General features: G+C 65.9%; 105 protein-coding genes, 2 tRNA genes and 1 other RNA gene (1 of these 108 only partly in view). 53 read left to right on the top strand and 55 right to left on the bottom strand.

Annotated features, from left to right (window positions below):
• Positions 1–1,501: the 3' portion of a TonB-dependent receptor gene (locus HWN72_RS11395; protein ID WP_211150327.1), read on the top strand. The gene continues 1,067 nt to the left of window position 1, outside the view; only the last 1,501 of its 2,568 coding nucleotides appear in the window; its start codon lies off the left edge, out of view; it ends in the stop codon at positions 1,499–1,501.
• 452 nt (positions 1,502–1,953) lie between these two features.
• Here the strand turns inward: HWN72_RS11395 and mtgA are convergent, their stop codons facing one another.
• Positions 1,954–2,619, bottom strand: coding sequence for a monofunctional biosynthetic peptidoglycan transglycosylase (mtgA, locus tag HWN72_RS11390; protein WP_069708096.1), 666 nt, complete (start codon positions 2,617–2,619; stop codon positions 1,954–1,956).
• 183 nt (positions 2,620–2,802) lie between these two features.
• On the opposite strand from mtgA, the gene HWN72_RS11385 reads away from it, so the two are divergent.
• Entirely contained in the window at positions 2,803–4,035 is a 1,233-nt protein-coding gene (locus HWN72_RS11385) for an MFS transporter (protein WP_211150326.1), read from the top strand.
• A gap of 67 nt (positions 4,036–4,102) precedes the next feature.
• Here the strand turns inward: HWN72_RS11385 and rpoH are convergent, their stop codons facing one another.
• Together rpoH and HWN72_RS11375 are read right to left on the bottom strand one after the other, a co-directional pair.
• Positions 4,103–5,008, bottom strand: a complete 906-nt coding sequence (rpoH, locus tag HWN72_RS11380) for an RNA polymerase sigma factor RpoH (RefSeq protein WP_036523631.1) — start codon at positions 5,006–5,008, stop codon at positions 4,103–4,105.
• Positions 5,009–5,098: 90 nt separating this feature from the next.
• Positions 5,099–6,040 carry an RluA family pseudouridine synthase gene (locus HWN72_RS11375; RefSeq protein WP_036523633.1) on the bottom strand — a complete coding sequence of 314 codons (942 nt, stop codon included), beginning with the start codon at positions 6,038–6,040 and terminating at the stop codon, positions 5,099–5,101.
• Positions 6,041–6,058: 18 nt separating this feature from the next.
• Here HWN72_RS11375 and HWN72_RS11370 point away from each other — a divergent pair, with 18 nt between their 5' ends.
• The 4 genes from HWN72_RS11370 (at position 6,059) to rnpB (ending at position 8,327) form a co-directional block, all read left to right on the top strand.
• On the top strand, positions 6,059–6,451 hold the full coding sequence (locus HWN72_RS11370) for a Mov34/MPN/PAD-1 family protein (RefSeq protein WP_036523635.1): 393 nt from the start codon (positions 6,059–6,061) through the stop codon (positions 6,449–6,451).
• A gap of 38 nt (positions 6,452–6,489) precedes the next feature.
• Positions 6,490–7,131 carry a histidine phosphotransferase family protein gene (locus HWN72_RS11365; RefSeq protein ID WP_211150325.1) on the top strand — a complete coding sequence of 214 codons (642 nt, stop codon included), beginning with the start codon at positions 6,490–6,492 and terminating at the stop codon, positions 7,129–7,131.
• Between the two features lie 21 nt (positions 7,132–7,152).
• Complete coding sequence (locus tag HWN72_RS11360) at positions 7,153–7,857, top strand: N-acetylmuramoyl-L-alanine amidase (RefSeq protein ID WP_008828331.1); 705 nt, start codon at positions 7,153–7,155, stop codon at positions 7,855–7,857.
• Between the two features lie 9 nt (positions 7,858–7,866).
• Positions 7,867–8,327, top strand: an RNA gene (rnpB, locus tag HWN72_RS11355) — RNase P RNA component class A.
• A 25-nt stretch (positions 8,328–8,352) separates the two neighbouring features.
• Here the strand turns inward: rnpB and HWN72_RS11350 are convergent.
• Positions 8,353–9,141, bottom strand: coding sequence for a metallophosphoesterase (locus tag HWN72_RS11350; RefSeq protein WP_211150324.1), 789 nt, complete (start codon positions 9,139–9,141; stop codon positions 8,353–8,355).
• Between the two features lie 245 nt (positions 9,142–9,386).
• Between HWN72_RS11350 and HWN72_RS11345 the strand changes: the two genes are divergently transcribed.
• Entirely contained in the window at positions 9,387–10,151 is a 765-nt protein-coding gene (locus tag HWN72_RS11345; protein ID WP_008828329.1) for a TorF family putative porin, read from the top strand.
• A gap of 53 nt (positions 10,152–10,204) precedes the next feature.
• Here HWN72_RS11345 and HWN72_RS11340 read toward each other — a convergent pair whose 3' ends face one another.
• Positions 10,205–10,960: an SIMPL domain-containing protein gene (locus HWN72_RS11340; protein WP_008828328.1), complete on the bottom strand. Its 756-nt coding sequence runs from the start codon at positions 10,958–10,960 to the stop codon at positions 10,205–10,207.
• 95 nt (positions 10,961–11,055) lie between these two features.
• On the opposite strand from HWN72_RS11340, the gene HWN72_RS11335 reads away from it, so the two are divergent.
• The 6 genes from HWN72_RS11335 to HWN72_RS11310 all read left to right on the top strand — a co-directional run bounded on the left by HWN72_RS11335 (position 11,056) and on the right by HWN72_RS11310 (position 17,591).
• On the top strand, positions 11,056–11,487 hold the full coding sequence (locus HWN72_RS11335; protein ID WP_008828327.1) for a VOC family protein: 432 nt from the start codon (positions 11,056–11,058) through the stop codon (positions 11,485–11,487).
• A gap of 101 nt (positions 11,488–11,588) precedes the next feature.
• Positions 11,589–13,046: a glycosyl transferase family protein gene (locus HWN72_RS11330; RefSeq protein WP_008828326.1), complete on the top strand. Its 1,458-nt coding sequence runs from the start codon at positions 11,589–11,591 to the stop codon at positions 13,044–13,046.
• A gap of 227 nt (positions 13,047–13,273) precedes the next feature.
• Positions 13,274–14,128 carry a hypothetical protein gene (locus tag HWN72_RS11325; RefSeq protein ID WP_248005942.1) on the top strand — a complete coding sequence of 285 codons (855 nt, stop codon included), beginning with the start codon at positions 13,274–13,276 and terminating at the stop codon, positions 14,126–14,128.
• 46 nt (positions 14,129–14,174) lie between these two features.
• Positions 14,175–15,089, top strand: coding sequence for a sulfite exporter TauE/SafE family protein (locus HWN72_RS11320; RefSeq protein WP_211150323.1), 915 nt, complete (start codon positions 14,175–14,177; stop codon positions 15,087–15,089).
• The gene (locus HWN72_RS11315; RefSeq protein ID WP_008828323.1) at positions 15,086–15,838 is read left to right on the top strand and encodes a TIGR02186 family protein; all 753 of its coding nucleotides are present in this window, start codon (positions 15,086–15,088) and stop codon (positions 15,836–15,838) included. The genes HWN72_RS11320 and HWN72_RS11315 overlap by 4 nt, the downstream gene beginning before the upstream one ends.
• A 91-nt stretch (positions 15,839–15,929) precedes the next feature.
• On the top strand, positions 15,930–17,591 hold the full coding sequence (locus tag HWN72_RS11310; RefSeq protein ID WP_211150322.1) for an ATP-binding protein: 1,662 nt from the start codon (positions 15,930–15,932) through the stop codon (positions 17,589–17,591).
• A 101-nt stretch (positions 17,592–17,692) separates the two neighbouring features.
• On the opposite strand, the gene HWN72_RS11305 is transcribed toward HWN72_RS11310, so the two are convergent.
• From HWN72_RS11305 to HWN72_RS11295, 3 genes are all read right to left on the bottom strand, one after another.
• The gene (locus tag HWN72_RS11305) at positions 17,693–19,132 is read right to left on the bottom strand and encodes an MATE family efflux transporter (protein WP_211150321.1); all 1,440 of its coding nucleotides are present in this window, start codon (positions 19,130–19,132) and stop codon (positions 17,693–17,695) included.
• A complete protein-coding gene (locus tag HWN72_RS11300; RefSeq protein WP_069708089.1) occupies positions 19,129–19,875 on the bottom strand; it encodes a 7-carboxy-7-deazaguanine synthase QueE in 747 nt (248 codons plus the stop codon). The genes HWN72_RS11305 and HWN72_RS11300 overlap by 4 nt, the downstream gene beginning before the upstream one ends.
• Before the next feature lie 387 nt (positions 19,876–20,262).
• The gene (locus tag HWN72_RS11295; protein WP_211150320.1) at positions 20,263–22,953 is read right to left on the bottom strand and encodes a valine--tRNA ligase; all 2,691 of its coding nucleotides are present in this window, start codon (positions 22,951–22,953) and stop codon (positions 20,263–20,265) included.
• A 161-nt stretch (positions 22,954–23,114) separates the two neighbouring features.
• Between HWN72_RS11295 and HWN72_RS11290 the strand changes: the two genes are divergently transcribed.
• The 5 genes from HWN72_RS11290 (at position 23,115) to HWN72_RS11270 (ending at position 27,613) form a co-directional block, all read left to right on the top strand.
• Positions 23,115–24,230, top strand: a complete 1,116-nt coding sequence (locus HWN72_RS11290; RefSeq protein ID WP_211150319.1) for an MlaE family lipid ABC transporter permease subunit — start codon at positions 23,115–23,117, stop codon at positions 24,228–24,230.
• Complete coding sequence (locus HWN72_RS11285) at positions 24,227–25,159, top strand: ABC transporter ATP-binding protein (RefSeq protein ID WP_211150318.1); 933 nt, start codon at positions 24,227–24,229, stop codon at positions 25,157–25,159. The genes HWN72_RS11290 and HWN72_RS11285 overlap by 4 nt, the downstream gene beginning before the upstream one ends.
• An 11-nt stretch (positions 25,160–25,170) precedes the next feature.
• Complete coding sequence (locus tag HWN72_RS11280; RefSeq protein ID WP_008832575.1) at positions 25,171–26,109, top strand: MlaD family protein; 939 nt, start codon at positions 25,171–25,173, stop codon at positions 26,107–26,109.
• 11 nt (positions 26,110–26,120) lie between these two features.
• Positions 26,121–26,729, top strand: a complete 609-nt coding sequence (locus HWN72_RS11275; RefSeq protein WP_211150317.1) for an ABC-type transport auxiliary lipoprotein family protein — start codon at positions 26,121–26,123, stop codon at positions 26,727–26,729.
• Positions 26,730–27,064: 335 nt separating this feature from the next.
• Positions 27,065–27,613 (top strand): outer membrane protein, encoded by a 549-nt coding sequence (locus HWN72_RS11270; protein WP_036523667.1) that lies wholly within the window; start codon positions 27,065–27,067, stop codon positions 27,611–27,613.
• Between the two features lie 84 nt (positions 27,614–27,697).
• Here HWN72_RS11270 and HWN72_RS11265 read toward each other — a convergent pair whose 3' ends face one another.
• From HWN72_RS11265 to HWN72_RS11235, 7 genes are read right to left on the bottom strand one after another with little or no spacing between them, the layout of a single operon-like run.
• On the bottom strand, positions 27,698–28,405 hold the full coding sequence (locus tag HWN72_RS11265; protein WP_211150316.1) for an ATP12 family chaperone protein: 708 nt from the start codon (positions 28,403–28,405) through the stop codon (positions 27,698–27,700).
• A complete protein-coding gene (locus HWN72_RS11260; protein ID WP_211150315.1) occupies positions 28,402–28,629 on the bottom strand; it encodes a hypothetical protein in 228 nt (75 codons plus the stop codon). The genes HWN72_RS11265 and HWN72_RS11260 overlap by 4 nt, the downstream gene beginning before the upstream one ends.
• Entirely contained in the window at positions 28,626–29,276 is a 651-nt protein-coding gene (locus HWN72_RS11255; protein ID WP_211150314.1) for an HAD-IA family hydrolase, read from the bottom strand. The genes HWN72_RS11260 and HWN72_RS11255 overlap by 4 nt, the downstream gene beginning before the upstream one ends.
• Positions 29,273–30,565 carry an RluA family pseudouridine synthase gene (locus HWN72_RS11250; RefSeq protein WP_211150313.1) on the bottom strand — a complete coding sequence of 431 codons (1,293 nt, stop codon included), beginning with the start codon at positions 30,563–30,565 and terminating at the stop codon, positions 29,273–29,275. The genes HWN72_RS11255 and HWN72_RS11250 overlap by 4 nt, the downstream gene beginning before the upstream one ends.
• A complete protein-coding gene (crcB, locus tag HWN72_RS11245; protein ID WP_008832568.1) occupies positions 30,562–30,969 on the bottom strand; it encodes a fluoride efflux transporter CrcB in 408 nt (135 codons plus the stop codon). The genes HWN72_RS11250 and crcB overlap by 4 nt, the downstream gene beginning before the upstream one ends.
• A 41-nt stretch (positions 30,970–31,010) precedes the next feature.
• A complete protein-coding gene (locus HWN72_RS11240) occupies positions 31,011–31,397 on the bottom strand; it encodes a type II toxin-antitoxin system VapC family toxin (protein WP_211150312.1) in 387 nt (128 codons plus the stop codon).
• Complete coding sequence (locus HWN72_RS11235) at positions 31,394–31,627, bottom strand: type II toxin-antitoxin system Phd/YefM family antitoxin (RefSeq protein WP_211150311.1); 234 nt, start codon at positions 31,625–31,627, stop codon at positions 31,394–31,396. Before HWN72_RS11235 ends, HWN72_RS11240 begins: the two co-directional genes overlap by 4 nt.
• Positions 31,628–31,850: 223 nt before the next feature.
• Here HWN72_RS11235 and rpsU point away from each other — a divergent pair, with 223 nt between their 5' ends.
• The 8 genes from rpsU (at position 31,851) to gatB (ending at position 37,819) form a co-directional block, all read left to right on the top strand.
• On the top strand, positions 31,851–32,057 hold the full coding sequence (gene rpsU / locus HWN72_RS11230) for a 30S ribosomal protein S21 (protein WP_008832565.1): 207 nt from the start codon (positions 31,851–31,853) through the stop codon (positions 32,055–32,057).
• A 165-nt stretch (positions 32,058–32,222) separates the two neighbouring features.
• A complete protein-coding gene (locus tag HWN72_RS11225; RefSeq protein ID WP_008832564.1) occupies positions 32,223–32,789 on the top strand; it encodes an FKBP-type peptidyl-prolyl cis-trans isomerase in 567 nt (188 codons plus the stop codon).
• Positions 32,786–33,262: an FKBP-type peptidyl-prolyl cis-trans isomerase gene (locus HWN72_RS11220; RefSeq protein WP_211150310.1), complete on the top strand. Its 477-nt coding sequence runs from the start codon at positions 32,786–32,788 to the stop codon at positions 33,260–33,262. The genes HWN72_RS11225 and HWN72_RS11220 overlap by 4 nt, the downstream gene beginning before the upstream one ends.
• A gap of 229 nt (positions 33,263–33,491) precedes the next feature.
• Positions 33,492–33,794 carry an Asp-tRNA(Asn)/Glu-tRNA(Gln) amidotransferase subunit GatC gene (gatC, locus tag HWN72_RS11215; protein WP_008832562.1) on the top strand — a complete coding sequence of 101 codons (303 nt, stop codon included), beginning with the start codon at positions 33,492–33,494 and terminating at the stop codon, positions 33,792–33,794.
• A 134-nt stretch (positions 33,795–33,928) separates the two neighbouring features.
• Positions 33,929–35,413, top strand: coding sequence for an Asp-tRNA(Asn)/Glu-tRNA(Gln) amidotransferase subunit GatA (gene gatA / locus HWN72_RS11210; RefSeq protein ID WP_211150309.1), 1,485 nt, complete (start codon positions 33,929–33,931; stop codon positions 35,411–35,413).
• Positions 35,414–35,620: 207 nt separating this feature from the next.
• A complete protein-coding gene (locus HWN72_RS11205; RefSeq protein ID WP_036523681.1) occupies positions 35,621–35,908 on the top strand; it encodes an AbrB/MazE/SpoVT family DNA-binding domain-containing protein in 288 nt (95 codons plus the stop codon).
• A gap of 26 nt (positions 35,909–35,934) precedes the next feature.
• Positions 35,935–36,315, top strand: coding sequence for a type II toxin-antitoxin system VapC family toxin (locus tag HWN72_RS11200; protein ID WP_211150308.1), 381 nt, complete (start codon positions 35,935–35,937; stop codon positions 36,313–36,315).
• 1 nt (position 36,316) lies between these two features.
• On the top strand, positions 36,317–37,819 hold the full coding sequence (gatB, locus tag HWN72_RS11195; RefSeq protein ID WP_069708076.1) for an Asp-tRNA(Asn)/Glu-tRNA(Gln) amidotransferase subunit GatB: 1,503 nt from the start codon (positions 36,317–36,319) through the stop codon (positions 37,817–37,819).
• Positions 37,820–38,246: 427 nt separating this feature from the next.
• Here the strand turns inward: gatB and HWN72_RS11190 are convergent, their stop codons facing one another.
• From HWN72_RS11190 to HWN72_RS11180, 3 genes are all read right to left on the bottom strand, one after another.
• Positions 38,247–38,552: a hypothetical protein gene (locus tag HWN72_RS11190; protein ID WP_211150307.1), complete on the bottom strand. Its 306-nt coding sequence runs from the start codon at positions 38,550–38,552 to the stop codon at positions 38,247–38,249.
• Positions 38,549–41,470: a pitrilysin family protein gene (locus HWN72_RS11185; RefSeq protein ID WP_211150306.1), complete on the bottom strand. Its 2,922-nt coding sequence runs from the start codon at positions 41,468–41,470 to the stop codon at positions 38,549–38,551. The genes HWN72_RS11190 and HWN72_RS11185 overlap by 4 nt, the downstream gene beginning before the upstream one ends.
• A gap of 267 nt (positions 41,471–41,737) precedes the next feature.
• On the bottom strand, positions 41,738–42,193 hold the full coding sequence (locus HWN72_RS11180) for a nuclear transport factor 2 family protein (protein WP_069708073.1): 456 nt from the start codon (positions 42,191–42,193) through the stop codon (positions 41,738–41,740).
• A gap of 272 nt (positions 42,194–42,465) precedes the next feature.
• Here HWN72_RS11180 and clpB point away from each other — a divergent pair, with 272 nt between their 5' ends.
• Positions 42,466–45,045, top strand: a complete 2,580-nt coding sequence (gene clpB, locus HWN72_RS11175) for an ATP-dependent chaperone ClpB (RefSeq protein WP_211150305.1) — start codon at positions 42,466–42,468, stop codon at positions 45,043–45,045.
• Positions 45,046–45,108: 63 nt separating this feature from the next.
• On the opposite strand, the gene HWN72_RS11170 is transcribed toward clpB, so the two are convergent.
• Complete coding sequence (locus tag HWN72_RS11170; protein WP_008830334.1) at positions 45,109–48,111, bottom strand: TonB-dependent receptor domain-containing protein; 3,003 nt, start codon at positions 48,109–48,111, stop codon at positions 45,109–45,111.
• Between the two features lie 265 nt (positions 48,112–48,376).
• Positions 48,377–51,385: a TonB-dependent siderophore receptor gene (locus HWN72_RS11165; RefSeq protein WP_008830335.1), complete on the bottom strand. Its 3,009-nt coding sequence runs from the start codon at positions 51,383–51,385 to the stop codon at positions 48,377–48,379.
• Between the two features lie 468 nt (positions 51,386–51,853).
• Between HWN72_RS11165 and HWN72_RS11160 the strand changes: the two genes are divergently transcribed.
• From HWN72_RS11160 to HWN72_RS11150, 3 genes are read left to right on the top strand one after another with little or no spacing between them, the layout of a single operon-like run.
• Positions 51,854–52,639, top strand: a complete 786-nt coding sequence (locus HWN72_RS11160) for an SDR family oxidoreductase (protein ID WP_036523705.1) — start codon at positions 51,854–51,856, stop codon at positions 52,637–52,639.
• Between the two features lie 6 nt (positions 52,640–52,645).
• Complete coding sequence (locus HWN72_RS11155; RefSeq protein WP_008830337.1) at positions 52,646–53,296, top strand: TetR family transcriptional regulator; 651 nt, start codon at positions 52,646–52,648, stop codon at positions 53,294–53,296.
• Positions 53,296–53,559, top strand: coding sequence for a hypothetical protein (locus HWN72_RS11150; RefSeq protein WP_211150304.1), 264 nt, complete (start codon positions 53,296–53,298; stop codon positions 53,557–53,559). The genes HWN72_RS11155 and HWN72_RS11150 overlap by 1 nt, the downstream gene beginning before the upstream one ends.
• Positions 53,560–53,569: 10 nt before the next feature.
• Here the strand turns inward: HWN72_RS11150 and HWN72_RS11145 are convergent, their stop codons facing one another.
• From HWN72_RS11145 to HWN72_RS11110, 8 genes are all read right to left on the bottom strand, one after another.
• Positions 53,570–54,256: a pentapeptide repeat-containing protein gene (locus HWN72_RS11145; RefSeq protein ID WP_211150303.1), complete on the bottom strand. Its 687-nt coding sequence runs from the start codon at positions 54,254–54,256 to the stop codon at positions 53,570–53,572.
• Between the two features lie 124 nt (positions 54,257–54,380).
• On the bottom strand, positions 54,381–55,394 hold the full coding sequence (locus tag HWN72_RS11140) for a type II secretion system F family protein (protein ID WP_008830340.1): 1,014 nt from the start codon (positions 55,392–55,394) through the stop codon (positions 54,381–54,383).
• 10 nt (positions 55,395–55,404) lie between these two features.
• On the bottom strand, positions 55,405–56,376 hold the full coding sequence (locus tag HWN72_RS11135) for a type II secretion system F family protein (RefSeq protein WP_008830341.1): 972 nt from the start codon (positions 56,374–56,376) through the stop codon (positions 55,405–55,407).
• 28 nt (positions 56,377–56,404) lie between these two features.
• The gene (locus tag HWN72_RS11130; protein ID WP_036523709.1) at positions 56,405–57,673 is read right to left on the bottom strand and encodes a pilus assembly protein CpaE; all 1,269 of its coding nucleotides are present in this window, start codon (positions 57,671–57,673) and stop codon (positions 56,405–56,407) included.
• Positions 57,674–57,678: 5 nt separating this feature from the next.
• Positions 57,679–58,317 (bottom strand): CpaD family pilus assembly protein, encoded by a 639-nt coding sequence (locus HWN72_RS11125; protein WP_211150302.1) that lies wholly within the window; start codon positions 58,315–58,317, stop codon positions 57,679–57,681.
• Between the two features lie 18 nt (positions 58,318–58,335).
• The gene (locus HWN72_RS11120; protein ID WP_211150301.1) at positions 58,336–59,856 is read right to left on the bottom strand and encodes a type II and III secretion system protein family protein; all 1,521 of its coding nucleotides are present in this window, start codon (positions 59,854–59,856) and stop codon (positions 58,336–58,338) included.
• A 47-nt stretch (positions 59,857–59,903) separates the two neighbouring features.
• Positions 59,904–60,911, bottom strand: a complete 1,008-nt coding sequence (cpaB, locus tag HWN72_RS11115; protein ID WP_211150300.1) for a Flp pilus assembly protein CpaB — start codon at positions 60,909–60,911, stop codon at positions 59,904–59,906.
• A gap of 102 nt (positions 60,912–61,013) precedes the next feature.
• A complete protein-coding gene (locus HWN72_RS11110; RefSeq protein WP_211150299.1) occupies positions 61,014–61,724 on the bottom strand; it encodes a prepilin peptidase in 711 nt (236 codons plus the stop codon).
• A gap of 97 nt (positions 61,725–61,821) precedes the next feature.
• On the opposite strand from HWN72_RS11110, the gene HWN72_RS11105 reads away from it, so the two are divergent.
• From HWN72_RS11105 to HWN72_RS11095, 3 genes are all read left to right on the top strand, one after another.
• Entirely contained in the window at positions 61,822–62,787 is a 966-nt protein-coding gene (locus tag HWN72_RS11105; protein ID WP_008830347.1) for an alpha/beta fold hydrolase, read from the top strand.
• Between the two features lie 5 nt (positions 62,788–62,792).
• Entirely contained in the window at positions 62,793–63,878 is a 1,086-nt protein-coding gene (locus HWN72_RS11100; RefSeq protein ID WP_008830348.1) for an FAD-binding oxidoreductase, read from the top strand.
• A gap of 83 nt (positions 63,879–63,961) precedes the next feature.
• On the top strand, positions 63,962–64,144 hold the full coding sequence (locus HWN72_RS11095) for a DUF1508 domain-containing protein (protein WP_008830349.1): 183 nt from the start codon (positions 63,962–63,964) through the stop codon (positions 64,142–64,144).
• 3 nt (positions 64,145–64,147) lie between these two features.
• On the opposite strand, the gene HWN72_RS11090 is transcribed toward HWN72_RS11095, so the two are convergent.
• From HWN72_RS11090 to ispH, 4 genes are all read right to left on the bottom strand, one after another.
• Positions 64,148–65,251, bottom strand: coding sequence for an FUSC family protein (locus HWN72_RS11090; protein WP_008830350.1), 1,104 nt, complete (start codon positions 65,249–65,251; stop codon positions 64,148–64,150).
• A gap of 140 nt (positions 65,252–65,391) precedes the next feature.
• Positions 65,392–65,826, bottom strand: coding sequence for a ribonuclease HI (gene rnhA / locus HWN72_RS11085; protein WP_008830351.1), 435 nt, complete (start codon positions 65,824–65,826; stop codon positions 65,392–65,394).
• A complete protein-coding gene (gene thrB, locus HWN72_RS11080) occupies positions 65,823–66,809 on the bottom strand; it encodes a homoserine kinase (protein ID WP_037519456.1) in 987 nt (328 codons plus the stop codon). Before thrB ends, rnhA begins: the two co-directional genes overlap by 4 nt.
• A gap of 3 nt (positions 66,810–66,812) precedes the next feature.
• A complete protein-coding gene (gene ispH / locus HWN72_RS11075) occupies positions 66,813–67,787 on the bottom strand; it encodes a 4-hydroxy-3-methylbut-2-enyl diphosphate reductase (RefSeq protein WP_008830353.1) in 975 nt (324 codons plus the stop codon).
• A gap of 68 nt (positions 67,788–67,855) precedes the next feature.
• On the opposite strand from ispH, the gene HWN72_RS11070 reads away from it, so the two are divergent.
• On the top strand, positions 67,856–68,515 hold the full coding sequence (locus HWN72_RS11070; protein WP_008830354.1) for a hypothetical protein: 660 nt from the start codon (positions 67,856–67,858) through the stop codon (positions 68,513–68,515).
• 171 nt (positions 68,516–68,686) lie between these two features.
• Here the strand turns inward: HWN72_RS11070 and HWN72_RS11065 are convergent, their stop codons facing one another.
• The 6 genes from HWN72_RS11065 to HWN72_RS11040 form a co-directional block, all read right to left on the bottom strand.
• Positions 68,687–69,451 carry a 1-acyl-sn-glycerol-3-phosphate acyltransferase gene (locus tag HWN72_RS11065; RefSeq protein WP_211150298.1) on the bottom strand — a complete coding sequence of 255 codons (765 nt, stop codon included), beginning with the start codon at positions 69,449–69,451 and terminating at the stop codon, positions 68,687–68,689.
• A gap of 8 nt (positions 69,452–69,459) precedes the next feature.
• Positions 69,460–69,903, bottom strand: a complete 444-nt coding sequence (locus tag HWN72_RS11060; RefSeq protein WP_008830356.1) for a Fur family transcriptional regulator — start codon at positions 69,901–69,903, stop codon at positions 69,460–69,462.
• Between the two features lie 191 nt (positions 69,904–70,094).
• Positions 70,095–70,541, bottom strand: a complete 447-nt coding sequence (locus tag HWN72_RS11055) for a MucR family transcriptional regulator (RefSeq protein WP_008830357.1) — start codon at positions 70,539–70,541, stop codon at positions 70,095–70,097.
• 167 nt (positions 70,542–70,708) lie between these two features.
• On the bottom strand, positions 70,709–71,167 hold the full coding sequence (locus HWN72_RS11050) for a GNAT family N-acetyltransferase (protein WP_036523731.1): 459 nt from the start codon (positions 71,165–71,167) through the stop codon (positions 70,709–70,711).
• Positions 71,164–71,793 carry a tRNA (adenosine(37)-N6)-threonylcarbamoyltransferase complex dimerization subunit type 1 TsaB gene (tsaB, locus tag HWN72_RS11045; protein WP_211150297.1) on the bottom strand — a complete coding sequence of 210 codons (630 nt, stop codon included), beginning with the start codon at positions 71,791–71,793 and terminating at the stop codon, positions 71,164–71,166. The genes HWN72_RS11050 and tsaB overlap by 4 nt, the downstream gene beginning before the upstream one ends.
• 34 nt (positions 71,794–71,827) lie before the next feature.
• Positions 71,828–72,403, bottom strand: coding sequence for a NifU family protein (locus HWN72_RS11040; RefSeq protein WP_036523735.1), 576 nt, complete (start codon positions 72,401–72,403; stop codon positions 71,828–71,830).
• 129 nt (positions 72,404–72,532) lie between these two features.
• On the opposite strand from HWN72_RS11040, the gene HWN72_RS11035 reads away from it, so the two are divergent.
• From HWN72_RS11035 to HWN72_RS11025, 3 genes are all read left to right on the top strand, one after another.
• A complete protein-coding gene (locus HWN72_RS11035) occupies positions 72,533–75,484 on the top strand; it encodes a pitrilysin family protein (protein ID WP_211150296.1) in 2,952 nt (983 codons plus the stop codon).
• A gap of 295 nt (positions 75,485–75,779) precedes the next feature.
• Positions 75,780–77,153: a class II 3-deoxy-7-phosphoheptulonate synthase gene (locus HWN72_RS11030; RefSeq protein WP_036523741.1), complete on the top strand. Its 1,374-nt coding sequence runs from the start codon at positions 75,780–75,782 to the stop codon at positions 77,151–77,153.
• 235 nt (positions 77,154–77,388) lie between these two features.
• A complete protein-coding gene (locus HWN72_RS11025) occupies positions 77,389–79,281 on the top strand; it encodes a CocE/NonD family hydrolase (protein ID WP_008831167.1) in 1,893 nt (630 codons plus the stop codon).
• A 183-nt stretch (positions 79,282–79,464) separates the two neighbouring features.
• Here HWN72_RS11025 and HWN72_RS11020 read toward each other — a convergent pair whose 3' ends face one another.
• The 9 genes from HWN72_RS11020 to HWN72_RS10980 form a co-directional block, all read right to left on the bottom strand.
• Complete coding sequence (locus HWN72_RS11020; protein WP_375154521.1) at positions 79,465–81,216, bottom strand: chloride channel protein; 1,752 nt, start codon at positions 81,214–81,216, stop codon at positions 79,465–79,467.
• Positions 81,217–81,392: 176 nt separating this feature from the next.
• The gene (locus HWN72_RS11015; RefSeq protein ID WP_008831169.1) at positions 81,393–82,187 is read right to left on the bottom strand and encodes an SDR family oxidoreductase; all 795 of its coding nucleotides are present in this window, start codon (positions 82,185–82,187) and stop codon (positions 81,393–81,395) included.
• Between the two features lie 136 nt (positions 82,188–82,323).
• Entirely contained in the window at positions 82,324–82,767 is a 444-nt protein-coding gene (locus HWN72_RS11010; protein WP_069708056.1) for an Rrf2 family transcriptional regulator, read from the bottom strand.
• Positions 82,768–82,902: 135 nt separating this feature from the next.
• A complete protein-coding gene (locus HWN72_RS11005; protein WP_008831171.1) occupies positions 82,903–83,556 on the bottom strand; it encodes a YjbE family putative metal transport protein in 654 nt (217 codons plus the stop codon).
• Positions 83,553–84,623, bottom strand: coding sequence for a hypothetical protein (locus tag HWN72_RS11000; RefSeq protein WP_008831172.1), 1,071 nt, complete (start codon positions 84,621–84,623; stop codon positions 83,553–83,555). Before HWN72_RS11000 ends, HWN72_RS11005 begins: the two co-directional genes overlap by 4 nt.
• Complete coding sequence (locus HWN72_RS10995; RefSeq protein WP_211150294.1) at positions 84,616–85,689, bottom strand: AbrB family transcriptional regulator; 1,074 nt, start codon at positions 85,687–85,689, stop codon at positions 84,616–84,618. The genes HWN72_RS11000 and HWN72_RS10995 overlap by 8 nt, the downstream gene beginning before the upstream one ends.
• A gap of 102 nt (positions 85,690–85,791) precedes the next feature.
• Complete coding sequence (locus HWN72_RS10990; RefSeq protein WP_008831174.1) at positions 85,792–87,093, bottom strand: CitMHS family transporter; 1,302 nt, start codon at positions 87,091–87,093, stop codon at positions 85,792–85,794.
• A 41-nt stretch (positions 87,094–87,134) separates the two neighbouring features.
• Positions 87,135–88,619 carry an OprO/OprP family phosphate-selective porin gene (locus HWN72_RS10985; protein WP_008831175.1) on the bottom strand — a complete coding sequence of 495 codons (1,485 nt, stop codon included), beginning with the start codon at positions 88,617–88,619 and terminating at the stop codon, positions 87,135–87,137.
• On the bottom strand, positions 88,616–89,713 hold the full coding sequence (locus tag HWN72_RS10980; protein WP_008831176.1) for an ABC transporter substrate-binding protein: 1,098 nt from the start codon (positions 89,711–89,713) through the stop codon (positions 88,616–88,618). The genes HWN72_RS10985 and HWN72_RS10980 overlap by 4 nt, the downstream gene beginning before the upstream one ends.
• Positions 89,714–89,809: 96 nt before the next feature.
• On the opposite strand from HWN72_RS10980, the gene HWN72_RS10975 reads away from it, so the two are divergent.
• The 4 genes from HWN72_RS10975 (at position 89,810) to HWN72_RS10960 (ending at position 93,988) form a co-directional block, all read left to right on the top strand.
• Positions 89,810–90,475 carry a response regulator gene (locus tag HWN72_RS10975; RefSeq protein ID WP_008831177.1) on the top strand — a complete coding sequence of 222 codons (666 nt, stop codon included), beginning with the start codon at positions 89,810–89,812 and terminating at the stop codon, positions 90,473–90,475.
• Positions 90,472–91,845, top strand: coding sequence for a sensor histidine kinase (locus HWN72_RS10970; protein WP_211150293.1), 1,374 nt, complete (start codon positions 90,472–90,474; stop codon positions 91,843–91,845). The genes HWN72_RS10975 and HWN72_RS10970 overlap by 4 nt, the downstream gene beginning before the upstream one ends.
• A 104-nt stretch (positions 91,846–91,949) precedes the next feature.
• A complete protein-coding gene (locus HWN72_RS10965) occupies positions 91,950–92,627 on the top strand; it encodes a response regulator transcription factor (protein WP_211150292.1) in 678 nt (225 codons plus the stop codon).
• Positions 92,624–93,988 carry a HAMP domain-containing sensor histidine kinase gene (locus HWN72_RS10960; protein ID WP_211150291.1) on the top strand — a complete coding sequence of 455 codons (1,365 nt, stop codon included), beginning with the start codon at positions 92,624–92,626 and terminating at the stop codon, positions 93,986–93,988. Before HWN72_RS10965 ends, HWN72_RS10960 begins: the two co-directional genes overlap by 4 nt.
• Before the next feature lie 305 nt (positions 93,989–94,293).
• Here HWN72_RS10960 and HWN72_RS10955 read toward each other — a convergent pair whose 3' ends face one another.
• The 6 genes from HWN72_RS10955 to HWN72_RS10930 all read right to left on the bottom strand — a co-directional run bounded on the left by HWN72_RS10955 (position 94,294) and on the right by HWN72_RS10930 (position 101,915).
• Positions 94,294–96,789, bottom strand: coding sequence for a TonB-dependent receptor (locus HWN72_RS10955; RefSeq protein WP_211150290.1), 2,496 nt, complete (start codon positions 96,787–96,789; stop codon positions 94,294–94,296).
• Positions 96,790–96,987: 198 nt separating this feature from the next.
• Positions 96,988–98,010: a CorA family divalent cation transporter gene (locus tag HWN72_RS10950; RefSeq protein WP_211150289.1), complete on the bottom strand. Its 1,023-nt coding sequence runs from the start codon at positions 98,008–98,010 to the stop codon at positions 96,988–96,990.
• Between the two features lie 75 nt (positions 98,011–98,085).
• Positions 98,086–98,160: transfer RNA gene (locus HWN72_RS10945), tRNA-Gln, on the bottom strand.
• Between the two features lie 101 nt (positions 98,161–98,261).
• Positions 98,262–99,107: a glutathione-dependent disulfide-bond oxidoreductase gene (gene yghU, locus HWN72_RS10940; RefSeq protein ID WP_069708049.1), complete on the bottom strand. Its 846-nt coding sequence runs from the start codon at positions 99,105–99,107 to the stop codon at positions 98,262–98,264.
• Positions 99,108–99,458: 351 nt separating this feature from the next.
• A complete protein-coding gene (locus HWN72_RS10935; RefSeq protein WP_008832845.1) occupies positions 99,459–100,571 on the bottom strand; it encodes a branched-chain amino acid aminotransferase in 1,113 nt (370 codons plus the stop codon).
• A 783-nt stretch (positions 100,572–101,354) separates the two neighbouring features.
• Positions 101,355–101,915, bottom strand: coding sequence for a hypothetical protein (locus tag HWN72_RS10930; protein ID WP_069709193.1), 561 nt, complete (start codon positions 101,913–101,915; stop codon positions 101,355–101,357).
• Between the two features lie 49 nt (positions 101,916–101,964).
• Between HWN72_RS10930 and HWN72_RS10925 the strand changes: the two genes are divergently transcribed.
• The 8 genes from HWN72_RS10925 to HWN72_RS10890 all read left to right on the top strand — a co-directional run bounded on the left by HWN72_RS10925 (position 101,965) and on the right by HWN72_RS10890 (position 107,584).
• Positions 101,965–102,741, top strand: a complete 777-nt coding sequence (locus tag HWN72_RS10925; RefSeq protein ID WP_037521303.1) for a TlyA family RNA methyltransferase — start codon at positions 101,965–101,967, stop codon at positions 102,739–102,741.
• Between the two features lie 90 nt (positions 102,742–102,831).
• Positions 102,832–103,386: a TspO/MBR family protein gene (locus tag HWN72_RS10920; protein ID WP_008832514.1), complete on the top strand. Its 555-nt coding sequence runs from the start codon at positions 102,832–102,834 to the stop codon at positions 103,384–103,386.
• A gap of 41 nt (positions 103,387–103,427) precedes the next feature.
• On the top strand, positions 103,428–103,679 hold the full coding sequence (locus HWN72_RS10915; RefSeq protein WP_008832515.1) for an accessory factor UbiK family protein: 252 nt from the start codon (positions 103,428–103,430) through the stop codon (positions 103,677–103,679).
• A 79-nt stretch (positions 103,680–103,758) separates the two neighbouring features.
• Positions 103,759–104,022: a hypothetical protein gene (locus HWN72_RS10910; RefSeq protein WP_008832516.1), complete on the top strand. Its 264-nt coding sequence runs from the start codon at positions 103,759–103,761 to the stop codon at positions 104,020–104,022.
• Positions 104,023–104,049: 27 nt separating this feature from the next.
• Positions 104,050–104,655: a DNA repair protein RecO gene (locus tag HWN72_RS10905; RefSeq protein ID WP_008832517.1), complete on the top strand. Its 606-nt coding sequence runs from the start codon at positions 104,050–104,052 to the stop codon at positions 104,653–104,655.
• A gap of 10 nt (positions 104,656–104,665) precedes the next feature.
• Positions 104,666–105,709: a 3-isopropylmalate dehydrogenase gene (leuB, locus tag HWN72_RS10900; protein ID WP_211150288.1), complete on the top strand. Its 1,044-nt coding sequence runs from the start codon at positions 104,666–104,668 to the stop codon at positions 105,707–105,709.
• A gap of 58 nt (positions 105,710–105,767) precedes the next feature.
• Positions 105,768–106,964 (top strand): glycosyltransferase family 2 protein, encoded by a 1,197-nt coding sequence (locus HWN72_RS10895; protein WP_008832550.1) that lies wholly within the window; start codon positions 105,768–105,770, stop codon positions 106,962–106,964.
• A 113-nt stretch (positions 106,965–107,077) separates the two neighbouring features.
• Entirely contained in the window at positions 107,078–107,584 is a 507-nt protein-coding gene (locus HWN72_RS10890) for a DUF2238 domain-containing protein (protein WP_231958203.1), read from the top strand.
• Here the strand turns inward: HWN72_RS10890 and HWN72_RS10885 are convergent.
• Positions 107,571–108,851 (bottom strand): phospholipid carrier-dependent glycosyltransferase, encoded by a 1,281-nt coding sequence (locus HWN72_RS10885; protein ID WP_008832553.1) that lies wholly within the window; start codon positions 108,849–108,851, stop codon positions 107,571–107,573. The two genes, HWN72_RS10890 and HWN72_RS10885, sit on opposite strands and share 14 nt — an antisense overlap.
• Positions 108,852–109,059: 208 nt before the next feature.
• On the opposite strand from HWN72_RS10885, the gene HWN72_RS10880 reads away from it, so the two are divergent.
• From HWN72_RS10880 to HWN72_RS10865, 4 genes are all read left to right on the top strand, one after another.
• A complete protein-coding gene (locus HWN72_RS10880; RefSeq protein WP_211150287.1) occupies positions 109,060–110,268 on the top strand; it encodes a PLP-dependent aspartate aminotransferase family protein in 1,209 nt (402 codons plus the stop codon).
• A gap of 74 nt (positions 110,269–110,342) precedes the next feature.
• A tRNA-Asn gene (locus tag HWN72_RS10875) sits at positions 110,343–110,417 on the top strand.
• Positions 110,418–110,503: 86 nt separating this feature from the next.
• Positions 110,504–110,902: a Co2+/Mg2+ efflux protein ApaG gene (apaG, locus tag HWN72_RS10870; RefSeq protein ID WP_008831267.1), complete on the top strand. Its 399-nt coding sequence runs from the start codon at positions 110,504–110,506 to the stop codon at positions 110,900–110,902.
• Positions 110,903–110,939: 37 nt separating this feature from the next.
• Positions 110,940–111,722: a LysR family transcriptional regulator gene (locus HWN72_RS10865; RefSeq protein WP_008831268.1), complete on the top strand. Its 783-nt coding sequence runs from the start codon at positions 110,940–110,942 to the stop codon at positions 111,720–111,722.
• A gap of 148 nt (positions 111,723–111,870) precedes the next feature.
• Here HWN72_RS10865 and rlmN read toward each other — a convergent pair whose 3' ends face one another.
• Positions 111,871–113,199 (bottom strand): 23S rRNA (adenine(2503)-C(2))-methyltransferase RlmN, encoded by a 1,329-nt coding sequence (gene rlmN, locus HWN72_RS10860; protein WP_008831269.1) that lies wholly within the window; start codon positions 113,197–113,199, stop codon positions 111,871–111,873.
• Positions 113,200–113,369: the final 170 nt, after the last annotated feature.

Genomic DNA, 113,369 nt, shown 5'->3' with positions numbered 1-113,369 from the left:
GAACGCCTTCGAGGGCTTCTTCACCTCGGGCGGTAAGCAGTTCACCGGCAACTACGGTGGCCAGTTCTACTTCGGTCGCGATCTTAACGGAGACGGTGTGCTCGGTCGCGTGACCGTGCTCCAGCCGAGCCAAACCAAGACCAACCGCTATGTCGCGATCGCCAACCTCGGTTACGAAATCAACGACACCAATCGCATTCGCCTGTCTTACTCATTCGACCGTGCGCACCACCGCCAGACCGGTGCTGCCGGGCTGTTGAAGGCGAATGGCGAGCCTTACGATGTGTTTGCCGTCAACGATCCGCTGACGGACGTTTATGGCAACGTTCTGCAGAAGCGTGACCGCGACTCCTATGCCACGCTGCACCAGATCGCCGGCGAATATCGTGGTGACTTCTTCGAGGACAAGCTCTCGATCCTGCTGGGTGTTCGCGCGCCCTTCTTCACCCGCGACCTCACGCAGAACTGCTTCACCACCAGCACCGGCGGCACCTCCGGCGCTTTCGTGAACTGCGTACCGGCCGATCAGGCTGCTGCTTATGCCGCTGCCAACCCGTACGTGTACAACACGGTTACGGGTATCCCGAGCGGCGCGGCAGGCCCGCAGTCGCGCAAGCTCAAGTACGACAAGATCCTCCCGAACGTCGGTGCGACCTTCAAGATCACGCCGGAAGTCAGCCTCGCGGCCAGCTATGCGAAGAACCTCTCGGTTCCGAGCACCGACACGTTGTACAATTCCTTCTTCTTCCCGGCGGACAACGCTTCGTCGTATCGCAGTCCGGAAACCTCGGACAGCTTCGACCTGAGCCTGCGCTACTCGACCCCCATGGTTCAGGCATCGATCACCGGCTGGTATTCGATGTACAACAACCGTCTCGTTACCGCGTATGACATCGACGGCAACGCGACGGACACCAACCTCGGCAAGGTCAAGAAGTATGGCGTCGATGCCAGCGTCTCGGTCCGTCCGGTCCAGCCGCTGTCGCTCTATGTCTTCGGTTCGTACATCAACTCGGAAATCCAGGACGACGTTGCGACCACTGCAGGCGTGTGTAGCACTGCCAAGCAGACCGCAGGCGTGTGCTATGCCGTAGGCACCGGCTCGTCGGCGGCTTACTACTTCAATACCAAGGGTAACCGCGAACGCGGCGCCGCGAAGTGGCTGGTCGGCGGTCGTGCGCAGATCGAGGCGGGTGATTTCATCCTCGGCGCGCAGGCCAAGTACACCGGTTCGCGTTACCTGAACGACCTGAACTTCTCCGATCTGGTATATGGCGCCAAGTTCAAGAGCTACACGATCGTCGATCTCGACGTCCGTTATTCGCTCGCGGGCCTGGGGCTCGACAAGACCCAGATCCAGTTCAACGTGACGAACCTGTTCGACAAGTTCTACGTCGGCTCGTTCCCGGGCGGTTTCGATCTCTCGCCTAGCTCGACCAGTTCGTTCGTGAACTTCGGTTCGCCGCGTGCGGTTAGCGCCACACTGATCATGGGCTTCTGATCAAGCCTGCTCCGACGACGGAAACAGGAGAGGGGAGGAACCGTCAGGTTCCTCCCCTTTTTCTTTGCCCGTCGTGGATTGGAGGGTTGTCCTGTAATGGTGCGCTGCCTCGCCCCGAGCGACGATGCAGGCGCAATCCGTTTTCCTACATCGGACAGCGGGCCTAGCATGGGCCCATGAAAACTCGCCTGTCGCCTTGCCGGATACACGCCACGGAACGCGATTGCCACGCGTTCGGGTTTCGCGCCGGCGGAGTGGTAGGGCGTGCGCAAGGTGACACTTCGCGCGCGCAAGGTGACGCTTCACCCTTGCAAGGTGACACCTTTCCGGCACGAAGTGACACTTTCCGGGGTAAGGTGACGCCTTTCCCCCCTGGACAGTGTAAACCGTGTAAACCTGTCACCCTGCAGGGAACCGCCCGGCAGGTGAGCGTCGATGCGGTAGGGATGGCCCTATTCGTAGACGCAGGCGTCGTAGCCGCCGCGCTTCACGGTGCCGATGCGCGCGGCGATCGTATTGCCGTAGCGCCGCGTGAAACCGGCGGGGCTCTTGACCGAGCGGGTCTTGGGGCTGGGCAGGGCAGCGGCCATGCGCCCTGCCTCGGCGGGAGAGAGACTGGCGGCAGACTTGCCGAAGTAGCGCTGCGCCCCGGCCTCGACGCCGTAGGTGCCGATGCCGGTCTCGGCGACGTTGAGGTAAACCTCCATGATCCGGCGCTTGTCCCACAGGTTCTCGATCAGGAAGGTGAACCAGACCTCGAAGCCCTTGCGCAAGTAGCGGGTCCAGCCTTCGCCCTGCCACAGGAACACGTTCTTCGCGGTCTGCTGGCTGATCGTCGAGCCGCCCCGGATACGACCTCCCCGAGCATTGCGCTCCATGGCCTTTTCGATGGCCTGCGTGTCGAAGCCGTTATGCGTGCAGAACTTACCATCCTCGGCGGCGACCACAGCGGCGACCATGTTGCGGTCGATCCGGCTGAGCGGCACCCAGTCCTTGGTGATGCCGTTGCCGTCTACCAGCATCGTCACCGTCACCGGCGGCGGCACAAAGCGGTAGAGCACCGTCAGGCCCACGCTGATCGCAATGAACCACACGATGATCTTGGCAAGGAGACGCATGGACGCAGGAAGCCTCTGAAACGGTCGGGAAGCTTCTCTCTAGTCGAAATGCCCGGCATTGCGCCAGCACCGGCGCGCGCTACGCCCGGCCGATACATGTATTCGTAATGTCGACGTTTCATTTGCAGTATGGACAATACTCCCAGATACATCCTCGCATAAGAGGAACGGGAGAACAGACGCATGGCGGCATCCTTCGGCGTGGGGTGGAGGCAGGTCGCGGTCGGCTTCATGCTGTTGGCGGCGACGGGCATGGTAGCCGCGACGTACTCGATCGTCGCGGTGCCGCTGGCGCGCGAGTTCCGGCCGAGTCGCACTGTGCTAATGCTGGCGATGACGGTGATGTCGGGCACCAGCGCGGTACTGGCGCCGCTGCTGGGGACGCTGATGGACCGCTTTCCGTTGCGCCGCCTGATGGTGACGGGCGGGCTGTGCCTGGGGGCGGGCTACATGGCGATTTCCCTCGCGACCTCCTTCACGCAAGTACTGATGATCTTCGCCGTGCTGATCGCGCCCGCCAACGTACTCATGGGGCCGGTGGCGATCACCGTGCTGCTCTCGCGCTGGTTCGCGCAGAAACGGGGGAGGGCGGTCGGTATCGCCATTGCCGGGATTTCGGCAGGCGGCTTCGTGTTTCCGCTCATCATCTCCGGTCTGATGGCGGCGTTCGAGTGGCGACTTGCCTTGCGGGCCTTGGCCGTCGTGCTGCTGCTCTGGACGATCCCGATGGCAATGCTGGTGGTGGACCGGCCATCCGACAAGCGCCTCAATCCCGACGGCGCGGACGAACCGCCGCTGCAGGCGCGGGAAGAACTGGCGAGGAACCCGATCTCCGCGCGGGAAATCCTGACCGACCCGGCTTTCTGGATGATCGCCCTGACCGTCTCGATCGTGACAGCGGGCCTGAAAGGCATGATCACGAACTTGGCGCCGCTCGCCATCGATACCGGGGCGACGGCGGCGCAAGCGGCACCGCTGATCTCGATATATTCCGCGTGCGGGTTCATCGCGAAGCTGAACTTCGCGGCGCTTTCCGACAAGGTCGGGCCGAAAGTGCTGATGTTCTGCGGCCTTGGCGGATTCGCGGCAGGGATGGTCTGCCTGACGCAGGCGGAAGCGGGCTATGGCGTGATCGCGCTGGGGGTGGCGATTACGGGGCTGTTCGGCGGACTGATGGTTCCGGCCGAAAGCTACCTCGCCCCGCGCATCTTCGGTCAGCGCGGCGTCGGGCGAGCGATGGGGATGCTTTCCGGTGCGATCCTGCTGGCGATGCTGGCGACGCCGCCGCTCTACGGACTGATGTACGACGTGACGGGAAGCTACACCGGCATGTTCTGGATATTCGCAGCTGCTGCAGTGGCGGCGCTGTTCTGGGTTCCGATGCTGCGGCTGCATCCGCGCGAGCAGGCGGCGTGAGGGCAAAGAAAAACCGGGCCATCCTTCGCGGACGGCCCGGCCTCTCGTTATACTTGGTGGCTCTGGATCAGGCCGGGAGCAGGCGCTTTTCGCCGGCGATGCGGTTCATCGCCTTCTGCAGCTTCTCGAACGCGCGCACCTCGATCTGGCGCACGCGCTCGCGGCTGACCGAGTAGACCTGGCTCAGTTCCTCCAGAGTCTTGGGATCGTCGGTCAGGCGGCGCTCCGTCAGGATGTCGCGCTCGCGCTCGTTGAGCGAACCCATGGCCTCGATAAGCATGTCGTGGCGCACCGAGGCTTCCTCGGCATCCGCGACGGTTTCGTCCTGCAGCGGGCGGTCATCCTGCAGGATGTCCATCCACTGGCCTTCGCCTTCCTCACGCAGCGAGACGTTGAGCGAGGCATCGCCGCCCATCATCATGCGGCGGTTCATGTTGACCACCTCGGTCTGCGAGACGCCCAGCGTCGTCGCGATCTTGGCGACGTCGTCGGGGTGCAGGTCGGTGTCCTCGTAGGCGTCGAGGTTCTTCTTCATGCGGCGCAGGTTGAAGAACAGCTTCTTCTGCGCGGCGGTGGTGCCCATCTTCACGAGGCTCCACGAACGCAGGATGTATTCCTGGATCGAGGCCTTGATCCACCACATCGCATAAGTCGCGAGGCGGAAGCCGCGCTCGGGCTCGAACTTCTTGACGCCCTGCATCAGGCCGATGTTCCCTTCGGAAATCAGCTCGGACACGGGGAGGCCGTAGCCGCGATAGCCCATGGCGATCTTGGAAACGAGTCGCAGGTGGCTGGTGACGAGCTGCGCTGCAGCTTCCGGATCCTGATGTTCCGAATAGCGCTTCGCCAGCATGTATTCCTGCTCAGGAGCCAGGATCGGGAACTTGCGGATCTCCGACAGGTAGCGGTTGAGGCTTTGCTCACCGCCCAAAGCCGGGACACTCGGCAGGTTTCGATTATTGCTCACGATCATCCGTCCTTTCTAGGTCGGTACACGGTCTAGGACCCTTTATAGGCGTCTTAGCTTGTGACCACCTCTATACGTTAGCATGGATTTGCGATTTCAGTGTCGCAGTTCGTCGATCAGTGTCCGCATATCGTCGGGCAAAGGACTGGCGAAATGGACCCTTTCTTGTAAAACGGGGTGAACGAACCCGAGTTCCGCAGCGTGGAGCGCCTGGCGGGAAAAACCGAGTCGGGAGAGAATCGGTCGAAGCGGAGAAGGAGTTCGCCCATAAACAGGGTCTCCCAATAGCGCATGACCGATTGACGCCATGTGAACACGGACCTGATGGGTTCGTCCCGTCTCCAGCCTGCATTCGACAAGAGTGGCGCCGCGCAGCGCTTCCAGGGTGCGGAAATGGGTGACCGCGTGCTTGCCGCGCCCGTCCTCCACCAGCGCCATCTTCTTGCGATCATGCGACGATCGGGCGATCGCGCCGCGCACGGTTCCGGCTACCGGCACCGGCCTGCCGCCGACGACGGCGTGATAGGCGCGTTCGATCGAGTGATCGGCGAACTGGACGGCCAGCCCTTCGTGCGCCTTGTCGGTCTTGGCGACGACGAGCAGCCCTGAAGTGTCCTTGTCGATGCGGTGGACGATACCGGGGCGCGCCACGCCGCCGATGCCGGACAACTGGCCCCGGCAGTGGTGGAGCAGGGCGTTCACCAGCGTTCCGTCGAGATTGCCCGCGGCCGGGTGGACGACGAGTCCGGCGGGCTTGTCCACGATGATCAGGTGCTCGTCCTCGTAGACGACGGCGAGGGGGATGTCCTGCGCCACCGCTTCGGCGGGCGCGGCCTCGGGCACGTCGATGGCAAACGGTGTTCCGGCATCCACTTTCAGAGATGCCTGCGCTACGGGCTTTCCGGCGAGCGAGACGCGGCCTTCACCCATCAGCGCCTTGATGCGTTCGCGCGACAGGCCGCTGACTTCGGCCAGGGCCTTGTCGATCCGGCCGCCACTGGCGACTTCGCCTTCGATGATGTTTGTAAGCGCCCCCATTGCGCGTAGGATTTGGGGATGATCGTCGAACTGACAAGTGGTGTTCTTGCAACATTGCATGAAGATGCGCGCAGGGCTGCTCCCGAAGAATGCTGCGGACTGTTGCTTGGGCGCGGTCAACGGATAGACGAAGCGCGGGCTGCGGCGAATCTGGCGGAAAACCGCCATGTTCACTTCGAGATCGACCCCGTTGTGTTGCTGGCGGCGCACAAGGAGGTGCGGGCGGGTGGGCCGGAAGTGATCGGCTACTATCACTCTCATCCTACGGGGATTTGCGTGCCTTCGGCGACCGATCGGCAACATTCCACCGGGGATTCGCGCATCTGGGCGATCATCGCGGAGAGCGAGGTTGCTTTCTGGCGCGATAACGCCAATGGATTCGAGGCCCTGCCGTTCCGCATCGTCGAATAGGGGGCCGCGTCAGAAGTACGAAAGAGCAGTCCAAGCCCATGACCACGAGTTCGATCGAACTTGCCAGCCTCCTGTGTTCGCGCCTTTGCCATGATATGCTCAGCCCGGTCGGTGCGCTGACCAATGGCCTTGAACTGCTGGCGGACGAGAAAGACCCGGAGATGCGCCAGCGCTGCTTCGAACTTCTCGACCAGAGCGCGAGGATTTCCACCGACAAACTCAAGTTCTTCCGCCTGGCCTTCGGTGCGGCGGGCGGCTTCGGTGAGATGGTGGCGGTGAGCGAGGCCAAGGTCCTCGTCGATGCGCTCGTGGCAAACAATCCGCGTGTCACGCTGGCCTGGGCGCTGCCGAGCGATTCGCTGCCAAAGGCGGCGATCAAGACGCTGCTCAACTTCGCGCTGATCGGCCTTGAAGCGCTGCCGCGCGGCGGCACGCTGGAGATCGCGGCGGAATATCGCGACAATCACAGCGAACTGGTCGTGCGCGCGGCCGGTCCGCGCATCGCTTTCGACCGTTCGGTCGGCGCAGCGCTCGAAGGCGCTTTGCCAGAGGGCGAACTGTCGAGTCGCACCGCGCCTGCCGCGATGCTGCGCCAGTTGGCGGTGGAGCTGAAGGGCCAGCTTCAGTTTGCGCTGGCGGATGATGCGCTGGTGCTTGGCGCGATGCTCCCAAGGGCCTGACGGGAAGGAGGCGCGACGAAGATGAACCGTTGGCTCGTCAATCGCACCGTCGCCTCCCCCAACTGGAACGAGCGCAAGCTGCCGATCACTATGGTCGTGCTGCACTATACCGGTATGAAGTCGGCCGAGGAGGCGCTGGAGCGGATGTGCGATCCGGCCGCCGAAGTCTCTGCCCACTATATGATCGACGAGGAGGGGATGATCACCTCACTCGTTCCTGAGGACAAGCGGGCCTGGCACGCGGGCCGTTCCTACTGGCGCGGTGAGACGGACGTGAATTCGGCCAGTATCGGCATCGAACTGGTCAATCCCGGACATGAATGGGGCTATCGTCCGTTTCCCGAACCGCAGATGGACGCGTTGCTGCCGCTGCTGGCGGATATCATGGACCGGCACGACATTCCCCGGGCCAACGTGGTCGCGCACTCCGATATCGCGCCTGCCCGCAAGCAGGACCCGGGCGAATACTTCGACTGGAACCGCCTTGGCGAACTCGGCCTTGCGCTGGAGATTCCCCAGGCGAAGATGAACCTTTTCTACGACAACCCCGGCGCCTTTTATCTGGCGCTGGAGCGGTTCGGCTACGACATCACCGACGGGCGCGCCGCCGTCACCGCGTTTCAGCGCCGCTGGCGGCCGATCTTCATGGATGGCGAGATCGATGGAGAAATCGGCGGCATCCTGTTCGAACTGCTGTTGGAACGCGATACCGGCCGTGCTAGGTGACCGCCCGCGCCGGGGAGCCGGGCAGCCGCGGGGTCGCCAAGGAAACTTGGATGACCGCGAGGAAAGTCCGGGCTCCACGAAACAAGGGTGGCAGGTAACGCCTGCCGGGCGAGGGCGGTTTTCAGACCGTCCGAAGCCTAGGGAAAGTGCCACAGAGAGCAAACCGCCGATGTTTTCCTCGGAAAGCAGGTAAGGGTGAAAGGGTGCGGTAAGAGCGCACCGCGCTGCCGGTAACGGTAAGCGGCTTGGTAAACCCCACCCGGAGCAAGACCGAATAGGGGCTGCGCGCCGGCGTCTCGTGAAAGCGGGGGAGATCGGCGGGTTCGTTTCGAACCCAGGCAGCCCGGGTTGGTCGCTTGAGCGAGGCAGCGATGTCTCGCCTAGAGGAATGGTTGCCGCCGCGGCGTAAGGTCCCTCTCTTTGGGAGACCACGCCAGGAACAGAACCCGGCTTACAGGCTCCCCGGCGCATTCAGGGCCTTGAAATTCCGGCTATTCAGGCAGCTTCGCTGCAGCCGGCGGCATTGTCGCTCGCGGTCAGGAACCAGCGGTCGGTTCCTTGCAGGCCGAGGGCAGTCAGCGTGCCGTGAAGGAATGCGCCGGTGTCGATGCCGATGCGATTGCCGCGCTCGTCCGGTTCCGGCGTGATCGTATGCCCATGCACCACGAAGCCCCCGAAATCGCCGCGATGGCTCAGGAAAGGCTCGCGAATCCAGCGGCAGTCGCGGCCGAGCTGATGTTCGAGCGGTGTATCGGGGCGGACACCCGCATGGACGAACACGTAGTCGCCTACGCGGTGCATCTTCTTGAAGCTGTCGAGGAAGTCGAAGTCGTCCTGCGGAATCGCCTCGTTCATCAGGCGCTGCATCTCTTCGGCATCGGCTGCGAGCAGTGTGTCCTTGTCGATACCGTAGGACAGGATCGTCTCCAGCCCGCCGAACTTGAGGAAACCGCGCATGGCCTCGGCATCCTTGCTGGCAACCAGCAGCATTTCCTCGTGATTGCCCTGGATGAACTCCACCTCACGCTCACGGCCCCACTGGCGCGCGCGGGCGACGACCCCGGCACTGTCGTCGCCCCGATCAATTAGGTCACCCAGGAGAACGACGGTCGTATGCGCACGTCCGCGCGCCGCATCATCCTGCTCGATCGTGTGGATGAGATGCTCGAAAAGATCGGCACGGCCATGGATATCGCCCACGGCGTAAACCCGTTCACCGGAAGGGATCGAAGGGGCTCGCCGTTGGTCGGCCCGGCCCATGAGCTTTCGTATCGTGTTCAGCATTTATTGCGCTGCAGTATAAACTGCCCCGCTCCCCCGCACAACCCGTAGGAACCACCAGAGGGTGTAGTGGCAAAAAATCCACACATCGTTTCTTGAATGTTGCTGTATTGAAATTTTTCTTGTGCGTCTTCTAGGTGCAGTGCAGCAATATTGTGCCGTCGCAAGGGAGATCCGGAACGAGACTTCATGCAGCGGACGCAGGTGGGACGAGGCATCAAAGACAATAAATTTGTGAGGGAAACACCATGCTCTTGTCCGTCCGCGGCGTTGTCGCCGCCTCTCTCCTTGCGGGCACTGCGCTTTCCGCAACTCCGGCATTTGCGCAGGACGCCGAGGCGCCCAAGGAAATCACCATCACCGGCAGCGCGGCCCTGACCAGCGACTACCGCTTCCGCGGCGTCTCGCAGTCGGCCGGCGACATTGCGATCCAGGGCGGCATCACCGTTTCGCACGCCAGCGGCTTCTACATCGCAACCTGGGGTTCTTCGATCGACCTGGGCTCCACTTACGGCAGCACTGAACTCGACATCTTCGGCGGCTGGACCGGCGAAGTGACGCCCGGCCTGACGCTCGATGCGGGTCTGCTCTACTACGCCTATCCGAACGGCCACGTCGGCACCGCGGAGTTCTTCGAGCCCTATGCCTCGGTCTCCGGTCAGGTCGGCCCGGCCAAGGTGAAGGTCGGCGCCAACTACGCCTGGAAGCAGACGGCACTGCCGAACTTCGCGGGCACGGCCAAGCATGACAATCTCTACGTCTACTCCAACGTCGATATCGGTATTCCGAACACGCCGCTGACGGTCTCGGGTCACCTCGGCTACACCGACGGCGCGCTGGCTCCGTGCTACTACTGCAACGCCGACAAGACCGGAATCGACTGGTCGATCGGCGCTTCGGCCACAGTCTACGGTCCTCTCTCGGTGAGCCTGTCCTATGTCGGCGTCAGCGGGCCGAGCATCGACAGCTACACTGACGACACCGTCGTCGCGACGCTGACCGCAGCGTTCTGATCGTCAACGCATAGCAGGAGGAAGCCCGTCCGGAACGATCCGGACGGGCTTCCTCATTTCAGGTAGAAGTCGATCGTCGTGACGACGCGCACCTTCTTGTAAGGCGTGTCGGACTGTCCCCAGCTACCGCCCGAATCGCCGTCCCGCGCCTCGATCGAAAAGTAGCCTTGAGCGGCATTCTTGATCGCGCCGACTTCGGCACCGCTGTCCTTGGCGAACTGTTCGGCGGCCGAGCGCGCATCCCGGGTCGCGGCGGCGACCATCTCCGGCTTGATGCCGTTGAGCCGGGTGAAGGTATACGCCATGCCCGAACCTTCCTCGAGCATCACGCCGCGCCGCACGAGGTCGAACTGGCGGCGCACGGCATTCTGCGCGCGCTTTATGTCAGTGGTGCGCAGGCTCACCCGCTGGCGCACGGTGAAACTGACGACGCCATTGTCCTTGGTCTGGTTGACGTTGACGCCGGTTGGCTGGAGCGCCTCGGCCGGGAATCCGAGTTCGCGGAAGAATGCGCGGATCTGGACGGTGTCGCGGTCCACGCTCGCTTGTGCGGTGGCAAGATCGGGTGCGGTCGCGGAATAGCTGATGGTCCAGGTGGCGAGATCGGCGGTGACGTCACGTTCGGCGAGGCCCTTGACGGTGACCGCACGGTCCGCGCGCTGCGCCCGCTTGATGCCGTCACCCAATGCGAAGCCGCCGATGACGATGCCCACCGCCAGGATCGTCGCGCTCGCCAGCCACCGGCCGGTTGTGCCTCCCAGGCGGGCAATGCCCTTGTGCTGACTTTCGGCGGAACTATCTTCGCTCATCGCTCTCTCCCTGATCGTCGCCGCGTCATGCAGGCTGGCGGCTGTATGTGCGATGAATTGTTCCACAGTGTCGATGAAATGAAGAAAGCTATCCCATGACCCGCTACCTTCACACCATGATCCGCGTGACCGATCCGGACGAGACGATCCGCTTCTTCGAACTCGTCGGGCTCAAGGAAACGCGCCGGTTCTCCAGCGAACAAGGCCGTTTCACGCTGATCTATCTTGCCGCGCCGGGGCAGGAAGAGGCAGAGGTCGAACTGACCTACAACTGGCCTGCAGAGGATGGATCGGCTGAGGCTTACCCCGGCGGTCGCAATTTCGGTCACCTCGCGTTTCAGGTGTCCGATATCTACGAGACCTGCCAGCGGTTGCAGGACGGCGGCGTGACCATCAACCGCCCGCCGCGCGATGGCCATATGGCCTTCGTGCGCACGCCGGACGGCATTTCCATCGAACTGCTGCAGGATGGTCATCTCGAACCTGCCGAGCCGTGGGCGAGCATGCCGAACGTCGGATCCTGGTGAGTATCGTCAAGCCGCCGTTAACTTTCTGAAACGGCGCACCTTCGCGTTTGCGAAGAGAGCGTCCCTGCCGATAATCTGCGCCCAGTGGTCGATCGTAGGGGATGATCGACCACTGGCCGTGGCCGGGGGACGAAGTGCGGGGATCGCAGGCGCTCATTGATATCGTCGCCCATGTGCAGGCGTTCGAGCAGGAATTGCTGCTGTTCGTGGCATTCTGGCTTGTCCTTGGCGCCTTGGACGAATTCATGATCGACGCGTTGTGGATCGGACTTCGGTTGACGGGACGCTCGCCGGATTCGCGCATCACGCAGGCAGAAGCCAACGCACCGCTCTCCGGACGCGCCGCCGTGTTGATCGCTGCCTGGCAGGAGGCAGAAGTAATTGGGCACACGGTTCGCCATGCGCTGGCCAATTGGCGGCAGGACGAGTTCACACTGTACCTCGGCTGCTATTGCAACGATCCGGATACGATCGCGGCGGTCGCCGCTGCGGCAGGCGGTGACCTGCGGGTTCGTATGGTGATAGGCGACTGCCCAGGGCCGACTACCAAGGCGGATTGCCTCAATCGAATTTACGCCGCGCTCTGCGCTGACGAGCTTCGCTATGGCTGGCGCTATCGATCCGTCGTGCTCCACGACGCGGAGGACATGGTGCATCCGGCGGAACTCGCCGTGATCGACCGGGCGCTGCGCCGGGCAGACTTCGCGCAGCTTCCCGTGCGCCCCGAACTGCAGCCAGCCTCGCCATGGATCGCGGCGCACTATGCCGATGAGTTCGCCGAGTCGCACGGCAAGGCCATGGTCGTTCGCGATGCGCTGGGAGCAGCGATGCCGGCGGCAGGCGTAGCGTGTGGCTTTTCGCGCGATATGATCGCGCGCATTGCGCTTCGTCGCGGTCGCGACGGCGGCCCGTTCGCGGCCGAGTGCCTTACCGAAGACTATGAACTCGGGCTGCTGGTGCAGCGGGAAGGCGGAACTTCGCGCTTCTTGAGGGTTCGTGACGAGACTGGCGGATTGGTCGCGACGCGGGCCTACTTCCCGTCAAAGCTCGCCGACGCTGTGCGTCAGAAATCGCGGTGGATTCACGGGATTTCGTTCCAGGGGTGGGACCGGCTTGGTTGGGGCAGCGGAGTTATCGACCAGTGGATGGCACTTAGGGACCGGCGTGGCCCGCTCACGGCCCTGATCCTCGCGTGCGGTTATGGGTTGCTGCTGATCGAGGCGGCATTGAAACTGGCCGAACGTGAAGGGCTCGTACAAGGCACGGAGCTTTCGCCTTTGCTGCAGGCGCTGTTGGCCATCTGCCTGGTGAGTTTCGTCTGGCGAAGCGGCTTGCGGTGCTTCTTCACCGCACGCGAATACGGGCTGGTCGAAGGGCTTGGCGCGATTCCGCGTATCGTCGTTGCCAACGCAATCGCCATTCTGGCGGGCCGCCGCGCGCTCTTCAGCTATGTGATGACCTTGAGGGGCAATCCCGTACGTTGGGAGAAGACCGAGCACGTCGGGCACCCGACGCTGCTTGAGTTGGCGCCGACCCGTTCAAGGCTGGCTGCGTCGTGAGCGGCGGAGCGATTTCACGCGGGCATCCACTTCTGGCCCTGCTGGCCTTGTTGGGGGGCTGGGTTGGAGGGCGCGCTGCGACATGGGAACCGCTGGTCTCAAAGGCCGCGCCAGCCGTCGTTGCGGGTAGTGAAGTCGGCTTAGGGCTCCAGTCCCTTCCGAGCTATGCCGGCGATGAGCCTAGAGCCTATGACGTTGCGCCCGATTTTGGCGTTGGCCGGCCTGCGGTGCGTTATGTCACGACCTATTCCGCGCCGGCCGCGCCTGCGGTGTCGTCCGGCATTTCCGCTTCGTCGATCGTGCCGCACTTGCGGGAGGACTTTGGCGCCTTGCAGCCCTTGCCGCGTTTCTACGCACCCGACGTGCCCGGGACGGTCGCCGCACCTCAGCCGACCGGGCTGCCGATCGTGCCTTGGCGGCCGCGCCGCTGGTCGATGGACGCATGGGCGCTGATGCGACGGGACAGTTCCGGTGCTCCAGCTTCGCCTGGGGCGATTCCCGGGACTTACGGCGCTAGTCAGGCGGGCGGAGTGCTGCGCTACCGGCTGGCATTGGCCAGTAGGCATCGGCCGACGGTCTACTTGCGCAGCACCTCGACGACCGGGCAAATCCGAGAAACCACGGCGGCAGTTGGTTTGTCGGCCCGGCCGATCACTGCGTTGCCTGTCGTCGCGGCGCTGGAGGGGCGGATGACCGACCAGATGGGGCAGCGCCGGGTACAGGGCGCAGCGATGGCGATCACCGAATTGCCGCTATTCCCGCTGCTCGCCGGCTTCCGAGGAGAGGCCTACGCGCAGGCAGGATATGTCGCCGGGCGCTACGCGACAATGTTCGCTGACGGTCAGTTCCGCGCGGATCGGGGATTGCTGACTGTGCGGGCAGCGGACGTGCGGATCGGTGGAGGGCTTTGGGGCGGAGCGCAGAAGGGCGCGGCGCGGCTCGATGCGGGACCGACCGCCTCGGTTGCGATGCCGCTCGGGCGCGGCATCAATGGGCGGGTCGCGGTGGACTGGCGCTTCCGCCTTGCGGGTGACGCCGTGCCCGGCTCCGGCCCCGCCCTCACGCTATCCGCAGGATTCTGAAACGCGCCTTTTCCGCGACGCCATGCTGCGGTAGCGAGTGGGTGCAATGGACGTCTACCTCCCCATCGCCAACCTTTCGGTCAACGGCCTCATCATCGTCGCGCTGGGGGCGCTGACCGGCGTGCTTTCGGGCATGTTCGGCGTGGGCGGCGGGTTCCTGACGACGCCGTTGATGATCTTCTACGGTATCCCGCCTACTGTCGCCGCTGCCTCGGCCGCGAGCCAGGTCACGGGAGCCAGCGTCTCGGGCGTCTTCGCGCATACCCGGCGGGGCGGCGTGGACTACCAGATGGGCGCGGTCATGGTAGCGGGCGGCATCATGGGCACCGGGCTCGGCTCGCTGCTGTTCAACCTGCTCGAGCGGTTGGGCCAGATCGATACGGTCATCAACATCCTCTACGTCGTGCTGCTCGGCTCGATCGGCGGTTTGATGGCCAAGGAGAGTATCCAGTCGATCCGCGCCGAGCGGACCGGGATTCCCATCGCCGCCAGGAAGCGCCGCCATCACCCGATGGTCACCAGCCTGCCGATGCGCTGGCGATTCTACCGCTCGGGCCTCTACATCTCGCCGCTGGCGCCGCTGTTGCTCGGGATCGGCACCGGCATCCTGACGATGCTGATGGGCATCGGCGGCGGCTTCGTGCTGGTCCCGGCGATGCTTTATATCCTCGGCATGAGCGCCAATGTCGTCGTCGGCACCTCGCTGTTCCAAATCCTCTTCGTGACGATGGCGACGACGATGATGCACGCGCTGACGACTCACGCCGTCGATATCGTGCTGGCCTCGCTGCTGCTGCTGGGCTCGGTGTCGGGCGCTCAGGTCGGCGCGCAGTTCGCGCAGAAGGCCAGCCCGGTGAAACTGCGCCTTATCCTCGCCGTCATCGTGCTGCTGGTCGCCGGGCGCATGGCGCTGGGCCTCGGCTATCGGCCTGACGAGATCTATACGGTCGCGCCGCTGTGAGGGTGTGGCTCGCACTGCTGGCGCTCGTCGCGCTGACCGGTGCGCGCGACCCGATCCTCGTACCCGAAGTCTCGCAGCACGAAGTCGATCTGCAACAGGGCTTTACCGGCACCGAACTGCTGCTCTTCGGTGCGGTGCTGACGCCGGAAGGTTCACGCGCGGCGCAGGACTACGACATCGTCGTCGTGCTCAAGGGGCCGACCCAGTCAATCGTCCTGCGCGAAAAGCAGAAGGTCGCGGGCGTCTGGATCAACGCCGCCAGCACCGAACTGCGAAGCGCGCCGAGCTACTACGCCATCGCCTCGAGCCGGCCGATCGCCGACATCGTCGATGACAAGACGGCGGCGATCTATGAGCTTGGGCTCAAGTGGCTGCAGCTGTCGCCGATCGGCGCGATCGATCCGGACGAACAGGCGCGTTTCTCCTCGGGGCTGGTCGATCTCAACCGCCGGATCGGGCTCTACCGCGAGGAGGAGGGCGGCGTCACGGTCAAGGAGCAGGTGCTTTACCAGGCGCGGATCGAACTGCCCTCGCGCGTGCCGACGGGCATCTATACCGCAGAAACTTTCGCCATTTCCAAGGGTAGGGTAGTCGCGTCGGCGAGCAGCCAGGTCGAAGTGCGCAAGCTCGGCATCGAGCGCGCCATCGCCAATTTCGCGGAGGATTACGGCTTCGCCTATGGCCTGCTGGCGGTATTCGTTTCGGTGGCGATGGGCTGGCTGGCCGGGCGTCTTTTCGCGCTGATCTGATATACGATGCAGTCTTTAGGCGGAAATTAACCTCGTCGCTGGTAGCCACCGCAATCGGTTGCCATACAAATGCGATGGGTTGACGAAGCGGATGCATCTCGACGGTCTCGACAGATTTCAAGACCCCCGGACCGATGCGGAGCCGGCCGTCGCGCATGGGCTCGAGCCGATCGGCGTCGTCCTCGACGTGAGCGGCGCGGGCAGCCGCATCGCCTTCGATCTCGAGCGCCTGAATGAGATCACCGCTGCGGATGATCCCTCGGTGGCGATGTCCGGGCAGGTGAGCAGCCAGGTCAAGATTCGCGTCGGCACCGGCTGGCTGCTGGCCAGCGTGCGCAACCAGAAGCAGGACGGCCGCGTGGCGGGCGTCATGTCCGAAGTCGATTTTCTCGGCGAGGGTCTTGAGGAGCGCCAGACCGGCCGCATCCACGGCTTCCGGCGGGGCGTCACGCGCTTCCCGATCCCGGGCGCGCTGGTCTACCCGGCGACCAGCGACGACCTGCGGCAGATCTACGCCAGCGACGGCCGCTCGGCGATCCAGGTCGGCAATGTCTATCCCACCCGCGACATTCGCGCGGGGCTTTACGTCGATGCGCTGCTGGGCAAGCACTTCGCGCTGCTCGGTTCGACTGGCACCGGCAAATCGACCAGCGCCGCGCTGATCCTTCACCGCATCTGCGAGCATGCGCCCGAAGGCCACATCATCATGGTCGATCCGCACGGCGAGTATGCGGCGGCTTTTCGCGATACTGGCGTGATCCTCGACGTCTCGAACCTGCAGATGCCCTATTGGCTGATGAACTTCGAGGAGCACTGCGAAATCCTGCTGACCTCTCGCGGGGACGAGCGGCAGCTTGACGCGGAGATCCTCGGCAAGGCGCTGCTGGAGGCGCGGTCGAAGAATCGGCTGGCCGAGCAGATGGGCAAGATCACGGTGGATTCGCCGATTCCCTACCTGCTGTCGGACCTCGGCAATATCCTGAACAACGCGATGGGCAAGCTCGACAAGGGTCATACCAGCGCGCCGTACCTGCGCATCCGCAACAAGCTGGACGAGATGAAGTCCGACCCGCGCTACCAGTTCATGTTCTCCGGCATGCTGGTGGGCGACGTGATGGCGGACTTCATTTCCAAGCTGTTCCGCCTGCCGTCGCGCGGGCGGCCGATCTCGATCATCGACGTCTCCGGCGTGCCGACGGAGATCACCTCCACCGTCGTCGCGGTGCTCAGCCGCATGGTCTTCGACTTCGCCGTCTGGGCGCGCGAGGAGGAAACGCGGCCGATCCTGCTCGTCTGCGAAGAAGCGCATCGCTACGTTCCGAACGAGCGGAATGCCGACGGTTCCTCGGTGGGCCGCATCCTCTCGCGCATCGCCAAGGAGGGGCGCAAGTACGGCATTTCGCTGGGCCTCATCACGCAGCGGCCGTCTGATCTGGCCGAGGGCGTGCTGTCGCAGTGCGGCACCATCATCTCGATGCGCCTGAACAACGAGCGCGACCAAGCCTTCGTGCGCGCCGCCATGCCCGAGGGTGCACGCGGGTTCCTCGATTCGATCCCGGCGCTGCGCAACCGCGAGTGCATCGTCTGCGGCGAGGGCGTGGCGATCCCGATGCGCGTTTCGTTCGACGACCTCGAGGAGCGCAAGCGGCCGGCTTCGGCGGACCCATCGTTCACGCAGCTGTGGAACCGCAGCGGCGGCGAGGAAGAGATGGTCCTGCGCACCGTACAGCGCTGGCGCGCGCAGGGGCGTTGAGGTCGGCTTGAACCGCAGGGGCTTCGACAAGCTCAGCCTGAGGGGATTTGGGAAGTTTACGCTACTTCCGCTCACCCTGAGCTTGTCGAAGGGTCAGATTCTCAACCCTTGAAGGCCCTGCGCCACCGGCCTGTGCTGTAGTAGGCCAGCGTCAGGATCACCGTCAGCGATGACCCAACCGGATAGGCCCACCATACCGCCTCGCTGCCGATGAACGGGCGGGCCAGCGCATAGAAGCCGAGGCGCCCCGGATAGAGACCGAGGAACAGCAGTACCAGCGGCGCTACCACGGCGCCGTACGCGCGCATCGTGCCGGTCAGGATCATGGTGATCGACACGATCACGAACGAGGCGGTGCAGACCACCTGGATATGCTCGGCGATGGGCAGGGCGGGGCTCTGGCCGCCGAGGAACAGTGCCAGCAGCGGTCGGTCGAATCCGACGATCAGCGCGGCCACGGCGGTCGACATGACGAGGTTGGTGCCCATGCCGGTCAGCGTCACCTTGCTGACGCGGCCATGGTCCCCGGCGCCCAGCGACTGCGCGACCATCGCGCTGACGGCCGAGCCGATCGCGAAGGCGGGCATCTGCAGGTAGTTCCACAGTTGCAGCGAAGCGCCGTAGGCGGCCGCCGCGTCCAGCCCCTCGCGGTTGACGAGGCTCACCATGATGAGGCCTGCCGAGGACACGATCAGCATCTGCGCGCCCATCGGCAGACCCTTGGCCAGCACATAGCGAAGGTCCTCTCCGCGCGGGGTGAGATAGCCGCGTTCGGGGCCGCGCAGGCGCAGCGGCAGGTCCTTGCGGTAGATCACCCAGATCTGCAGCACCATGCCTGCGGTGTTGGCGATGGCGGTGGCGATGGCCGACCCTGCGACGCCCAAGGTCGGCAGCGGGCCGACACCGATGATCAGCAGCGGGTTGAACACGATGTCCAGCACCACCGCCAGGATCATGGCGTAGAGCGGCGTCTTGGAATCGCCGACGCCGCGCATGCCCATCGAGACGATCATGTTCACGCTCGCCAGCGGGATCGTCACGAAGATCACCTGCAGGTAAGCGAGCGCATCGGCGCGGCTGGCGGCCGGTGTGCCGAGCTTGTCGAGCAGTGCTCCCGCACCGAACCAGCCGATCACGCCGGTCGCGATCGAGATCAGGATGCAGAAGCCGACGCCGGTGCCGAACGTGCGCCGCGCCGCGACGATGTCACGCGCGCCGAAGTGCTGGCCCACGCGCACCGTCGTCGCCATGCCGAAGCCGAAGACGGCGGCGAAGACGAGGAACATCACGATGTTGGCGTTGGCCGTCGCCGCCAGCGCGCTCTCGCCCAGCAGGCGGCCCACCCAGATCGCGTTGACCGAACCGTTCAGCGTCTGCAGCACGTTGGACAGCAGCATCGGGATCGAGAAGAACAGCAGCGTCTTCAGGATCGGGCCTTTGGTGAGATCGCCGCGCATCGCCGGGCGCGCGGGCGCTTCGACCTGCGGAGTGTCGGCGGTCGAGCTGTCCTCGCACAGCGGGATGGGCGATGCTTCGTTCATGTGCCTCTCGTGTCGCCCCAAAGATGGATGTGCAAGCGGTCCGTGAACCGCAAGCCATGCTGCGAGCAGAAATCCGCCAGCCAGCCCGACCGTTCCCGGATGACATCGCTGGAGCGGCCTTCGGGCATCAGGAACAGGCGGGCGCCGGGGATGGCGTAAGTCTGTTGCAGGGCCATGACTTCGTCGAGGTCGTCGCGGGTGGCGACCACGAACTTGAAGAAGGCGCGCGGTTCGGCGGCCCAGGCGGCGAGGCGTTCGGGCAGCAGCGCGAGGGTATCGGGGTTGCCGCTGTGCGCCAGCTTGGGGCTGACGTTGTACTGGTCGATCCGGGCGTCGAGCGCGGGGTGCGGGGCGACGGTGGAGTTGGTCTCGACCTCGACATGCATGCCGGGACGGATTTCGTCGAGCGCCTTGACCATGCGGGCGAGCGCGGCGCCCTGCAGCAACGGCTCGCCGCCGGTGATGACGAGGCGGTCGGGCACGAGGTCAGCCACGGCCTGCGCGAGGTCGGCTTCCTCCATCGTCACCTGGTTCTCGCGCCGCTCGAAGGCGAGGTCGTCGCGGTGGAAGCGGTTGTCGCCGGTGAAGCGCCAGGTGTAGGCGGTGTCGCACCACTGGCACGCGAGGTTGCAGCGCGAGAGGCGCACGAAGGTGCTCGGTCGGCCCATCGAGGGGCCTTCGCCCTGCAGCGAGGCGAAGATTTCCGGCTGGCCGGGGGTGGTGGTGGCTAGGGTCAGGGTCATGGTTTCAGTGTCGTAAGGTGACGCAGGTTTACACGGTTTACACGGTCCAGAGGGAAAAGGTGTCACCTTGTGGCTGAAGGTGTCACCTTACAGGCGAAACCTGTCACCTTGCGGCGAAAATGTGTCACCTTGTGCGGGGCAGGTGTAACCTTGGGTGTCACTTTGTGCGGAGCGATCATCGACATGGGCGCATCGTGTCAGAGGCGCGCTATGTAGGAAAGCGACCCGGCCGCGATCCGAGCAGGCAGCCTTCCAGGCCCATCTCCAACCTTTCGTCATTGCGAGGCCCGCAGGGCCGAAGCAATCCAAGGCAGTGTGGCGCTGCCCTGGATTGCTTCGCTACGCTCGCAATGACGAGCAAGGGGGACGAGCGGTTTTTGGCTGGCCTCAGCCCAGCCGCGCCAGTGCCGCCGCCAGACGCTCCGCCTCGGCCGAGTGCGCGGCGTGATCGGCGCGGGCCTTCTCGACCGCCTCGGGCTTGGCCTTCTGCGCGAAGGCCGGGTTGTCGAGGCGCTTGCCCAGCGAATCCCGCTCCTTGATCGAGGCGGCATGCGCCTTTTCCAGACGGGCCTTCTCGGCGGCGATGTCGATCACGCCTTCGAGCGGGATCGCCAGCATCGCATCCCCGGCGCCGACCTGCATCGCCGCGCCCGCAGGGGCCGCCTCGAAGCGGATGCCGTCGAGACGGGCGAGGCGGTCCACCACCGCCGGGTTGCGCTCGATCACGGCGCGCGTCTCGGCCGAAGGGTCGGCGAGGTAGGCGGTCAGGCGCGCGCCGGGCGAGATGCCCAGTTCCGCCTTGGCGCCGCGCAAGTTGCCGACGAGAGCGATCAGCCACTCGACTTCGGCCTTGGCCTCGGCGTCCACCGCAGCCTCGGGCGCGGGCCATGCGGCGACGATCAGTTCGGCCTCGCGAGTGCCGGTCTTGCTCCACAGCTCTTCGGTGACGAAGGGCATGAAGGGGTGCAGCATCACCAGAATCTGGTCGAGCACCCAGCCGGCGACGGCCTTGGTCTCCTCATCGAACGAGCCCTTGATGAGTTCGATGTACCAGTCGCAGAACTGGTTCCAGACGAAGTGGTAGATCGCGTTTGCGGCCGCGTCGAAGCGCAAGTCAGCCATCGCCTTGTCGAGCGCGGCGACGGTCTCGACGACTTCGCCGATGATCCAGCGGTTGACCGCCGAAGTCGCCTTGGGCGCGGCGACCGAAGTGCTGCCGACGATGCCGTTGGACTGGCAGAAGCGCGCGGCGTTCCACAGCTTGGTGGCGAAGTTGCGGTAACCCTCGACGCGCTTTTCATCCATCTTCACGTCACGGCCCTGGCTTTCCATGGCGGTCATGAAGAAACGCAGCGCGTCGGCGCCGTATTGGTCGATGAGGCCCAGCGGATCGACGACGTTGCCCTTGGACTTGGACATCTTCTGCCCGTCGGCTGCGCGCACGAGGCCATGGAGGTAGAGCCGCTTCCACGGCACTTCCTTCATGAAGTGGATGCCCTGCATCGCCATGCGCGCATCCCAGAAGAACAGGATGTCGAAGCCGGAAACGAGCAGGTCGTTGGGGTAGTGCTTCTTGAGCAGCGCCGAATCCTGATCGGGCCAGCCCAGCGTCGCGAATGGCCACAGCGCCGAGGAGAACCACGTATCGAGCACGTCGTTGTCGCGGGTCAGCGCCTTGTTACCGGCGAGGGCCTGCGCCTCTTCCTCGGTCTCGGCCACGAAGATCTCGCCGTCTTCGGAGTACCAAGCCGGGATGCGGTGTCCCCACCACAGCTGGCGGCTGACGCACCACGGCTGGATGTTCTCCATCCAGTTGAAGAAGGTCTTCTCCCACGACTTCGGGACGATCTCGATCGAGCCGTTGCGCACCGCTTCCATCGGCGGGATGGCGAGGGTGGCGGCATCGACGTACCACTGGTCGGTCAGCCACGGCTCGATCACCACGCCGCCGCGGTCGCCGTAGGGCGTAGCGATGGTGCGCGGCTCGGCGTCGTGCTCGACTGCGTTGCCTTCCTTGTCCTTGGTGACGTGCGGGATCAGGAGGCCGAGTTCCTTCATCGCCTCGACCACGGCGGCGCGGGCGTCGAAGCGGTCCAGCCCGATGAAGTGGTGCGGGATCAGGCCGTCCGCTGTCTGGCAGACCTTCGCCTCGGCATCGAGCATGTTGAGCATGTCGCGCGCCTCGATCCCGGCGCGCTTGCCGACTTCGAAGTCGTTGAAGTCATGCCCCGGGGTGATCTTCACCGCGCCCGAGCCCAGTTCCGGATCGGCGTGCTCGTCCGCGACGATGGGAATCTCGCGGCCCGTGATCGGCAGGGTGACGGTGGCCCCGCGCTCCAGCAGCGGCTTGTAGCGCTCGTCGGCGGGGTTCACCGCGACGGCCATGTCGGCCAGCATCGTCTCGGGGCGCGTGGTGGCGACCTCGATATGGCCCGAGCCGTCCGAGAGCGGATAGTTGAAGTGCCAGAAGTGGCCCTGGATCTCGCGCGTCTCGACCTCGAGGTCGCTGATCGCGGTCTTGAGCTTGGGATCCCAGTTCACCAGCCGCTTGTCGCGGTAGATCAGGCCCTGCCTGTGCAGGTCGACGAAGACCTTGACCACGGCCTTGGTGAAGTGCGGGTCCATGGTGAACTGCTCGCGGCTCCAGTCCATCGAGCAGCCGAGGCGGCGCAGCTGGCCGGTGATGGTGCCGCCGCTCTCGGCCTTCCATTCCCAGACCTTCTCGATGAAGGCCTCGCGCGTGTAGTTGGTGCGCTTGTCCTGGCGCTGCTCCATCTGGCGCTCGACCACCATCTGGGTGGCGATGCCCGCATGGTCGGTGCCGACCACCCACAGTGCATCCTTGCCGCGCAGGCGCTCGTAACGGATCACCACGTCCTGCAGCGTGTTGTCGAGCGCGTGGCCGATGTGCAGCGAGCCCGTCACGTTCGGCGGCGGGTTGACGATGGTGAAGGGCGCGGCATCGGGGCGCTCGGGGCGGAACAGGTTGTTCTGCTCCCAGTGGGCGTACCACTTGGCCTCGATCCCGGCGGGGTCGAAAGTCTTGTCGAGAGCGGGTTCGGAAACGATTTCGGTCATGGCTGGGGGCCATGCCAAAGCGACGGTTTTGGCGCAAGGTCGCATTGCCACGCGATTGCCGCATTCGCGTGCGAACCCTTTGCAGAAATCGAACTGACACATCTCGTCGCCTCCATGGAACATCTTGCCGGTCCATGGTTTTTCCCCCAAAGCGAGCGAACATGCGGGAATGGGCTGAATTCACCCTGTCGGAAAACGACCAAGGCGCCGACCATGTCCTGGCGCTGAAGGGACCGCTTTGCGTCCATTCGCTGGGCAATCTCGACGCCAAGCTGCATGGCCTGAGCGGGAATTTCACCCGCGTGGACATGTCCGGCGTCACCGACATCGACACCACCGGCGCCTGGCTGGTCACGCACTACGCCAACCAGCGCGGGCTGGAGATCACCGGAGAAAACGAGCAGGCGCGCCGCCTCTTCGCCGCCATCGGCAACATGCACGAGCATGAGGCGGAGCCGGAACCCAAGCTACCCTTCATCACCCGTCAGTTGGAGGAACTCGGCGATCTGATGGCGAACTGGGGGCAGGGCATCGTCAAGGTGCTCGACTTCCTGGGCGAACTGATTCTCGCTTTCGGCGCGGTGATCCGCCGCCCGTCGAAGCTGCGCGGCACGGCGCTGGTGTTCCACATGCAGTACGTGGGCATCAACTCGCTGTGGATCATCGGGCTGATGAGCTTCCTCATCGGCATCGTCATCGCGCAGCAGGGCGCGGTGCAGCTGGCGCAGTTCGGCGCGGAATTCTACACGATCAACCTGACCGGCCGCCTGTCGATGCGCGAACTGGGCATCCTGATGACCTCGATCATGGTCGCGGGTCGTTCGGGATCGGCCTTCGCCGCGCAGATCGGCACGATGAAGCTGACCGAAGAAGTGGACGCGATGCGCACCATCGGCGTTTCGCCGGTGCAGGCGCTGGTGGTGCCGCGCGTGCTCGCCTCGATGCTGATGATGCCGCTGCTGGGCTTCTATTCCTCGGTGCTCGCGATCATCGGCGGTGCCACCATCGGCGGCCTCGCGCTCGACATTCCGTTCTGGACCTTCCTGCAGCGCACGCAGGAAGTGGTGCCGATCACCGACGTGTGGATCGGCCTGATCAAGGCGCCGGTCTTCGCCCTGATCGTGGCGCTCGCGGGCTGCTACCAAGGCATGCAGGTGACCGCCAACGCCGAGGAAGTCGGCGCGCGCACGACGCAGGCGGTGGTCACCGCGATCTTCACGGTGATCGTCCTCGACGCCTTCTTCGCCATCTTCTTCACGAAAATCGGTTGGGCATGACGGACCTCTCGGACGATTATCAGGGCGAATACCCGATCCTCGTCGAAGGGCTGCGCAGCGCCTTCGGTGAGCACGTGATCCACGAGGACCTCGACCTCAAGGTCCGCAAGGGCGAGATCCTGGGCGTCGTCGGCGGTTCGGGCACCGGCAAGTCGGTGCTGATGCGCTCGATCATCGGGCTGCAGCAGCCGGCCGAGGGCAGCATCACCGTGCTCGGCCACAAGATGGGCGAGGCGACCGAGGACGAGGATATCGACTTGCGCTCGCGCTGGGGTGTGCTGTTCCAGGGCGGCGCGCTGTTCTCGACCCTGACCGTGGGCGAGAACGTCGAAGTCCCGCTCAAGCAGTTCTTTCCCGAGATCACCGACAGCTTGCGGGCCGAGATCGCCCGCTTCAAGGTGCGCCTTTCGGGGCTCCCGGAAAACGCCGCGTTCAAGTTCCCGAGCGAGCTTTCGGGCGGCATGAAGAAGCGCGCCGGGCTTGCCCGTGCGCTGGCGCTGGACCCCGAACTGCTGTTCCTCGACGAGCCGACCGCGGGCCTCGACCCGATCGGCGCTGCCGCCTTCGACAGCCTGACGCGCGAGCTGAAGGAAACGCTGGGGCTTACCGTCTTCCTCATCACCCACGATCTCGACACGCTCTATGCGATCTGCGACCGGGTGGCGGTGCTGGCGGACAAGAAGGTCATCGCGGTGGGCACGATCCCGGAACTGCTGGCGCTAGACCATCCGTGGATACAGGAATACTTCAACGGCCCGCGTGGCCGCGCGGCCTTGGACGCCAAGCAGGACTCGGCGCTTGCCGCAAAGGACGATCCGCCAATGTCCGAAAAGGCTTTGCCGGAACACATGAAATCGGAACAGGAAGCCGCCGAGGCGGTTCAAGCTAGTTCGCCGTCCGACACGGACAGCAAGAAGTCGGAGGCATAGGGGCGCAGGCGATGGAAACCAAAGCCAATCACGTCTGGGTCGGAGTCGTCACGCTCGTCCTGCTGGCGGCGCTCGCGGCGTTCGTCATCTGGATCGCGCGGCTCAACGAAGGCGCCCAGAACGAATACGACATCTTCTTCAAGCAGTCGGTCGACGGCTTGGCTAAGGGGTCGGAGGTCGGCTATGCGGGCGTGCCTTCGGGCCAGGTCACGCAGATCGAGCTGTGGCCGCAGGACCCCAGCTTCGTGCGCGTGCGCGTCAAGGTCGATGAGAAGGTGCCGATCACCGTCGGCACCACCGCGACCATCCAGGGCAGCTTCACCGGCGTTTCCGACATCCAGCTGGAAGGCGCCGTCAAGGGTGCGCCGCTGCTGACCGAGCCCGGGCCGGAAGGCGTGCCGGTCATCCCGACCAAGCGCGGCGGCTTCGGCGAACTGCTGACCAACGCGCCGCTGCTGATGGAACGCCTCGCCACGCTGACCGAGAACCTCAACCAGCTGATGAGCGCGGAAAACCGCAAGTCGATCACCGGCATCCTCGCCAATACCGACAAGATGACCAAGGACCTGTCGCAGGCGACACCGCAACTGCGCGCGACGATGAGCGAACTGCAGGGCTCCCTGCAGCAGGCGACGCGCACCCTCGCCGCGTTTGAAGGCGTGGCGCACAAGGCCGACAACCTGCTGGGCGACGAGGGCAGTTCGCTGGCCGACCAGCTGCGCAAGACGCTGGCTTCGGCGCAGAAGTCGATGGACCAGCTCGACAAGACGATGGCTCACGCGCAACCCGCCCTGGATCAGGTGTCCGAGCAGACCCTGCCCGCCGCCGAGAGCGCGATCCGCGATCTGCGCGCCACCAGCAAGGCGCTGCGCAGCCTGACCGAGAAGATCGACGAGCAGGGCGCCGGAGCGCTGCTCAAGGGGCAGAAACTGCCCGACTATAAGCCGTGAGGGGTATCGCGATGAACCGCCACTATACGCAAAGGCTGGCTTGCGGGCTGCTCGCAGCTGTCGCCGCTTTCTCCGTCGCCGGCTGCGTCAGCCTCGGCAGCGATCCGCCGGACGACCTGTTGAAGTTGACCCCGCAGGAAAGCGCCCCTGTAGGCACCACCACCACCGGGACGCTCAGCGACGCCATTGTCGTGCTCGACCCGGAGGCCGATCGCGGCCTCGACGTGTTGCGCGTGCCGGTGACGGTCAATGCATCCAGCGTCGCCTATCTCAAGGAAGCGCTGTGGGTGGAAAAGCCGACGCGCCAGTTCCGCTCCCTGCTGGCGGAAACACTGCGCGCCCGCACCGGCCAGCTGGTGGTCGAGGGCGGCGACTTCGAGGTCACCGGCAAGACGCTCATCGGCGGCCGCCTGCTGCAGATGGGCTATGACGCGCAGCGCAGCGCCGTCGTGGTACGCTTCGATGCGGTGCGCTCGGAGCGCGGCGGCGGCCCGCTGCAGACGAAGCGCTTCGAGGCCGTGGTGAACGGCGTGGAGGCCAAGGCCAATCCGGTCGGCGTCGCGCTCAATCAGGCGGCGAACGATGTCGCGCGGCAGGTGGCGGACTGGGTAAAGGGCTGACCGCCTCGCTGCGTGGAGCGCGGGTGGAGTTTCACGAAGGACTGGGATTAATTTAAAAAGTCCATGGGAAGCGCCTTCGCGATATAAAGGAGACGAACGTAAAAAGTTTTCGTTCGCATATCGCGTTTAAATCACGGCAAACGAATGAATTGACGGGAAACGGTTGAAAATACCGTTTCTCAACATTCTTTGCTGTTGCCTGTCGGCAACAGTGACGCTTTGATGACAATCCAGAAACAACTCTTTGGTTTGACGGCAATTTCGCTCCCGCTAAGGGGCGCCTCCCTGCTGCCGGTAACGGTGCGGGTGCGACAAGAATATTGCAGGAGCATACCATGAAGAAGTTCGTCCCGGTGGCCGTTGCCGCCGCGCTGTTCGCCGTTCCGGCCGCCGCCCAGGCACAGGCTTTCGTGCAGGTGGAAACCGGTCTCGACTCGATCTCGGTCGGTGGCGAATCGGACGAAGGCGTCGCCTACGGCATCAGCGCCGGCTACGACATTCCCCTGTCGAACGGCCTGTTCGTCGGCATCCAGGGCACTGCCGCCGACAGCACCACCAAGGAATGCGCGTCGGCTGGTGCCGAGCGTCTCTGCATCAAGACCGGCCGCGATCTCGCCGCTGTCGTGCGCCTCGGCACCCAGGTCGGTGAGCGCAGCAAGATTTACGTGCTCGGCGGCTACACCAATGCCCGTCTGCGCGTGACTTACACCGATGGTGTCGACAGCTACGGTGAAGGCGCCAATGGCGACGGCTTCCGTCTCGGCGCAGGCGCTCAGTACGACCTGTCGGACCGCCTTTTCGTGAAGGCCGAGTACCGTTACTCGAACTACGAAAGCGATTTCAGCCGCCACAACGCGCTCGTCGCGCTGGGCGCCAAGTTCTGATCTCAGGACATGGGGCGGGCGCCGTAGGCGTCCGCTCTTGCCAAAAGACCCGCCCGGCTCTCGCCGCGGCGGGTCTTTTCCGTTTCAGCGGGAGAGTGCGGCCAGTGCGATCGCCAGCCTGAACGCCTCGAACCGGGCGGCGCGGCGTTCGGTGGCTTCCCAGTCCTCGCCCCAGAGTTCGACCTGCCAGTCGGCCTCCAGTTCGGCGGCCTGCCACAAGGCTTCGGCATCGGCGCCGGGACGGATCGCCTCCAGTGCGATGACCAGCGAGGCGGAGAGGCTCGACAGCATCTTGAGCGCGGCCAGTTCAAAATCGCTGCAGGCGTCCAGTTCGCTGCGCAGGCACGCCAGCGTCGGTTCGGGCTGCGGCTTGTGGATGATGCCGGAGATGCGTGTGAAAGTGACGCCAAGCCGCGCCTCTGCGGATGAGAGTACGGGCTCCCACATTTCCATCTGCCGCTTGTAGAGCGCCTCGTCCGGGTCGGCGCGGTAGCACAGGGTGTCGGTCTCGGCGTAAGGCAGCAGTTCGGCGATGACGGTGTCGCGCGCGGGCGCGACGGCGTCGATCGCGAAGTCGGCAAGGTCGCGGTAGTGGAAGGTCGCGGTGTCGATCTCCTCGCCCTGTCCGGCCCATTCGGCGGCCAGCGCCTGCGCCAGCGCCTGCGTCGGCACGACTTGCGGGCGGCCGCCTGCGGTGCGGATTGGGCGGCCGTCGAGGACCGCGCGCCAGCCCGAGTCTTCAGGGCCGTTTTCGGTCTGCTCGGGGGTCGCTTCCTTGTAGAAACGCTTCATTTGGGTGTGCGCCACTTTCTGATGAGAATCGCGGGCAGGACGAAGGCGTCGATCAGCCCGTTGGCGAGGAGGAGGTAGGCGACCCATGCCGGTGCGCCGGGAAAGATACGGCCTTGCGTCATCAGCAGGCCGAGCACGACGAAAGCGACACCGGCGATGCGCACGATATTGATGATCGCGAAGCGCAGCGCTGCGGGATCGCGACCGGGTTTCGGCTGGCTCACCTGAGCAAATGCTCCAGCAACTGCGCCGGGGTCTCGGCGACCATTTCGGCGCCTGCTTCGGACAGTTCGCGCGGGTGGTGATAGCCCCAATCCACGCCGACCGCGCGGACTTGCGCGGAAATCGCCATCTGCATGTCGTAGGCCGTGTCGCCGATCATCACGGCTTCCGACGCCTGCGCGCCCGCTTCGAACAAAGCCTCTTCCAGCATCGCGGGGTGGGGCTTGGAGGGATGACGGTCGGCGGTCTGGAGCGTCACGAAGAGGTCGGCGATGCCGTTCGCCTCAAGGCAGAAGCCGAGGCCGCGATCCGACATGCCGGTGGCGACGCCCAGCGTCCAGCCATTGGCATGAAGGGCGCGCAAGGTGTCCTCGATCCCCGGGAACAGCGGCTGGGCGACACGGCCCTGTTCGCGCGCGGTGCGGAACGAGAGCTTGTAGGCCTCGGCCATGGCGTGTTGCTGCTCGGCGTCCGAATCGGGCAGCAACTGGCGGATCGCCTGAGGCAGCGAAAGCCCGACCGCACGCCGGATGCTCCCGCGCGTCGGTGAAGGCAGCGAGAAGGCGGCGAAGGCCGCCTCCATCGCCTCGCAGATCGGCGCCTGCCCATCGACGAGGGTGCCGTCGCAGTCGAAGACCGCCAGTTTCACCGGGACCTGCCTCGCGGCGCGCCGCCGGGCTTGGGGCCGGAGCGCGCTGCGCCCGTGCGCGGACCGGAAGGCTTGCCACCGGGACGTGCGGGCTTGCCGCCCGGCTTCCCGAACGACTTGCCCGCAGGCTTTCCGGGCGCCTTTCCGCCGGGCTTCCCACTGGGCTTGCTGCCCGGCTTGCTCAGCCGCGTCTGGCCCGAGCCGGGGCCATCGCTGCGCTTGCGGCGCTCGCCCCGGCGTTCCTTGCGGTATTCCTTGGCGTGCTGCTTGGCGGCCTTCTTCTGGTCTTCCTTGGTGAACTCGGCCGGAGCCTCGATCTCGGTGTCGCCTTCCGATTCGACGAAGCCCAGCTGCTCCAGCGAATTGGCGAAGTGCTCAGGGAGAGGGGCGGTGACGTCCAGCGGGGCGCCGTCCGGGTGCTCGATCAGCAGGCGGCGTGCGTGGAGGTGCATCTTGCGGCTGATCGATCCGGTCAGGAATGCCTCCTGGCCGCCGTACTTGCCGTCACCCACGATCGGGTGGCCGATCGCCGCCATGTGGACGCGCAGCTGGTGGGTGCGGCCGGTCAGCGGGTGCAGCTCGACCCACGCCGCGCGGTTGCCGGCGCGGTCGATCACGCGGTAGCGGGTGCGGGCGGTCTGCCCTTCCTTCTCGTCCACGTGCATCTTCTCGCCGCCGGTGCCCGGCTGCTTGGCGAGCGGCAGTTCGATCATGCCGTCGTTGATGCTCGGCACGCCGACCACCAGCGCCCAGTAGATCTTCTTGGCGGTGCGGCCGGAGAACCGCTTGGAGAAGAACGCCGCGCTGCCCGGGGTGCGCGCGATCAGCAGGACGCCCGAGGTGTCCTTGTCGAGTCGGTGGACGAGGCGCGGGCGCGGGCCTTTCTCGACATAGGCGTCGAGCAGGCCGTCGACATGCTCCTTCATGCCCGAGCCGCCCTGCGTGGCGAGGCCCGGCGGCTTGTTGAGCACGATCGCGGCGCGGTCCTGCGTCAGCACCATCGAATCGGCGAGTTCGATCTCGGCCTCGGTCAGTTCGCGGCGCGGGCGTTCGCCGCTTGCCGAAGCCTTCTGCTCGCCGCCGGGCGGCACGCGCAGGGTCTGGCCCGCTTCCAGCCGGGTGTCGACGTCGGCGCGCTTGCCGTCGACGCGAATCTGGCCGGTGCGCGCCCAGCGCGAGACCATCGCGAAGCCCACCTTGGGCAAGTGCCGCTTGAACCAGCGGTCGAGGCGGACGCCGTCGTCATCCTGACCGACGGTGAATTGACGGACGATATCGATATTGCTCATGCCACGCTCCGCATAACAAAAAGGCCGAGGAACAGGCCGCCGAATCCGGCGAGCAGTGACAGGGCGGTATAAAAGGCAGCGGTGGCGATCTCGCCCCGCTGGATCAAGGTGGCGAAATCGAGGCTCATCGATGAGAACGTCGTGAAGCCGCCGAGCACGCCCACGGTGACGAACAGGCGGGTGCCTTCGCCGGTATTGCCATGACGGGCGAACCAGCCGGTCACCAGTCCCATCAGCAGGCTTCCCACGACATTGACGGTCAGCGTGCCATAAGGAAAGACGCCCGCGCGCACCGGGCCGAGCGCAGCGGTCCAGCCGCGCCCGACGAGGAAGCGCAGCCACGAGCCGAACGCGCCGCCGAGGGCCACATAAAGAGAGGCCAGTATAAAGGAAGGTTGGGGCATGGCGCCGCCTTAGCCGCGAATCGCCGGAATTCCAATCCGCCCTACCAGAGCCGCTGCACTGCAAATCCGTCGAACAGCGCTTCGTTGGAAATGAGCACCATGTCTTCGGCCTGAGCCTGTGCGATCAGCAGGCGGTCGAACGGGTCCTTGTGCGCGATGTTCATCTGCCCGGCGAGGCGGGCATGCGTCATGCTGATCGCCAGTTCGTCGAACCCTTGCGCTGCGATGATGCCTTCGAAATCCCGCGCGAGCATGGCCGCGCCGTCCAGCTTGCCGATCCGGTGCTTGGTGGCGATCTCCATCGCGGAAGCCGCGCTGATGGCGACAGTGTTGGTGGTATCGGCGATCGCCTCGCGGGCGCGAACCGACAGATGATCGTCGCCCGCCAGCCACCAGATCAGTGTGTGCGTGTCGAGCAGCAGCTTCAATCGAGGTTCCAGGCGCCGAGTTCATCAGCGGGAAGTGGCTCGAAGAAGGCATCGTCCAAGCTGATCGCGCCCTTGAGCGCGCCGAACTTGCGTTCGCCGATCGGATTGACCGGGATCAGACGCACGGCAGGAACGTTGCCGCGTGCGATCACCACTTCTTCGCCCGCCAGCACGCTGACGATCAGGCGGGATAGGTTGGTCTTGGCCTCGTGGACGGAAACCTGAGTCATCGTGATGCTCCTTAGCCAGATATATAGCTAAGGAGATGCATTGCGGCAAGCTGCAGGCTTTGCGGGTGATTGGTCTTGTCTTCGAGCCGTCACTTTGCTAACGGGCCGCTCAATCAGCTGCCTCCGAGTCCGGCGGCGGCCTTTTATTGGCTCTAGATTCGCAGCACGCCGCGCCGAACCGGATGCGTGGCGGCTTCGTCTGTTTTGTGAGGTGTTTCGGTTTATGCAGATTCTCGTCCGCGACAACAACGTCGATCAGGCTCTTCGTGCGCTCAAGAAGAAGCTGCAGCGTGAAGGCGTGTATCGTGAGATGAAGCTGCGCCGTCACTTCGAGAAGCCGTCGGAAAAGCGCGCTCGCGAAAAGGCTGCCGCCGTTCGCCGCGCTCGCAAGCTTGAGCGCAAGCGCGCCGAGCGCGACGGCTCCAAGTAAGAGCTTTCCTGCGCTTTTGCGCAGGGCACCTTTAAATCTGGATCAGCGGCTTGAATGCCGCGCCGGGTTGAGCCATGAGGGCGCGGAATCACCATTCCGCGCCCTTTGTGCATCTGCAAGGGATGCCAGCCCGGGCGCTTCAAAAGAATACGAGGGCCACAGACGATGACAGAGATCACCCGCGTTGCGCTGCAGCCGATCGAAAAGGGCGCTGTTTCCAAGATCTGGATCGGTGTCGTCGCGATCGCTCTGGCCTCGGCCGGTGTGGCCTATGCCGCGCTGCCGCCCGCGCCCACCGTCAAGACGCTGACCGCCGGCACCGGCGCCTCGCCGACGATGGAAGACGTCGTGCTCATCAACTACAAGGGCATGCTGACCGACGGCAAGGTGTTCGACGAGAACAAGAACTACCCCAACCCCGTCGCGCAGTTCGTGCCCGGCTTCTCCAAGGCGCTGATGAAGATGCAGCGCGGCGGCAAGTACGACGTCACGATTCCCGCCGAGCTGGCCTACGGCGCCAACCCGCCCGCCGGTTCGCCGATCCCCGCGAACGCCGACCTCAAGTTCGAAGTCGAACTGATCGACTACAAGAGCCTTGCCGAAATCCGCCAGCAGCAGCAGATCCTGCAGCAGCTTCAGCAGATGCAGGGTGGCGCGGGCGCACCGGGCGGCGCTCCGGGCGCGATGCCTCCGGGCGCGGAAGCACCGGCTGCTCCGGCTCCGGCGCAGTGAAGGCAGCGATCGCGGCGCTGCTCCTCGTGGCAGCGCCCTCGGCCGTGTTCGCGCAAGCTGCCGCCCCGGCCGCGACGCCTGCGGCTCCGCAAGTCAAGGTCGAGGCGATCAAGGCCGGGACCGGCGGCAAGCCGCCCGAGCATGGCTATGTGCTCATCAACTACAAGGGCATGCTGCAGGACGGCACCGTGTTCGACCAGAACGAGCAGATGCCGATGGCGCTCGACGAAGTCGTCCCCGGCTTTGCGCAAGGGTTGCTCCAGATGGAGCGTGGCGGGCGTTATCGCCTGACCATTCCGCCTGAACTCGGCTACGGCGCGCAGGCGTCCGGCCCGATCCCGGCGAATTCCACGCTGGTCTTCGAGATCGACCTGCTCGACTTCAAGACGCCTGAGGAAATCCAGGCGATGATGGCGCAGATGCAGGCGCAGGCGGCCCAGCAGCAGGGCGAGGCAGCCAAGCCCGCGCAGTAAATGCGTCGTCCCGGACTTGATCCGGGACCGGTGGCTGTCGTTAGGCGCGGCCTTGCAGCGCGCGCGATCAGGTGGGCTGTTCACGGCCAGCGGTCCCGGAGCAAATCCGGGGCGACGCAAGCTTGAAGCCGCGCCGCCCCGCTGCTAGCGCACCGCTATCGAATTTCCGCCCGCCGTGCTTCCATGCGCGGCGGGCTCAACCGTAAAAAGGCCAAGGGACAAAAAAGCCATGTCGGTCGATACCGCAACCGTGGCGAAGATCGCCAGCCTCGCGCGCATCAAGGTGAGCGAGCAGGAACTCGAGGCCATGGTGCCCGAACTGAACGGCATCCTTGCCTGGGTGGAGCAACTCGGACAAGTCGACACCGACGGTGTCGAGCCGATGACCGCCGTGATCCCCAATACCCTGCGCCTGCGCGACGACGTGATCGACGCCGACCCGCTGACCGGCGGCGACAAGCGCGACGCGGTGCTGGCCAATGCGCCCGCCGCGCAGCACGGCTTCTTCGGCGTGCCCAAGGTGATCGAATAAGCCTTTGGATTATCCCGATCCTTCGACAAGCTCGCAGATGAGCGGAGTTGGGGGAGAGGGACTTTGAATCTATCCCCGCTCATGCTGAGCTTGTCGAAGCAAGCACGGGCAGCACACAAAATCTGGAATGCAGCATGACTGACATTACCGACCTTGGCGTAGCCGCCATCCGCGACGGCGTCGCCGCCGGAACTTTCTCCGCCGTCGAGGTGGCCGAGGCGTTCAACGCCAACGTCGCGGCGGCGCAGGACGCGCTGAACGCCTTCATCGTCGCCACGCCCGACCACGCGATCGCAGCCGCGAAGGCCATCGACGCCAGGCGCGCCGCCGGCGAAGCGCTCGGCCCCATGGGCGGCGTGCCCATCGGCATGAAGGACCTGTTCGCCACCAACGGCGTGCAGACCACCGCCGCCAGCCACATCCTCGAAGGTTTCGTGCCGCAGTACGAATCGACCGTCTCGCAGAAGCTGTGGGATGCGGGCGCGGGCCTGTTGGGCAAGCTCAACCTCGACCAGTTCGCGATGGGCTCTTCGAACGAGAGCAGCCATTTCGGCTCGGTTGTGTCGCCCTGGCGCCGGCCTGGCAGCAATGCGCCGCTGACGGCGGGCGGCTCCTCGGGCGGCTCCTCGGCGGCGATCGCGGCGCGGCTCGTGCCTGCCGCCACCGGCACAGACACCGGCGGCTCGATCCGGCAGCCCGCCGCCTATACCGGCACCACCGGCATCAAGCCGACTTACGGGCGCTGTTCGCGCTGGGGCGTGGTGGCTTATGCCAGCTCGCTCGATCAGGCGGGCGCGATGGCGCGCGACGTCACCGACTGCGCGATCATGCTGGAAAGCATGGCCGGGTTCGACCCCAAGGACGCGACCAGCCTGAACCTGCCGGTGCCGGACTGGACCGCCGCTCTGTCGGGCGACCTCAAGGGCAAGAAGGTCGGCATCCCGAAGGAATACCGCGTCGAGGGCATGCCCGCCGAGATCGAGGCGATCTGGGAGCAGGGCATCGCCTGGCTCAAGGACGCGGGCGCCGAAGTGGTCGAAGTCTCACTGCCGCACACGCAGTACGCGCTGGCGACCTACTACATCATCGCGCCTGCCGAAGCCTCGTCGAACCTCGCGCGCTATGACGGCGTGCGCTACGGCCTGCGCGATCTGCCCGATGGAGCGGGTCTGCAGGACATGTACGCCGCCACCCGCGCCGACGGGTTCGGCGCGGAAGTGAAGCGCCGCATCCTGATCGGCACTTATGTGCTGTCGGCAGGCTTCTACGACGCCTATTATACCAAGGCGCAGAAGGTGCGCGCGCTGATCTCGCAGGACTTCGCGAAGGCGTTCGAGCAGGTGGATGTCCTCCTGACCCCGACCGCGCCGAGCGCCGCCTTTGCCCTTGGCGAAAGCAACGAAGACCCGATCGCGATGTACCTCAACGACGTGTTCACGGTCCCGGCGTCGCTGGCGGGCCTGCCTGCCATGTCGGTGCCGGCCGGCCTCGACGCGCAGGGGCTGCCGCTGGGTCTCCAGATCATCGGCCGCCCGCTCGATGAGCAGGGCGTGCTGAACGCAGGGCTGGCCATCGAAGGCCGCGCGGCGTTTGCGGCGAAGCCGGAGAAGTGGTGGTAAGCTGGTTCGAACTGGTCGTCTCAGTCATTGAAGGGCTGGGCCACCTGTTCGCGCGGCCCTCGCGCGAAAAGGCCGCGCGGCGGCGTGAGGCGCCTGCGCAGGCGGACGCGCCGCCCCGCTCGCGCCATGGGTTCCTACGTCCGAAACGGAGGCATCGGCCCAGTCGCTGCGTTGACGGTAATGCGGGCGAGAGGTAATACTTTCGCCGTGAAGTTCGAGTCCAACATGACGGTCAAGGGCCAGGTTACGGTGCCCAAGGACATCCGCGATGCGCTGGGCCTCAAGCCCGGTCAGGCGGTGGCGTTCGAGTTGGACGGCGACGGCAATGCCCGCATCATCCGTGCCGACGATCCGGCGCGGATCGAAGCGCGCAAGGAAGCATTCCTGGGCCGCCTGCACGAAACGCGAGCTAAATTTGCGGGCAAGGCGCTGGAGCCGGACATGGACGGGCTCGAATACCAGCGCATGATGCGCGGCGACGGGCCGGAAGTGTGATCTTCGATTCGAATGTCGTCATCGACATGCTCGGCAACCGCGCTCCCGACTATTTCCACCAGCGGATCGCCGATCTGGGCGCGGCAAGCGACCTGTTCGTCAACGAGATCATCTTCGCGGAGATTTCCGGCAATTATGCCTCCGCGCAGGACGTTGCAGACCTGCTGAACGGCTTCGGGCTGAATACGGCGCGGCTGTCGCTGCCCGATTGCCACCGGGCCGGAACGGCATACAGGCAATACCGGCGCAACGGCGGCGTCCGCACCAGCATCCTGCCCGATTTCCTGATCGGCGCGCAGGCGGCGAACCGGGGCTGGCCTATTGTCACGCGGGACCGTAAGGGGTTCGCGACGTATTTTCCCGAGGGCGACTTGATCGACCCGTACATCGACACAAGTAAGGCTTGAGATGTCCACTTCCACCTATCGCATCCAGGGCGCCACCGGGGACTGGGAGGTCGTGATCGGCCTTGAAGTCCATGCGCAGGTCACGTCCAATTCCAAGCTGTTCTCCGGCTCGGCGACGGCGTTCGGCGCGGAGCCGAATACGCAGGTCTCGCTGATCGACGCGGCGATGCCGGGCATGCTGCCGGTGCCGAACGGCGAGTGCATCCGCCAGGCGGTGCGTACCGGCATGGCCATCGATGCGCAGATCAACAAGTGGTCGCGTTTCGATCGCAAGAACTACTTCTACGCCGATCTTCCGCAGGGCTACCAGATCAGCCAGCTCTACCACCCGCTCGTCGGCGAAGGCTCGCTGACGATCGAGGCGGACGAGAAGGCCGGTATCCCCGAGGACAAGGTCATCGGCATCGAGCGCATCCACGTCGAGCAGGATGCGGGCAAGCTGATGCACGATCAGCACCCGACGATGTCCTACGTCGACCTCAACCGTTCGGGCGTGGCGCTGATGGAGATCGTCAGCCGTCCGGACATGCGCTCGCCCGCAGAGGCCGGGGCCTATGTCGCCAAGCTGCGCACGATCCTGCGCTACGTCGGTTCGTGCGACGGCAACATGGACCAGGGCTCGATGCGCTGCGACGTCAACGTCTCGGTCCGCAAGCCCGGTGACGAGTTCGGCACCCGTACCGAAACCAAGAACGTCAATTCGGTGCGCTTCGTCATGCAGACGATCGAGCACGAGGCGAACCGCCAGGTCGACGTGATCGAGGGCGGCGGCAAGATCGTGCAGGAAACCCGCCTGTTCGATCCGAACAGCGGCACCACCCGCTCAATGCGCTCGAAGGAAGACGCGCACGACTATCGCTACTTCCCGGACCCGGACCTGCTACCGCTGGAACTGGACGATGCGTTCCTGGAGGCGTGCCGCGCCTCGCTGCCCGAACTGCCGGACGCCAAGCGCGCGCGCTACGAAGGCGAACTGGGGCTGTCGGCCTACAATGCCGCGGTGCTGACCACCGACGTCGATACGTTCCAGTGGTTCGAGGCGCTGCTGGCCGAGACCGCTTCGGCGCAGGGCAAGGCGCCTGCCGAAGTCGCCAAGCAGGCGGCGAACTGGCTGATCTCGGAGTTCTTCGGCGCGCTCAACAAGCTGGGCAAGAGCCTCGAGGATTCGCCGGTCAGCCATGCGCAGGCCGCCGAACTGCTGGCGCTGGTCGGCAAGGGTACGATCTCCGGCTCGATCGCCAAGCAGGTGCTTGAGATCATGCTCGAAACCGGCGACGGCGCGGGTGTCATCGTCGAGCGCGAGGGGCTGAAGCAGGAATCGGACACCGGCGCCATCGAGGCCAAGGTGGACGAGATCCTCGCCGCCAACGCCGACAAGGTCGCGCAGTACCGCGAGGGCAAGGTGGCGCTGTTCGGCTTCTTCGTCGGCCAGACGATGAAGGCGATGCAGGGCAAGGCCAACCCGCAGGTCGTCAACGAGATCTTGAAGGCGAAGCTCGGCTGACGCTTAACAAGCCTCACGAAAAAGCCGCCGTGCCGTTTCTTCGGTCCGGCGGCTTTTTTGTGTCCGCTGTGCAACTCTTGTTGTCCCGGGAAGGGACTGTTCGCAATAATCCGCTTGTATTCGCAATTCCCGGTGCTATCGATTGCGCGAAGACCGGGGGGGTCTTTCCAACAATTTCGCGCTGGCGTGCCCAAGGGGCATCGTCCGCGCATTCGGCGAAGCGGGGCATCTGGCTCCGCGCGCTGCACGAGCTCACCTGGGGGGGTGAGGGGGCCCGGCATTGCGCCACAGTGGAGCGCGCGGTGTCGGGCCTTTGCAGTTTTCCAACCTGATTCTCGTCATTGCGAGCGTAGCGAAGCAATCCAGAGCGGTTTATGTGGCCCTGGATTGCTTCGCTACGCTCGCAATGACGATCGGGGATGCGGGCTCAGCCCGCGCGCCGCGTTCCCGTCAGTTCCATCGCGCCGAACATCCCGGCTTTCACCGTGCCGGTCAGCGCATCGCCCTCGACCGTCGCGGAACAGTCGAGGTCCATCGGCATCGGCACGGTCATCTTCATCGACCACGTCAGGGTCTGCCCGGCAATGCGGCCGTTGGTCACGTCCATGCTGCCAAGGTCGCCGGTGATGTTCCCGGAGAAGCTGTCGCCTGCTCCGGGCTCGATGGTGAGGACGCCCTTCTGGCGGCCCAGCGGGGTATTGGTGACGCAGTCGTACGTGCCGGCAACGGTCATTCGGAAGCTCCTTCGCTCTCGTTCTCGCCCGCGACGCTGGGTGCGGGGCGGACCTCTACGGGCAAACCCAGGGCCTTGAGCTGCGGTTCCACGATCTTGCGGTCGCCGACGATCACCCAGGTCAAGTCGGCGGGCTGCAGATACTGCGCCGCCGCGCCGCCGATCCGCTTCGCGTCGATGCCGCGATAGGTCTGCGCGAGCTTCACATAGTAATCTTCAGGCCGTCCCAGCCGGTCGTTCTTGACGATGGCGGCGAGCACTTGCGCATTCGTCTCGAAGTCGTTGGGCAAGCTGCGGATCGCGCCGTCGGTGACGCGCTGGTACTCCTCGGCCGAAATCGGCTGCTTCGTCGGCAGGGCGCTCATGTCGGCGATGATGGCGCGGATCGAATCGCCCGTGCGGTCGGCCTGCACGGGCGCCATGACCTGCATCGTCACCGGCCCCGTCGCTTGGCTGATGCCCGAGCGTACGCCGTAGCTCCAGCCCTTTTCCTCGCGAATGTCGAGGTTCAGGCGCGAGAGGAAGCCGTTGCCGACGACGTCGTTCGCCAGCATCAGCGATTCCTCGTTCGGCGTGCGGCCGGTCAGCGGCAGCACCCGCCCGGCGAGGATCACCGACTGCGGAGAGTTCGGCCGGTCGATCAGCACTACGCGCGATGCGGGTGCGGGCGTCGCGGTGTCGAGCGATTTCACCGGCTTGGGTGCGGCCGGGGCCTTCCAGCCGCCGAACGCCTTTTCCAGCAGCGGCTTGAGCTGCTCCATGGTCACGTCGCCGACCACGGTGATCCGCGCGAGGTCGGGGCGCAGCCACTTGGCGTGGGCGGCGCGCAGCGCCTCGGGCGTGAGGGCGGCGAGCGCGGTGTCGCTGCCGAGGCCGTCGCCGGGCTGGGCATAAGGATGAGTGCCGAAGAGTTCGCCGCTCATCGTACGCGAGGCCAGCGCGCTCGGCGTCGATTGGGCCTGCGCCAGTTCGGCCTGCGCCTGTCCGCGCGCGCGGTCGAAGTCGGCCTGCGCGAACGCCGGATGCAGCAGCACGTCGGAGGCCAGCGCCAGCGAGGGCGCGAGATTGTCGCTCAGTGCGCTCAGCGTCAGGCTGCTGGTGTCGAGGCTGGCACCGGTGCCGATCGAGGCGCCGAGGCGCTCCTGTTCCTCGGCGATCTGGGTGGCGTTGCGGGTCTTGGTGCCTTCCTCGAGCATGCCGAGCATCAGCCCCTGCGTGCCCGGCGTGTCGAGCGCATCGGCCGCGTACCCGGCGTCGAAGTCGATCGACAGGACCAGCTTGGGCACCGTGGTCCGCCGCGCCAGCGTGACGGGGATGCCGTTCGAGAGCGTGGTGCGCTCGATCGCCGGGAAGGCGAGGGCGCTGACCGGCGCGACCGGCGGCGCACTGCGCCTGGGCGCGGGGGCGAGCTTCGGGGCCTTGGCGGCCTTGCCTGCCGCTGCGGGCGGGTTGGCGGCTTCGTCACCCCAGCCGCCCATCTTCGCGCCGTCCTCGGTGCGTGCACCCGGCACCACCGCGATCTTATAGACCGGGCGGCCGAGCCACCTGGACATCGCGGTGCGCACGGCGTCGGGCGTCAGCGCGGCGATGGCCTGCAGGTCCGCCTTGTACTTGGCCGGATCGTTCGAATAGACTTGCCCTTCGGCGAGGGTCGCGCCCTTGCCGGAGAAGCCGCCGACCTGCTCCAGCCCGCCGATCTCGCTCGACAGGATGGAGGTGACAGCGCGGCGCACTTCGTCCTCGCTCGGCCCCTTGGCGACGAAATCGGCGATGACTTTGTCGAGCGCGGCTTCGGCCTTGGCGCGCTGGACGCCGGGCTTCACGTCCATCGAGGCGTCGAGGAAGCTGGCCTGCTCGAACGTCTGGGCAGAGGCGGTGACGGAGACGGCAAGCTGCTGCCCGCGCACCAGTTCGTTGTCCAGCCGTGAGCTGGCGAGGCCGCCGAGGATGTGCATGCCGATGCGCAGGGCGGGGGCGTCCGCATCGTTGAGCCCGGGGCCGCTCCAGTCGCGGCTGAGGCGCAGGGTCGGCACCTGATCGGTCAGGTCGCGCGAGATCGGCGCGGACAGGGTGACCGGCCCGGCCGCGACGGGGGCGACTTCAGGCCCCTTCGGGATCGCGCCGAACCACTTCTCGACCTTGGGCTTCGCGGTCGCCGCGTCGATGTCGCCCGAGAGGACGAGGACGACGTTGTTGGGGCCGTAATGGTCGGTGAACCACTTGCGCACGTCGGTCAGGCTGGCGGCGTCTAGGTCGGCCATCGAGCCGATCGTCGAGTGGTGATAGGGGTGGCCGACCGGGAACAGGCCCTCGGCCACCGCATATTCGGCGAGGCCGTAGGGCTGGTTGTCGCCCTGCCGCTTCTCGTTCTGGACGACGCCGCGCTGCTTGTTGAGCTTGTCCTGCGTGACGGCGGGGAGCAGCGCCCCCATGCGGTCGCTCTCCATGAACAGCGCAAGGTCGAGCGCGCCGGTCGGCACCGTCTCGATGTAGTTGGTGCGATCGTACCAGGTGGAGCCGTTGGTCGAGGTGGACCCGGCCGCTTCCAGCGGAATGTCGAAGTTGGGCACGTTGGATGAGCCGCCGAAGAACAGGTGCTCGTACAAGTGCGCGAAGCCGGTCTTGCCGCGCGGCTCGTTCTTGGAGCCGACCTTGTAGTAGAGCGTGACGCCCACGATCGGCGCCTTGCGGTCGGTATGGACGATGGTGGTCAGGCCGTTGGCGAGGACGAACTTTTCGTAGGGGATGTCGACCTTCGCGACCAGTTCCTGCGGCGATGCGGCGGCGGGCCGAGGCGGTGCGGCCTCCGGTGCAGGCGGCGTGCTGGCGACAGGCGTGCCGGAGGGGGCGGCAGCGCAGGCGGAGAGGAGAAGGGCGGCGGCGAGAGCGCTCAGGCTCGACGTGGATACGGATCGCATGAGCGGGAGGTTAGCAGCTTGTTTCGGCGTGGCCAGCGGCAAACTTTACGCGCACTTCCGGCTTTCGTGCATGCAGTGGGGGCTTCGACAAGCTCAGCCTGAGCGGGAATTGGAAAACTGCTTTGAAAACCTGTCCGAGCTAATTGAGCAGGAACAGGAGACCCGCTCTCAAATCCGCTCAGGCTGAGCCTGTCGAAGCCCCATCAGCCACCCACTGCCCGAAGACCGCCAGCGATCCCGGAGTAAGTCACGGGCGATGAAGGTGCTTTACCCCCGCTTGAAGATCTGCCCCGAATCGAACAGCGAGATCCGCCACTCGCCATCGGCATCGCGGCGGCATTCCATCTTCACGTCGGCGACCGCGAGCGGGTCGCAGTACTTGTCGAAAGGCCCGTCGCCCAGCGCCGCGAAGAACACCAGCAGGTAGCCGACTTTCGCATGGTCCTCGCCCTCGAAACCGACCCGCAGCGAGGTGATGATATGCCGCATGGTCATGAGGCCCGCGCCCGCCTTCATGGTCTCGGCGCGGCCCTTGTAGAACGCCTCGACCGCCGCCAGCCCCTCGCGCCACTGGCCGCCGACGTTGTAGCGGACATCCTCGGCGAGGCAGTCGGTCTCGCGCATCTTCAGGCCGTTGTGGATGTCGAGTTCGTCGCCCCACTCGTAGATCACCTGCTTGATCGCGAGGACGTCTGCCGCCTGCTGGGGTGTGAATTTCGCCATTGAGCCTCTTCCCGTGGGGTTATCGCGCGAAGGCTAGGGCAGGGCTTCGGGCGGGGCTAGGTCGGCGGGTGCTTTACCGCCCCGGCGAAACGCCCTCTGGCAAATCGGCAACGGGCACCCATCTTTGCCTCGGCAGCCGGCTCCGGCCTGCTCCTGTTGCGCCCGATCAACGACTTCGGGCATTTCACCGACTAAGGAAAAATTCGGGCGCCCAGCCCTTGTGTTGCATATAAGCAACACCATATGAGCGGGATCAGGAGGCACATTCCACAATGAATCTCGAAAAGTTCACTGACCGCGCCAAGGGTTTCCTGCAGGCCGCGCAGACCGTCGCGATCCGCCTGAACCACCAGCGCATCGCGCCCGAGCATATCCTCAAGGCCCTGCTCGACGATCCCGAAGGCATGGCCGCCGGGCTCATCAAGCGCGCCGGTGGCAACCCGGTGTTCGCGACGCAGGAACTCGACAAGGCGCTGGCGAAAATCCCCGCCGTTTCGGGCAGCGGCGCGGCCGGTTCGCCGGGTCTGGACAACGACGCCGTGCGTGTCCTCGACGCGGCCGAGCAGGCCGCGACCAAGGCGGGCGACAGCTTCGTCACCGTCGAGCGGCTGCTGCTGGGCCTCGTGCTGGCGACGACCACGGCGGCGGGCCAGGCGCTCAAGGCGGGCAATGTCACGGCGCAGGCGCTCGAAGCCGCGATCACCGAGCTGCGCGGCGGCCGGACGGCCGACAGCGCGGGCGCGGAGAACGCCTACGACGCGATGAAGAAGTACGCCCGCGATCTCACGCAGGCGGCGAAGGACGGCAAGCTCGACCCGGTCATCGGCCGCGACGAGGAGATCCGCCGCACCATCCAGATCCTCGCGCGGCGCACCAAGAACAACCCCGTGCTGATCGGTGACCCCGGCGTCGGCAAGACCGCCATCGCCGAAGGGCTCGCGCTGCGCATCGCCAATGGCGACGTGCCCGACAGCCTCAAGGACCGCAGCCTGATGTCGCTCGACATGGGCTCGCTGATCGCGGGCGCCAAGTACCGCGGCGAGTTCGAGGAGCGCCTGAAGGCCGTACTCGACGAGGTGAAGGGCGCTGACGGCCAGATCATCCTGTTCATCGACGAGATGCACACGCTGATCGGCGCGGGCGCCTCCGAAGGCTCGATGGATGCGGGCAACCTGCTCAAGCCTGCGCTGGCACGCGGCGAACTGCACTGCATCGGCGCGACGACGCTCGACGAATACCAGAAGTACGTCGAGAAGGACGCCGCGCTGCAGCGCCGCTTCCAGCCCGTGTTCGTGGGCGAGCCGACGGTCGAGGACACGATCTCGATCCTGCGCGGGCTCAAGGAAAAGTACGAGCTGCACCACGGCGTGCGCATCACCGACGGCGCGATCGTGGCGGCGGCGACGCTGTCCAACCGCTACATCACCAACCGCTTCCTGCCCGACAAGGCGATCGACCTGATGGACGAGGCCGCCAGCCGCATCCGCATGGAAGTGGAAAGCAAGCCCGAGGAGATCGAGAAGCTCGACCGCCGCATCGTCCAGCTCAAGATCGAGGAAATGGCGCTCGGCAAGGAGAGCGATTCCGCGTCGAAGGACCGGCTTGCCGCGCTGCGCGTGGAACTCAGCAACCTCGAACAGCAGTCGAGCGAACTGACCACCCGCTGGCAGAACGAGCGCGACAAGATCGCGGCGGAAGGCAAGCTCAAGGAACAGCTCGACGCCGCGCGCATCGAACTGGAGCAGGCCCAGCGCGGCGGCGACTACGCCAGGGCGGGCGAGTTGTCCTACTCGACGATCCCCGCGCTGGAGGCGAAGCTGGCGGAGGCGCAGGCCACCGCCGGGAACGCCTTGCTGCGCGAGGAAGTGACCGAGGACGACATCGCCGGCGTCGTCAGCCGCTGGACCGGGGTTCCGGTCGACCGCATGCTGGAAGGCGAGCGCGAGAAGCTGCTCAAGATGGAGCAGATCATCGGCGGCCGCGTGATCGGCCAGACCGATGCCGTCGCCGCCGTCTCCAAGGCGGTGCGGCGCGCGCGCGCGGGCCTGCAGGACCCGAACCGGCCGCTCGGCTCGTTCCTGTTCCTCGGCCCCACGGGCGTCGGCAAGACCGAGTTGACCAAGGCGCTGGCGGGCTTCCTGTTCGACGACGACACCGCGATGGTGCGCATCGACATGTCGGAGTTCATGGAGAAGCACGCGGTCGCCCGCCTGATCGGCGCGCCTCCGGGCTATGTCGGCTACGAGGAAGGCGGCGTGCTGACCGAGGCGGTGCGGCGGCGGCCTTATCAGGTCGTGCTGTTCGACGAGGTGGAGAAGGCGCATTCCGACGTCTTCAACGTGCTGCTGCAGGTGCTCGACGACGGGCGCCTGACCGATGGGCAGGGCCGTGTGGTGGACTTCACCAACACGCTCATCATCCTGACCAGCAACCTCGGCAGCCAGTACCTTGCCGGTCTGGATGAAGGCGTGGACGTCTCCACCGTGGAGCCGCAGGTGATGGAAGTGGTGCGCGGGCATTTCCGGCCCGAGTTCCTCAACCGCCTCGACGAGATCGTGCTGTTCCACCGCCTCGGGCAGGAGCACATGGCGCCGATCGTCGATATCCAGGTGGCCCGCGTGCAGAAGCTGCTCAAGGACCGCAAGATCGTGCTCGACCTGTCGGACGCGGCGAAGCGGTGGCTGGGGCGGGTGGGTTACGACCCGGTCTACGGCGCCCGGCCATTGAAGCGCGCGGTGCAGCGGTACTTGCAGGACCCGCTGGCGGAGAAGTTGCTGGCTGGCGAGGTGCCCGATGGCTCGCACGTCCGCATCGAGGACGGCGACGGCGCGCTGGTAATGAGCGTGGAGTGACGAAAACGGGCCGGGAAGCAACGCTTCCCGGCCCGAATCTCATGTGGCTCGATCTTGTGAAGATCAGAACACGTTCGCCTTCACGCCCATGAAGAACGAGCGGCCGACCGCGCTGATCGGATAGGCGACTGCACCCACGTCGGGCTTGGTGTCGAACAGGTTGTTGACACCGCCGTAGATCGTGAAGCGGTCATCGACGTTGTACGATGCGTACAGTTCGTGCTCCCACTTCTCCTTGTACCAGATGTACTGGCTGGGCAGGTAGTCGGGGTTGGCCGCTTGCTGCTCGCGGGTGACCCGGCGAGTCTTGTCCCACCAGTTGATGCCGTAGTTCAGCGAGAACGGGCCCTTGATCCAGGTAAGGTCGAAGGTCGCGCTGAACTTGGGTGCCGGGTACGCCGAGCTGTCCAGTTCGTTCTGCGCCACGGCGCCGAGCGAGGGAACGAATTCCAGTTTGTTGAGATAGTTGCCAACGAGGCTGAACAGGAAGCTGCCGACGGCCGGCGAGGCTTCGAGGCGATACTGCAGGTTCAGGTCGAGACCTGCCGTCTTGTACGATGCGACGTTCTGCGGGACTACGCTGAAGCCGTTGATGTAGCCGGTAGTGCCGCTGCGGGTGATGAGCGAACAATACTGGTTCTGCAGCGTCGGCTGGTCGTAGCAGAGGTCCACGATGTCCTGCGCGGTCGAGTAGTTGATCGCCTTGCTGATACGGATGTTGTACCAGTCTGCGCTGAGAGTGAAGCCTTTCAGGAAGCTCGGACGCAGCACCACGCCGGCGGTCCAGGTCTTGGCCTTTTCCTCGGAGAGGTTCGGGTTGCCGCCCTGGGTGCCCAGCAGGCTGCTGTTCTGCGGTGAGGTCTGGTCGTCGGCCGGGTTGAAGTCGATGATCTGCTGCGGGGTAAGGCCGGCAGCGGTCAGCGCCGCGGTGCAGTTGGCCTGGCGGGGTGCCTTGCCTTCGGCGATGCGTTCCGGGCCGCACGGGTCGGTGATGAACTCGTAACCGCCGCTGGTGCCGGCAAACAGCTCGGTGATGTTCGGTGCACGCACCGAAACCGAATAGGTGCCGCGGAACGAAACGTCTGCGATCGGCGCATACGTGCCGTTGACGTTCCAGGCGGTGTTCGTGCCGACCGTCGAGTAGTCCGAAACGCGCAATGCGCCACCCAGGCTCAACTCATGAGCCAGCGGGGCATCGAGCAGGATCGGCAGACGGATTTCTCCGTAGGCTTCCTTTACGTCGTACGAACCGCCGTCGATCGTCGCCTGCGCGCTGTCGGCCAGGAAGCCGTTCTGCGTGTAGTACGACGGGATCTGAAGGCTGCTCTCCTTGCGGTACTCGAGACCGACGGCGAAGCCGATCGGGCCGCCCGGCAGTTCGAAGAACCCACCGGTGTCACCCGAAATACTGGCCGAGCCGACGTACTGGCGTAGGCGGGCATAGTCGGTGTGGGTCGCGAGAATGAAGGCCAGCGCCTCAGGCGAAGGCGAGCCGTTGCCCAGGACGTTGAGCGGTACGCACTGGCCGGGCTGGAACGTCAGCGGCGCGCCGCTGTAGAAGGGCGAGCCGAAGCTGTTGCCCATTATCTCGGTCTGGCCGGGCAGGTTGATGCGGCAGGTCACGCCGCCGTTGCCGTCGGACACCGCGTCCAGCGCCGCCGAGTAGCGATCGAGGATACGGTCGCCCGAGGCGGTCGCCCGCTGCGTCGACTGGCCGAAGACGAACGAGGCGTCGTACTTCAGGTGCGATGACAGTTCGCCGTTGGCACCGACGACGGTGCGCCACAACTCGCGGTTCAGTTCCGAGCGGCGGATGCCGAAGTCGAAGTTGTCGCGGCTGACGAGGGCGCCGTCCGGAGCGTTCGCACCAAAGCGCTCGTTCAGATAGTAGTTGTCCGCGAACAGCTCGGTGTAGAAGTCGTAAGTCGGCTGCGCAAAGGTGTACGCCTTGGAACGCACGTACTTCGCTTCCGCATAGAAGTTGAGCGCCGGGCTGACTTCGTAGTGGCCCATCACGTTGACGATGTGACGGCGCAGGAACGGCGTGTAGTCGCCGTAGTACGAATCGCGCGGGGTGCTGTCGCCGCCCACGGTAAACGCGGTGCCGGGGACGTAAGTGCCCAGATCGTACGGGTTGCCTTCACCGGTATAGTCGGGAACGCCGTCGAAATCGATGTCGATCGCGCCGCCCATCGAGCTGTCCGCCCAGCGCAGGTTGTTCATCAGCACGCGGTCGGGCACGTTCGGATCGTCGCGTGTCGAGCCGGGGGCGCCGTCGGCCGGGTTGCGTACGAAGCTCCAAGTCGGGCCGGTCTTGCCGTAGTTCAGACGCTTGCGCTGCGAGAAGCGGTCGGTCTTGTTGAATTCGTAGGCGAGGGTGATGTTGCCCTTGCCGTCGTCGAAATTGGTGCCAGCAGTTGCCGCGAGGAACTTCTCACCCGCGTCGCCGCGCTGCGAGATCGTGTTCTGGCCACGGATGCGCAGGCCTTCGAAGTCCTTCTTCATAATGAAGTTGACCACGCCCGAAACGCCGTCCGCACCGTAGATCGCCGAGACGCCGCCGGTGAGCACGTCGACGCTCTCGATCAGATCGGTCGGGATGGTGTTGGTATCGACCGATGCGGTGCCGGGATAGCCCGCCACGTGGCGCCGGCCGTCAACCAGCACGAGCGTGCGCGCAGTGCCCAGGTTGCGCAGGTTCAGCAGGTTGACGCCGGTGAGCTGGCCATTGGGCAGGTTCGAGCCGGCGGAATCGATCGCACGGCGCGAACCGAGTAGGGCCGGGCTCTGCGACAGAAATTCGGTGATGTTGGTCCGGCCCGACTGCTCGATCGTGGCGGCGGTGACTGACACGACCGGGTTGGGGTTGTCGAACCCGTTCGGTATGGTGATGCGAGTGCCGGTAACGGTGATGGCATCACCGCTTTCGTCGGCGGTGTCGGTGCCGCTCTGTGCGGTGGCACCCTGTGCGCTGGCTTCTTGAGCGCGCGCTGGCGCGGCGGCCAATACAGCGATCGCCGGAATCGCGGCGACGCCAAGAAGCAGAGTGCTTCTTGCGGTTTTCATGGTGTGTCCCCTTGTTGCTTCGGTGCGGATGTGACGTCCGCGTGCCCGGCCGGAAATCCGGGCAGATGCCGATAGTCTGCCGTGCCAATTCGCAACTGCAACAGCGATTTGCAGGAAAGCTGCAACAAAAGAGTCATTTGTTGTAACATTGCAACAGGTTGCAACAGTTTGTCGTCATTCAGCAGGACACGGATTTCAGACAGACACGCCAAAAAAAAGGCGGCCTCCGAAGAGACCGCCCCATTTTTTGTCCAGACCTTGCGGTTTAGAAGTCAACCTTCGCGCCGAGGCGGAAGTAGCGGCCGACCATGTTGGCCTGGCCCCATGCCGGGTTGTAGTTGAAGATCGAGTAAGCCGCCGACGGGTCGAACTTCGGCTTGATCGCGAACGCATTGAGGATGTTCGCATAGATCGAGAAGTTGTCGCTGACCTGAACATTGGCTGCGATGTCGAAGTTCCACTGCGCACCGACCTTGCACTTCACCGGAGTGCCATCGTCGTATTCGACGACCGAAGCACCGACGCTGGCTGCGCAATCACCCTTCACGCCGCTGTAATCGACCGACGCGAGGTCGTAGCCATGCGTGTAGTATGCGGTACCGGTCAGCGACACCTTGCCCATGGTGAAGGTGTTCTGCCAGGAACCGCGCCACTTCGGCGAACCCGAGCACGAGGTGTAGTCACAGGGGCTCAGCGAGCCGTCGTAACGCTCCTTGGTGCCCGTAGCACGGGTCAGTTCGTACTTGATGAGGTACGAAGCGTCGAGGTTGCTGGTCCAGGTAACCGGGCCGAAATCGTAGCTGATGTTGGCGCCGAAATCGATGCCCTCTACGACCTGCGAGTCCGAGTTGTTGTACGAGTACTCGATGAAGCCCGGGTTCGCGATCGCCGTCAGGTTATCCGGATCGGGATTGAGCGGACGAATAGTCACGCCGGTGACGGCATTGGTCGCGCCGGTACGCAAGTAAGCGTCGAGAGCCGCATCCTGGTCTTCCGCCGAAACGCCGCCGATGATGCCCTTAATCTTCGTGCGGAAGTAATCCACGGTGAAGCTGACATTGCGCATCGGTTCGAACACGGCACCGAACGTGTAGCTGGTCGACTTCTCGGGCTTCAGGTCGGGGTTACCCGTACCGGTACGACCGATGTTGTAGGCAGCGCTTACGTAGTTGTTGTTGTCGTGCGAGGCGCAGTAGGCTGCATAAGTGGTGCAGTCGATCTTGAAGTTGGCGTAACCGGTCGTCGGCAGGCCGTATGCTTCGTTGAACGAAGGAATACGGAAGCCCTTCGACCAGGTGCCGCGCAGCAGGACCTGTTCGATCGGTTTGATCTTGATGCCGAACTTCGGCGAGAAGTTGCTCTGGCCTGACGAATACTTGTCGTAGCGACCCGAAGCAGACAATTCCACCTGATCGATGATCGGCGCGCTGATGTCGTAGAAGGCCGACTTCACGTTGCGGCTGCCGGCAGCGCCGACCGCGTTGATCGTGAAGTAACGGTCATAGGGAGCGGCATCGTTCTGCGGGTTCGCCGACTGGTCGTCGAGCGATTCCTTGCGGTACGATGCACCGACTGCGACCTGCAGCGAACCGCCGGGCAATTCGAACAGTGCGCGCTGGATGGTGCCTTCGACCTGCCACAGCTTGGAGGTCGAGACCTTCCTGTTCACCGGAGCCACATAGTCGCGGACTTCCTGGCTGTTCAGCCAGGGCGCCGCGAAGTTGTACTCGCCGGTCGCGACCATGTCGGCCAGGCGCTGCGGGATCAGGTAGTTGCGGCTGGTGCGCGTGAGTTGCACTTCCGACGCCGTAGCGCCGACGGTGTAGGCCCATTCGTCATCGCTGCCGAAGGTGCCGTTGATGCCCGCCTGGACGCGCATCGAGCGTGCACCGGTTTCGACCGTCTGCGGCTTGTCGTAGCGGCCGCGGATGATCGCGGTCTGGCCGCTGGCGGCGAACGGGTTGTTCGGGTTCAGCGTGCCGTTGGCGGCATTACAGCCCGAGCTGACGTTCAGGTTGTTGACGAAAGTGGCGGTGCCTGCCGAGCAAACGTAGACCGGCAGGACGACGCTGGCCCAGGTGGCCGAACTGGGCGGCGGAGTGGCGTTGGGGAACGCGGCCGGAGAAAGCTGCGAATAGGTGCTGGTCTTGGTCCAGTCGACCGAGACGAACGCCTCTGCCTTCTCGCCGACCTTCACGGTCGCGCGGCCGGCAAAGCCGTAGCGCTTCGTTTCCGGGCGGAGCGTGGCGTAGAGGTTCTTCAAGTCCGCCGAGCAGACATTGCCGTAACGGCCGCTGCTGCTTGCGCTGGCAGGCAGGCTCGTGGGCGTCGAGTTGAACGCGGCGCAGTCCGGATTGAGCAGCTGATAAGGGGTGGTATTGCCACCGGCAGCATTGCTGGCCGCGACGAGCGGAGCAAGCGGGATCGTCGAGCCGCCCAGCGAGCCATCGCCGTTAACGCCGAAGGCGTACCAGCGGGTCGGCGTCTTCATGCAGCCGCCGTTGTCGTTGCAGATGTTGCCGAGATAGCCGGTGTTGAACTTGTCGCCGCGGTTGCGAGCCCAGATCTCTTCGTTCTTGCGGTACATGCCGCTGACGTAGAAGTTGAAGCCGTCGGTTTCGAGATCGCCGTGGCCCACGGTGAGGTCAAGACGCTGTTCGCTGCCGTCGCCGTGGTCGGAGATGCCGTTCGAAACGTTGGCGTGAATGCCCTGGACCTGCTTCTTGGTGATGACGTTCACCACGCCGGCGACTGCGTCAGCGCCGTAAGTCGACGAAGCGCCGTCCTTCACGACTTCGATACGGTCGATAACCGCGTCGGGGATCGAGTTGAGATCGACGAAGTTGCGGTGTCCGTCATCCGCGACCGGGTACATGGCCATGCGCATGCCATCGACGATCGTCAGCGTGTTCTGAACGGTCAGGCCGCGCAGCGAGATCGCGTTCGCGCCGGCTGCGAAGTTGTTGCCGTTGTTCCAGCCTTCCGAGATCGTGCCCGAGCCGTTGGCGGAGAGGCGCTGAAGTGCTTCGGCTGCGGTGTTGATGCCGCGCTGTTCGAAGTTGTCGGCGGAGATGACGGTGACCGGCGAAGCCGTCTCGGCATCGGTGCGGCGCAGCAGCGAGCCGGTGACGATGATGACGTTCGAATCGTCGGAGGCCGCCTCTTCCGACTTCTGCGGAGCTGCGTCCTGCGCGTGCGCAGTTCCGCACAGCAGTGCGAAAGCCGTGAGGCTTGTCGCGCCGCGCAGCGCGGCCTTCTGGATTGTGGTTTTCACTTTTGTGTCCCTTGTTGCTTCGTTCAGCAGGCGAATGCGTGACCAAGTTCGCCTGATGACCCGTTGCCGGCTTTCGGATGCGCGCACGCATCGTGATGCCATGTGAAATGTTGTTGCGCCGGAGGGATCGCCTTTCAACGGAATTTGCCAAGTTGGGAGAAATGGGTTGGCGATTGTGGCAATGACGCAACAGCCATGCGCGACGAACCGTGGCCGTTCTGCAACCGCGCAAGGATTCCAGCCGATTAGTTGGAACAATAGACCTGTTGCATATAGGCATTGTCCACAGAGTTTCTTGCGCACGCCATCGCCCCGGTGAAATCCTGTTGCGTTGCTGCAAATCGATCTTGCGCAATGGATTGACCGGCCCTCTCGAGGCATTTAACCGATTGATTAAATCGCCTCGGACAAAATCGATGGTCTGCTTCGCCGGATCGGCATAGGGCGCGACAGGAAAAGGAAATCGGCATGAAACTCGACAACTCCATGGCCGCAGTGGTCACCGGCGCGGCTTCCGGACTTGGCGCGGCGACGGCGCGGGCGCTCGCGGCGCAGGGCGTGAAGGTCGCGATCTTCGACCTCAATGCCGAAGCTGGCGAAGCGCTTGCAGCCGAGATCGGCGGCGTGTTCTGCGCGGTCAACGTGACCGACGAGGACAGCGTGATCGCCGGATTCGCGAAAGCACGCGCGGCGCATGGGCAGGAGCGGGTGCTGGTCAATTGCGCAGGCATCGCGCCGGCCGCCAAGACCGTCGGCAAGAATCGCGAGACGGGCGAGCCCAGGTCGCACGACATGGCGCTGTTTGAGAAGGCGATCGCGATCAACCTCGTGGGCACCTTCCGCTGCATCAGCAAGTCGGCCGCGGGCATGGCGACGCTGGAGCCGCTCGACGCGGCCGGTTCGCGTGGGGCCATCGTCAACACCGCGAGCGTCGCGGCGCAGGACGGCCAGATCGGGCAGGCCGCCTATGCCGCGTCGAAGGGCGGGGTACTGGCGATGACGCTGCCGGTGGCGCGTGATCTCATGAGCGAGGGCATTCGCGTCAACACGATCCTGCCGGGCATTTTCGAGACGCCGATGATGGCGGGAATGCCGCAGGGCGTGCAGGATGCGCTGGCGGCGATGGTGCCGTTCCCCAAGCGCCTCGGCAAGGCGGAAGAGTACGCGAAGCTGGCGTTGTTCATGCTGGAGCACGACTATCTCAACGGCGAATCGATCCGTCTCGACGGTGCGATCCGCATGGGGCCGAAGTAAGCGCCGATGAAGGAACGTCCCGTCTCCCTGACCGCCGGCGCCGTGGAAGTCGCGCCTCCGGGCGCGCGTGCGATGCTGCTCGACACGGCGAGTGCGATCATGCGCGACGGCGACGTGATCGACATCTCGCTTTCCGAACTGAGCCTCCGCTCCGGGTTGAACTCGGCGCTGGTGAAGTACTACTTCGGCAACAAGGCGGGGCTGCTCAAGGCGCTGCTCGACCGTGACTGGGAGGCGATCGTCGTCAGCGTCGACGCGCTCGTCGCAAAGGACGGGTGGGAGCCGGAGGCCAAGCTGCGGCGGCACTTGTGGAAGGTGGTCGATACCTTCTACGAAGTGCCGTATCTCAATCGCCTGACCATGCGCATGGTGCGCGAGAGCGACGATACCGAGGCGCGGCGCATCGCCAATTGCTACCTCTCGCCGATCTACCGAGCTTATGAGCAGCTGATCGGCGACGGCGTGCGGGCAGGGGTGTTCCGCGAGATCGACCCGCAGTTGTTCTACTTCACGGTGACGGGGGCGGTGGACCGCTTCTTCTCGGCGCGGCTGGTGCTCAAGCACTGTTTCGACCAGGACAGCCTGACCGAGGAACTGCGGGACCGTTACCGCGAGCATACGATCGACATCATCATGGCAGGCATCCTCGCGCACTGATGGCCCGCAAGAAGAAGCGTTATCTCACCGCGACGATGGCGGACGGCTACGTCAAGACCATCGGGCCGACGACCGATCCTTTCACGCATTACTGGCGCGTGGTGGCCGAGTTGCAGAACGGCAGGACCGAGGTGTTCTGGGGGCACGCCCGCTCGCTGGCGGAGGCGAAGAAGAAGCGCCTTCCGCTGGACGAAGCAGCGAGGATGCGCGGGTGGAAGGGGTTCGCCTTCGAGATCGCGGAACTGGTGGAGACGGACGGCTGAAACGCCGCCGTCAGCGCACCTTCAGTCCCACTTCGCCCAGCAACAGGGCAGCCTGATCGCGTGAGATCGTCGCGCCGCGGAAGCGCCGCGCATCGCCGAGGGTCACGCCGCCCAGATCGGCGCCGCGCAAGTCTGCACCCTCGAAGCGCGCGCCGTCCACTTGCGCATCGCGCAGGCTGCAGCCTTCGAAAGTGGTCATCCGGAAATCCACCTTGCGCAAGTCGGCCTGTGAGAAGTCGATGCGCTGCAGGGTCGTCTTGCGGAACGACAGGCCGGGCAGCTTCGCACCGACGAGCAGGGTTTCGTCGAAATGGACTTCCAGCGCCTTGAGATCGGACATGTCGGCGCCCGTCAGCTTGCTGCGGGAAAAGCGGGTTCCTTGCAGCATGGCGCGCCGCAGCGCAGAATTGTTGAAGTCGCAGGCGGTGAATGCCGCGTCGCTGAGGTCGCAGCCGATGAAGTCTGCGAAGGCGCCCCGGCACGAGCGCCAGCGGCTCTGCTCCAGTTTCGCGCCGGACAGTTTCGCATGGCGCAGGCTGCACTGTTCGAAGGTCCAGGCGGACAAGTCGAGGCCCGACAGGTCCGCCTCATCCAGATCGCAGTTCGTGATGTGCCAGGGACTGCCGACAAGCGCTTCGACATCGCGCCGTTCCAGCTTGCGATCGCGAACTGTCTGCGCGGCGAAAAGGTCATCCATGGCTGGCAAGTAACCGCAACGACCGGCAGAGACCAGAGGTGCGGGAGAACTTCGCGCGCTGCGCCGACAGTACCGGGAGCGCGAGGGTGCTGACCCTCGCGTCCACCCCTTATTCTTCTGGCCTTTACCCCGCCTTGCCCGGCCCGGTGCCCGAGAACGCATCGCCGATCGAGCATGCCGCCGGGCCGAGGATGACCACGAACAGCGTGGGCAGGATGAACAGGATCAACGGCACGGTCATGATCGCGGGCAGGCGCGCGGCCTTTTCCTCGGCGCGCATCATACGTTCGTTGCGGAATTCGGCCGAGAGCACGCGTAGCGCAGAGGCCAGCGGGGTGCCGTAGCGTTCGGTCTGCACCATCGTCGTCACCACGCCCTTCACCGCGTCGAGGTTGACGCGATAGGCGAGGTTCTCGAACGCGGCGCGGCGTTCGGTGAGGAACGAGAGTTCGATCGAGGTCATCGAGAACTCGTCGCCCAGTTCCGGGTAGGCGCGGCCCAGTTCGCGTGAGACGCGCTCGAAGGCGGCGTCCACGGTCAGGCCCGCTTCGGCGCAGATGACGAGCAGGTCGAGCGCGTCGGGCAGGCCCTTGCGGATCGCGTCGGTGCGCTTGGACACGAGGTTCTGGATGTAGATGTCCGGGCCTTTGTATCCGGCTAACACCATCGCGGCGAAGGCCATGAACTTCTTGAAGTCCGACCACTGCGGAAAATAATCGATCCCGTAAATCACCAGCGCGGCGAAACCGCCCAGCACGATCGGCGCGACGAGGCGGGCGAGGACGACCGCGACGGCCCATTCCTTGTTGCGGATGCCGGCCTGCGCCAGCTTCTGCTGGATGGTCTTGATCTGGCTGTCCTGCAGCATCCGCGCCTTGCCGAGGAACGCACCCATCTTGTCGGTGGTGTCGTTGCGGCGGATCAGGCTCTGGCGCTTGCGGGCGGTGGTGATGATGCCCGCCTTGAGATGCTCGCGCCGGGCGTTCAGCGCCTTGACGCGCTTCTGCATCGGATCGCGGATGGTGATCGCGGTGTAGATCGCGAAGAGCACCGCGGCGGCCGCGACGATGGTGAGCAGTGTCCCGACGTAAGTGACGTCGAAGCCGAGGAGGGTGGGACCGGCGGGTTGTTCGAGCATGTGCTGGTCCTCAGATCTCGAAGCTGACCATCTTGGCCATGATGAAGGCACCGATGCCCATCCAGATGGCGCCGCCGATGCCAGCGACCATCAGGCGCTCGTCGATGAAGAACTGGCCGATGTACTGGGGGCTGATCCACCAGATCATGAAGAAGACGATGAACGGCAGCGAGCCGACGATGTAGGCCGAAGCCTTGGATTCCGAACTCATCGCACGGATCTTGAGCTTCATCTGCGCGCGCTTGCGCAGCACGTCCGACAGGTTCGCCAGCGTCTCCGCCAGGTTGCCGCCGGTCTCGCGCTGGATGGCGAGGGTGATGCAGAAGAAGTTGAATTCGGGCATGTTCAGGCGGTCGGCGGTTTCCTGGAGGGCATCCTCCATGGTCTTGCCGACTTTCATGCGGTCGGTGATCAGCTTGAATTCCTCGGCGACGGGGCCGGGGATTTCCTGCGAGACGATGGTGAGCGTCTCCGAGACCGGCAGGCCCGAGCGCAGGCCGCGCACGAGCAGGTCGATGGCGTCGGCGAACTTGACGGTGAAGGCGTTGGAGCGGCGCTTGATGAAGTGGCTGACGACCATGTGCGGCAACCCTGCGCCGATGAAGACGCCGAAGGCGAGGGCAAGGAACAGCGCGCCCGTCTTCATCAGGATCAGCAGCGTTATCACCGCGCCGAGGCCGATCGAGCCGTAGAGATACTGCTGCAAGGTCCAGGGCAGGCCCGAACGGTGCAGACGCAGCGCCAGCGCCTCCGCGCGCGAGGCGGAGCCGGCGATCTGGTGGATCCTCGGCTTGCGGGCGGCGACGGCGCGGCGCATCTGCGCCTCCAGCCGGTCGCTGGCGTTGTTCGAGTGGCGGAAGCGCACCGACTTCAGGCGCCGGGTCGATTCCTTCTTGGGGTTTGGCCCCGAAAGAAGCGCCCAGACGAGCAGCGCGAAGCCCGTGAGCCCCGTCGTCACCATGATGACCTGAAGGAAGTTCATATCCTGTCGAACCTTGCGAACATGCGCCTTACGAGGACGCGGGAGCCTTCTTCTTCGCCTTGGGCATCATTGCCTTGAGGTCGAACTTCCCGAGCAGCGAGGGCTTGGCGGCGGCGCCGTCGTCCTCGGCGATATCGGCGATGTCGCGGGCAAGGTCGCGCAGCACGGCGCCGGCCTTGGTGGCACGGTTGGCGTCGGCGAAGGTCTGACCCAGCTTTGCGGCCATCGATGCGGCCTTGAGGTCATAGGGGATCGAGACGTCGATCCTGGTCTCGATCGAGGCTTCGAAGTCGGCCTTGCTGATCTCCGCCATCGCCGTCTGCACTTTGTTGGCGACGATGATCACGCGGGTCTGCGGCGCATTGGCCTTGAACCACGAGAGCAGGCGGATGGTGTCGCGCGCCGACGCCAGCGTCATCTCCGTCACCAGCACTGCGACGCCGAGGTCGGCGACGAGCTGGGGGAAGTTGATCAGCATGTTGCGCGGCATGTCCACCACGGTCATCTCGAACGCGGCGCGGAATTCCTCCTCGAGCTGTACGAAGGCGGAGCCGTCGGTCAGCAGCGGTGCGTTGATCGGCGCTTCGGCCGAGAGGATCGCGAGATTGTCGTTCGCGCGGATCATCGCACGCTCGATGAACAGGCCGTCGATGCGGCTGGGGTTCTCGATCGCGTCGGTCAGGCCGCGGCCCGGCTCCAGATCGAGGCAAAGCGCGCCGGTGCCGAAGTGGATGTCGAGGTCGAGCAGCGCGGTCGGCAGCTTGTGGTCGGTGCTGAACAGCCACGCCAGCGACGTCGCCAGCGTCGATGCGCCGACACCCCCGCGCGTGCCGATCACGGCGGTCGAGATATGCCGCTTGCCCGCAGCGACGTCATGCGTGCGCGGGGTCGAGAATACCGACTGCGCCTGGGCCAGTGCGTCGCGCACGGCGGCGGACTGCAGGGGCTTGAGCAGGTAGTCGTGGATACCGCTGGCGATGAGGTCGCGGTAGAGGCGCACGTCGTTGACCTGGCCCACCGCGACGACGACCGTGCCCGGCTCGCAGACTTCGGCGAGGGCGTTGATGTCGCTCAGCGGGTCGCCGCTCTCCGAAAGATCGACGAGCAGGATGTTCGGGCTGGCCGAGATCGACAGCGACTGCACGGCATTGCGCAGGCCGCCCTTGTGGCACTTCTCCGGCTGCCAGCCCATCTCGATGGCGATGGGGCGCAGCACGTCCAGCGAGGCCTCGTCGCACAGGAATGCGGCGAACTGGTCGCGGCCGCCGGGGCCGCCCGTCTTCCAGGGAGCGTTCATGGCCATCAGTTGCCCTTGCTGCCGGTCGCGGAGACCGAGTTGCCCTTGCCGGTAGGCGCGGCGGCGCGATAGGCGTCGATCGCCTTGTTCGACGTCATTACCGTGGTCGATCCGGTGTCGGTCTGGCCGTGGATCAGGTCTTCCGGATTGGCGACCATCGCGGCGAGGTTCGAGTTCACCGAGCAACCGTAGTTGGTCGAAGTGGCGTTGCCCGGGTTGAAGTCGCTCTTGGCCGACCAGTCCGGGCAGCCCGGGACATAGGCCTTCGCGCGGCTGATCGTGACGCGGGTGGTGCCTGCGGGCACGGTGCCGCTCGGGGTGGTGGCTTCGTCGAGGACGAGGCCGTAGCGCTCCGCCACCGCCGCGATGGCGCTGCGGGTGGCGGTGCTCATGCCGGGATCGTCCACCGAGATCCGGTCGCCGTACTTGAGGCCCATCGCCTCGAACCAGCCTGCCAGGCGGCCTTGCTCGCCATAGGCGAGGCCCGCGCCGCTGCTGGTCACGTCGATGCGGTAGTCGGACTTTTCGACCACCGGCTGGTGGACCGAATAGACCGAGCGGTTGTCCGGCACGCCGCCGCAAGCGGCCAGCGAGAGGCCGAGGCCGAAGGCGATGGCGGTACGGGCGAGAGTAGCTTTGCGCATGGTGATCCCCTTTCTCGCTTAGAAGCTGAAGCCGGGCTTGGCGGAGTCGTCGGCGGCGGTGCGCTTGGTCTTTTTGTCCTTCGACGGGACAGGGGTAGCCGCGCCGATGCCCGGACCCGTGGCTCCGGACGGAGTCTTCGTCGCTTCCGGACGCTTGTCGCCGCCGGCACCGTCGCTATCCATGTTACCCAGGATGCGCTGCAGTTCGTTGGGCGACTTGAAGCCGTCGGTCGGCAGCGCGATCTGCGAGGGCGAATTCATCGGATTCACCAGATAGGGGGTGACGATGATGACCAGTTCGGTTTCGCCGCGCTTGTAGCTGGTGGAACGGAACAGCGAGCCGAGGATCGGCAGGTCGCCCGCGCCCGGCATCTTCTGGATGGAATTGGCGGTGTTGTTGCTCAACAGGCCGGCAATCATGAAGCTCTGGCCCGAGCCGAGTTCCACGGTCGTCTCGGTGCGGCGCACGGTCAGCGCCGGAATCGAGTAGCCGTTGAGCGTTACCGCGCCTTCGCTCGAAAGCTCCGAGACTTCCGGCCGCACGCGCATCGAAATGCGACCGTTGGCCAGCACAGTGGGCGTATAGCTGAGGCTGACGCCGTACTTCTTGTACTCGATCGAGGTCGAGCCGAGGCCCTGGCTCAGGGGAATCGGAAACTCGCCGCCGGCCAGGAAGTCGGCCGTCTCGCCCGAAAGGGTGGTGAGGTTGGGCTGTGCCAGCGTGCTGACCAGGCCGACCGTCTCGCCCGCATCGAGCGCGCCGAGCAGGTCGATGCCGAGCAGCTTTCCGCCAAGGCCGAGGGTGGTGCCGGTGGCGTTGGGCGTGATGGTGGAATAGTTGCTGCTGGCCTGCGTGGCGATGCCGATCGGCAATGCCGGGTTGTAGTTCGGGAACTTGCCCGAGCCCTGGCCGATCACGAACTTGGCGCCGGTAGTGGCATCGGCGCTGGTGATGTTGACGCTCATCGACTTGACCAGCGAGCGGCTGACTTCAGCGATGCGCACCTGCAGGTTGACCTGCAGCGGCGTGGCGATGCGCAGGCGGCTGATGACGTTGGCTTCCTTGCCCGCGTAAGCCGTGACGAGGCGTTCGGCCTCGGCGGCGTCTTCGGGGTTCTTGATCGTGCCGGTCAGCAGGAAGGTGCTGGAGCCCATCGTCGAGACGCCGATGTTGGCGTCCGGTATCGCGAGGCGCAGCATCGAATCGACGCTGTCGAGGTTCGATCCCACGCGCACCGTGCCCGACCACACCACCGCGCCCGCCGCATTGCTGGCGTAGACCGTGGTGGTGCCGCCGGCCTTGCCGAACACGTAGAACTGCTTCGACGACTTGACCTGCACGTCCGCGACCGCGTCGTTGGCGACGAAGACGTCGGCCATCGAACCGGGAACGTTGACGAGTTGGCCGCTGCCGATCGACAGGCTCACGTCCTGTGTCGGGTGGACGACCGAGGCCGTCTGCGCCTGCGCCGGAGCGGCGGTCATGGGGGCCAGCATGGTGGCGGCGATCAGTGCGGACTTGAGAAGACGCTGCTTCATCGAATTGCCCTCAAAGGGTGACGGACGGTGCGTGGACGCGGTCATCGTTACTTGCCCACCGGCTCGACGGTGGTGTCCTTGCCGCGGGTCACGCGGACCACGGGGCCGACATGGACCGGCGCTGCGGCCACCTGCGGCGCGGCGCCGACGGCGGGAGCGGGGGCCGGAGCGCCGCCGCCCTGTGCCGGGCGGCTCGAACGCTGGAAGCGCGAGACGTCGGCGCCGGTGACGTACGTGGTGGCGCCGTCCATCGGGCGGTTCATGGCCTGGCTCATGAACTTCTCTTCCTGCTCGCGGGTCGCACCCTCGGGCAACTTCACGTCGCCGCTGGCGAGAATACGGTCGAATTCACCCTGGTTGTCGGAGATCGCGCGCAGCGACAGGCTGAGCGTGCCGATGGTCTGCGCTACGGCGACCTTCTCGGCGATGCGCGGGGTCACTTCGAGGGTGACGGTGCGGAAGCCCTGCACGACCGTCTTGCCGTCCTCCACCGTGCTGGCGGTGGCCTGGTCCGTCGCGAGAACGCGCAGGTTGCGCAGGATCGTCTCGGCGGTGCGCAGCGAGTCGCCTTCGCCCTTCACGTCCTGCGTGAGGACGAGGTCGATGCGGTCGCCGGGGAATACGAAGCCGCCGACGCCGGTGTCGGCCGAGACCGAGATGGTGACGGCGCGCATGCCCGGTCCGAGTGCGGCGGCAAGGAACCCGCGATCGCCCGGCGCGACGAGCGCTCCTTGCGTCAGCGGCTGGCCGGCGGTGATCGGAAAGCGCACGACGGTGCCGAGCAGCTTGGTCATGTCGGCCTTGCCATCGACGTAATAGGCGTCCTGGACGAGGTTGTCCGGCCAGCTCTGGAAGGAGACCGAATCGGCGGTGATGATCGTGCCCACCGGCAGCGCGCGCTGGGCGACCAGCACCTTGGGGCCATTCTGGTCGGCGGCCGGAACGGCTCCGGCCTGCGGCGCGCCCCCGCCTGCGAACATCGTCCTCGCAGCAAATGCGGTGAAGGCTGCGACGAGCAGCGCAACCGCGAGCAGCACCACTTTCTTCCTGTCCATGGCTTGGAAAGCCCCTTAGCAAAATCCCCGAACTGTTCGGACTTATGAGGTAAATTGGTTAAGAACGGGTTCACCCCGTTACTTGCGTAAACCGCGTTAGCTTCAGCCTGCGATTCCGGCGGAATGCGCGGCGCTGAGCGTCTGCGAACCCATCACCCACAGCGATGCGGCGGCGATGGCGATGCCGTAGGGCACTTCGATTCGCGACTTCTGGCGGCGCATGATGTGGCGCATCCCGAAGAGGAACAGGCCCAGCACCACGATCGCGGCGAGGGGGATCGCCCAGAGGCCCGGCAAGACCCCGGCGATGGCCTCCATGGTGGCCCGTTCCACCACCGGGCGATGCGTGGCGACGGCGAAGACGATCGCGCCCGCGCACCACACCCAGGCGAAGGCGACGAGCCCGGCGAGGGCGTCGCGCACCATCTCCTTGCGCCCCGGCTGCATGTTGAACGCGGCCATCGCCAGCGAAGCGCCGCCGCCCAGCACCGCCATCAGCACGACCAGTTGCAGGAACGCGGCAGGCGAGAACCACAGCGCGAGCGCCGTCAGCAGCTTGACGTCGCCGCCGCCCATCTGGCCGATCGCGAAGAGCACGCAGGCCACCGCGAACGTCGCCGCCGCCAGCCCGATCTGGACGCCGATGTCGAAGGGGCCGAGCCCCATCGCCAGCCACCACAGCGGCGCGGCGACCGCGATGCCCAGGTTCAGCCAGTTGTCGATGTGCCGCGCGCGCAAGTCGGTGAACGCCGCGACGAGCAGCGCCGTTGCCAATGCGGCCAGCAGTGCGTAGGAAAATACAGCGCCCGTCATGCTTTTCATCCTATCGGATCGAGAGCGCTCTACCTCGGCAACCGCTACCAAATAGTAACCACGACATATCGATCACGAACCGGGGCTTCCCATCATAGTGACCTCCGCCGTCGAAAGTCTCGTCAAGTCCCCCGCGCGCCGGGCGATTCCCGCCGAAGCCCGCGAATCGCGCTGGGCCTTGCCCGATGGCCACCTGCTGCGCCGGATCGACTGGCAGGGCGGCAGGCGCGGCTCGATCCTGTTCATGCCCGGGCGCGGCGATGCTTACGAGAAATGGCTGGAAACCCTCGACGGCTGGCACCGCGAAGGCTGGAACGTCACTTCGGCCGACTGGCGCGGGCAGGCGGGTTCGGGCCGCCTCGGCCGCGATGCGGCGACGGGCCACGTGCCCGACTTCGCGCTTTGGGTGAAGGATTACGCCGCGCTCTATGCCGACTGGGCCGCCTCGACGCCGGGACCGCACATTGCCATTGCGCATTCGATGGGCGGGCAGATCGTGCTGCGCGCGGTAGCCGAAGGCGTCGTGCGGCCCGATGCGCTGGTGCTCTCCGCACCGATGCTGGGCATTCATCCGACGTGGATTCCGGCAGGCGTGCTGCACCGGGTCGCGCGCGGCATCGTGCGGCTCGGCGATCCGCGCCGCCCGGCATGGAAAGGCGGCGAGAAGCCCGGCGCCCAGCCGAAGGCCCGCAGCCTGCTGCTCACTCACGACGAGAGCCGCTACGACGACGAGGACTGGTGGCGCCGCAAGCGCCCCGTCATCGGCATGGGCGCGGCCAGCTGGGGCTGGATCGAGCGTGCGCTCGCCTCGATCCGCTCGCTGGAGCGGCCCGGCGTGCTGGAGGCGGTCGAGGTGCCGGTCTTGCTGCTCGGCACCAGTATCGACGGCCTCGTCTCCTGGCGCGCGATCCGCCGTGCCGCCGGACGCTTGCCGCATGGCGAACTCGTCGCCTTCGGGTCCGAGTGCCGCCACGAAATCCTGCGCGAAGTCGATCCGGTGCGCACTCTTGCGCTCGATGCCATCAGGGACTTTCTCGATCGCCGTGCCCCCGCTAGGGGCTGACCGCGATGGAAGCAGCGTTCGATATCGTCGTCGTCGGGGCCGGCATGGCCGGGGCATCTCTGGCCGCGGCCATCGGCACGCGCGCAAGGGTGCTCATGCTGGAGGCCGAGGAGCGCCCCGGCTACCACGCCACCGGCCGCTCCGCCGCGTTCTGGACCGAGAGTTACGGTGGCCCCGGCGTCCAGCCGCTGACCACCGCCTCCGGGCCGGCCCTGCGCGAACTCGGCGTCCTGACCCCGCGCGGCGCGCTGACGCTCGGCCGGGCCGGGCAGGAGCGTGACGTCGAACTCTTCGCCGAACGCTACCGCACGGCAGGGGTGGAAATGCACCTGCTGAGCTGTGCGGAGATCGTCGCCCGCGTGCCCGGCCTGTGCCCCGAATGGACTTGCGGTGCACTGGAGCCGAGCACGTGCGACATCGACGTGGCATCTCTTCATCAGCACTACCTTGCTGCGGCACGCCGCGCAGGTGTCGAGTTATGGTGCCGCGCCGGACTGACGGCGGCGCAGCGCAACGCCGATGGCTGGGCGCTGACGCTCGCGGACGGGCGGCAGGTGCAGGCGGGCGTGCTGGTGAACGCGGCCGGAGCCTGGGCGGACGGCGTGGCAAGGCTGGCGGGCATCTCCCCGCTCGGCATCGCGCCCTATCGCCGCACAATCGCGCAAGTCGCCGTCGCCGCCGATGTGCCTGACGACCTGCCGCTGGTCCTCGACGTGGCGGAGACGTTCTACTTCAAGCCCGAGAGCGGCCGCCTCTGGCTCAGCCCGCATGACGAGACGCCGAGTGCGCCGTGCGACGCCGCGCCCGAGGAGATCGACGTGGCTCTCGCGGTCGACCGCTTCGAACACGTTGTCGACTGGGCAGTCGAGCGGGTGGAGCATCGCTGGGCGGGCCTGCGCTCGTTCGCGCCGGACCGCCTGCCGGTCTACGGCTTCGCGCCGGACGAGCCTGCGTTCTTCTGGTTTGCCGGGCAGGGCGGGTTTGGCATCCAGACTGCGCCCGCCGCCGCCGATCTTGGCGCGCGGCTGCTGATGGGCGAGGCGCCGGGCGAGGTCGATCCGGCTCCGTTCGCGCCGGGTCGCTTCGGCTGAGTTCGACCTTCGCGGCGCTTGCGTCCATGCGCGCAAATTGCTCATCTGCGGCTGGGAAATGACACCCGCATGGAGAGTCGCAAATGGCCCATCGTTTCGAAATCCGGAAGAACAAGGCCGGAGAGTTCGTCGCCTACTTCTGCTACAACTCCGAGACCATGTTCTGGACCGAAGGCTATTCCAGCAAGGCCAGCGCGAAAAGCGCGATCGAATCGCTCAAGAAGAACGGTCCCGGCGCCGAAGTGGTCGATACGACCACCGACTGAGCATCATTCCGCGTTCGGGGCGTCCGGGGAGCCTTGCGGCACCTTGCGCCCCGGCGCGACGAAGTGCCAGGCGAGCAGCACCGGTTCCAGTACTGCCATGCCGACGAACACGCTCAGCAGGCGCTGCGCAGCGGGGCCGGCAGCGGCATGTTCGTAGCTGTCGGGCACCAGCACGACCAGCACTGCCAGCGTGAACTGCAGGCCAAGGTAAGTGACCTTGGGCAGACCGTTCTCGATATGACGGCCGATGATGATGCCGAGGCAGGTGCCGGCGATGAGCACCGGTGCGCTTCCTTGCGCCAGAAGCAGCACGACCAGTGCCAGCCCGCCGCCCGCGATACACCCGAGCGCGCGCTGGAACAGCCGCCGGGATACGGGGACGAAGCCGCTGGCGCCGATCCCGGCGACCGGCACGATCATCACCGCCATGATCGTCACTGCCGCCTGCGGCAGCTCGGGCAGGTCGAACAGCGCGTGGAGCAAAGGCAGCATCGCGATCGCAAGCCCCGCCTGCGAGGCATGGCGCGCCGCGTGAGGGTGCCAGCGCATCCGTTCCGGCGGGGCCTTGCGATCCATCCACCAGCGCTTGCCTGCCAGCGCGCCTGCCGTCAGGCTCACCAGCGTGCAGGCGACGGTGCCCGCGACGACTTCCAGCAGGCGCGTCTGGGCGAAGTGGATAGTGTCGAGGTCCGGCCGCTCGATCTTGTCGAACAGGATCATCTCGAAGGTCAGGCCAAACAGCAGCCAGGCGTAAGCGCGCCGCGCCGTCAACATCCCGTAGAGACCGATCGCGCCGACCAGTTCGGCTGCGATCATCGCCAAAGGCAGCGAGCGCGCGGCATAAGGCACCACCAGCAGTGCAAGGCCCGAGCCTATCGCCGTGCCGACGATCCGCATCACCCCGCGCACAAGCGTCTCCGCCACGTCGCTCTTGAGCAGGACGAAGGCGCTGAAAGCCGCCCATGACACCATCTCCGCGCCGATGGCACGGGCGATGACGATCGCCAGCAATACGGAGGCGACGCAGGCCCACTCGTCCGCCATACGCGGGCCGGGGGTGACGAGCGCGCGGATTTCGGTCTTCAGGATCGGGGGAAGAGAGAGCATCGCGGTGACCTTAGAAAACCCACCCCGCTGCGACTAGGCGATAAATCGCCAAATCTCGCGACCCTCCCGCAAGCGGGAGGGCAAGTTCATGTCTCCCCTCCCGCAAGCGGAATGGGCCGGGGATGGGCCTTCGCTTTGCGTTAAGCCGCCGCCTTCGCCGCGTCGCTCGCCAGCTTGTCCACGCGCTCGTTCTCGGCATGGCCGCTGTGGCCGCGCACCCATTGCCATTCGACCTTGTGGCGACCGGCGGCCTCGATCAGGTCGTGCCACAAGTCGGCATTGCGGACCGGCTGCTTGCTGGCGTTGATCCAGCCCTTCTTCTTCCAGCCGTGGACCCACTTGGTGATCCCGTCGATGACGTACTTGCTGTCGGTGAAGAGGGTGACGTCGCAAGGCTCGATCAGGGCGCTCAGGCCCTTGATCGCGGCCGTCATCTCCATGCGGTTGTTGGTGGTGTCGGGCTCGCCGCCCGACATCTCCTTCTCGTGCGGACCCATGCGCAGCAGAACGCCCCAGCCGCCGGGGCCGGGATTGCCCTTGCAGGCGCCGTCGGTGAAGATCTCGACCTGCTTCATGCGAATACTCCCGCATTTTCCGGGTTCGCGTAGAAATCCAGACGCCGGGCGAAGGCCATCGGGTCCTTGGGCGTCACGAGCGCATCGGCAGGCGTATTGAGCCAGTCGTAGGCCCGTGTCGCCAGGAAACGCATCGCTGCTCCCCGCGCGAGCAAGGGCAGCGCCGCGCACTCGGCCTCGCTGAGCGGGCGCACCGCGGCATAGCCCTCGAGCAGAGCGCGGGAGAGCGCCGGGTCGAACCGGGCGCCGTCGGAACTGAAGCACCATGCCGCATGTGTCACGGCAACGTCGTAAGCGAACAGGTCGGTGCAGGCGAAGTAGAAGTCGATGAGTCCTGTAACCTTGTCGCCGAGCATCAGGACGTTGTCGGGAAACAGGTCGGCATGGATCACGCCGCGCGGCAGATCGGCGGGCCACTCGGCGGCCAGCAGCGCCAGTTCGCGCTCGACGATTCGGCCAAGTTCAGGGTGGATCGATTCGAGCGCCTCGCGCCCGCAATCCTTGAGCAGTTGCTGCCAGGCCGGGAGCGCCAGCGAGTTCTCGCGCGATGCGGGGAAGTCAGCCGCCGCCAGATGGATCTGCGCGAGCGCTCCGCCGACCGCACGGGCTTGCTCGGGCGTTGGCTCGGAGACTGAGACGCCGGGCAGGAACTCGATCAGCGCGAGCGCCTTGTCGCCCTCGGGCGTGCGGTGCAGGCGGTGGCTGGCGCCCTCGCAGTCGTGCATGGTGCGGGCGACGGGCGCGCCGTGCGCGGCGAGGTGATCGAGCAGATCGAGGAAGAACGGCAGGTCCGCGATCTCGGTGCGGCTCTCGAACATCGTCAGGATGAAGCGGCGCGCGGTTCCGGCTTGCTCGGTCTCGATCAGCCAGTTGCTGTTGGAGACGCCCTCAGCGATGCCCTTGGCGGACGTCAGCGTGCCGACGTCGAACGCGGCGATGATCCCGGCCATCTCTTCGGCGCCGAGCCTTGTGTAGACTGCCATGGTTCAGCGGGCCAGCTGGCGGGGGAGCTTGAAGGTCATGTGCTCGCGTTCGGTCACGATTTCCTCGGCCGCGACGGTGCGCAGCTCCTTGATGCGGGCGATCACTTCGTTGACCAGTTCCTCGGGAGCGGAAGCCCCTGCGGTGAGGCCGACGGTGGCGATGCCTTCCAGCCATGCCGGATCGATCTCGGTCGCGCGCTGGATCATGTGCGCAGGCGTGCCGCAACGCTCGGCGACTTCGACGAGGCGCAGCGAGTTGCTGCTCTTGGGCGAGCCGATCACGATCACCAGTTCGCACTGCGGCGCGATCTGCTTGACCGCCGCCTGCCGGTTGGAGGTGGCGTAGCAGATGTCCTCGGCCTTGGGCGCGACGACCTGCGGGAAGCGGGCCTCGATCGCCTTGATGATGGCGTGGGTGTCATCCACCGACAGCGTCGTCTGCGAGAGGTAGGAAAGCTCGGTGCCGGGCGCGAATTCCAGCGCGGCCACGTCCTCGACGGTCTCCACCAGCGTCATGTTGCCTTCGGGGACCTGGCCGAAAGTGCCGATGACCTCGGGGTGCCCGGCGTGGCCGATGAACAGGATGTGGCGCCCGGCCTCGATCTGGCGCTCGGCCTGACGGTGGACCTTGCTGACCAGCGGGCAGGTGGCGTCGAGCCATTCCAGCCCGCGCGCACTGGCGGCTGCCGGGACCGACTTGGGCACGCCGTGAGCGCTGAAGATCACCGGCACGCCGTCCGGGACTTCGTCCAGTTCCTCGACGAAAACGGCGCCCTTGGCCTTCAGGCTGTCGACCACGAACTTGTTATGGACGATCTCGTGGCGCACGTAGACGGGCGCGCCGTAAAGCTCGATCGCACGTTCGACGATCTCGATGGCGCGGTCCACCCCGGCGCAGAAGCCGCGCGGGGCGGCGATCAGGAGGCGGATCGGGCTATCGGCGGCACTCGCCGTCGTGGACTGAAAGGGCGCGTTCATGTTCGTCCCCCTAGCGCTTTGCCGCGCGCCTCGCTAGGGCAAGCGCACGCCATTCGAGGAAGTTCACGATGAATGCACGCCGCCTGACCGCTACTGTCCTGTGCTCCGCCGCCGCGATGACCGCGCTGAGCGGGTGCAAGACCAAGGGCGAGATCGTGGTCGATCAGGGCGTCGGCATCACCGCCGTGCGCTCGAAGTGCCCGGCGGTCGGCATTCCCGACTACACCGGCGACATCACCACCTTCCGTGGACCGGCAAAGACTGCCGACGCGATCGACGTCACTGCCTCGATGACCCAGGTGCGTGCGCAGTGCGACGAAGCCGTGGGCGAGAAGGTGACTTCGACGGTGACGTTCCAGGTGCTCGGCCGCCGCAGCGACACGGCCGGGGCGCGTCAGGTGACGCTGCCGTTCTTCGTGAGCGTGCTGCAGGGCGGCACTTCCGTGATCTCCAAGCGCGTGGGCAACGTGACGCTCAGCTTCGCGGACGGGCAGGCCCGTGCGCAGGCGAACGTGAGCACCAACGCCTTCATCGATCGCGCCGCCGCGACGCTGCCCGACGAGATTCGCGACCGCATCACCCGCAAGCGCAAGGCCGGCGACACCGACGCTGCCGTCGATCCGCTGTCCGAGCCCGAGGTCAAGGCTGCGGTCGCCCGCGCTTCGTTCGAGGTGCTGGTCGGCTTCCAGCTCGACGAAGGCCAGCTGGCTTACAACGCCACGCGTTGAGGGTGTGGCTGGGGCGTGTGAGCCTCGCCTTCTTCCGCGTGATGCTTCCGATTGAAAGTTTGCCGTCATCCCCGCGAAGGCGGGGACCCAACTGACGCCCGTTCGACAGGCACCATCAGGAGATGGGTTCCCGCTTTCGCGGGAATGACGACGATATAATCGAAGCTGGGGTCAGAACCCCGACCGCGCCGTTTCTATCGCTGTTCGAGCGGCCGCAGCCATGCGCTTGCGGTCGGCGCGATCCTCGGGCGAGAGCGGCGGCAGGAAGTGAAGCGTCAGGTCCACCGGCCGCCAGCGCGCCAGAATGGCGAGAGCATTATCGAGCCCCGGTTCCTCGCCCACCCAGGCTACCGTGCGGGTTTCCGCACCGTAGTCGAGCCACACCGGCTGCACCGGAATATCCGAATCGCCCTCGATCGCGGAAAGCAGCGAGGACTTGAATGCCAGCGTGCCGGTTCCGTCCGAAGTCGTGCCTTCGGGGAAGATCGTCAGCGCGCCGGTATCGCTCAGCGCGGCGCGAACCTGCTCGATTTGAGCGGAGACGCTGCGGCGTTCGTGCCGGGCGACGAAGACGGTGTCGTTCATTTCGCACAGCCAGCGCAGCGGGCCGATCTGCGCGAGGCCGTCATGCGCGACGAAGGCGCTGCCGGTGCGCCCGGCGAGGGCGAGGATATCCAGCCAGCTGACGTGATTGGCGAGGAAGAAGGTGCGCCGGGCCGGGCGGGCGCCGCGAACCTGCACGCGAAGGCCCGCGATGGCGCCGACACCGCGCAGGAACCGGCGCGGGACCGGGTTGCGCGCGGTGAACGGTGCGAAAATGTAATAAAGCGCCACGCTCGCCACCAGCAATGCCAGCATGGCGGCAAGGCGCAGCGCGATCAGCGGCCAGCCCCAGGCCGCGATACGGCGGTCGGCGAGGGGCATGGTCGTGGTCATAGTATCGCTTAGCGGCGCGGAGTGGTCTCGCCGTCCTCGCGGTCGAGGCGGACGCCATAGAGTTCCATGCGATGGTCGACGAGGCGGTAGCCCAGGCGCTCGGCGATCTGGCGCTGCAGGGCTTCCAGTTCGGGATCGACGAATTCGATGACCTGGCCGCTCTCGACGTCGATCATGTGATCGTGGTGCGCCTCGGGCGCGGCTTCATAGCGGGCGCGGCCGTCGCCGAAGTCGTGGCGATCGAGGATGCCTGCCTCTTCGAACAGGCGCACCGTGCGGTAGACCGTGGCGATCGAGATGCCGGGGTCGATCGCGGTCGCACGTTCGTGCAGCTTTTCGACGTCGGGGTGGTCGGTGCTTTCCGATAGGACCTTGGCGATCACGCGACGCTGTTCGGTGATGCGCAGGCCACGCTCGGCGCAGAGGGCTTCGATGTCGATGGGTTGGTTCACGGTGGACCTGTAAGTAAAGAAGAAGGCGCACCGCCTAGATAAGGCGATGCGCCTGCAATCACAACCGAGTTGGACGGTCGGTTACCGGACCCTGGCAATCGATCGCACCCTTTGTCCCCGGAAAATCGAATTTCCGTAACGTGAGTGCGGGTGCGTCGGAGGTCAGGCCTCGGGCGACCGCCCAAGAAGGATCAGGCTGCGGCGGTCTTGGGCTTGCGACCGCGGCGCGCGTTCGACTTGCGGCCCAGGCCGATCTTCTTCGCCAGTTCGCGGCGCTTCTCGGCATAGTTGGGGGCGACCATCGGGTAATCGGCGGGCAGGTTCCAGCGCGCGCGGTAGTCTTCCGGGGTCATGTTGTAGTGCGTCATGAGGTGGCGCTTGAGCATCTTGAGCTTCTTGCCGTCCTCAAGGCACACGATGTAGTCGGGCTTGACCGAGGCGCGGATAGAAACGGCAGGCTCGGGCTTCTCTTCCTCGACCACAGGGGCGCCGCCGAGGCCGGCGAGGGCACCGTAGACGTTGGTGATGAGAGTGGGAAGATCTTCGACCGAGACGCTGTTGTTGCTGACGTGCGCGGCGACGATGTCCGACGCGAGCGTGATCAGCGTCTCGTTCAGGTCGGTCTGGATGGTTTCCATTTCTACTACGTCCTTTGGTGCGACCAAGTTATTCAGGCAGCAAACCTTTGCAGGTCTGCCTGTGCGACGCAATGAACGATTTTCACGACGAGTGCAAGTTCGATTCAAAGTTGCACGTGACTTGCATTAATCGATTCATGAATGAAAAGGGCCACTTCGACCCTATTTCAACCGATGTCGCAGGCAAATGTAACAGCGTCGAGCCGCTGACCGCTTGGAGTGCGATAGTATTCGCGTCTTTCGCCAATCGGGTAAAAGCCGAAATTTCTGTAAAGTGTTTCGGCAGGATTACCTCTTCTCATTTCGAGAAGCAGCCGATGCGCGCCGCGACTGATAGCACCGATGCGAAGGTTTTGGAGAAGTGCGCGCCCAAGTCCTTGTCCGCGACTTTCGGGGGTTACCGCAAGGAGCAGAAGTTCTTCTTCTTCAAATCCGGTGCGCGACAAGAAAAAACCCGCGGCCGATTCGGTCTCGTCCGGTGTGTGACCTTGCGCACACAAGACTTCGTAATGGCAGTTCCCGAACTTCAGCGCGTCCTCGACTTGGCGCCGATTCCACGCTTCGCCGTAGACCGGGTCGAACGATGCGGTCATGACCGCCATGATCCGGTCGATATCGTCGATCATGCCGCCCCCGCAGGCAACTTGGCATCGGGGCCGCGTCCGTAGAGCGGATGAGTCTCCGTCAGCAGCGCCGTCTCGGGCAGGAGCAGAAAAGCGCGCGCGTCGGGAAGCAGGGGCAATGCCCGCCCGGAGCCTCGCGCCGCGATCAGTGCCTGCGCCTGGCTGCCGACGACGAGTTCTTCGGTCACCGAAGCGGCGGCGGCATCGGGGCGCAGCGAGGCGAGGGCGTGTGTGCCGGTGCCGTCGGCGGCGAAGCCCTCGACGAACCATTCGCCGTGCCCGCCCGAGGTGGCGACGGCAAGCGGCCGGTTCCCTTCGCTGCCGCGGGCCATGGCTGCGATGAGGGCCAGTGTGGGATAGCCGACCGTGTGCGCTCCCCAAGCCAGCGCCAGCGCGCGAGCGGCGGCGAGGCCGACGCGTACGCCGGTGAAGCTGCCGGGGCCGAGCGCGACGGCGATGCGGTTCGCGCGGCCCTTGCCGGGCAAGGCGGCGATCATCGGCACCAACGCTTCGGCATGGCCGCGCCCAAGCAGGCGATATTCACCCGCGACGAGGGTATCGCCCGAGAAGAGCGCGACCGAACAGGCGTCGGTCGCGCTGTCGATCACCAGGGTGGAGGCGGCCGTCACGCGAATATCCCGCGCCGCGTCGTCATCGCGCCGTTCAGGCCGCGCGGACTTCGCTGACTTCGGGGACGTAATGCTTGAGCAGGCTTTCGATGCCATGCTTGAGCGTCGCCGATGAGGACGGACAGCCCGAGCAGGCGCCCTGCATCGAGAGGTAGACGACGCCTTCGCGGAAACCGCGGTAAATGATGTCGCCGCCATCGTTGGCGACGGCCGGGCGCACGCGGCTTTCGATCAGGTCCTTGATCTGGGCGACGATGTCGGCGTCGGCCGGGTCGTCGCCATAATCCTCGTCCTCGGCCGGCACCGAGAAACCGCTGGCGTCGCCGCCGGTGAACAGAGGGGCTTCCGAAACGAAATGGTCGAGCAGGATCGCGACCACCTGCGGGCGCAGCGAGGGCCACTCGACGCCGGGCGCCGCCGTAACCGCGATGAAGCTGCCGCCGAAGAACACGCTGACCACGTCACCGAGGTCGAACAGCGCCTGTGCCAGCGGCGAGGTTTCCGCATCCTCGGGCGAAAGGAATTCGCGCGTGCCCGAAGTCATGACCTGCCGGCCGGGCAGGAACTTGAGCGTCGAGGGATTGGGCGTTGCTTCGGTTTCGATGAACATGATGATTGCGATTTAGGTGAAGTGTCGGAAGGGTCAAGGGCACAAGGGCCATGAAAGCGGCGAAACGAGCGCCGAAATGACGGCGCTATTCACTGGCCCTTAAGGAGAGGCCTCCCTATACCTTGCGTAATGACGACCTCCCCGCGCGCCGCTCGCTCGCTCGCCTGCCTGCTTCTCCTTGCCCAGGCTCCGATTCCGCTCCTGCTGGTGCCGGAGGCGCAGGCGCAAACCGCGCAGCCTCAGTCGGTGCCCGATACTGCGCCGATCGTGGCCCCCTCGGTCGGCCAGGCCGATCCGTGGCTCTATCGCGGCAGCGACATTCCGCATGATCCGGAATGGCACTTCGGCGAACTGCCCAATGGCATCAAGTATGCGGTGCGCAAGAACGGGGTGCCGCCGGGCCAGGTCTCGATCCGCATCCGCGTCGATGCCGGTTCGCTCTACGAGACCGATGGCGAGCGCGGCTATGCGCATTTGCTGGAGCACATGCTGTTCCGCCAGTCGAAGTACATCCCCGAGGGCACCGCGATCGCCGCGTTCCAGCGCCTCGGGGCGACTTTCGGCAGCGATACCAATGCGGTGACTTCCACCACGCAGACCGTGTTCAAGCTCGACCTGCCCAATGCCACGCCGACTTCGCTGGACGAGACGTTCAAGCTGATGAGCGGCATGGTCACCGCGCCGACGCTCTCGGCCTCGAACCTCAAGCAGGACCTGCCGATCGTGCTGTCGGAAATGCGTGAGCGGGGCGGTGCCTCCAAGCGTGTGTCCGACGCGATGCAGAAGGTGCTCTATGCCGGGCAGCCGCTGGCCAACCGGGAGCCGATCGGCACGCTCGAATCGCTGACTTCGGCGACGCCGCAAAGTGTGCGGGCGTTCTATTCGCGCTGGTATCGCCCGGACAACGTGGCGGTGATCGTCGCCGGTGACGTCGATCCTGCGATGCTGGAAAGCTACGTCAAGAAGTGGTTCACCGACTGGAAGGTGCCCGGTCCCAAGGCTGTGGCCCCCAGCTTCGGCGATCCCGAGGCACCTGCGGGCGCCGATCCGAAGAACCCGGTGGGCGAGACTCGCGTGCTGGTCGAACCCGACCTGCCGCCCTCGCTGATGTACGCGGTGCTGCGCCCGTGGCGGCAGGTTATCGACAACATTCCCTACAACCAGGGCCTGATGACCGATGCGCTGGCTCAGGCGATCATCAATCGCCGCCTTGAATCCAAGGCGCGGGCAGGGGGCAGCTTCCTGTCGGCCTCGGTCAATCAGGACGATGTCGCGCGCTCGGCGGACGCGACGTTCGTGTCGGTGACGCCGCTGGGTGATGACTGGCAGGCCAGCCTTCGCGACGTGCGCGCGGTGATCGCCGATGCACTCACCCGCGCGCCGACGCAGGCGGAGATCGACCGCGAGGCGGCCGAGATGGAAGTCGCTTTCCAGGTCCCGGTCGAGCAGCAGCGTATCCTGCCCGGCAGCAAGATCGCCGACGACCTCGTCAACGCGCTCGACATCCGCGAGACGGTGGCCGCGCCGCAGGACGTGCTGGACATCTTCCGCAAGTCGAAGCCGTTGTTCACCCCGCAGGCAGTACTGGAGCACACTCGCAAGCTGTTCACCGGCAACGTCACCCGCGCCCTGTTCACCGTGCAGAAGGACGGCGCCGCGACCGACAAGGCGCTGCAGCTTGCGCTCGCCGAGCCGGTCAAGGCCGACGCCAGCGTGCGCGCGGCACTCAAGCCGATTTCGTTCGAGAAGCTGCCCGCGATCGGTGCGGCTAAGAAGGCGGTCAGCGACGTGCCGACCGGCCTCCTCGAAATCGAGGAACTGACTTTTGCCAACGGCGTGAAGGCGATGCTGTGGCCGGTGGTCGAGGAGCCGGGCCGCGTCATGGTCAAGGCGCGCTTTGGCGGCGGCTACCGCTCGATCGACCCGAAGGATGCGGCCTACATCACGCTGGGCAATTATGCGCTCGTCGGTTCGGGCCTTGCGACGCTGGGTCAGGACGACCTCGACCGCATTTCCACGGGGCGCAAGATGGGCTTCGACTTCGAGGTGCAGGACGCCTCGTTCCAGCTCTCCGCAGAGACGCGTCCGTCCGACCTTGCCGACCAGCTTTATCTCTTCGCGGCCAAGCTGGACCTGCCCAAGTGGGACGTCGCGCCCTTCACTCGCGCCAAGGCCGCGGCGGCGATCCAGTACGCCACGTTCAACACCTCGCCGCAGGGCGTGCTGAACCGCGACCTGCAGTTCTACCAGCGCGGTCAGGACAAGCGCTTCGCCACTCCGACGCCCGACCAGATCGAGGCGACGACGGCGGACGGCTTCAAGCGCGTCTGGAGCAAGGCGCTCAAGGAAGGCCCCGTCGAAGTCCAGATCTTCGGCGACTTCGACAAGGCCGCCGCCATCGCCGCACTGGAGAAGACCTTCGGCGCGCTCAAGTCGCGCCAGCCCGCGCCGGTCAGCGCGGTGCAGGCGAAGATCGATGTGCCGCAGCCGTCGGACAAGCCGATCGAGCTGATCCACCACGGCGATCCGGATCAGGCGGCGGCAGTGGTTTCGTGGCCGACCGGCGGCGGTGTCATGGGCATCCGCGAATCGCGCCAGCTGGAAATCCTCACGCAGCTGTTCACCAACCGCCTGATGAACGCGGTGCGTGAGAAGCTGGGCGTGTCATATGCGCCTTACGTCTATTCGCAGTGGCCGGTGGACCTTGCCGCGGGCGGCTCGATCACGGCGGTGGCGCAGGTCGATCCCAAGGCGGTGCCGGTGTTCTTCCAGACCGCCGACGAGATCGCGCAGGACCTCATCGCCAACCCTCCCACGGCGGACGAACTGGCGCTCGTCACTGAGCCGCTGCGCCAGCAGGTGACCCGTGCGGCGTCGAGTACCTCGTTCTTCATGAGCCAGCTCGAAGGCGCGACGACCGATCCCACCCGCATCGGCACCGTCCGCTCGGTGCTGAGCGACTATACGGTGACCACCCCGCAGGCGATGCAGGCGCTGGCGGCGCGGTATCTCGGCCGCGACCATTCGTGGCGGCTTGAGGTCATGCCCGAGGGCAAGGAAGGCGGCGTGGCGGGGAAGTAAGTAGAAGCCCACCCCCAAGCCCCTCCCGCAAGCGGGAGGGGAGCAGAACGTATCGCCCTCCCGCTTGCGGGAGGGCCGCGAGACTTGGCGAGACTTGGCGATTTGTCGCCTAGTCACAGCGGGGTGGGCCTTTCTCATACCCATCACGCAACCGATCACCATGATCGCCAAACCCGGCTTTGCAAAAATTGCCGACAAGCGCTAAAGGCCGCGCCTTGCTTGCGCTGCCCGGGAGGACCTGCAGCGCTTGGAAAAGCCCACACAATCAGGTGACGGGCCAGAGGAGTACGATACAGTGGCTACCAACTGGACACCGGAGAGCTGGAAGACGCAAGAGGCGCGCCACCTCCCGGTTTATGGCGATCAGGCGAAACTCAGCGAGGTCGAGGCCACGCTTGCGAAGTTTCCGCCGCTCGTCTTTGCCGGTGAAGCCCGTGCTCTGAAGGCCGACCTTGCCGAAGTCGCCGCCGGTCGCGGTTTCCTGCTCCAGGGCGGTGACTGCGCCGAGAGCTTCGCCGAATTCAGCGCCGACAACATCCGCGACAGCTTCCGCGTGCTGCTGCAGATGGCGGTGGTGCTGACCTTCGCCAGCAAGCAGCCGGTGGTGAAGCTGGGCCGCATGGCTGGCCAGTTCGCCAAGCCGCGCTCGGCCCCGACCGAGATGGTCGGCGGCGTCGAGATGCCCAGCTACTTCGGCGACATCATCAACGGCATCGAAGGCAACGCCGAGGCGCGCCGCAACGATCCCGAGCGCATGCTGCGCGCCTATGGTCAGTCGTCCTCGACGCTGAACCTGCTGCGCGCCTTCGCGCACGGCGGCTATGCCAACTTGCGCCAGGTCCACCAGTGGACGCTCGACCACATCGGCCGCAGCCCCTGGGGCGAGAAGTTCTCGCAGATGGCCGATCGCATCGGTGAAGCGCTCGACTTCATGGCGGCTTGCGGTGTCGAACCCAGCTCGGTTCCGCAGCTTCAGGGCACCGACTTCTACACCAGCCACGAAGCGCTGCTGCTCCCTTACGAGCAGGCGCTGACCCGCCGCGATTCGCTGACCGGCGACTGGTACGACTGCTCGGCGCACATGCTGTGGATCGGCGACCGCACCCGCTTCGAGGGCTCGGCGCACGTCGAATACCTGCGCGGCGTCGGTAACCCGATCGGCATGAAGTGCGGTCCGTCGCTTGAGCCGGACGCGCTGCTGCGGATGCTCGACACGCTGAACCCGGGCCGCGAGCCGGGCCGCATGACGCTCATCAGCCGCTACGGCCACGACAAGGTCGAAGCCGGCCTGCCCAAGCTGGTGCGCGCCGTGAAGCGCGAAGGTCATCCGGTGGTGTGGTCGTGCGACCCGATGCACGGCAACGTCATCAAGTCGGACAGCGGCTTCAAGACCCGTCCGTTCGACCGCATCCTCGCCGAAGTGCGCGGCTTCTTCGCGGTCCACCGCGCGGAAGGCACGCATGCAGGCGGAATCCATATCGAGATGACCGGGCAGGACGTGACCGAGTGCACCGGCGGCGCCATCGCCATCACCGACGAGGCGCTGAAGGACCGCTACCACACGCACTGCGATCCGCGTCTGAACGGTGCGCAGTCGATCGAACTGGCGTTCGAGATGGCGGACCTGCTGAACCTTGAGGCTACTCAGGGGCAGAAGCAGGCGGCTTGAAGTTGAAGGGGAAGGCAGGGGTTTACCACCCCTGCACCCCGTGAAATGGCTTCGGTGTGCACGCAGTCGCCGCAGTTCTAAATCGCGCCGCAGGCTTTTAGGTCTTCCGGCTTACCGTCCGGCATGACGATGCGGCGCGCGTAATCTCGACGAAATACGGGGTGCAGGGGTGGTAAACCCCTGCGTCTCTCTTCCCGTCTTGACCCCAGGAAATGCACGGTCCACCCATGCGACCATGACAAAGCATTTCCGCCCCCTCGGCTATACTGCCGCCGCCGTCGCGGCCCTCGCTCTTGCCTCGTCGCTTTCCGCGCAGGCGCCCACCGACACCATGATGAACGAGCAGGTGAAGTCCTACGACTGGGTTCGCCCTCAGGCGGACTACGTGCGCAAGACGGTGATGATCCCGATGCGTGACGGGACCAAGCTGTTCACCGTCATCATCTATCGCAAGGGCACTCAGGACGGCCCGATCCTGCTCAGCCGCACGCCGTACAATGCGGACAAGATGAGCAGCCGCAACCGCAGCCAGAAGATCGAGGAAATCCTGCCCGTCGCCGACGCCGAATTCGTCAACGACGGCTACATCCGCGTCTATCAGGACGTGCGCGGGCTGGACGGGTCGGAGGGCGACTACGTCATGAACCGCCCGTTGCGCGGGCCGCTCAACAAGACCAAGGTGGACCACGCCACCGACGCCTACGACACGATCGACTGGCTGGTGAAGAACGTGAAGGAAAGCAACGGCAAGGTCGGCATTACCGGCTCGTCGTACCTTGGCTTCACCTCGCTGATGGCGCTGATCGATCCGCACCCGGCGCTCAAGGCTGCGGTGCCGCAGAGCCCGATGGTCGATGGCTGGATGGGCGACGACTGGTTCCACAACGGCGCCTTCCGCATGTTCGGCTTCGATTACGACCTCGGCCAGACGGTGAAGAAGGGCGGCGGCGACGTTCCGCGCGGCGGCGGTGACGACTACACCGCCTACCTCGAGGGCGGTTCGGCGATGGATTATGCCAAGGCATATGGCCTGCTCGACCTGCCGGTGGTGCGCAAGGTGCTGGAGCACCCGAGCTACGACGCATGGTGGCAGGGGCAGGCGGTCGACAAGCTGCTCGGCGCGCGCAAGCTGACGGTGCCGACGATGCTGGTGGTCGGCCAGTGGGACCAGGAGGACAGCTACGGCGCCCCGGCGGTCTATCAGGCGCTGAAGGCGGGCGGCAACGACAACGTCAGCCTCGTCATCGGTCCGTGGCGTCATTCTCAGGTGAACTACGAAGCACGCGAACTCGGCCCGCTCAAGTGGGAGGGCGACACCGGCCTGCAGTTCCGCACGCAGTACATGAAGCCGTTCTTCGACTGTCACCTCAAGACGAACGCGCCTGCCTGCGATACGCCGCCGGTGCTGACGTACGCCACGGGCGAAAACAAGTGGGAGGTGTCGCAGGCATGGCCGGCGGGTGCCTATACGCCGCTCTACCTCGGCGCGAATTCCTCACTGTCGTGGAGCAAGGGCGCGGCCGGGACCGACAGCTACGTCTCCGACCCCGCGAAGCCCGTGCCGATGCTGCCGCGCCCCGTCCACATGAAGGGTGATGAGTGGAAGACCTGGCTGGTGCAGGACCAGCGCTTCGCTGACGGCCGTACCGACGTGCTGAGCTACCAGACCGGCGTGCTCGACAAGCCGGTCCACATCAAGGGCGCGCCCAAGGTGGACTTGCGCGCGGCGACGTCCGGGCAGGACAGCGACTATGTCGTCAAGCTGATCGACGTCTACCCTCAGGAGAACACCGCCGATCCGAAGATGGCGGGCTACCAACTGGGCATCGGCATCGAGATATTCCGCGGCCGCTACGTCGGTGGTTTCGACAAGCCGCAGGCGCTGGAGCCGGGCAAGGTCTACGACTTCAAGTGGGCGCTGCCCAACGTCGATCATGTGTTCCTGCCGGGCCACAAGATCATGGTGCAGGTGCAGTCCAGCCTGTTCCCGCTCTACGATCGCAACCCGCAGAGCTGGGTGCCCTCGATCATGGACGCCAAGCCCAAGGACTACGTGAAGGCGACCGAGACGGTGCACTTCGGCGGCGATCAGGCCAGCGCGGTGTGGCTGCCGGTGGCTCAGGACTGATCTGAAAGGGACACCTCCTGCCAGCGGGAGGTGTCTCTCCAATTCAAAATTACGTTGTCACCCCCGCGAAGGCGGGGGCCCAGCTGATGACCGTGCAACATGCGATGTCATCAGTTGGGTTCCCGCCTTCTCGGGAATGACGAGGTAGGAAGACGACGGACCGGCCGGGCGCACCGCGCGCCCTCAATTCTCCCCGAACAGCTCCCGCTGCGAGGCTTCGATTTCCTCGAAGTAGCGCCGCCTCGCATGCCGTTCGGTCACCACGCCGACGACGTTGCCGACGCCGTCCACCACCGCCAGTTCGTCCGCCACGGCAAGGTCGAAGGCTTTCAGCATCGCCCGGATGTCCGTGACCGGCGATAGGGTGTTCGCCTGCAGCGTCGCCAGCGTGCCCACTTGTGTATCGGGCGCCAGTTCGGGATTGTACGCCGAAGCCGTCGCCACGATCCCGGCGTAGTGCCCCTCGTCATCGAGCAGGATCGCCTTGCTCGTCGAACCCAGCGGCACTTGCGCGCGGAAGTCCGCGACCGAGAGGCTGGCCGCTGCGCTCTTCCAGTCCTTGCGCATGATGCGCCCGGCCGTCAGCGCCAGCATCCAGCCGATATCGCGCGGGGACCGGATGATCGAGCCGCGCACGTGCAGGCGCCAGGTGGAGAACGAATAGCCGAAGGTCTCGCGGGTCAGCGCGCTCGACACCAGCGAGGCGGTCAGCACAACGCCCATCAGCGCGAAGTCGTGGGTGGTCTCCAGCATCAGCATGGCGAGCGTCATCGGGCCGCCTACCACCGACACCGCGAGCGCGGACATGCCGACCAGCGCTGCGTCGTTGATGTCGAGCGCGATACCCGCCATCGATGCCAGCGCGGCGAAGATCAGCCCGACCAGCGAGCCGATGAACAGCGAGGCGAAGAACAGGCCGCCGCGAAATCCGAAGGCGATCGAGATCGCGGAGGCCAGCACCTTGAGCACCAGCACGGTGACGAGAAACTGGAGCGCCGGTTGCATCGCGATGTTGAGGTGCATCGCTCCGTGCCCGGCGGAAAGCGTCTGCGGTGTCACCATGGCGAGCGGCATCAGCAGGAATCCGCCGATCACCGGCTTCCAGCGTGCGATGCGACCGCTTACGCCCTGCATCTTCTGCTCCGCGAAGGTGACGAGACGCATCATCGCGATGCCCACCAGCGCGCAGGCGAGGCCCAGGATGGTGTAGATGAAGTAGTCGCCGGTAGTCAGTGTCCGGTCGGCGGCGGTGGCGATGAGGTAGGGCTCCACCCTCAGCGCCCGCGTCACGAAGGCGGCGCCCAGCGCGGCAGCCACGACCGGGGCGATCGCGGCGGGCGTATACGTTCCGATGACGATCTCGAAGGCGTAGAACGCACCCGCCAGCGGCGCTCCGAACGCGGCGCCGACCGCCGCGCCCGCGCCCGCGCCGACAAGGGTGCGCATGTCCGAGCGGCGCAGCTTGAACCACTGCCCCAGCACCGAGGCGACGCCGCCGCCCATCTGCGCGTAGGCCGCCTCCAGCCCCACCGATGCACCCGCGCCGTTGGAGAGGATCGTCTGGACCGAGATCACCAGGTTGTCGACGAAGGGAATGCGGCCGCTGTGCAGCGCGTTGGCCTCGACGACGTCGATCGGGGCGCGGCGGCGGGTTTTCAGGAAATGCGTCATTGCCACCAGCACCAGCCCGCCCAGCGGCAGCGCCAGCAGCCGCCACCAGTTGCGGATCTCGCCGAGCGCACTCAGGCGGTTGTCGCCGATGCCGTAGAGCAGTCGCTGGATGGCGTGGGCGATGAAGCCCTGCAGGTTCGTCAGCCAGCCCGCCGCCAGCCCGGCGACGAGGGCCAGCACGATGAAGGCCATTTCGCTCGACCGCAGCCGCTGGCGCTGCCGGATGGCCAGGGCCTTGAGAGCGTGAATCCCCATGCGTCGCATCGGGCCGATTGGGCCGGGCAGGGAGGGGGAGTCAAGCGGAAGTAAGATGGGAAAAGACCCACCCCCAGCCCCTCCCGCAGGCGGGAGGGGAGAAACAGCGCCACACCCTCCCGCAGGCGGGAGGGCCGGAAGGCTTGGGAGCGCAGCGACCTAGCCGTACGGGGTGGGCCGGACGGTTACTTCGGCGGCATGCGGATCGCGCCGTCGAGGCGGATGCATTGGCCGTTGAAATAGATGTTGCGCACCAGTTCGAGCACCAGCGAGCCGAACTCCTCCGGATTGCCGAGACGGCGCGGGAAGGGCACCGCCTTGCCGAGATTCTCGTACACTTCGGGCGCATGTTCCTTGACGCGCAGCATTGGCGGCGTCGCGAAAGTGCCCGGCATGATCGCGTTGACGCGGATGCCGAGGTCCATGAGGTCGCGCGCCATCGGCAGGACCATCGCGTTCACCGCGCCCTTGCCGCCGCCGTAGGCGACCTGACCGATCTGTCCGTCCTCTGCGGCGGCCGAGGAGGTGAGGATGATCGTGCCGCGTTCGCCGTCATCGTTCAGGGTCTCGGCCGTTGCCATGCCCAGCGCCGCGATCGAGGCGACGCGGTAGGAGGCGGTGAAGATTCCTTCGGCCGACTTGGCGATCTGCTCGGTCGGCGTGCGCTTGTAGCCGCCGGTCTTCTTGTCGAACGAGACGGTCTTGCCGCCGCCCGCGACGATTGCGCAGTGGACGACGATGCGCTCCTGCCCATGGGCCTCGCGCGCCTTGGCGAAGCCGGCCTCGACGCTCTCCTCGCTGGTGATGTCGACGTTGCAGAACACGCCGCCGATTTCCGCCGCGAAGGCTTCGCCCGCTTCCTCGCTGATGTCGAAGATGGCGACCTTGACGCCTGCATCGGCCAGCGCCTTCGCACTCGCCCGGCCAAGGCCCGAGGCGCCGCCGGTGACCACGGCGGCAAGGGTGTTGTCGATCTTCATGTTCATCTCCCCGAATCGTATCGAGGGTCTGGCTAGCGCAGCCCGCTCCGCCGTGTCGCGGCGCCGATGCTAACCCGGTGCAAGTATCGCTCGGGCGTCCCCGCGGTTCTGGCGCCCATGCCCTCGGACGGCGTCGTCAGAGCGCCTGATCGGTCGGGGCGAAAGCGCGGAAAATACGCCGCAGATCGTCACGTCGGGTCAGTGCATCGGCCAGCGTGTAACGGTCAAGCACGTCGAGGAAGGCGCGCGTCGCCTCGTTGAAGACGCGCGGCAGGGTGCAGGCGGTGCGCACTATGCAGTTTGTGCAGTCGACCAGCTGGAAGCCGGTTTCGGTATGCCGTACGACCTCGCCGACGGTGATCTCGTTCGCCTGGCGGCCCAGCCTCAGGCCTCCGCCACGACCGCGCACGGTTTCGAGAAACCCGGCCTGGCCAAGATCCTGCACCACTTTCATCAGGTGGTTGCGTGAAATGTCGTAAGTCTGCGCGATCTCGGCGATCGAGGAGAGGTCCCCTTCGTCCCGCGCACCGACATGCAGCAGGACGCGCACGGCATAGTCGGTGTAACGGGTCAGTTGCACGCAGGCGTTCCGAAGCTGGTCATCGGATACTCATGCCGTGCAAGTACAGTGCGATGCAACCCGTGCCGATACAATGTCTCATCGCGGGGCGGTCGGACGGCAGGCGGTTCGCCGCCTGCCGTCCGCATCTATCGTTCAGAACAGGGCAATGATTCCGCGCGAAGGATCGACGAGGCCCTCCCAGATCATCTTGCCCGCGACCCACAGGATCACCAGCAGGCCGACGTAGGCGAGCCAGCGATAGGTCTCGATAACGCGCGCCAGAACGTTGGCGGCGATGCCCATCAGCGCGACCGAGAGGATCAGGCCGACCGCGAGGATGCCGGGGTGGTCGCGCGCGGCGCCCGCGACGGCCAGCACATTGTCGATGCTCATGCTGACGTCGGCGACGGCGACGGCCCATGCCGCGCCGGCGAAACTGCGCGGAGCGACCTTGGCGATGGTCGAGTCGGGTTCGTCGTCGCTGCGGTCCTCGCGCAGTTCGCGCCACATCTTCCATGCCACCCAGATCAGCAGCAGGCCGCCCGCGAAGACGAGCCCGACGATCTGCATCAACTGGCTGACCACGAGCGCGAAGGCGACGCGCAGCACCAGAGCGGCGATCACGCCGATCATGATGACCTTGCGGCGCATCGCGGCCGGAAGCCCGGCGGCGAGCGCGCCGACGACGATCGCGTTGTCGGCGGCCAGCATGATGTCGATCAGCACCACCTGCCCGAAGGCGGACAGCGCAGCCGGTGAGCCGATGTTGGAGAAGTCGGCAACAATGTGCTGCCAAAGGTCAGTCATGCGATATTGTCCCTGTTGGTCCACGCGCCGCGGATGGCTGCGACGAGGAGGTCTGCGTAGCGCCAGCCTATGGCGGCGGCGGCGATTGTGGAAAGGCTATCCTCATGGTCGCGGCCGGGTCGGCCCGCGCCGGTGAGGTTGGGTTTGATGTTGACGTCGAACAACAGGTAGTCGCCGGTCGCGTCCTGGCGGCAGTCGATCCGCATCGGGGTGCGGATGCCGATGATCGCGGCGGCCTGCTCGCAGGCGGCGGTGACCGCGACGATGGCCGGGTCAGCGCATTCCTCGCCCGTCATCGCCGCGCTGTTGGTGCTGACGGGGACGTCGCCGTTGTAGGGCGCGACGTCGTCATGCTGGTCGAAGCGGCGGACCGGGGGCAGGGCGAAGGGCTTGCTCTCGCCTTCGCGTGCGGCTGCGGGCATGACCGTGATCGTGATTTCCTGACCGGGCAGGAACTGCTCGATCATGATCGCGGTGCCGAACTTGCCGCCTGCGACGATGGCCCGGGTGCTCGCGATCATCTCTTCGCGGCTGCGCGCGACGCTGACGCCCTGACTGCCGCGACCGCGCAGGGGCTTCACCACCAGCGGGAGGTGCCCGGCGAAGGCGGCAAGCTGAGCCTCGATATCGGGCGCGGCGCCGTCGACCACCCAGGAACCGGCGACGGGCAGGCCCTCGGCGGCGAGGAGGGCGTTGGTGGCGGCTTTGTCGTCCACCTCTTGCATGGTGCGCGGATCGGCGCTGACCACCCATGCGCGGCGGCTGGCGGCTTCGATCGGGTGGCCGTCGAACACGACGGTGTTGGCCCAGAGCAGCGTCGCGCCTGCTGCCAGCGCGGCGTCGATGCCTTCGGGCGTGTCGGGCCAGACCCAGTCGAATACCGAGGTCGGATCGGGATCGGCCACCGGGGTCACCAGCGTGCAGCCGACCGAGCGCAGGGCCACGCCCATGTCGGCGCCGCTGTCGGAATAGCCGCCGGGCTTGGCGTCCTTGCGCTGGCCGTCGATCACCGGCGGCTCGATCGCCTGATAGAGAATGGCGATCTTTTCGGTGAAGGGATCAGGCATCTCGGGTTCCCATGAACTTGAACGCAGCAGGCGCGCCGATGATGACCAGCACCACGCGGACGAGGTGGTGGACGACCACGAAGCTTGCCTCCAGTGCGAGGCTGAGGGCCACCATGCTCATTTCCGCCACGCCGCCGGGCGAGTAGGCCAGCGTCAGCAGCGCCGGGTCCAGTTCGGTAGCCCAGCCGATGCCGAATGCCCAGACGAAGGTTATGACCAAGAGGATCGCGGTCGATCCCGCCGCCAGCATCAGCGTGCGCAGCAGCGTCGGCAGGTCCAGCCCTACGAAACGGCAGCCGATCGTCGCGCCGAGGCCGACCTGCGCGGCGGCGATGGCCCATGCCGGGATGTGGAAGTCGCTCAGGCCCGTCAGGTGGATGGCGGCGCTGACGAACAGCGGCCCCATCAGGTGCCACGCGGGCAGTTTCAGCGCGCGGCCGATCACGCTGCCGACGATCATGCAGCCGAGCGCCCATGGCAGCAGGGTCCAGTCGGCCACGCCCGAAACCTGGGGAGGAAGCGGGGCGTGGCCGGTCTCCGCCTCGAACAGGCGGATGAGGAAGGGGAGGATGAAGACGACGAGGAAGATCCGCGCGCCGTGGATCAGGCCGATCGTGCGCTCGTCCGCGCCGCGCTCGGAGCCGAGGACGACCATCTCGGCGATGCCTCCCGGCATTCCGGCGAAGTAGGCGGTGGGCGGGTCGAACTTTGCGATCATGCGGAAATAGAAGACGCAGGCGATGGCGGCGCTGGTCAGGAACAGCGGTAGCAGTGCGATCGGCACGATCCACTGCGCAGCCTGCGCGGCGATGCCGGGGTGGAACGCACTGCCCAGCACGACGCCGAGCACGGCGGACATCGGCCTGCGGGTGGCGGAATTCGCGGCGATCGGCAGGCGCGCGATGCTGCCCGCCGCGCACGCGGTCATCGATCCCAGCACCCACGGCAGCGGGGCATGGATCGACCAGAAGAAGGCGCCGCCGCACGCGCCGACGGCGAGTGCGGCGATGAAGCGCAGGATGACGCCCAGCGTCCCCGCGTCACCGATGATCCCCCGCACCGTCATTGCGAGCCCCGCAGGGGCGCGGCAATCCAGCGCGGCATGAGGCCGTCCTGGATTGCTTCGCTATGCTCGCAATGACGAAGGGGAGAGATCATCATGCGGCATTCACCCCACGAACGGGAAGGCCAGCACCGCCATGCCCACCACGGTCATGACGAGGCAGCACAGCGCCGCCGGGACCAGCGTGAACTTCTGGTGGTCCGCCAGATCCACGCCGGCAAGGCTCACCAGCAGGTAGGTCGAGGGCACCAGCGGGCTGAGCAGGTGGACCGGCTGGCCCATCAGCGAGGCGCGGGCGATCGCCATCGGCTCGACGCCGTAGTGCGCCCCGGCTTCGGCCAGGATCGGCAGCATGCCGAAGTAGAAGGCGTCGTTCGAAATGAAGAACGTGCCCGGCAGGCTGATGAGGGCGGTGATGGGCGCCATGTAGGGGCCAAGGACCGGCGGGATCAGGCCGACGACTTCCTTGCTCATCGCCTCGACCATGCCGGTGCCCGACAGGATGCCGGTGAAGATGCCGGCCGCGAAGATCAGCGAGACGACCGAGAGGACATTGCCCGCATGGGCGCTGATGCGCTCCTTCTGCGACTGGGTGTCGGGGTAGTTGGCGATCATCGAGATCGCGAAGGCCAGCATCATCAGGATCGGCAGCGGCAGCACGCCCCAGACCAGCAGCACCAGCAGCGCGACGACGAGCGCGCCGTTGAACCAGATCATCTTCGGGCGGCGCGCTTCGGGCCACTGCGAGACGGCGAGGTCGCTGGCTTCCAGCGCGGCGAGGTTCTCGACCTTGCCGATGCGGCGGCGTTCCTTGCGGCCGAAGTAGATGGCAAGGCCGATCAGGAACGCGAGGCCCGCGATCATGCCCGGGATCAGCGGCAGGAACAGCGCGGCCGGGTCCAGCTTCAGGGCGCTGGCGGCGCGCGCCGTCGGCCCGCCCCACGGCGTCAGGTTCATCACGCCGCTCGTCACCATCAGCAGGCAGACAAGGTAGAGGCGGTTCATGTCGTAGCGCTTGTAGAGCGGCAGCATGGCGGCCATCGTGATGATGTAGGTGGTCGACCCGTCGCCATCGAGGCTGACGAGCGCGCACAGGACGACCGAGCCGATCAGGATCAGCATCGGGTCGCCATGGACCAGCCGGATCAGCTTGCCGACCAGCGGGTCGAACAGGCCGGTGTCGGTCATGGTGCTGAAGAACAGGATCGCGAACAGCAGCATGACGCCGGTTGGCGCAAGGTTCTTGACGCCGTCGATCATCATGTCGCCCAGCCCGGCGTGGAAGCCGGCGAGAAGCGCGAACGTGGTGGGCACGACGCTCAGCGCGACCAGCGGGGTCATCCGCTTGGTCATGATGAGCGTCATGAAGGTGGCCACCATCAGGAAGCCGATAAGGGCGAGACTCATTGTTGGTCCCCGGTTCTGGTCATGGTTTGAAAGGGAAAGGCTTAGAAGGTGACGCCGACGCGCGCGGTGAGCGTCTCGCCGTCATCCTTGCCGGTGTAGATCCCGGCGGTGTTCTCGGTGTTCCAGTGGATCGCGTTGACCTGGAAGCGCACGAAGCTGTTGAGATACCAGTTCGCGCCCAGCGTCGCCGCCCAGCCCTGAGCAGGCGTGGCGATGTCCTTGAATTCCAGGTTCTCGTAGCGCGCGGTCAACTCGATCGCGCCCGGGCCGCCGTCGAAGACGGGGCGCAGCACCTTGGGCTGGCCAAAGCTGCCGAGGCGCGGGTTGTAGGGCGGCAGGTCGCCGGTGATGAAGAAACCGCCCGAGACGCTCCATGCCTGCGTGACGAAGTCCGGGCGTCCGTTGTCGAGGCGCGCATGGCGTTCGCCCGCCTCGGCCATGACCCACAGCGGGCCGGTGTAGCCGCCGAGTTCCGCGCCGTAGCCGGTGGTGCCGGTGCCGCCGATGATGTCGCCGGTCGACAGGCGCAGCGCGCCGTTGAAGCGGCCGCCGATCACGGTGCTCCGGCCCAGCGTGTTCTTGCCCGGCTGGAGGTGCTCGTCGAAGCCCCAGATGCCGAGGTGGAGCACCTGACGCGGGCTCTTGATCGGGTTCCAGTGCGCGCGGGCGATCACGGTGCGGTTGTCCGAGGTGGACTGGTCGCCGTCGATGCGGTCGCCGGTGACGGTGAGCGAGGCGTGGCCGGTCTTCCAGAACAGGCGCGGCATGATGCCCAGGCCATAGAAGGCGCGCTGCGGGATGATCGCGGTGGCGACCACGGTGCGCTCGGCGAACGGGGTGGAGTCCGAACCGGTGGAGCCTTCGAAGCTGCGGTCGTTGAACAAGTGGCCGACGCGCACGTCGTAATCGAGGCCGGGCGCGATCTTGTTCTTCCAGCCGATGAAGGCGGTGACGACATCGACCGCGTTCTCGGAGAAATCGCTCTCGAACTGGTAGAACAAGTGGCTGCCGACGGTGCCTTCGAGGCCCATGCGCAGCGCGCGCATGCCGGTGGTCGTCAGGTTGCGGCCGTCGTACTTGGAGCCACGGGTGGTGCTGACGTCGGTGATGATGCGGCCGCGCGGCTTGAAGCTGAAGGTGCCGTCGCCCGAGTGGAATACCGGCAGGCCCTGGCCCCATTCGGTCGTCACGTCCGTCGCGGCGACGGCGGTGGCGCGCACGCGCTCGATGTCGCGCTCGGCGGGGCCGGGGGGAAGAAGCTGGGCCGCATAGGGCTGGGTCGAGAGGATGGTCGGCGCGGCCTGCTCGGGTTCGGCGGCAGCGACTACGGGAGCGCTTTGCTGCGGCGCTGCTGCAGCGGTGCGGGTGGCTTCCAGCGCATCGACGCGCTGGCGCAGCGAGGCGATCTCGGCGGCCTGCGCGCGCACCAGATCGGCGAGTTCGTCGCGCGTCGGCGCTTGCGCCAGCGCGGGGTTGGCAACTGCCAGTGCAAGGAATGCTGCACTGGCCATCAGAGTACGGGTCATGGTTTTTGTTCTCTCCCAGTGACCAGAGCGGCGTTCCATTCGCGCAGGAATCGCTGCCGGGTCAGGTGATCCAGATTGACGAGAAGTTGAGGGCCGACGCGCACTACGCGCGTCTGCTGCGTAGGCAGGCGGCGGGCGGGTACGTCGGTGCGCACCGGCCACAGACTGTGCCGGGCAAGCTGGGCCTGCCCGGCGCGCGAAAGAAGGAAATCGAGGAACAGCTTCGCCGCCGCCGGATGGCGCGCGTCCCGTCCGATGAAGGCGATGCGCGAAGTGACGAGCGTGTAGTCCTTGGGGAACACCACACCCAGCTGCGGACTGCGGCGCGCCTGCTCCAGCGCGTAGGAGCCGATGACATTGTACGCGATCGCCAGCTTGCCGGAGGCGACGCCCGCCAGCATCGGCTGGGTGCTGATTTCCAGAACGGGGCGCGTCGCGCCGATCGCCTCGACCAGCGAGCGGGTGTCGCGCGTCGCGAGGAAGTCCTGCGAGAGATAGAGGTAGCCGGTGTTGGAGCGGGCCGCATCGAACGTCGCGACCTTGCCGGTGAATTCGACGCGGCGGCGGCGGAGCAATTCCTCGAGTGCCTGATGCGTGCGCGGGGCCTGTGCGTCCGATATGATCCTGCGGTTGTAGACGAAGCCGATCGGCTCGGCGGTGACGCCGTAGCCCATGTTCTTCCACACCGCCGTTTCGGGCAGGGCGGGCTTCTCGGGGCTGGCGTACTGCTGCGCGTAGCCGTCGTTGATGAGCTTGATCTGCTGGTCCATCGCCGAGGACCACACGATGTCGGCCGAATACTGGCGGCTGCGCGTCTCGCGGGTGTAGCGCTGGTACATCTCGGTCGAGCCGATGTCGGCGTAGTAGACCGCGATGCCGGGGAAGAGCCGTTTGAACTCCGCCACCACCGGCACCATCTCGGCGCGGTCGGCATTGGCGTAGATGCGTACCTTGCCGTCGGCGCGGGCGTCGGCGATCAGCGTGTCGTAGCTGCGCGGATAACCGGAGGGGCGCTGCGGCGCCTCGGGCTTCTGCGCGGCTGCGGGTCCGGCCAGAAGGACCGCTAGTGCCAGAACAGGGGTGAAAGAACGCATTGTCGACTCCTCTCGCTTTCCGCCTCTATGTTCGGATAAGCAGCGCTCGATGATGTACGTTTTCAACCTGTCACTGACCTTTCATGGATTTCGATCGTGAGAATCCTCATCGTTGAAGACGACGCGGCACTGGCACGGGGCATCCTTTCGCTGCTGCGCGCGGCGGGACACGCGGTCGATCACGTGGCGGGCGGGGAGGAAGCGCTGTCGGTTTCGGCGACCGAGCCGTATTCGCTGGTGATCCTCGACGTCGGCCTGCCCGACATCGACGGGTTCCAGGTGCTCGCTCGCCTGCGCGCGCGGGGCGACCAGTCGCAGGTGCTGATGCTGACCGCGCGTGACGGCCTCGACGACCGGGTGCGCGGCCTCGACCTCGGCGCCGACGATTACTTGCGCAAACCCTTCGAGGTGGAGGAACTGGAGGCCCGCGTGCGTGCGCTGGGCCGCCGCCGGGGCGGCGACGCCGCGCCCGAGATCGCCATCGGGGCGATGACGGTGAACCGCTCTACCGGCCGCGTCGAGGTGGCGGGGCGCCTGATCGAACTGCGCCGCCGCGAATGGGCGGTGCTGGAGGCTCTGGCGGCGCGGGCGGGCCAGATCGTCAACCGCGAGACCTTGCAAGCCGAGGTCTTCGGCTTCGACGATCCGGTCGGTTCCAACGCGCTGGAGGTCAACGTCACCCGCCTGCGCAGCAAACTCGCACCCGACGGCCCAGCGATCCGCACCGTGCGCGGGGTGGGTTACATGCTCGACCGGTCATGAGCGGCGGTGCGGGCAGAGCCATTTCCCTGCGCTTCCGCCTTCTGCTGGCGATGTTCGGGCCGCTGGCGGCGCTGGCGCTGGTGCTGGGACTGCTCGGCTGGGTACTGATTTCCGACGTCGTGCGCCGCACCAACGACCGCGTGCTGGGCGGCGCGCTGGGCGCCATCGCCGAGACCGTGCAGGTGGAGCGCGGCGAAGTCACTCTCGACCTGCCGCCCGCCGCTTTCGGCATGCTGGAGAACTCCGAGCGCGACAACGTCTACTACCGGATCGCCGTGGGCAATACGTTGCTCACCGGCTACGCGGATCTGCCCGCGCCCGACATTTCCGTGCTCTCCGTCGATGAGCCGCGCTTCCGTTTCGCGCAGTTTCGCGGCCAGCGCATCCGCATAGCCGAGATCCGCCGCAACTTGCCGCGCATCGATGAGCCTGTGGTGGTGCAGGTGGCCGAGACTCTGCAGAACCGTAATTCCCTGCGCGACAAGCTGATGATCGCGCTGCTGATCGGCGAGTGCGTGCTGGTCGGCATCGTGCTCCTGCTGATCCGCCCCGCGCTCGGGTGGAGCCTGCGGCCGCTCTCGGACCTGCGCGGCGTGATCGAGGCGCGTGATACCCGCGCCGCACCCGATCTCTCGCCGCTGCGCACCGGACCGTTGCCGACCGAACTGCGCCCGCTGTCGCGCTCGTTCGACCGGCTTCTGGCGCGGCTTGACGATGCCACCACCGGCATGCGCCGCTTCACCGCCGATGCTTCGCACCAGATGCGCACGCCGCTCTCGGTGCTCAAGGTGCAGGTCGCGCTGGCGCGGCGCGGCTCGGGTGAGGCGCTGCACGAGATCGAGGAGGCGACCGACCGCCTCGAACGCCTGCTGACGCAGCTCCTCACGCTTGCCCGTGCCGACGAGGCGGGGGTGCTTCCGCCTGACCACGAGATCGATCTCAAGGAACTGAGCCAGCACGTGATCTCCCGCCGCATCCGGCAGGCGATCGAGGCGGACGTCGAATTGCTGCTCGAGGCCGGAGACGGGCCTTACCGCATCCACGGACATCGCACGCTGGTGTTCGAGATGCTGTCCAACCTCGTCGACAACGCAATCCGCTACAATCGCCCCGGTGGCATGGCGCAAATCGAACTGAGTGCGGAAGCGGGCGTGGTCCGGCTCGCGGTGGTCGATACGGGCCCCGGCATTCCGGCCGAACTGCGCGAGATGGCGATGTCGCGCTTCGCCCGGCTGCAGGGCGAGCGCGGGCCGCCCGGCAGCGGCCTCGGCCTGGCCATCGTCAAGTCCACCGCCGAGCGCATGGGCGCACAGCTCGAACTCGGCGATGCGAAGCCGGGCCTGCGGGTGACGGTGACTTTCACGGTTTGACGATCGCTGCCATCTCGCTGGTGGTCATGCGGGAATCCGGGCACTATGATGGGGCAATTCACCCTCGCGCTTTCATGGAGCGCAATTTCACGGGGCACGTCCGCATGAGCCTGCAGATCCTCCTGGTCGAGGACGATTCCCACCTTCGCCGCCAGCTTACCGAGCAACTCGGGCATTTCGAGCACGAGGTGCAGCCGGCCGGGGACGGGCAGGAGGCGCTGTCGCTGCTGGGCAGACGGCCCTTCGACGCGGTTGTGCTCGACTGGATGCTGCCGACGATGGACGGCGTCACGCTGCTCCGGGAGATGCGCGGGCAGGGCATGACCATGCCGGTGCTGATGCTGACCGCGCTTGGCCAGACGCTCGACAAGGTCGAGGGGCTGGAGGCGGGCGCCGACGACTACGTGGTGAAGCCGGTCGATCCGCTCGAACTGAACGCGCGGCTCAATGCCCTCGTGCGGGCGCGGCGGACGACCGAGCAGCCCAGTGATACGATTGCTGCGGGCGATATCGTGATCAGCCCCTCGCGCCTCATGGTCTGGCGCGGCGGACAGCCGCTGGCGCTTTCGCAGACCGAGTTCCGGCTACTGCTGGCCCTCGCACGCGATGCCGGCGAAGTGGTGACGCGACCCATGCTGATCGAGCGGATCTGGGGGCAGGACTTCGAGACCACGACCAACATCGTCGATGCCCATATACGCCAGTTGCGCGTCAAGCTGTTGCAGCACGGTGACGATCCGATCGCCACCGTGCGCGGCATGGGGTACGTGCTGCGGGCATGAGGCCGCTCCCCCGGTCCCTGCGCGGCCTCACCGTGGTGTTCCTCGCGCTGTTCCTGACGGTGACGGCGCTGGCGGGGTTCGGAACCTTCTTCGCGACCGCCTCGATGGTGCGGGTGCTGGTGGATGAGCGCATCGAGTCGGAGAGCGAGACGCTGGTGCCGAGGGGGACCACTCCGAACCGTGCGGAACTGAGCCAACATATCATGGAGATGGCGCGGCAGCGCGATACCGGCGACCTCGGCGTGCTGCTGAGCGATGCGCACGGGAACCCCATCGTCGGCAATGTCCGGCTGAACCGGGAACTGCCGCTGGGTTACTCCACGCTCGGACGGCAGGACCGGATCGCGGGGCTCAGCGCGGGCCGCGTGCTGGTCCGCGAGATCGGCGGCGGCATGCGCCTTGCCATCTTCGCCGAGACGGAGCCGGTCGACAACTATTTCGCCGCGCGCCGCCGGATCTACTTCGCCGGGTTCGGCGCCATCGTGCTGGTGGTGCTGTGGGGACTGCTGGCATTTCGGCGCCTGGTCGGCAAGCGCATCGACGCGGTGCGCCACACGGCGGAATCGATCATCGAGGGCGACCTTGCCCAGCGCGTCCCGATGCCCGGCGACGGCGGCGAGTTCGACCAGCAGGCGGGTGCCTTCAACCGCATGCTCGACCGCATCGGCCAGCTCATGGGCGAAATCCGCAACGTTTCCAACGACATCTCGCACGAGATGCGTACGCCGCTGGCACGGCTGCGCAACGAACTCGCGCTGCTGGAGCAAAGCGCCGCCGCCGAGCCGGTGCGCGAGCGGGTGGCGATGGCGCGGATGCAGGCGGACGAACTGCTCGGCATGTTCGCGGCCATGCTGCGGATCGCCGAGATAGAGGACGGATCGCGCCGCGCTGGTTTCCGTCGATTCGACCTGGCCGAACTGGCGACCGAGATCGTCGAGATGGTGCAGCCCGTCGCGCAGGAGCGCGGCCAGCGCGTGCTGATGGAACGCGCCGACGAGGCAAAGCTGGTCGGCGACCGGCAGCTTCTGTCGCAGCTTCTGGTCAACATGCTGGAGAACGCGGTTCGGCATACCCCTTCGGGCACGCGGATCAGGGTTTCGATCGCGCGCGAGGCGCAGGCGGTGGTGCTTGTCGTCACCGACGATGGCCCGGGTATCCCCGCAAGCCAGCGCGAGCATGTGATGCGCCGGTTCGGACGGGTCGAGCGGTCGGGCCAGAATGGTGGGCATTATGGTGGGCAGGGCGGTGGCCATGGCCTGGGTCTGCCGCTGATGGAAGCGATCGTGCGCCTTCACCGGGGAACGTTGGCGCTTGAGGATGCCGGGCCGGGGCTGCGCATCGTGGCGCGGTTGCCGGTTTGAAGCACCGTCGTCATCCCAGCAAAGGCTGGGACCTCATGCCGACAAAACCCAACTGTCGACAGGTCGTCTGAACGACAGCGAAGGGTAACACGCCAGCGGTCCCAGCCTTCGTTGGGATGACGGGCTATATCTCGTGGCTCTCTGCAAACGCAAAAAGACCGGCGTAACGCGGGGGATGCGTCACGCCGGTCCAGTAGCTGATCGCGCGGGAGGCGGTTTGAGCGCCTTTCCCATCGTGAAAGGGCAGGCACTCGCCCGCGCGATCCGCAGTGTCCCCCCGGCCCGCGAAAGCCGGGGGAATTCGCTTAGAACGCCACGCTGGCGTCGATGCCGAAAGTGCGCGGCGCGTTGAAGTTGCCGTAGTCGCCCAGCACGTTGGAAATGCTGCCGACGGTGACGTTGGTGGTCGGGGCGCCGGGCAGGCTGTTCGACGGGTCACGGCGGAACACGTACTGCTCGTTGAAGAGGTTGCGGCCCCACACGCCCAGCGTCAGCTTGTGGTCACCCACGCCGATGTCGGCGAGCGAGATGCGACCGTTGAAGATGAGCGAGGCGTCGTTCTTGGTGGCGAACTGGTCGAAGGCCTGCGTCGCCTGCGAGTAGTTGCCGTCGATGTGGAACTTGATCTTGGTGTCCTGCGCACCGATCGGCAGCACGTAGTCGATCGAGCCGCTGGCCGCATTGCGCGGGGTGAACACGATGTAGAACTGCTGGTAGACGCTGGTGGAACGGCCCGCGGTATCCGCCGCAGTGATGAGCACCGGCGGGATCTTGGTATAGGTGTAGGCGTACGATGCGTTCAGCGTCAGGCCGTCGATCGGCTCCAGCGTCAGGTCCGCCTCGATGCCGCGGATCTTGGTGATGCCGGGAGCATTGATGGTGACGAGGTTGTTGAAGCTGCTCGAACCCACGAACTGGATCGAGCTGATGTCGACCTGGCTGTTCTTGCGGTCCATGATGTAGCCGGCCAGGTTGAAGCGGGCGCGGTGATCCCAGAAGTCCGACTTCAGGCCCACTTCGTAGGACTTCACGTCCTCCGGATTGAACGACTGGTAGTTGGACGTGCGCGAGCTGGCGCCGCCGGCGCGGTAGCCGGTGGCGTACTTGGCATAGACGTGCATGTCGTCGGTCACGTCGTAGGCCACCGTCGCCATCGGGTTGAAGCGGTTCCAGGTCGCATCGAGCGGCTTGTAGCCGACGCTCGCGGCGGGCGGGTTGGTGTCGTAGTTGACGTTGCGCGAGAAGTGCAGGACGCCCTTCTTCTCGTCATGCGTGTAGCGGCCGCCGACGGTGACGTGCAGCTTGTCGGTGGCGTTGTAGGTCAGCTGGCCGTAGGCGGCGTAGCTCTTGGACCACACTTCCGAGGCGCGGTCGATCGAGCGGCAGCCGACGTCCGAACCGAACCCGCCCGAACCGGTGCACGAATTCAGGATGGTGTAGACCGGCTGGCCGGCGGCATTGAGGTAGACGCCGTTCGAGTTCGGCGTCGCCGCATCGTCGCTGACGTGCTCGTTGAAGTAGAACAGACCCGCAACGTAGTCGATCTTGCCGAAGGTGCCCACGGCCTGCAGTTCCTGGCTGAACTGGCGCTGGCGCAGGTCGGCAAGGCTGTAGCGGCTGAAGGCGCACGGAGCGGTCTGGGTGCAGGCCGAGGTCAAGCTGACCAGCGGCGGACGGTGCGCGCCGCCCGAGTTGTCCCACTGCGTCGCGTCGACGCCGCGCCATGCGGTGATCGAGCGGATTTCGATCTCGGGGGTAGCTTCCCACTTCAGGGTGTTGGTGAAGCCGTGGGTCTTGTCGACGCTGACCTGCTGCGGCACGCCGATGTCGGCCACCTTCATGCGGGTATCGCCGTTGACGACGACGCCGGGCATCAGCGGCTTAACGGTGCCGGTGATGGTGGTGTAGTCGGTGCCGGGCAGCTTGCAGGCGGCGTTCGCGGCCTGGGTGCCGGCGACGCAGCCGTTGGGATTGTAGTTCAGCAGCTGGCTGTAGAACGGCGTATTCTCATCGCGCGCGACGTCGTAGGAGAAGTCGTTGGTGATGGTGCTGGTCGGCTGCCAGCGCACGGCCACGCGGCCGCCCTTGCGGTGGTACTGGTTGAAGCCGGCCTGGCCTTCGAGCGGGTTCTTGGTGGTCGGGTCCTGGTGCTGCAGCACGCCGTCGAGCTTGACCGAGAAGCCTGCGAACTTGGGCAGGTCGACGTGGATCGCGCTGTTGTACGAACCGTAGTTGCCCAGGCCGCCTTCGATGCGGCCGCCGAACTCGCCGGTGGGGGCCTTCGAGACGATGCTGAGCGCGCCGCCTTCGGTGTTGCGGCCGAACAGGGTGCCCTGCGGACCCTTGAGCACTTCGACGCGCTCGACGTCGAACAGCGCGGCGTTGAGGCCGTGCTGGCGGCCCATGTAGACGCCGTCGACGTAGATGCCGACGCCCTGTTCACGCGCGGGCTGGTTGGCGTCGAGCGGCACGATGCCGCGAATGCCGATGGTCAGCGCGCTCTGGCGGGCTTCGAAGGTGGCGATGCGCAGCGACGGCACGGCGCCGTCGGCGAGATCGTAGAGGCTCTGGACGTGGCGATCCTTCAGCGCGGCCTGGTTGACCACGTTGATCGAGATCGGGGTTTCCTGAAGATTGGTCTCACGCTTGGTCGCGGTGACGACGATGTCGCCAAGACCCGAATCCGCTGCTGCGTCCGCCGCCGTGTCGGCTGCAGGAGCATCGGCCCAGGCGTTCGAAGCGCTCATGCTGGCGAGGATCGAGCCGGCGAGCAGCGTCGCGCGGACAACCTTATTCATCATGTTGAATTTCCACCCTTTTTTGGCAGAATTTGTCTGCCTCGGGGCGGCTAATATGGCTGCATCACGACAGTTGTATGGAAGTTCGATGACACTGGAGTCGCGCGACCTTCATCTTCGCCTCATCTTCTAGGCAAGTGATTGAAAGGTAGTTGTATTCCGTCACCGCAACATTTCGAAAAAATCTCACGTTCCTGCAACCTAGCGGAAGAATCCCTTGCTCCTGAGGAACAGGTAAGTCGCCAGAGCGGTGCCCGCAGCGATCCCGGTGGCGACGAGGGTGCCGTGCGCTCCGCTGAAGGGAAGGCCCCCGGTGTTCATGCCGAACAGCCCGGTTACCAGCGTGGCGGGCAGCATCAGCGCAGTCATGACCGATAGCAGGTAGAGGTTCTGGTTGGTGCGTTGGTCCTGCTGCAGGTCGAGTTCGTCACGCAGCAGCCGCAACTGCCCTTGCACGGCGAGGGCGTCGGCATCGAGGCCCTGCAGTCGCTGCGACAGTTTCTCGACCGTGGGCTGCAGCGTCTCGGGCAGTTCGTCATCCTGCTCCAGCCGCCGAAACACGCGCTGGGCACCGTCGAGCATGCGATGGATCTGCGCAAGGCGGCGGCGGATGTCGAGGAGGTTGCGGCTGGTCGGCGGGTGGTGGCCTTCGAGAAAGGCGTCCTCGGCGGCCTGCATGTCGGCGGACAGGTTGCGGATGACCATGTCGATGTTCTGCGCCAGCGCGCCCACCAGCAGGTCGAGCGCGGCGGCCGCCCCGGTCACCCGCGCGCCGCCGCCGACACGCTGCATGACGATGTCGGCGGCGCCCAGCGGATGGCGCCGGGCGGTAACGATCAGCCCGCCCAGGATCGCCACGCGCAGCGCGCCGACCCGCGCGGTGGCGCGCACGTCGAAGTCGCGTTCGAAATCGTGGAGGATACAGCACACCGCGCCGCTCTCGACGAGGGCGCGCTGGTGCGAATCGGAAGATAGCAGGAGTTCGCGCGCGGCCACCGGGAACAGCGCCGACTGTTCGATCCATGCCCGGGTGCCATGGTCGGCAAGGTTGAGGTGCAGCCAGCGGAACCGTCCCTCCGGCGCGGGGCCGCAGGGCGCGGGTTCGTGGCTGCCGTCGGGTGCGAAGTCGAGGCCCCAGATCAGCCCGGGCGCAGCCGCTCCCGCCGCGCCGAGCGCAGCGCTGAAATCCAGTGCAGGTCTGGCGGTCGGCTTGTCCGTATGCATCTCACGCGAACGAGGAGAGTGCCTGCGCCTATAGCACAGGCGCGCGATGGATCGAGGCGGGTCTGGGAGAAAAACTGGCTGGGGCGGCAGGATTCGAACCTGCGAATGCCGGTACCAAAAACCGGTGCCTTACCACTTGGCGACGCCCCAGCGGATCGGACGCGTGCAGCGCCGACGATCGGGAGAGGGGCGCTTAGCGTGTTGTCCCGGCGGTGGGAAGAGGTTTTTCCCCAGCGCCGGGCACATCATTCTCAGGTGTTCAGCACCGCGTCGATGTCGGCGGCGCTGTGGCGCTCGGGCACGAAGCCTTCGCCCTTGCGGTTGACGATGCGGCCACGGCGCACCGGCTCGCGGGCGCCCAACTCCTCGCCCCAGCGCATGAGGTTCTCATAGCTCGGCACGTCGAGGAAGGTCGCCGCGTCGCCATAGGCGTCGCCGCGCACGAAGCCGCCGAACCAGCCGTAGGCGGCGATGTCGGCGATGGTGTACTCGTCACCCGCCAGATAGCGCGTTTCGCCGAGGCGCTTGTCAGCGACGTCGAGGATGCGCTTGGCCTCCATCGCGTAGCGGTCGATCGGGTACTGGTACTTTTCCGGCGCATAGGCGTAGAAGTGGCCGAAGCCGCCGCCCAGCATCGGCGCGCTGCCCATCTGCCACATCAGCCAGTTCATGCATTCGGTGCGGCCGGGGCCGGAGGTTGGCATGAAGGCGCCGAACTTCTCGGCGAGGTGGAACAGGATCGAGCCCGATTCGAACACGCGCACCGGCTCCGGGCCGGACAGGTCCAGAAGGGCGGGGATCTTGGAGTTCGGGTTGATCGACACGAAGCCCGAGGAGAACTGGTCGCTGTCCGAGATCGAGATCAGCCAGGCGTCGTATTCGGCTTCGTAGCCCGCCGCGAGGAGTTCCTCGAGCATGATCGTCACCTTCTGTCCGTTCGGGGTGCCGAGCGAATGGAGCTGGAAGGGGTGCTGGCCGCGCGGCAGTTCGCGTTCGAAGCGGGCGCCGGCGGTCGGGCGGTTGATGCCGGCGAACTCACCGCCGTTGGGCTGGTCCCAGGTCCAGACCTTGGGCGGGGTGTAGGTGAGATCGGCCATGCGGGAACGCTCCTTGGGAGATGGAAGACGGCGCACAGGTAGGTTCGCGCAGGAGCGCCGACAAGGCGGGAAGCGGTTATATAAGCGCTTCGTCCGGATGTTCGATGAAGGTCGCGGATCGACGCGGCGCCAATTTGCAGTCATCCCGGGCTTGATCCGGGATCGGCGCCTGTCTTTAGGCGCGAGGTTTGGCGGGGGCTTCGCCAAGCTCAGCCTGAGCGGGATTGGGCGCTTGGCGCAACCTCCGCCCACCCTGAGCTTGTCGAAGCACCACGTCTGGCGAAGAGGTGGGCCGCTCATGACCAGCGGTCCCGGATCAAGTCCGGGACGACGCCATCCTCAATGCCAGCTTCAGCCGATCTTGCGGATCCAGCCGTGAGTGTCCGGCGCTTCGCCGCGCTGGATCGATACGAGGCGATTCTTCAGCTTGCCGGTCAGCTGGCCGGGGCCGCCGGTGCCGATGGTGAAATCTCCATCGCGGCCCGAGACCTTGCCGACCGAGGTGACGACCGCAGCGGTGCCGCAGGCGAACGTCTCGATCAGCTTGCCCGAAGCGGCATCCGCGCGCCACTGGTCGAGGCTGTAGCGGCCTTCCGTCACCGTCAGGCCCTCTTCACGGGCGAGTTGCAGCAGGCTGTCACGGGTGATGCCGGGCAGGATGGTGCCGGTCAGTTCAGGAGTCAGCAGGGTGCCGTCGTCGAACGCGAAGTACAGGTTCATGCCGCCCAGTTCCTCGATCCACTTGTGCTCGGCGGCGTCGAGGAAGACGACCTGGTCATGGCCGCGCGCGATCGCTTCGGCCTGCGGCACGAGGCTGGCGGCATAGTTGCCGCCGCACTTGGCTGCGCCGGTGCCGCCGGGGGCGGCGCGGGTATAGTCCGAAACCCAGATCGACACGGCAGGGGCGCCCGACTTGAAGTAGTTGCCTGCCGGGCTGGCGATGACGATGAACTTGTACTGCTTGGCCGGGCGCACGCCGAGGAACGCCTCGGTCGCGATCATGAACGGGCGCAGGTAGAGCGAGGCGCCTTCGCCTTCCGGGATCCAGGCGCGGTCGATCTGCACGAGCTTCTCGATGGCTTCGACGAACACGCTTTCCGGCAGCGCGGGCATGGCGAGACGCTCGGCCGACTGGTTGAAGCGCGCGGCGTTGGCTTCGGGGCGGAACAGCGCGATGGCGCCGTCGGCCTGCTTGTAGGCCTTGAGGCCCTCGAAGATTTCCTGCGCATAGTGCAGCACCGCCGCCGCCGGATCGAGCGGGATCGGCTGGCGAGGGCCGATTACCGCATCGTGCCATCGCCCAACACCGTCTTGGCCTTCAGTCCACTCGATCGTCACCATATGGTCGGTGAAATTGGTGCCGAAGCCGGGGTTCGCCAGCACGGCTGCGCGCGTCTCGGCGCTGGCGGGGGCGGGGTGGGCAAGGGTGGTGAAAGTCAGGCCGGCATCGGCGAGAGTCGCCATCGAACGTATCCTCAAGTCTGCAACAGAATTGCGCCGTTGAACGAAAATTTCGCAGAATGCAACCCGGAAGCAATATTGCTACTCTAGCATTCAGTCTTAGCACGATGGCCCGGGGAGGCAAATCATCGAAGAATACCCCTCCGTCAACGACTTCGCCGCTGCCACCTCCCCATTGCTTCGCGAAAGGGAGGATCAAGCCCATCCTCCCTTTCGCGAAGCGATGGGGAGGGGAACCGCCGACGCAGTCGGTGGTGGAGGGGCGCACAAATGAGAAGGGCCGCACCGGCTTGCCGGTACGGCCCTTCGCATGGTCAGCGGCCGGGAAGTGCCGCCAGCGAAGCCTTTATCGCTTGTTTATCAGCGATAATGCCTCGCGACGGGAATTGCCGACCTCTCTGCTGAACCATGAGACATCGGATCACCTCCTTTCGCGCTGTTTAGCCATAGTGCGCCGCTTTCGCGGCTGGGACTTCGGCTGCTCCCGGGCGCGTATCCCGAAGGCCGTTGTCTTGAGTGAAATCTGGTATATTCCGCAGCGCACAACAAGTCTTGAAAACTAATTTTTTCAGGTCATGATCTTCGCTTCCGGCCAGTTATCCCCAGCCGCGCGGTGATTTGAAATCGCTGCTTTTGGGGGCTCTGGAGTGCGGCCTGAAATCACCCTTTTTGATGTTGCGCGCGGCTTGGCTCCGTTCGACAAGCTCAGCCTGAGCGGGATTCAAAAGTGACCTTTCAATCCCGCTCAGGCTGAGCTTGTCGAAGCCCCGTCGTTAAGGCGCTCCCTCAGCGGCAATCCTCGATCACACGCGAGATTTCGGTCCAGCTCGGCAGGTAGAGCGTGGGCTCCCCAGTCACTGATACGGCGAAGCGGCCGCGACTGAACGCCATGGCGTCGAGCGCCGAATCGCGGGCGGGCAGGGTGACGACCACGCCGCGCGGCGTGGCGGTGCCGGTCAGCGCGCGTGCGCCGGTGGAACTGGTGATCGACATGCCCACCGCTCCTGCCCGGGGCGCTGCGGCGCGCAGGAGGGTGACGGTGCGCGCGGTGTCGCACTGGACGATGAACTGGCCGTTCCCGAACGTCGCGCCCGAGGCGCTGCCGTTGCCCGCGTAGCTCCAGCTGCCCGGCGTCTGCGGTGCATCGCGCCAGTCGGCGGCCATTGGCGAGGGCGGCGGGGCGGTCGGAGTCGCCGGGCGGGGCTGCGGTGCATGCGTGGCGCCGGGCCGCGGGGCGGGCGTGCTCGGCGGCGGCGGTACGCATCCCGACAAAGCCGCCGTTGCAGCGAGACCGGTAAGAAGCAGGGCGGAAAGAGGGGTGGCGCGGCTGCGCGGATTTGCCTTCATGCCCGTGGTATGGAATGAGGCGCCGCCCATCTCAAGTGCATACCATCCCATGACCGACACGCCTCGCCCCCGTTCCCCTGACAAGAAACCTGCCAAAGTGCGGGTCGACCAGCTGCTGGTCGATCGCGGGCTGGCGGAGAGCCGTACCCGCGCGCAGGCGCTGGTGCTGGCGGGCCTCGTGTTCTCGGGCGAGACCAAGATCGCCAAGCCGGGCCAGTCGGTGAAGGACGACGCAGCCATCGAGGTGCGCGGCCGCGACCATCCCTGGGTCTCGCGCGGGGGGATCAAGCTGGCCCACGCGATCGAACATTTCGGGCTCGATCCGAAGGGTGCGGTCGCCATGGACATCGGCAGTTCGACCGGCGGCTTTACCGACGTTCTGCTCACCAATGGCGCGGAGCGGGTGTTCGCGGTCGATTCGGGCACCAACCAGCTCGCGTGGAAACTGCGCACCGATCCGCGCGTCACCGTGCTGGAGCAGACCAGCGCCCGCATCCTCACCCCGGAGCAGATCGACGCGCCGTGCGACTGGGTGGTGTGCGACGCCAGCTTCATCGGCCTCGCCAAAGTGCTCGAAGTGCCGCTCCGCCTCGCCGCGCCGCGCTGCCGGGTGGTCGCGCTGATCAAGCCGCAGTTCGAGGTCGGGCGCGGCGAAGTGGGCAAGGGCGGCGTGGTCCGCGACCCGGCTCTGCACGCCCGCGTGTGTGAGGAAGTGCGCGAATGGCTGGAGCGCGACGGCTGGGAGATCCAGGGCATCGTCGAAAGCCCGATCAAGGGTCCTGAAGGAAACGTGGAGTTTCTCGTTTCGGCACACCGCGGGAACTGACGGGTTCGCTAACGATTGCGTGATGGCCCGCCGCGTACCACAAACCGCGCCATTCTTGGGTAAATTCCTGATTCGGGACCTTTTGCGCGCATGAACCTGTTAGCTTCCCCCGGCCAGTTGCGCGCCAGCCTGATGCGCTGGCTGCTGGTATGCGTTCCCGTCGTGCTGCTGCTGGGGTTCCTCTCCGGACAAATGGCGGGAAGCGGGCCGGGCAATCCGTGGTTCGACGCATTGGTGAAGCCCGCCGTCTATCCGCCGCCGGTGACTTTCGCGATCGTGTGGTCGGTGCTCTACGTGATGATGGGCGTGGCTCTGGCGATGGTGTTCGCGGCGCGCGGCGCGCGTGGACGCGGGATCGCGGTGCTGGCCTTCGCGGTGCAGTTCGTGCTGAACCTGGCGTGGTCGCCGGTGTTCTTCGGCATGCACCGGATGAGCGCGGCGCTGGTGCTGATCGCGGCGATCCTGCTGGCGGCGGTGGTGACGATGATACTCTTCGCCCGCGTGCGCACCGTCGCGGCGGCGCTGCTGCTGCCTTACGTATTGTGGCTGGTCTTCGCGACATATCTCAACTTCGCGTTCCTGCAGGCCAACCCGGGCATGGACGGCGTGCAGCGTTCGAGCGCAGTGGAGCGGTTCGACATCTGATACCCCTTGCGCCTTGCCTTCGCGCGCTCCATTTAGGGCCCATGCAAAGCGAAAACCCCTTCGTCGCCGACTTCGCCAAGATGTTGAACAGTGCCGCCGGCACTCTTGCGGGCATGGGCCGCGAGGCGCGCGATTCCGCGCGTGAGCGCGTGAAGGAGTTCATGGGTGACATGGACTTCGTCAGCCGCGAGGAATTCGACGCGGTCAAGGAACTCGCCGCCACCGCGCGTGCAGAAACGGAATCGCTCAAGGCGCGTCTCGACGCGCTCGAGGCCAAGCTGGGCGCCAACTGATCAGCTTGCGTTATGTGCGCCGGGAACGTTTCTCGCGCACGCAGGGTTGAACATCGCGATAGCCCATGAAAGGCACGCGATGTTCACGCAGCTCAATCCTACCATTCCGCTTCACGTCGTCGGCAAGGGCGATGGCTATGCCATCGGCATGATCGACTACGGGCAGGAGCATAATCTGATCTGGGTCACCGCTCTCGACGGTTCGGGCGAGATCTGGTGTGCGCCCAACCAGACCGTCCGCCTCGGTCGCAACTGGACGATGGGGCGTGTGGAAAACCCCCTCATCACCAAGGACAAGCAGGCCGAGCACGCGCGCGCCGAGGTCGAGGAAATTTGCAACTGACGCATTGAACCGGCAGAGGAAGGCGCGATGCACTTTCGCGCCCCCGCCCTTGTCTGCGCCGCCCTGCCACACGGCGAGAACGCCGTCATTGCGCGCCTGCTGACCGACGACCACGGCCTCGTCGCCGCCTTCGTCGCCGGGGGCAGGGGGCGCGAACTGCGGCCGGTCCTGATTCCCGGCAATACCGTCGAGGCGGACGTCCGCTCGAAGTCCGACACCCAGCTTCCATTCGCCCGCCTTGAATTGCTCCAGAGCCGCGCGCCGTGGATCACCGAGCCGCTGCCTGCCGCCGCGATCGGCTGGGTCACCGCGCTCGCGGCCTCGGTCCTGCCCGAGCGGCAGCCGTTTCCCGCTCTCTACGAGGCGCTGTCGGGCGTGCTGGAGGCGATCTGCGTCGCGCCGTCCGCGCGCGGCTGGGCGCTGGGGCTGCTGCGCTATGAAGTGCTGACATTGCGCGAACTGGGCTACGGCGCGCGAATTGCGCGCCCGCCGGAGCACGATTGGCCCGCGCTGCTGGCCACCTTCGACGCCATTGGTCGAGAATTGGCCCGCTACCCGCTTGCCGATCGCAGAAGAGACGTTATGGCGGCGCGCGTCCTGCTGCGCGAGCGGCTGGCTCGGATCGAGGCTTGAGGAAACGACTATGCGCATCGCTGTATTTGCCGGAGACGGGATCGGTCCCGAAGTGACTGCCGAGGCAGTCCGCGTGCTCGAAGCGCTGCAGATCGACGGTATCGAGCTGGTCGAGGGCGACGTCGGCGGCGCGGCCTATCGCAAGCACGGCCACCCGCTGCCCGCCGTGACGCTGGACATCGCGCGGTCTTCCGACGCGATCCTGTTCGGCGCAGTGGGCGACTTTTCGCTCGACCACCTAGAGCGCGCGCTGCGCCCCGAGCAGGCGGTGCTGGGCCTGCGCAAGGAGCTGGGCTTGTTCGCCAACCTGCGCCCCGCCACGGTGTTCAAGGGCCTTGAGGACCTATCCACCCTGCGCCCGGAAGTTGCCGGCAAGATCGACCTGCTGATCGTGCGCGAACTCAACGGCGACGTGTATTTCGGCGAGAAGGGCACCCGCACGCTGGAAGACGGCCGCCGTCAGGGCTGGGACATGATGTCCTATGCTGAGGACGAAGTGCGCCGCATCGCCCACGCCGGCTTCAAGGCCGCGCAGGGGCGCTCCGGCAAGCTGTGCTCGGTGGACAAGGCCAACGTGCTGGAAACCTCGCAGCTGTGGCGCGACGTGGTGATTGAGGTTTCGGCCGAGTACCCGGACGTCGAACTGACGCACATGTACGTCGACAACGCGGCGATGCAGCTGGTGAAGAACCCCGGCGCCTTCGATGTGATCGTCACCGGCAACCTGTTCGGCGACATCCTGAGCGATCAGGCCAGCATGTGCGTCGGCTCGATCGGCCTGCTCGCATCGGCCAGCCTCGCGGAAGGCAGCTTCGGCCTCTACGAGCCGATCCACGGTTCGGCCCCGGACATCGCGGGCAAGGGCCTAGCTAATCCAATGGCGACGATCCTTTCCGCCGCCATGCTGCTGCGCCACTCCTTCGGTCTCGAAGCCGAAGCGGCCCGCATCGAAGCCGCCGTTGCGGCCGCGCTCGCGGACGGTATCAAGGGCGGCGACCTCGGCGGCTCGGCCGGCACGAAGGAAATCGGTGACGCGGTGCTTGCGCGCCTGTAAAGGTTGCGCCGCTACGCAATAATCGTTTCTTGACGTTTACAACCTAAAAACAGGGCGCATGAACATTTCCACGACCGATCTCGCGCAGGCTTCCGAAGCCGCCGTTCGCGCAGTTTCGCCGCAGGCGAAGCCGCTGGAACTGGCGGTGGTCCTGCCGACCTACAACGAGCGCAAGAACATCGCGACGATGATCGAGCGACTCGACAAGGCGCTCGCCGGAATCGCGTGGGAAGCCATCTACGTCGACGACAACAGCCCCGACGGCACCTCGGACGAGGCGCGCCGCTTGTCGCTGTCCGATCCGCGCGTGCGCTGCATCCAGCGCATTGGCCGCCGCGGCCTCGCCAGCGCCGCGATCGAGGGGATGTGCTCCACCGCCGCCCCCGTGGTCGCGGTGATGGACGCCGACCACCAGCACGATCCCGCGCTGCTGCCGGGCATGCTCAAGGCCGTCGCCTCGGGCGAGTACGACCTCGCCTATGCCTCTCGCTTCGCCGAGGGCGCCAGCACCGAGGCATGGGGCCGCCCCGACCGCGTCAAGGCATCGGGCTTCGCCAACCGCATCGCCAACAAGGTGACCGGAGTAGAGCTGACCGACCCGATGAGCGGCTTCTTCATGCTGCGCACCCAGACCCTGCGCGCCGACGCGCACCGCTTGTCGGGCGTCGGCTTCAAGATCCTGCTCGACATCCTGGCCACGGTGGACACCCCGCTGCGCGTCAAGGAATTCCCCCTCAACTTCGCCGCGCGAGCAGAAGGCGAAAGCAAGCTGGACCAGACCGTCGTGTTCGAATTCCTCGTGGGCCTTTACGACAAATGGCTGGGCCGGATCATCCCGACCCGTTTCGCGCTGTTCGGCACCGTGGGCGCCATGGGCGTGGTGGTGCAGCTGGCGGTGCTGTGGACGATGCTCCACGTCGTCTTCGGCGAGCGTTTCGTCTACGGCAACTGGTCCGAGAGCACGACCTTCAACATTGCGAACACGATCGCCGCGCTGGTGGCGATGACGTTCAATTTCGTGCTCAACAACGAACTGACTTATTCGGACAAGCGCCTGCGCGGCTTCGCACCGCTGATGCGCGGCTGGGCGCAGTTCGCGCTGACCTGCTCGCTGGGCCTGCTCACCAACATCGGTTCGGCCGCCGTGCTCAAGACCATCGGCATCCACGACGTGCTGGCGGTGATCACCGGCGTGCTGCTGGCCTCGGTGTTCAACTTCGCGCTCTCGTCGAAGTTCGTCTGGGGCAAGTACTGATCCCGAACCGCACGCAAGCGGTTCTGCTGGGGCTGACGGCGCTATGGGCGCTCGTCAGCCTCATTGATTCGCCGTACCCGAGCCTCGCACCGCTGCAGAACCTGCCGACGCTGGTGATCGTCGCGGGGTTGTGGCTGGCGCTGCGGCGCTGGCCGATGCCGACGAGCGCTGTAGCCTGCGCCTGCCTGTTCCTGTGGCTGCACACGCTGGGCGGACGCTACATCTATTCCTTCGTTCCCTATGAGGACTGGGCGAGGGCGCTCGGCCTGCCGTCGCCCGCGGCGACGCTGGGATTGCAACGCAATTCGTGGGACCGGCTCGTCCATTTCAGCTTCGGGGCCTGCTGGGTCCATCCCATCTCGGCCTGGCTGGCACGGCACCGCAAGCTCTCGCTTTCGCTGGCGACTTACATCGCGGTCGAGTTCGTGCTGGCGGGCAGCGCGATCTATGAAATCTTCGAGTGGCTGTTGACCGTGTTCATGGCCGGGCCCGACGCGCTTGCCTACAACGGGCAGCAGGGCGATCCGTGGGACCCGCAAAAGGACATGGCGCTCGCCGGGATAGGCGCGGTGGCGGCGGCAGGGTTCCTGCGGCTGCGCACGCGGCTTACCGCCAGCTAGGCAGCCACATCCACAGGTTGTAGGCGTCCTTGAAGGGCAGCGGCCAGCCCGAGATGATCGGGTAGAACACCACGAACAGCGCCAGCGACAGGCCGAAGACCCACCGCGCCACAAGCCGCCAACGGTCGCGCCGGTCCCACAAGGCGTCGAGGCCGAGCGCCAGCAGCGCCATCAGGAACGCGCCGGGCAGCAGGTAGTGGTAGTAGAACTGCACCGGCTTGCCGTTCACCGCCCACATGCCCACGCACACGAAATAGAGCACCGCGAAGAACAGCACGTCGCGGCGGCCGCGGAAGAGGGCGGCCCACACACTCCAGAAGAACGCGAGGAGGCCCGCGATCATCGCCATCGGATTGCCGATCATCACCACGCCGCGGTGCGCGCCGTCGACATTCTGGAACAGATACCAGATGCCCCGCCAGTCGACGATCCACTGATACCAGTACGTCTTGTAAGGGTGCGGCTTCTTCACGCTATCCTGCAGGCGTACCATCAGTTCGTGCTGCTGGACGAAGCCCCAGGGCGAGAGCGTGTGGTGCGGGTAGAACATCGCCGGGATGAACGTCGCCCAGTAGACCGCGATCGGAAACAGGCCGAGCCACAGCGCGGCCTCGATCAGGCTCACGCCCTTGATCGGCCCGGCGCCGCGCTTGCCGATGAAGACCGGGCCGGTATCCGCGATACGCATGGCGAGGAAGGCGAGACCCGGCATCGCCAGCGCCGGAGCGCCGCTCCACTTCGCGCCCAGCGACAGGCCGAGGGCCAGGCCGCTCAGGATCAGGTGCATGCGCGCGATGCCGGTGCGTTTCGCTCGCCATGCGGCCGCGAACTGCCACAGGCCCACCATGCACATGCCTGCGGCGATCATGTCGAGCATGGCGATGCGGCTTTGCACGAACCACATAAAGTTGGTGGCCAGCAGCGCCGTCGCCAGCACCGTCGCGCGGCGCAGTTGCGTCACATGCCAGACCAGCCGCGCAAAGGCGAACAGGCCGAGTCCGCCGAACAGTGCCGGGCCGAGGCGCCACGCCAGCGGCTTGTCGCCCAGCAGGTGGATGAAGCCGGCGATCACTTCCTTGGCGAACAGCGGATGTTCGCGGTTGGCGGGGATCAGCTCCAGCAGCTTGAGCGCGGCGGGGACGTAGTGAACCTCGTCGAAGTAGTAGCGCGAGGGGATCGTCAGCCGCCACAGCACCAGCGCCTCGAACGCCGCGACGATGAGAAGGCACCAGCCGAGCGGATCGCGATTTTGACGGGAGAGTGGCATCGGATGCGCGGATAAAGAGGGGCGCGGGTTTCGGCAAGCGCTTGAGCGGTTCGCCCCACCCCGTCCGGCTAAGCCGCTTCGCGGCCAAGCCTACCGCCCATCCCGCATGGGGGAGGGGTAGCGAGACTTGGCAGTTTGCTGCCTAGTCGCAGCGGGGTGGGCCCAGCGCGCTTGCACAGACTCGCGCGCGCCCTTAGAGGCTTGCGCCATGAAACGCACCACCGGACAGGATCGCAGCCAGACCCAGAACTGGCGCCCCGCAACCCGCGCCATCCGCGGAGGCACCTGGCGTTCGGAAATGGGCGAGACCAGCGAAGCGCTGTTCCTGACTTCGGGTTACAGCTACGACGATGCCGCCACGGTCGCCGCCCGCTTCCAGGGCGACGAGGAAGGCATGACCTACTCGCGCCTGCAGAACCCGACGGTGGCGATGCTGGAGGAGCGCATTGCTCTCCTCGAAGGCGCCGAGGCGTGCCGCACCCAGGCCACCGGCATGGCGGCGATGACCGCCGCGCTGCTGTGCCAGCTTTCGGCGGGCGACCACATGGTGAGCGCGCGCGCCGCCTTCGGTTCGTGCCGCTGGCTGGGCGACCACCTGCTGCCGCGCTTCGGCGTCGAGGTGACGCTGGTGGACGCCGGTGACACCGCGCAGTGGGAAGCGGCGATCCGCCCCAACACCAAGGTCTTTTTCTTCGAGACCCCGGCGAACCCGACCATGGGCGTCGCCGACCTCGCCGCCATCGCCGAGATCGCCAAGGCGCACGGCATCACCACGGTCGTCGACAACGCCTTCTGCTCGCCCGCGCTGCAGCGGCCGATGGAGTTCGGCATCGATGTCGTCGCCTACTCCGCGACCAAGCTGATGGACGGGCAGGGCCGCGTCCTTGCTGGCGCCGTCTGCGGTTCGGAGCAGTTCATCAACGACGTGCTGCTGCCGTTCCAGCGCAACACCGGCCCGAACCTCTCGCCCTTCAACGCCTGGGTCGTGCTCAAGGGCCTCGAGACGCTGGACCTGCGCGCCAAGAAGCAGAGCGAGAACGCGCTGGCTCTCGGCAAGTTCATGGAAGATCGCGTGCCCACGATCCTGCACCCCTGGCTCGACAGCCACCCGGCGCAGGCGCTGGCGATGAAGCAGATGGATGCTTGCGGGCCGATCTTCTCCTTCGTGCTCGATGGCGGGCGCGAACAGGCGCATGGGCTGCTCGATGCCCTGAAGCTGATCGACATCTCGAACAACATCGGCGACTCGCGTTCGCTGATGTGCCACCCGGCCTCGACCACGCACCACAACATGGGGCCGGAAGGCCGCGAGGCGATGGGCATCGGCGAAGGCATGCTGCGCATCAATGTCGGCCTTGAGGACATCGAAGACCTCAAGGAAGACATGGATCAGGCTTTGAAGGCCATCGGCCTTTAAAGTAGCGCCGACGCGGTCGCGTTGAAGAGCGACTGCCAGTTTAGCCTGCCAGCCCCCCGACGCTGGCAGGCCGTTCCCCGATAGCTCAGCGGTAGAGCATTCGACTGTTAATCGAATGGCCGTAGGTTCGAATCCTACTCGGGGAGCCAAAGTCCGATAGCGGAGCAGATTGCCGGAACCTGCTCACTTCTACACGGTTGTAGCCTGAAAGAATCGTGGTTAGGTTGCCCGTGTCATGAAGGAACTGTTCCAGCACTCCGCGATCACCGACGGCCTCACCGTGCGTGTGGCCGTCAATTTTCTGCCCGAGCAATCGCGTATCGAGGCGGGTAAATGGTTCTGGGTGTATCACATCCGGATCGAGAACGAGACCGACCACACGCTGCAACTGATGACCCGTCACTGGCGCATCACCGATGCCAACGGCAAAGTCGATGTGGTCGAGGGTGAGGGCGTCGTCGGGGAACAGCCGTTGCTCGAACCGGGCCGGAGTCACGACTACGTCTCGGGATGCCCGCTCTCGACGCCGCAGGGTTCGATGGAGGGGTATTACACCTTCCGCCGCGATGACGGCACCGAATTCCGCGCCAGCATCCCCTTCTTCCCGCTTGCTGCGCCCGCGACCGCAGGCTGATATTGCCCCGCGCGACTGTGGCGCTTAGGGAAGCGTCATGAAGCGCACGCACCTGCCCCTCAACGCCCTGCGCGTCTTCGACGCAGCGGCGCGCCATCTCTCCTTCACCCGCGCCGCCGACGAACTGGCGGTGACGCCCGCCGCCGTCGGCCAGCAGATCCGCGCGCTGGAAGACCTGCTCGGCGTGGTGCTGTTCCGCCGCACCAGCAAGGGGCTGGAACTGACCGAAGAGGCGGGTGCCGGTCTTGCCGCGCTGCGCAGCGGGTTCCTCCATTTCGAGGACGCCGTGCAGGCGATGCAGGCAGGGCAGTCGAGCCACGTCTACACCATCGCTTGTCCGCGCGAGTTCTTCGCCGCCTGGCTGGCGCCGCGCCTTGCCGCATTTCGCGCTGCTAATCCGCAAGTGCGATACGTGCTGGTCGATGGCGAGATGACGGATTTCACAGAAGCTAACCTCGACCTCGCGGTGCGCTGGACGGATGGGCCGGGCGATCTTGAGGGAGTGGCGCTCGGTAGCGCCGAATGGGTCGAAGTGGGCTCGGGCGACTGGATCGGCTGGCCGGGCGACCCCGAGCCGGACGGTGAGGGAGAAGAGGCCAAGCCGCCGGTCGTGGTGAGCGATGCCGGGCAGGCGATCGCCGCCGCGCTGGCCGGGATCGGCCGTGCGCGCATTCCGGCGCTGCTTGCGGCGGGCGTCGCCGGGCGCGATGCGGCTGTGGGTGAGCCAACGCCGAGCCGTCGTGGCTATTGGCTGGTCGCGCCGACGCCGCAGTGGCGGCAGAAGAAAGTCAAGGAACTCGTCGCGGCGCTGACGGAGTGAGTTGCCCACCCCGTCCGACTAACTCGCTGCGCTCGTAAGTCTCCCGGCCCTCCCGCAAGCGGGAGGGCAGAACAGACCTCTCATTCCCCTCCCGCTGGCGGGAGGGGGCAGGGGTGGGCTTTCATCATTCATCAGCGGTGGGCTTCCCTCAGCCCAGCAGCGCCGCTTCCTTCTCCGCCAGCAGGCGGTCGATCTCGGCGCGGCTCTTCTTTTCCGCTGCCGTCTTGAGCTGGCCGCAGGCCGCATCGATGTCGCGTCCGCGCGGGGTGCGCACCGGCGCGGAAATGCCGCCCTGGAACACGATCTCCGAGAACGAACGGATGCGCTCGGGCGTCGAGCATTCGTAAGGTGCGCCGGGCCAGGGGTTGAACGGGATCAGGTTCACCTTGGCGGGCAGCTTGTAGTGCTTGAGCAGGCGGACCAGTTCGCGCGCGTCGTCGTCGCTGTCGTTCTTGTCCTTGAGCATCACGTACTCGAAGGTGATGCGCCGGGCGTTGGAGGCGCGCGGATAGTCGGCGCAGGCTTGCAGCAGCTGCTCGATGCCGTACTTCTTGTTCACCGGCACGATCTCGTCGCGCACTTCCTTGGTCACCGCGTGAAGCGAGACGGCAAGGTTCACGCCGATCTCCTCACCGCAGCGTTCCATCTGCGGGATCACGCCCGAGGTGGAGAGGGTGATGCGGCGCTTCGACAAGGCGAGGCCGTCACCGTCCATCACCAGCTTGAGCGCATCGCGCACGTTGTCGAAGTTGTAGAGCGGCTCGCCCATGCCCATCATCACGATGTTAGTCAGCAGGCGGCCGCTAGGGTGGTAGCCGCCTTCCTCGTCATCGTCGTCACCGATGTCGTCCATCAATGCGGCGAGGCGGCGACTGTCTTCGGCGTTCTTGGGCCACTCACTGAGCGAATCGCGCGCCAACATGACCTGGCCGACGATCTCGCCCACGGTCAGGTTGCGCACGAGGCGCATGGTGCCGGTGTGGCAGAAGCGGCAGTTGAGCGTGCAGCCGACCTGCGAGGAGACACAGAGCGTCCCGCGATCGGCGTCGGGAATGAACACCATCTCGAAGTCGTGCGCGTCTGCCGTGCGCAGCAGCCACTTGCGGGTGCCATCGCTGGAATGCTGCGCCTCCACGATCTCCGGGCGGCCGATGACGAAGCGTTCGGCCAGCCAGGGGCGCATGGTCTTGGCGATGTCGGTCATCGCCTCGAACTCGGTCACGCCGCGGTGGTAGAGCCAGTGATAGACCTGCTTGGCGCGCAGCTTGGCGGCCTTCACGTCCAGCCCGGCGCCTTGGAACAGTTCGGCGATGCGCTTTTTGGGCAGGCCGATGAGGTCGATGCGCCCGTCTTCGCGCGGGGTCACGCCGTCCACCAGGGAGGGACGCGCCACGGTCATCGGGTCGACGTTGCCCGGGATCGGCGTGAGGCCGGCGGCGGTCGAGACCGCTGCGGTGGAGATGTGCTGCTCTGACATGATCGGCGGGCATATAGTGCATATCGCCCCGAAACGGAAGATGCCCGCCCGCGCGAGCCTGCGCGAACGGCGAGCGCTTTGTCAGGTTCCCGTCACACATCGCGCCACATACTCCATCCATCGACGCAGTGTTGCCGAAAAACATCAACGTTTTCGTTGTGTTAGGTTCA

The sequence above is a fragment of the Novosphingobium sp. HR1a genome (genome assembly GCF_015594425.1).
GTDB classification, from domain to species: Bacteria; Pseudomonadota; Alphaproteobacteria; order Sphingomonadales; family Sphingomonadaceae; genus Novosphingobium; species Novosphingobium resinovorum_A.
This window is presented reverse-complemented; position numbering and strand designations above follow the sequence as displayed.

Coding starts and splice junctions, on each gene's coding strand:
- HWN72_RS11345 (WP_008828329.1), top strand. CDS start 9,387: ATGCTCTTGTCCGTCCGCGGCGTTGTCGCCGCCTCTCTCCTTGCGGGC.
- HWN72_RS11000 (WP_008831172.1), bottom strand. CDS start 84,623: ATGCCTGATCCCTTCACCGAAAAGATCGCCATTCTCTATCAGGCGATC.
- HWN72_RS11290 (WP_211150319.1), top strand. CDS start 23,115: ATGCGGGAATGGGCTGAATTCACCCTGTCGGAAAACGACCAAGGCGCC.
- rnhA (WP_008830351.1), bottom strand. CDS start 65,826: ATGAAGCAGGTCGAGATCTTCACCGACGGCGCCTGCAAGGGCAATCCC.
- HWN72_RS11340 (WP_008828328.1), bottom strand. CDS start 10,960: ATGAGCGAAGATAGTTCCGCCGAAAGTCAGCACAAGGGCATTGCCCGC.
- HWN72_RS10915 (WP_008832515.1), top strand. CDS start 103,428: ATGCAAAGCGAAAACCCCTTCGTCGCCGACTTCGCCAAGATGTTGAAC.
- rlmN (WP_008831269.1), bottom strand. CDS start 113,199: ATGTCAGAGCAGCACATCTCCACCGCAGCGGTCTCGACCGCCGCCGGC.
- yghU (WP_069708049.1), bottom strand. CDS start 99,107: ATGGCCGATCTCACCTACACCCCGCCCAAGGTCTGGACCTGGGACCAG.
- HWN72_RS11200 (WP_211150308.1), top strand. CDS start 35,935: ATGCTCGGCAACCGCGCTCCCGACTATTTCCACCAGCGGATCGCCGAT.
- HWN72_RS11365 (WP_211150325.1), top strand. CDS start 6,490: ATGACCACGAGTTCGATCGAACTTGCCAGCCTCCTGTGTTCGCGCCTT.
- HWN72_RS11110 (WP_211150299.1), bottom strand. CDS start 61,724: ATGACGGGCGCTGTATTTTCCTACGCACTGCTGGCCGCATTGGCAACG.
- HWN72_RS11065 (WP_211150298.1), bottom strand. CDS start 69,451: ATGACCACGACCATGCCCCTCGCCGACCGCCGTATCGCGGCCTGGGGC.
- HWN72_RS11135 (WP_008830341.1), bottom strand. CDS start 56,376: ATGAACTTCCTTCAGGTCATCATGGTGACGACGGGGCTCACGGGCTTC.
- thrB (WP_037519456.1), bottom strand. CDS start 66,809: ATGGCAGTCTACACAAGGCTCGGCGCCGAAGAGATGGCCGGGATCATC.
- HWN72_RS11150 (WP_211150304.1), top strand. CDS start 53,296: ATGGCCCGCAAGAAGAAGCGTTATCTCACCGCGACGATGGCGGACGGC.
- HWN72_RS11250 (WP_211150313.1), bottom strand. CDS start 30,565: ATGAGCAATATCGATATCGTCCGTCAATTCACCGTCGGTCAGGATGAC.
- gatC (WP_008832562.1), top strand. CDS start 33,492: ATGTCGGTCGATACCGCAACCGTGGCGAAGATCGCCAGCCTCGCGCGC.
- HWN72_RS10950 (WP_211150289.1), bottom strand. CDS start 98,010: ATGCATACGGACAAGCCGACCGCCAGACCTGCACTGGATTTCAGCGCT.
- mtgA (WP_069708096.1), bottom strand. CDS start 2,619: ATGCGTCTCCTTGCCAAGATCATCGTGTGGTTCATTGCGATCAGCGTG.
- HWN72_RS11145 (WP_211150303.1), bottom strand. CDS start 54,256: ATGGATGACCTTTTCGCCGCGCAGACAGTTCGCGATCGCAAGCTGGAA.
- HWN72_RS11025 (WP_008831167.1), top strand. CDS start 77,389: ATGACAAAGCATTTCCGCCCCCTCGGCTATACTGCCGCCGCCGTCGCG.
- HWN72_RS11055 (WP_008830357.1), bottom strand. CDS start 70,541: ATGGAAACCATCCAGACCGACCTGAACGAGACGCTGATCACGCTCGCG.
- HWN72_RS11180 (WP_069708073.1), bottom strand. CDS start 42,193: ATGGCGAAATTCACACCCCAGCAGGCGGCAGACGTCCTCGCGATCAAG.
- HWN72_RS10970 (WP_211150293.1), top strand. CDS start 90,472: ATGAGCGGCGGTGCGGGCAGAGCCATTTCCCTGCGCTTCCGCCTTCTG.
- apaG (WP_008831267.1), top strand. CDS start 110,504: ATGAAGGAACTGTTCCAGCACTCCGCGATCACCGACGGCCTCACCGTG.
- HWN72_RS10960 (WP_211150291.1), top strand. CDS start 92,624: ATGAGGCCGCTCCCCCGGTCCCTGCGCGGCCTCACCGTGGTGTTCCTC.
- HWN72_RS10930 (WP_069709193.1), bottom strand. CDS start 101,915: ATGAAGGCAAATCCGCGCAGCCGCGCCACCCCTCTTTCCGCCCTGCTT.
- HWN72_RS11005 (WP_008831171.1), bottom strand. CDS start 83,556: ATGACTGACCTTTGGCAGCACATTGTTGCCGACTTCTCCAACATCGGC.
- HWN72_RS11335 (WP_008828327.1), top strand. CDS start 11,056: ATGACCCGCTACCTTCACACCATGATCCGCGTGACCGATCCGGACGAG.
- HWN72_RS11360 (WP_008828331.1), top strand. CDS start 7,153: ATGAACCGTTGGCTCGTCAATCGCACCGTCGCCTCCCCCAACTGGAAC.
- HWN72_RS11130 (WP_036523709.1), bottom strand. CDS start 57,673: ATGAACGCTCCCTGGAAGACGGGCGGCCCCGGCGGCCGCGACCAGTTC.
- HWN72_RS11285 (WP_211150318.1), top strand. CDS start 24,227: ATGACGGACCTCTCGGACGATTATCAGGGCGAATACCCGATCCTCGTC.
- gatB (WP_069708076.1), top strand. CDS start 36,317: ATGTCCACTTCCACCTATCGCATCCAGGGCGCCACCGGGGACTGGGAG.
- HWN72_RS10965 (WP_211150292.1), top strand. CDS start 91,950: ATGAGCCTGCAGATCCTCCTGGTCGAGGACGATTCCCACCTTCGCCGC.
- HWN72_RS11305 (WP_211150321.1), bottom strand. CDS start 19,132: ATGAACGAAGCATCGCCCATCCCGCTGTGCGAGGACAGCTCGACCGCC.
- cpaB (WP_211150300.1), bottom strand. CDS start 60,911: ATGGACAGGAAGAAAGTGGTGCTGCTCGCGGTTGCGCTGCTCGTCGCA.
- rpoH (WP_036523631.1), bottom strand. CDS start 5,008: ATGATCGTGAGCAATAATCGAAACCTGCCGAGTGTCCCGGCTTTGGGC.
- ispH (WP_008830353.1), bottom strand. CDS start 67,787: ATGAACGCGCCCTTTCAGTCCACGACGGCGAGTGCCGCCGATAGCCCG.
- HWN72_RS11280 (WP_008832575.1), top strand. CDS start 25,171: ATGGAAACCAAAGCCAATCACGTCTGGGTCGGAGTCGTCACGCTCGTC.
- HWN72_RS11140 (WP_008830340.1), bottom strand. CDS start 55,394: ATGCTCGAACAACCCGCCGGTCCCACCCTCCTCGGCTTCGACGTCACT.
- HWN72_RS11370 (WP_036523635.1), top strand. CDS start 6,059: ATGATCGTCGAACTGACAAGTGGTGTTCTTGCAACATTGCATGAAGAT.
- gatA (WP_211150309.1), top strand. CDS start 33,929: ATGACTGACATTACCGACCTTGGCGTAGCCGCCATCCGCGACGGCGTC.
- HWN72_RS11235 (WP_211150311.1), bottom strand. CDS start 31,627: ATGACTCAGGTTTCCGTCCACGAGGCCAAGACCAACCTATCCCGCCTG.
- HWN72_RS10995 (WP_211150294.1), bottom strand. CDS start 85,689: ATGACGGTGCGGGGGATCATCGGTGACGCGGGGACGCTGGGCGTCATC.
- HWN72_RS11120 (WP_211150301.1), bottom strand. CDS start 59,856: ATGAAGCAGCGTCTTCTCAAGTCCGCACTGATCGCCGCCACCATGCTG.
- HWN72_RS10920 (WP_008832514.1), top strand. CDS start 102,832: ATGAACCTGTTAGCTTCCCCCGGCCAGTTGCGCGCCAGCCTGATGCGC.
- HWN72_RS11170 (WP_008830334.1), bottom strand. CDS start 48,111: ATGAAAACCGCAAGAAGCACTCTGCTTCTTGGCGTCGCCGCGATTCCG.
- HWN72_RS11275 (WP_211150317.1), top strand. CDS start 26,121: ATGAACCGCCACTATACGCAAAGGCTGGCTTGCGGGCTGCTCGCAGCT.
- crcB (WP_008832568.1), bottom strand. CDS start 30,969: ATGCCCCAACCTTCCTTTATACTGGCCTCTCTTTATGTGGCCCTCGGC.
- HWN72_RS11265 (WP_211150316.1), bottom strand. CDS start 28,405: ATGAAGCGTTTCTACAAGGAAGCGACCCCCGAGCAGACCGAAAACGGC.
- HWN72_RS11050 (WP_036523731.1), bottom strand. CDS start 71,167: ATGATCGACGATATCGACCGGATCATGGCGGTCATGACCGCATCGTTC.
- HWN72_RS11035 (WP_211150296.1), top strand. CDS start 72,533: ATGACGACCTCCCCGCGCGCCGCTCGCTCGCTCGCCTGCCTGCTTCTC.
- HWN72_RS11270 (WP_036523667.1), top strand. CDS start 27,065: ATGAAGAAGTTCGTCCCGGTGGCCGTTGCCGCCGCGCTGTTCGCCGTT.
- HWN72_RS10885 (WP_008832553.1), bottom strand. CDS start 108,851: ATGCCACTCTCCCGTCAAAATCGCGATCCGCTCGGCTGGTGCCTTCTC.
- HWN72_RS11190 (WP_211150307.1), bottom strand. CDS start 38,552: ATGACCGTTGCCGGCACGTACGACTGCGTCACCAATACCCCGCTGGGC.
- HWN72_RS11015 (WP_008831169.1), bottom strand. CDS start 82,187: ATGAAGATCGACAACACCCTTGCCGCCGTGGTCACCGGCGGCGCCTCG.
- HWN72_RS11160 (WP_036523705.1), top strand. CDS start 51,854: ATGAAACTCGACAACTCCATGGCCGCAGTGGTCACCGGCGCGGCTTCC.
- HWN72_RS10925 (WP_037521303.1), top strand. CDS start 101,965: ATGACCGACACGCCTCGCCCCCGTTCCCCTGACAAGAAACCTGCCAAA.
- HWN72_RS11295 (WP_211150320.1), bottom strand. CDS start 22,953: ATGACCGAAATCGTTTCCGAACCCGCTCTCGACAAGACTTTCGACCCC.
- HWN72_RS11225 (WP_008832564.1), top strand. CDS start 32,223: ATGACAGAGATCACCCGCGTTGCGCTGCAGCCGATCGAAAAGGGCGCT.
- leuB (WP_211150288.1), top strand. CDS start 104,666: ATGCGCATCGCTGTATTTGCCGGAGACGGGATCGGTCCCGAAGTGACT.
- HWN72_RS11185 (WP_211150306.1), bottom strand. CDS start 41,470: ATGCGATCCGTATCCACGTCGAGCCTGAGCGCTCTCGCCGCCGCCCTT.
- HWN72_RS10895 (WP_008832550.1), top strand. CDS start 105,768: ATGAACATTTCCACGACCGATCTCGCGCAGGCTTCCGAAGCCGCCGTT.
- rpsU (WP_008832565.1), top strand. CDS start 31,851: ATGCAGATTCTCGTCCGCGACAACAACGTCGATCAGGCTCTTCGTGCG.
- clpB (WP_211150305.1), top strand. CDS start 42,466: ATGAATCTCGAAAAGTTCACTGACCGCGCCAAGGGTTTCCTGCAGGCC.
- HWN72_RS11375 (WP_036523633.1), bottom strand. CDS start 6,040: ATGGGGGCGCTTACAAACATCATCGAAGGCGAAGTCGCCAGTGGCGGC.
- HWN72_RS11330 (WP_008828326.1), top strand. CDS start 11,589: ATGATCGACCACTGGCCGTGGCCGGGGGACGAAGTGCGGGGATCGCAG.
- HWN72_RS11040 (WP_036523735.1), bottom strand. CDS start 72,403: ATGTTCATCGAAACCGAAGCAACGCCCAATCCCTCGACGCTCAAGTTC.
- HWN72_RS11350 (WP_211150324.1), bottom strand. CDS start 9,141: ATGCTGAACACGATACGAAAGCTCATGGGCCGGGCCGACCAACGGCGA.
- HWN72_RS10955 (WP_211150290.1), bottom strand. CDS start 96,789: ATGATGAATAAGGTTGTCCGCGCGACGCTGCTCGCCGGCTCGATCCTC.
- HWN72_RS11310 (WP_211150322.1), top strand. CDS start 15,930: ATGCATCTCGACGGTCTCGACAGATTTCAAGACCCCCGGACCGATGCG.
- HWN72_RS11320 (WP_211150323.1), top strand. CDS start 14,175: ATGGACGTCTACCTCCCCATCGCCAACCTTTCGGTCAACGGCCTCATC.
- HWN72_RS11300 (WP_069708089.1), bottom strand. CDS start 19,875: ATGACCCTGACCCTAGCCACCACCACCCCCGGCCAGCCGGAAATCTTC.
- HWN72_RS11090 (WP_008830350.1), bottom strand. CDS start 65,251: ATGCTCTCTCTTCCCCCGATCCTGAAGACCGAAATCCGCGCGCTCGTC.
- HWN72_RS10990 (WP_008831174.1), bottom strand. CDS start 87,093: ATGAGTCTCGCCCTTATCGGCTTCCTGATGGTGGCCACCTTCATGACG.
- HWN72_RS11385 (WP_211150326.1), top strand. CDS start 2,803: ATGGCGGCATCCTTCGGCGTGGGGTGGAGGCAGGTCGCGGTCGGCTTC.
- HWN72_RS10980 (WP_008831176.1), bottom strand. CDS start 89,713: ATGCGTTCTTTCACCCCTGTTCTGGCACTAGCGGTCCTTCTGGCCGGA.
- HWN72_RS11095 (WP_008830349.1), top strand. CDS start 63,962: ATGGCCCATCGTTTCGAAATCCGGAAGAACAAGGCCGGAGAGTTCGTC.
- HWN72_RS11125 (WP_211150302.1), bottom strand. CDS start 58,317: ATGCGCAAAGCTACTCTCGCCCGTACCGCCATCGCCTTCGGCCTCGGC.
- HWN72_RS10910 (WP_008832516.1), top strand. CDS start 103,759: ATGTTCACGCAGCTCAATCCTACCATTCCGCTTCACGTCGTCGGCAAG.
- HWN72_RS10905 (WP_008832517.1), top strand. CDS start 104,050: ATGCACTTTCGCGCCCCCGCCCTTGTCTGCGCCGCCCTGCCACACGGC.
- HWN72_RS11020 (WP_375154521.1), bottom strand. CDS start 81,216: ATGCGACGCATGGGGATTCACGCTCTCAAGGCCCTGGCCATCCGGCAG.
- HWN72_RS11070 (WP_008830354.1), top strand. CDS start 67,856: ATGAATGCACGCCGCCTGACCGCTACTGTCCTGTGCTCCGCCGCCGCG.
- HWN72_RS10880 (WP_211150287.1), top strand. CDS start 109,060: ATGAAACGCACCACCGGACAGGATCGCAGCCAGACCCAGAACTGGCGC.
- HWN72_RS10935 (WP_008832845.1), bottom strand. CDS start 100,571: ATGGCGACTCTCGCCGATGCCGGCCTGACTTTCACCACCCTTGCCCAC.
- HWN72_RS11155 (WP_008830337.1), top strand. CDS start 52,646: ATGAAGGAACGTCCCGTCTCCCTGACCGCCGGCGCCGTGGAAGTCGCG.
- HWN72_RS10985 (WP_008831175.1), bottom strand. CDS start 88,619: ATGACCCGTACTCTGATGGCCAGTGCAGCATTCCTTGCACTGGCAGTT.
- HWN72_RS11100 (WP_008830348.1), top strand. CDS start 62,793: ATGGAAGCAGCGTTCGATATCGTCGTCGTCGGGGCCGGCATGGCCGGG.
- HWN72_RS10865 (WP_008831268.1), top strand. CDS start 110,940: ATGAAGCGCACGCACCTGCCCCTCAACGCCCTGCGCGTCTTCGACGCA.